Here is a 115,343-nt window from a genome sequence, read left to right as displayed (position 1 = left end):
GGCCTTCATCAGCGCGTTCTCGAAGGTGAACGAGCAGCCCAGTGCAACGGTCACGAGATCATCGCGCCAGACCGATGTAATATCGGTCACCTCTTCGGTCAGATCACCATGTCGAAACACGCGATAGCGCGGCACATCGGTGCGGATGTCGATATCCCGCCCCAGCGTCGGCAGCATCGGATCGCCGGTCTCGGACACGCCGACGACGGGACAGGGCTTGGGGTTGCGCTGACAGAAGCGCAGGAAATCCAGCGCATGGGCTTCAGGCAGAATCGCGAGATTGCATTGCAGCTTGCCCGCCGCCAGCCCGGCGGTGTGGCGATCATAGCGGCCCGCACGGATGATCGCCCGCAGTTCCTGCGCCGACAACCCGGCAAGATCCGCATGACGAAGCGCGGGTGAGGGCATGGCAAAGACCTCGTTTGAAGCTCCCTGACAGGAGTGTCATGAAGTCGCCATCCGTTCCAACTTTCATTTCTTATATATACTGATCCGCTTTATGGATCATTCCCACTCCAGGCTTCAGCCACGGTCCGGGCCATCGCAGCCCCTGTCTCGGCCAGATGCCGTCGGGGGTCAGCTAGATAGGACGCCGTGAATTCCAACGGCGACGGCTGAAACCCCGGATCGAACTCCTCGATTTCACCCGCGTCGAGCAGACCCCTGGCCAGGGCGCGGGGATAGGGACCGACCGCGACCCCGGCCGCGATCATCTTCAGGCTGGCCGAGAGCGAGGCCGAAGAATAGATCCTTACCGACGGCCCATATCTCCGGGTCAGCATCTCCGACAGTTCCCGAAATGGCCGCGTCTTGGTGGCATAAGAAATCACTGGCACCCGCGCCAGATCGACCTCTTCCGCGCCACTGGCCCTGAACCAGTGCAGATCGAACTGCGGCAAAGCTACATTTTCAACCGTGAACTCGGACACCGGACCCATCAGGAAAGCCAGGTCCAGCCGACGCTCCAACAGCGCCGCCCGCAGGTTGATCGAGATATCGACCGTCAGATCCAGTGTTACCTGAGGATAATCGGCGCTGAACGCCTTGATGAAGGCGGGTAGCCAGCTTTGGGCGATGGTCTCGGACGCGCCGATGCGAAACAGGCCCTGAGTCTCGGCCGGGTCGGAAACGCGCTTGCGGATTTCCTCCTCCACGAACAGCATCTGTTCGGCATAGGTTATCAGCAACTGTCCCTGTCGCGTCAGAACGAAGCCGCCCGGTGCGCGATCGAACAATTGCTGCTGCAATTCCGCCTCGAGCGTGGCGATCCGGGCCGAGACTGCGGGCTGCGAGACGTTCAGGCGCGCGCCCGCCTTGCGAACGCCACCCAGCCGCGCCACCCAAAGGAACGCCCGCAATTGTTCGAGTGTCATCGCTCGACTCTCCGTCTGGTTGGCATTCTGATCGCTGCCGCTGATCTCTCTGCATAAGGCGTCGATGGGCAAAGGTCACCCGATGCACAGCGCGTCGCGGAGCGGGGGAACAAGACGGCTGCATTCTGACAATGCATGTCAGATATGTGATCCCCCGCCGCATAGCATCCTGCCGAATTCCCACGCCCCCGTGCCGCTGCAATGCCATGGGCAAAACGGAAACCGGACGTGCAGACCTCTGGGCAAAGCCAGCCTTCATGGTGACTTGGAAAGCTGAACCGAATAGTCTAGCAGCATGAGAGATTTTCTCTTCTTGTCAGAGGTTCCAATGATGCGCCTGGCCCTTCTTCTGGTGTCGCTCGCCCTGCCCGCTCAGGCGCAGCAAGGCGCCATCCTGCCGGTCGCGACCGTCGCCCCGGTCATCCGGGCCGAGATCGTGGAACAGATTCCCGTCGCCGGATCGCTTGTTCCGCGCAACGAGGTTCTGGTCGTCCCGCAGGTCAATGGATACCCGATCGAAGCCTTACTGGTCGATATCGGCGACACGGTCGCGGCGGGCGACGTGATGGCCCGGCTCGACAGCCGCACATTGCAGGCGCAGGTCATGCAGGCCGAGGCGGAACTGGTCCGCGCCAATGCGGCAGTGGATCAGGCCCGAAGCCAGATCGACAGCGCCGCCGCCACCGCCGATCAGACATCCGCCGCGCGGACCCGCAGCCAGACGTTGCTCGACAACGGCACGACGACCCAGGCGCTTCTGGATCAGGCGGTCGCCGCTGACCTGACCGCGCAAGCCGCGCTGCGCACGGCGCGCGACGGACTGCGGGTGGCGCAGGCACAGGTGCAGCAGGCACAGGCCGCCCGCGATATCGCGATGCTGAACCTCGGGAACGCGACGATACGCGCCAGCGTGGCGGGTATCGTTTCCGCACGCTCCGGTCAGGTCGGCGCCATCGCAGGCAGTACGGGCGAGCCGCTGTTCCGCCTGATCGAGGACGGCGTTATCGAGGTCGAGGCCGAGGTGATCGAAACCGCCCTCGGTCAGGTCAGCGCGGGTGATACCGCACAAATGTCGGTGGCCGGCATCGGTATAGTGCCGGGCAGTGTAAGGCGCATCTCGCCCACGGTGAATGCCGCGAACCGCTTGGGTACTATCCGCATTTCCGTCGACGCCGAAGGTCTGCGTACCGGTCTGTTCGCCAGTGGCTGGATCGTGACAACCCAGCGTGAAAGCTCCACCGTGCCGACGACGGCCGTGCTGACGGATGCGGAAGGCGACTATGTCCTCAAGCTCGACGGGGATACGCTTCTCCGAACGCCTGTAACCGCCGGACTGATCTGGAACGGTCGCCGCGAAGTGCTGGACGGCCTCGCCGATGGCGATATCGTAGTCGCCCGCGCCGGTGCCTTCTTTGCCAACGGCGACCGCATCACCCCGCAAGAGGTTGAATGACATGAACATGTCCACCTGGGCGATCCGCAGGCCCGTTCCTACGATCGCATTGTTCATGGTCCTGCTTCTGCTGGGCCTTGTCGGCTTTTTCCGTCTGCCGGTAACGCAGTTTCCGAACATCGACATCCCGATCATCACCGTTACCGTCTCGCAACCGGGTGCCGCGCCGCTGGAAATCGCCAACCAGATCGTCAAACCCCTCGAAACTGCCATTTCGGACGTTGTGGGGGTGCGTCACGTAACTGCCGTCGCATCCGACAGTTTCTCCGTCCTGACCGTCGAGTTCGAGCTGGAGACCGACACGGACCGCGCCCTGAACGACGTCAAGGACGCCGTCGCCAACGCCCGTGGCGAACTGCCCGACAGCATTCAGGAACCGCTGATCCAGCGTGTCGACGTGACCGGCGCGCCGATCCTGACCTATGCGATCAGCGATCCGACGCGCACCATCGAGGAATTGTCGTATCTGGTCGATGACGTCATAGCGCGCGATCTTGTCGCACGCGATGGTGTCGGCAAGGTCACCCGCATCGGCGGCGGCGAACGCGCCATCGAGGTGGAGCTGGACCCCGACAGGCTGCTGGCACTTGGCCTGACGGCAGCGCAGGTCAACGATCAGTTGCGGGCCACCAACATCGACCTGGGCGGCGGATCGGGCGATCTGGCGGGGCAGGAATATGCGATCCGCACACTGGGGTCGGCGGCGACGGTGGAGGATCTGGCTGCGACTGCGATCCAACTGCCAGGTGGGCGCACCGTGCGTCTGGATGAACTGGGGCGTGTGCTTGACGGCGCTGCCGAGCCGGAGAGTTTCGCCATGGTCGGCGGACAACCCGTCGTCGCCTTTGCGGTCTTCCGGGCCACTGGGAAATCCGACCTGACGGCGGGCGACAACGCCAAGGCCGCGCTTGAGGATATCAAGTCCAATTACCCGAATGCGACCTTCACCCTGATCGACGATGCGACGATCTATACGTCGGGCAACTATAATTCGGCGATGGAGACGCTGTACGAGGGCGCGGCGCTGGCAATCATCGTGGTGTTCCTGTTTCTGCGCAACTGGCGCGCGACGCTGATCACCGCCGTCGCGCTGCCGTTGTCGATCATACCGACCTTTATCGTGATGCAGATGCTGGGCTTCTCGCTCAACACCGTATCACTTCTGGGGATCACGCTGGTGACGGGGATTCTGGTCGACGACGCCATCGTCGAGATTGAAAACATAGTCAGACACATCAACATGGGCAAACCGGCATATGAGGCCACCGAAGAAGCGGCGAGCGAGATCGGCCTGACCGTCATTGCCATCAGCTTCACCATTGTCGCCGTATTCGCACCTGTCAGTTTCATGTCCGGTATCGCCGGGCAGTATTTCCGTCAGTTCGGCCTCACGGTCGCAGTCGCTGTGCTGTTCTCGCTGTTGGTGGCGCGGCTGGTGACGCCGATGATGGCGGCATATTTCCTGCGCGACGCGCCCGAACCCGACGAGGAAAAGGACGGCCTCCTGATGCGCGGCTATATGCACATGCTGCGCTGGACGTTGCACAACCGGGCCATCACGCTGCTGGCCGGGCTGGGCATTTTCGCTATCTCGATCTGGTCGGCGACCCTGCTGCCGACCGAATTCATCCCGCCCTCGGACACCGGACGCGCGCAATTGTCGCTGGAGCTGCCGCCCGGTGCGCGGATGGAGGACACCCGCGCCACCGCCCGAGCCGTGACCGAACGGCTGAAGGGAATTCCCGAAATCGAAGTCGTGTTCGTCAACGGCAAGACGCGTGAAGCGACCGTAACCGTCGGGTTCGGGTCAAAATCGGATCGCGAGCGGTCGAGCTTCGATATCATCGATGATATTGAAGCGCGGGTCGCAGGCTTTCCTGACGTGCGGCTGTTCGTGTTGGGGGAAAACGGCACGCGCGATATCCAGATCAGCGTGTTGGGCGATGACGCCGCAACGACCGGAGCTGCCGCGCGCCGCTTGGCCGAAGCCATGAACGACCTTCCCGAAGTGCGCGGCGCATCGTCCGAGGCATCGCTGGTCCGTCCGGAAATCCAGATCACTCCCCGCCCTGAACTGGCAGCGCAGATGGGCGTGACCGCAGCAGCACTGGCGTCGACAATCCGGATCGCGACCATCGGCGACAGCGAGGACAATGCGGCAAAATTCAATGCGGGCGATCGGCAAATTCCGATTCTGGTGCGACTGGAACGCGACGTGCGCGAAGACCTGTTCCGCATGTCCGGTATCCGCATTCCCAGCAATACCGGTGCGCCTGTGCCTTTGGGCGTGGTGGCAGAAGTTGCACTGGCCACCGGACCGACGCTGGTGGAACGCTATGATCGCCAGTATCGCACCACGGTCGAAGCAGACCTGGAGGGCGATGCCCTGTTGGGCCCTGCGACCGCCGCCGTCACCCGCGTAAGCCAGGAAATCACCTTGCCCGAAGGCACCCGCATCCAGGCGGGCGGCGATGCAGAGATCATGGGCGAGGTCTTTACCCAGTTCGGCCTCGCCATGGGGGCGGGTATTCTCTTCGTTTATGTCGTGCTGGTTCTGCTGTTTTCGTCGTTCCTGACGCCGATCACGATTCTGGCGTCGCTGCCGCTGGCCATCGGAGGAGCGATCTTTGCGCTGTATCTCTACGGTGCTGGCATCGGCCTGTCCGTGGTGATCGGCTTCCTGATGCTGATGGGCATCGTGACAAAGAACGCGATCATGCTGGTGGAATTCGCATTGGAAGCTATCTCGAACGGGTCCAGCCGCGATGCCGCCATTCTGGACGCCGGACACAAGCGGGCGCGGCCCATAATCATGACGACTATCGCGATGACTGCGGGCATGGTCCCCTCGGCATTGGCCCTGGGCGAAGGCGGCGAGTTTCGCGCGCCCATGGCCATCGCGGTGATCGGCGGGCTTTTGCTGTCGACACTGCTGACGCTGATCTTCGTGCCGTCGCTCTTCAGCCTCGTGAACGGCCTGCGCGCCCGAGTGCTGCGGTTGCTGGGGCGGGTGACGAACAGACCGATTGCGACCTGACGCTAAAATATACCGGTCACATCGCGTGGGCTTCGGGCTTTGGACTGACTTTCAGGTTGATCACAAGCAACGCGACGACCGCAACCGCGCCGCCGATATTCAGCACCAGCGAACCGGGCCAGAAGCTGGCGATTCCGGCCACCAGGGACAATGCGCGCATCACCCATCCGAAAGGTCGCTCCATGCAGCCCTGTAACGCGGCCGAAATCGCATAGATTCCCAGCAGCCCGAAAGCGAAGATGCGGAACATTTCGGGCCAGTTGCCTGACAGGAAGGGCGTAAAGGCAAACAGGATCGGCATGATATAAAGACCCTTGGCCAGCTTCCAGCTTGCCATGCCTGTCGCCATTGCCGGGGCCTTGGCAATGGCCGCGGCTGTAAAGGCCGCGAGGGCTACAGGCGGCGTCACATTGCTGTCCTGGCTAAGCCAGAAGACAATCATGTGCGCCGACAACAGCGCCGTCAGCGCGACATCGGCAGGCACCACCAGATCGCGCAGCGGCGCAGCGACTTCCAGTGGCAGGGCGCGGATCAGCGACGTCGCCTCGGGTCGGGTCAAGGTGCGCGCAAGCATCTCGGCCTGTTCGGGCACGCCGAACATCAAAAGCGCGCGCGCCCCGTCGGGCAGATTTCCCGCAACAAGCTGCGCGATGACGAACTGGTCCGCGATCATGCCTGCCAGCGCCGGGGCCGACAGGGTCGCCAGCACGATATAGGCCGCCGTCACCGGCAAGCCCATGCCCAGCACCAGCGAGGCCAATGCCACCAGAACCAGCGCGATCAGGATGTTGCCACCCGACCATGATGCGATCATCAGGCTGAATGTATTGCCGATGCCGGCAGTCGAAATAACGTTGACGATCAACCCGACCGACACCAGCAGAACCGCTGTCAGGATCATGGCGCGTGTGCCCATGACCAGTGCCTCGAACACGGCCCGCGGACCCATGCGCGTCTGGGTAAGCCAACTTGAAGCAACCACGGCGCTGATGCCGAAAACGGCGGCATAGGTCGGCGTATATCCCGCAACCAGAAGGCCGATCAGAAGGGTGATGGGGATCAGGAAACTGGCCCCGCCCTGTTTGAACGCCGACGCCAGTGTCTGACCGTCGGATGACATCGGCGGCAGATTGTTCCGCCGCGCCTCGATCCGCACGAAGAAGGCGACCGACAGGAAATACAGCAATGCCGGGAGGGCTGCGACGGCAACGATCTTTTCATAAGGGATTTGCGTGAAGCTGGCCATGACGAAGGCCCCTGCCCCCATGATCGGCGGCATCAACTGCCCGCCGGTCGAGGCCGCCGCCTCCACGCCGCCCGCGAACCTGGGCGAGAAGCCCGCCTTCTTCATCAGCGGAATGGTGATGACGCCTGTCGAGGCGGTGTTCGCAACCGCGGACCCCGATATCGTGCCGGTCAGACCGCTGGCGATGACGGCGACGATGCCCGGCCCGCCGACAAGACGACCGGCCACGGCACGCGCAAGATTGATCACGAAATCGCCCGCGCCCGAGCGCAGCAGGAACGCACCGAAGATGATGAACAGAAATACATAGGTCGAGGAGATACGTGCGATGGACCCGAACATGCCATCGTCGCCGTAAATCGACCGGAACAGCACCGTTTCGACCTTGAGGCCGGGAAAAGCAAAAATGCCGCCGACGAATTGGCCCCAGAACGCCACATAGGTCAGGGACGCGACGATCAGCAGCGGGATGATCCATCCGGTCAGGCGGCGCGTCAGTTCGATCGCGCCCGCAATGGAGATCAGCGCCGCGATCCAGTCCAGCGTCGAAAGCTTGACGCCCCTGTCATAGATCGCGTTTTCGGCAAGGCTCAGATAGATGGCCGAAGCCGCGACCGCCACACCGAACACGACGTCGAAAATCAGAGCCGCGCGACTTCCCCGGACCAACGGATAATATATGGCAGCAAGCGCGGCGAAACTTGCGAAGTGCAGGGCATTCCGTTCCAGCTCCGACAGGACGGGGTCGAATGCCACATAGATCGCGCCGACCGCGATGGCGAAGCAAAGTATGGACAGGACGCGATGCGGCCAGCCTGTAAAGACGCGCAGCCCCGCGTCGTCGATTTCGACGTCATGTGTCATACCGATACCCCCAAAGTTGAAGCGGCCCGAACCTTGTGGTCCGGGCCGGTCTGGATTGGGATTATTTCGCGATCAGACGGTCCGGAATATCGATGCCGATCTCGGTATAATAACGCGCGGCACCAGGATGCAGCGGCACCGGCAGGCCGGCGATGGCGTTTTCGATCGCCATGGCCTTGGTCGCCGGATGGATCGCCTGCAGGAACGGCAGGTTCTCATAGATCGCCTTGGTGATCAGATAGACGTTCTCCTCGGGCAGATCGGCCGACGTGGCAAGGAAGTTCGGCTGTGCGATAGTCATCACATCCGCGTCCTGACCCGGATATGTCCCGGCAGGAATATTATAGGCTGTCCAGAGTTCGCGTCCGCCATCGGCCTTGGCCATCTGTTCTTCGGTGAAGCCCAGCAATGTCACGCTGTCGCCTGCGCTTGCCATCAACTGACTGATCGCGCCGACCGGAACGCCGGCAGGTGTGCCGATGCCCTTGACCTGACCATTCTGCAATGCCTCGGCCGAGGGACCATAGCCGCCATAGACAAGCTCGTAATCACTCTCGATGTCGATGCCGAGGCCGGCCAGCAGTGCCCCGTTCGACCCGATGGTGCCCGAGTTCTGGCTGCCCAGTGCCATCGCCTCGCCTTTCAGCGCGACAAGATCCTCGACGGTGCCGGTGGTGGCCGCATCGGAGGCGACGACAAAATGCTCGACGTTCTGCCACAGCATGGTGACCGACCGCAGATTCTCCTGCTTGCCGACCTCTTCCAGCGGGCCGGTGCCGGTTGCGGCATAATACCCATAGAGGCCCTGAAGAATGCCGAACTGCGCCTCGCCTTCACGGATAAGACGCACGTTTTCGCCCGATCCGGCCGAACTGATGGCCGCCATGCCTATGCCTTCGGACGGCTCCAGCTTGACCTTGACCAGCGTGGCCAGCGCGACGCCGACCGGATAATAGGTGCCGCCCGTCGATGCGGTAGCCAGAATATAGCTGGCCTCCTGTGCGTGGACAGGCGCGGCCGCGGCAAAGGCGACCGATGCCGCAAGCGCGGCCCCGATGAGATGTTTCATGATAGTCCTCCCTTGATCGGCCCCATGCGGGGCCTTGGGCGCAGCTTTGCACATCCGCTGCCGTCCCGTCATGAGGCAATCCGCATGATCCTGCGGGGCGCTCTGCGGATTTCCGCAGGGTTTGCCCGATGGGGTCAGTCCAGCAGGGCGTCCTTGTCCAGTCCCAGCTTCACGATCTTTTCGTTCAGCGTGCGCCGACCGATGCCCAGCGCCTCGGCCACGGCGTCCATACGCCCCTGATGCGTGCGCACTGCCTGCGCGATCAGCGTCGCCTCGAACCGGGCGACGGCTCCGCGCAGATTTCCCGACACCTCCTCGCCGCCGTCGTCGACGCGCAGGGCATCGGCCACCGTCCCGGCTCCGCGCCGCGCCGCCAGCACGCGCCGTTCGGCGACATGGCGCAATTCCCGGATGTTGCCGGGCCAGGTGTGCGAGGCCAGCGCGGCGATATCCTCGGGCGTCACGTCGGGTGTCGCGACCTCGTAGGTTTCGGCCATCGCCCTCAGGAAATGCTCGAACAGAAGGACGACATCGCCCCCCCGGTCGCGCAGCGCCGGAAGCGACAACTGAAACGTATTGAGGCGATAGAGAAGATCGGGGCGAAAACTCTCCGCCTCGACCTGCGCCGCCAGATCCTCGTTCGTGGCGGCGACGATGCGCACATCGGTCCGCAACTCCTCGTCGGCGCCCAGCGGCAGCACCTCACCGGTTTCGATCGCGCGCAGCAACTGGGCCTGCGCCGGCAAGGGGCAGGCCGCGATCTCGTCCAGGAACAGTGTGCCGCCGTCGGCCCGTCGCAGATGTCCCAGTGTGACCCCGGCGCGCCCGAAGACCTGTTCCTCGAACCGCGCAGGGTCCAGCGTCGCACAGTTCAGCGACACGAACGGCCCATCGCGACGAGGTCCCAACCGGTGCAGTGCGCGGGCCACCAGCTCCTTGCCGGTGCCGGTCGCGCCGGAAATCAGCACCGTGCCATCCGTCGCCCCCAGATCAACGATCCGGTCGCGAAGGGACACGATCTGCGGATCCTGGCCCAGAAGCACGCGGTCCAGCCCCGAAAGGTTGACCAGCTCGTCGCGCATCCGGCGGGCCTGACCGGCAAGGCGATGGGCTTCTGCGGCATGACGCAGAACGGTCAGCAGACGGCGGGGTTCAAACGGCTTTTCCAGAAACGAATAGGCCCCTTTCTGGATCGCATCGACCGCCATCGGAATGTCGCCATGTGCCGATATCAGGATCAGCGGCTGATCGTCCGGCCCCGACAGACGGGCCAGAAGATCGAGACCGGACAGACCCGGCATGCGCACGTCCGACAGGACGACATCGGGCTGCAATGTCTCGATCCGGCGCAGGGCGACCTCGGCATCCGCGAACCCCGCCACCGTCCAGCCCACACGGCCCAACAGATGGGTCAGCGAATTGCGCATTTCCTGATCGTCGTCGATGACGATGACGCTATAGCTTTCGGTCACGCGGGGACCTCCGATCCGGCAGACGGCAGCATGACGGTAAAGCAGGCCCCCCCATCGGGCCGGTCCGAGGCTTCGATCCGTCCGCCCATGTCATTCACGATCTGTGCCGAAATGGCGAGACCGAGCCCCATGCCCCGCCCGGAGGCCTTGGTGGTGAAAAACGGCTCCTGCAGATCGCCGATATCACGACCCGCAAGGCCCGAACCGGTATCCTTGATCCGAAGCCGGGCGTCGGAACCGACGCGATCCAGGATGATTTCGATCCGTCGTTCGGACGCACCCTCGACAGCGTCGATGGCATTGCGCAGCAGGTTGACGATCACCTGTTCGACTGTTGGCTGGTTGCCAATGGCTGTGACCGGTCCGTCGGCTGTGATGTCGATCTCGACGTCTATCCGTGCCGCGTCGTGCCACAACAGGTCAAACGCGCCATCGACCGCGGACCGGAGTTGGAACGGCACGGAGACGTCGCGATCCTTGCGTCCGAAAAAGCGCAGCTGGTCGACGATGCGCTGCATCCGATCGACCAGTCCCGAAAGCTGAGGTGCGAGCTGCCCCGGCACGGCGTCCTGCGCGATCTCCTCGGACACGATATAGTTGCGCATCGCCGAAATCGGCTGGCCAAGCTCGTGTGTGATCGACGCCGACATCTGCCCGAGGGCTGCCAGCCGGTTTTGCCGGGCCAGTTCCTTTTGCGCCAGTCCAAGGCGCGCCTCGGCGGTCCGACGGTCCTCGATCTCCTGCGTCAGACGTTCGCGGTCGGCATTGGAGACGGACAGCGCGGCGCGCAGTTGTGCCGACCGGAACACCGTGGCCAGGATCGTCAGCGCCAGCAGCCCCGCCGTGATCAGCGCCACGAACAGCAGCGCCCGCGTTCGGATGCCCCGAAGGTCCGACAACAGGTAGACGGTCCAGTTTTCACTGGACACCTGCGCCGTGGTCCTAAGGTAGCTGGTGCCGTCTAATTCGATCCGGTTATCGCTCAGGGCCCGCCAGTCCAGCAGGCGCAGCGGAACGTCGCCGAACTGCCTGCGTTCTTCCAGGGTTTGCCTGTCGAAGGCCGACAGCGGCGATGTCAGACCGAAGATCAGGTCGGAGCGTGAACTTGCGATGACCACACCCTGTTCCGTCGTCACCAGAACAAGCGCGCCACTGTCGGACAGGGTCCGGTTCAGACCGTCGAGGCTTACTTTCACGACCACAGCCCCGAAAACCTTACCAGTCGCATCACGCACGGGTTCCGCGATGAAATAACCGGGTCGCCCGGTGGTCACACCCACCGCATAGAAGCGGCCTGTGCGACCGGCGATGGCATCGCGAAAATATGGGCGGAAGGTATAATATTTGCCGACAAGGCTGTCGGGTTCAGCGTAGTTCGACGCCGCGATCGTCTGACCGTCGATATCCATCAGGAACACGAACTCCGCGCCGGCACGGTCTGCGATCCGATCAAGCTCCCGGTTGAGGACGGTGGGATCGTCGCGCCGGATAGCGTCGAGTACGATTGGGTTGATGCTGACCACGAAGGGCAGATGCAGCAGACGTTCCAGGGAGTCGTCGATGGTCTGCGCGAAGAATTGCGCCCGGTTCGGACCCCGGTCGACCTCGGCCCGCAGAAAGACGGCATGTAGCAGAAGATAAAACCCGCCTGTCAGAGCCAGGATCGCGACAAGGACCAGTGCGGACCGGCGAGATCCGGGGATGTTGGGGCGGCGCAGGTCCTGAAATACGCTCACGATGGAAAAGGCGCCGGACCGAGATCCAAGGCGATGCGCAGACAGGAGCGTTGTGCGAGACGCATTCGTAAGAAATCCGGATTTCTATGGCTTCAGGCGGTGATCTGCAGGTGATGCCGCATACGGCACCCGGTTGTCATGTGGAAACCTGAATATGCAGGTGGACCACAGGCATATCATTCCTGCCCATCGAAAAGCTGGAGACCGAGGTCGCAACGCGCTTTGCACCGGACATGCGGCCGCACCCCCGCGCGATGCCCGCCGTCAGATCGACCGCTGGCCGCATCGCGACACATTGCGTCCACCTCGGTCATGCGGGCGCGACCTTTGTTATCGCGCCCGTCACTGGCGTCTGAAACGCCGGTCAGCCCACCTCGAACCAGGTGCGCATTCCCGCCACCTGATGCCCCAGCATGTGGCAATGCAGCAGCCACTTGCCGGGGTTGTCGGCATTGAAGGCGATCTCTACCACCTCTTCCGGGGCCACGAAAACGGTGTCCCGTCGGTCTCTATATGCATCGGGCTGTCCGTTGCGCGTCAGGATCTCGAAGTGATGCCCGTGCAGATGAATTCCGTGCGGCCAACTGGTATCGTTGCGCAGCGTCACATGCACCGTACGGCCCCTCGGTGCGCGGAATGCAGGGTTTTCCATGTCGCCCGCGATGCCGTTGAAAGCCCAGGCCCGCTTCGCCGCGACCAGTTGGCGGAAGTCACTCTCAACCCCGTTCAGACGCGCCCCGCGCATACTTCCCATCGCGCCGCCTTCCATCAAGATCTCTTCGCGCTGAGCATTTTTCAGGTCGAGCGCATGATCCATTGTCATCGGAAGCGGACGGACAGGTCCTTCGATCGCGGGCACCGGGGCCGTGTCGGAATAGGCCAGCGCCGCAACCTGCACCCACTGATTGCGACCGGCATCTACCATCAGCGCAGCCTTCGAGCCGGGTTTGCCTGTGCAGTCGATGACAATGTCTGCCCGTTGCGCCGGGGCAAGCACGATCTGTCCTGTTGCGCGGGGCGCGACGGGGTGCCCGTCCAGCGCGATCAGCGTCGCATCGTGCCCCTCGATCCTCAGCGGCATGATCCGCGCCGTCGCCGCATTGATCAGACGCAGGCGAAGCCGCTCGCCCGCATTTACCTCAAGCTCCGCGTCGCTGCGACCGTTGACTGTCACGACATTGCCCTGCCGCCCGCCATGGGCCCAATCGCGAATATCGCCGAAGCTGGCCTCTTCAATGGCACCGCTCGCCTCCAGCCGCCAATCGGTCAGCATAACGGTCATCTCGCGGGTCGCAGCCCCATCCTGCCCGGTCCATGGCTCCGCTTCCTCGACGATCAGCGGACCGGCAAGGCCACGGGCAACCTGCTCCCACGAGCGGTCATGCGAGTGATACCAATAGGTGCCCGGATCGGGGGCGATGAAATCGTAGTCGAAGGTATCGCCGGGCTGCACCGGGTCCTGGGTCAGACCAGCCGCACCGTCCATCGCATTGTCGATGCGGATGCCGTGCCAGTGAACCGCCGTCGGTTGCGGCAGCCCGTTCGACAGTCGGCGCTGAACGCGCTCGCCCTCGCGAACACGGATTTCAGGGCCCGGTATCGTCCCGGCGCTGCTCTCAGACCCATAGGCCCAGACGTCGGTCAGGTCATTGCCGTCAGGCGCGATCTGCGCCGTCGCAGGCCCGGCAAAAAGCACAGGCATTGTCGCGGCGCGGGCGACGCGAGGCAGCGCGGGAATAACCAACGCGGCGGACGCGCTTGCCAGAAGGGATCGTCGGGTCAAGGATATCATGAGATTGCTCGATGTGTTGTGTGATCAAAGGTTTACCTGCGGCGTGATCGTTATAACGATCCTCGCCGTGACGTTCAGGAAGAGGCCGGCGACGGCCTCCTCCCGTTCTATGGATCAAAGCCGGTTCAGACCCGCCACCAAGGCGAGAAAGACCCGGATCAGCCCCCTGCGATGCAGAAACCAGACATCAGCCCGCAAAAGGATCGGCGGTTCCAGCGCGATAGAAAAACTGACCCGCACTGGCCGTGCCGCCGAAAGCGATCACGTCGAAACGCGTGGCAGGGTCGTTCCCCATACCAGGCGACCCCATATGGTCCCTGTCAGTGTGGTGACTGCCAGAAGTGTCAGGAAATGACGGCGGTGAGCCATGGATCGCTCCTCTTATCGAAAGCGCATGCAAAGAGCATGCTTCTGAAGTATCGAAAGTGACGCCTCAGGCTTTCGGAGGATCGGGGAGGATGTTCGGCAGAACGCTCGCCGGAGCACGCGCTTGGGCCATGCGATAGTTCAGCCTGCGCACCGTATCATCGACGGTCAAGCGCGCAGGGACATATGCCAGGTAGCACAGACATGACGCCGCCGCACGTTCCGGAACAGATTCACAACAGGTCGACGCATCGGCGACTTTCACATCGTGCGTACGAAACGATTCAGCGGCATCATGCCCTTGGTCGAAGCGCACGTTGCCTGAACTGAACCCGCCTGCAGCAAACAGCGCAAACGCCAGGAGAAGAGAGAGCATCAACCTCATCCCAGACTACCTAGCCAGAGCATAACCGTCCATCAAGGCCGATTGTCTCGATTACACTGCGGCTATTTGCCTTCGGCACTCACGATGAGCATCGCCGCACCGAACCCGAACTGTCGACGCTTCCTGCCGATCAGCGCGGAATTTGCCGCAACATATCGAAAAGCCCGATGCTTCGCCGATGGAACGAGGAAGGATAGCTATCCAGACGCTCTGGCATCGGAAAAGGAAAGCAGACGTCTGGTCTTTTCGTCCCACAGATGCAGCCGCGCATTCGAAAGACTTTCCCGGATCGTCATTCGGTTACCGATGGAAAGAACCGCGTGGTCACGCAGCACGTCGGGCAGACGATAGAAGGGAATGCGGCTGTAGAGATGGTGGACGTGATGAATGCCGATATTCGCGCTCAGCCATTGCAGGGGCGATGGGAGGACATAGTGCGAACTTCCGTGCAGGGCGGCGTCATGCAGGTTCCAGTCCTCTTCCTTACACCAATGCGTGGTCTCGAACTGGTGCTGCACGTAGAACAGCCAGACACCGGCCGTCGCGGCCAGCAAGGTCGAGGGGACGAAGATCAGCAGGATCGGCATCAGGCCGCCAAAATAGAAAATCACCAGCAAGGCGGTCAGGATCAAGGCGTTGGTATACATCGCGCTGGCCCAGTATCTGGCTTTGGCCATCAGCCCAAGGGGCAGGCGGTTCTGAAGGAAGAACAGATAGCCTGGACCAAGGCCGAACAGGACGATGGGATGGCGGTAAAGTCGGTAGACCAGCCGCTTGACCGGAGTCAGATCCTGATATTCCGCAACTGTCAGTGTATGAACATCGCCAATCCCACGCCGTCCAAGGTTGCCCGAGGAACTGTGGTGAATGGAATGTGTGCGCCGCCAGACGTCGTATGGCGTCAGCGTCAGGACCCCGATTCCGCGTCCGAGCCAGTCCCCCATGGTCCGGCTCTTGAAAAAGGCACCATGCCCGCAGTCATGCTGGATCGCGAACAGGCGCAACAGGAAAGCCGCGTTGCACAGCGATATGGCAAGCGTCAGCCAGAGACTGACAGACAACGACAGCCACGCCAAACCCCATAAGATTACGAAAGGCCCTAACGTGACCGCAAGCTCGAACAGGCTGCGCAGCGTACTGGGTTCGCGATAACCCGAGAGAACCTTGACCCAATCCCGCGCGCTCGCAATGTCTGGATTTTGCTGGGTATATTCGGAATGATCGACCATATGCCTGCTTTTCTTGTTGTAAGCGCCCTCGATAGGGACAAGCGCCGTTGGGGCGATTGGTGACGCCGTTGACCGGGACTGTCGCGAGGAATGGCAAGGCCGTTCTCAAACCGCCGATCCTGCTCGGGCCTCCGGTGTCGACAGAGTAGCGTCCTTCAATGCACAATTCGGGGCGGTTTTCCATGCTTAATCGTGAGGTGAACCATGGGTAAGCCGCGCTGCGGGCGGTCCCGCGACGGTTAAACGACAATCAGATCTAGGGTAATTCCCGATCGTGTCCGGGAACGCTACATTGTTCCAGAGGAGCCGTTTCCTGCGTTTCGCAGGTCGCGGACACAAGACGACGATGCAGACAATCGCCGCCCGGAAGATCGGGCGGTCCGTAATCCGGATCAGCCCCAGGCTACGAGAGACGGCGCCAAGGCGACCGGGGCCGGTTCGACGGTTGCAATGTTGACAGCTTCCGACCCAAATGATCGCCAGTCGGCTTTGCTCTCCGGGACGCCGCACCCCGAAGGGGGCGACAACCCGCAAATTGCATAATGGTAATACCGGCTCCACGCGAATATCGGGATGGGTTCCCAACTTCATGTCATCGGGCGGGATAGTCCTGCCCCGGACAAGGAGACATGAGATGAAACGCAATACATTGAAGATCGCCGCAGCCGCAGGACTGGTCACCGCCGAAGATCGACGAACGCCCCATTTGCGCGACACGCGTGTCCCCTGCTATCTGGCCTGCTAAACCGCCCCTATGACAATCATGCCCGAACTCGACAACAGGACCGCCCGAAGGATTTTCCTCGAACGACACGGACTGGCCGACACGACATCCGGCACCGGCAAGGGCCAGGATCTACAGCAGGTCATTGACCGTCTTGGCTTCGTGCAAATTGATTCGATCAATACGGTCGCTCGCGCCCATCACATGATATTGCATGCGCGCAGACCGGCGTATCGTCCACCGAATCTTCACAGCCTGCATGATCGCGACAGGGGTATCTTCGAACACTGGACCCATGACGCCAGCATGATCCCTATGCAGCATTTCCCTCACTGGAAACTCCGCTTCCGACGATACGAGGCGCAGTTTGAACATCGCTGGCGTCGTGACGGATACGACGACAAACTGGATGCGGTCCTGCGGCGCATCTTGGATGAAGGACCGTGCTGTTCCGCAGATGTGGGATTGGACGAAGCGCGATCATCAGGTGGCTGGTGGGACTGGCACCCCTCCAAAATGGCGCTCGAATATCTTTGGCGCATCGGTCGTCTTGCCGTCACGCGCCGCGAAGGGTTTCGCAAGGTCTACGACCTGACCGAACGCGTCATTCCGGCAAAACATCTGACCGCAGTCCCTACCAAAGAGGAGACGGTCGACTGGGCGTGTCGCACCGCGCTCGATCGGCTGGGCTTCGCGACGCCCGGCGAAATGGCGGCATTCTGGGATTTGATCAAACCGTCCGAAGCCAGACACTGGTGCGCCAGGGCGCAGGCGCGCGGAGAGATTGTCGAGGGCAGGATCACCCAAGCCGACGGACGTCTGCGGAGCAGCTTTCTGCCGGTTGCGTCCCTTGACGATATCCCGGTTCGGCCCCCGTCCCGCCTTCGCATTCTCAGCCCGTTCGATCCGGCCCTGCGCGACCGGAAACGTGCGGACCGGCTCTTCGGTTTTTCCTACCGGATCGAGATTTTCGTTCCCGAGGCGAAGCGCCGCTACGGCTATTACGTTTTTCCGATCCTGGAAGGCGACCGCCTGGTGGGGCGGATAGACATGAAGGCCCTGCGTAGCAGCAACCGCCTGCACGTCAGGGCGCTCTGGCCGGAACGGAACGTCCGCTACGGTGTCGGTCGTTTGGCAAAGCTCGATACTGCGCTCGCCCGATGCGCACGGCTGGCCGGCGTAAGCGATGTGACCTATGAACGGGATTGGCTTCGCGACACCGCTCCGGCGTGAATCTGCGTCAGCAGCGCGTTCCTGATCTGTTTCCGCCGGATCGGCGCACCGGAGTGCAGACCAAGCGCAGCGGCCGCCGCAAAATGACCTGCGTGCATCTGCCCGGATCGGGACGCATGCCCCGCACTGCCTGTTCCGATTTTCGCCTGAGTCAGGTGAATTTCCGGAACAGCCCGGTCTGGTCGAACATCTCCTCAAGCTGTTGCATACGCTGCTTGCGGTCCGACCAGTTGACGTCCTGGGCGGAGGCGATGAGCGATTCAACCAGCAGAAGCGTCGTTACCGCCGAGTCCCAGGCCGAGGGCACCACGATCCTGCTGCCGAAGCAGACCTCGGCATAGGCGTTGACCGGCGACCGCCATTGGTCGGTAAACAGCACGATGCGGGCCCCGCGACGATGCGCCATCTCGGCCAGTTTCAGGGTGTTGTTCTCGTATCGCCGTATGTCGAAGATGACGAAGACGTCGCCTTCGGCAAGATCCAGCAGATAATGCGGCCAGGCATTCGATGTCGACTGAATGTGCGTCACGCCGGGACGCATCATCTGAAGGTGCAGGAACAGATATTCCGCCAGCGTATGCGTGACCCGTCCGCCGACGATGTAAAGCGCGTGCCCGGTATCGGCGATGAGCGCGCAGGCCCGGTCGAATTCATCCGGGTCGACCTGCGCAAGCGTGTGGCGAATGTTGTCGATCGCAGCGCCGGTAAACCGGTTCAGAACATGGCCGGAGGACGCGCCTTCGGTCCAGGTATCGTGCTTTGCGATAGGTCCCTCGACCTTAGACTTCATTTCGTCCCGAAGGGCGCGCTGGAAATCGGCATAGCCTTCGAACCCCAGCTTTCGGATCATCCGCACAACCGTCGGAGCAGAAACCTCAGCATCCTTCGCCAGGGCCGCGAGGGGGCCCAGGCCGGAGACGGGATAATTTTCAAGAATCGCCTGCGCCAACTGCCGCTCGGCCCGCGTAAGGCGGTCGATGTGTTGATGTATCCTGTCGGAGATCGTCGCAAGCGGCTCGGTCATGCGCATAATCCTGATGCAATTTGTTACAGAGGTTATCAATCTGTAAGCAGGGTTTCAAATTGTCATTGACAGATTACCGTCAGACCGAAACGCTGGCGATCACGAGGAGCCCCGCGAATGCGTGTCGAGACTGCTGCCGCTGCCAAAGACGTCGTCGTCTGCCATAACATGGAAGGCGCCGCTGGGGTGTTGCTGGTCTGCGAACATGCCTCCCGATATATCCCGCCTGGCTTGAATGACCTTGGACTATCGCCCGCGCACCTTGACAGCCACGCCGTTTGGGACCCCGGCGCGATGGCCGTGGCAACGCATATGGCGAACCTGCTGGATGCCAGGCTTGTCGCAGGTGCGGTGTCGCGATTGGTCTATGACTGCAATCGTGCGCCCGGTGCCGTCGATGCGATGCCCGCACTGAGCGAACGTGTGGACGTCCCCGGCAATGCCGCACTGTCGACAGTCGAACGGGCGCGACGCCTGGCGGAATACTACACCCCGTTTCACGATGCGGTCGCGGGCGCGCTGGCGACGATGACGACCCCGATCCTCGTGACGGTCCACAGCTTCGCCCCCGTCTGGCACGGTCGCACACGGGAGGTCGAAATCGGCATACTTCACGATGACGACCGACGGCTTGCCGATGCGATGCTGGCCACAGCACCGTCCGGCCGTGACATCCGCCGCAACGAACCTTACGGTCCGGCAGACGGCGTCACCCATACGCTGCGGGAACATGCCCTGCCCTTCGGGCATCCGAATGTCATGATCGAGGTCCGCAATGACCTGATCGCGCAAGCGGAGCAGCAACAGACAATGGCAGAGATTCTGGCCGACTGGCTGACCCGGTCCATCACCACACTCGATACCCAGGGACGCAGGGCATGGACGGCATGATCCGCCGCTATATCCACGCGGTAGATGCAATAAATCGCAGGGTCGGACGCGTGGTCATGTATGGGATCTTCGTGCTGATGGGCATCCTGCTCTGGTCTACGGCCAGCAAGGCGTTCCTTCTGCCGTCCCTGTGGACACTGGAAATGGCGCAATTCGCCATGGTGGCCTATTACGTCCTGGGTGGGCCGTATTCGATCCAGATGGGGACGAACGTGCGTATGGACCTTCTCTATGGGGCGTGGTCGCCGCGACGGAAAGCCTGGACCGACCTTTTCACCATCCTGCTTCTGATGTTCTACCTGGGCGTCCTGCTCTATGGCGCGGTGGCATCGACGGCCTATTCGCTGGGCTACTTCGGCTCCTCCCCGTTCAGTTTCTTCGGCGCACTCGCCGTCGGCTCCGAGGACATCGGTGTCATGGAACGCTCGTCTACCCCATGGCGCGCCTATCTCTGGCCCATCAAGACGGTCATGATAGTCGGTATCCTATTGATGCTGCTGCAATGTCTTTCGGAGTTCCTGAAGGACGTGCTGCTGCTGCGCGGCAAGGTCGACTGATGCCATACGAGTTGATCGCGACGCTGATGTTCGCCACGATGATGCTGATGCTGCTGACCGGCCAACGGGTCTTCGGCGCCATCGGTTTCGTCGCGGTGGTCGCGGCCCTCTTGCTTTGGGGCGACCGGGGCGGGTTCGACATCGGCTTCGCAGCGGCGATGAAGCTGATGAAATGGTATCCGCTGCTGACGCTGCCGATGTTCATCTTCATGGGCTACGTCCTGTCGGAATCGCGTATCGCCGACGATCTTTATCGTATGTTCCATGTCTGGATGGGCGGCCTGCGCGGCGGACTGGCGGTCGGGACCATCGGTCTGATGGTGCTGATCTCGGCTATGAACGGTCTGTCGGTCGCGGGCATGGCCATCGGCGCGACCATAGCGTTGCCGGAACTTCTCAAACGCGGCTATGACAAGCGGATGGTGACCGGCGTGATACAGGCCGGATCGTCGCTGGGCATCCTCGTGCCGCCGTCGGTCGTGCTGGTGCTGTATGCGATGATCGCGCGACAGCCGGTGGGGCAACTCTGGCTGGCGGGCGTAGTACCCGGCCTGATGATGGCCACGCTGTTCATCGCCTATATCGCGATCCGCTGCCGCCTGAACCCGGCATTGGGTCCGGTTCTGGCCGCCGAGGACCGCGACATTCCACTGCCCGAAAAGCTGCGCCTTCTGCGCGCCGGTCTGCTGCCCTTGGTGATCTTCGCGGTGATGATGGTGCCCTTCGTCAACGGCTGGACCTCGCTCGTCGAATCTTCTGCCATCGGGGCGCTCGCCGCGTTTTCCGCCGCCGTTCTCAAAGGCCGCATGACCCGCGAGGTCTTCGAGAATTCGGTGCGCAACACGCTGGGCATCACCTGCATGTTCATGTGGATCATCCTTGCCGCGCTGGCCTTCGGCGCGGTCTTCGACGGGCTTGGCGCGGTCAAGGCGATCGAGGGGCTGTTCACCGAACGGCTGGGCCTGAACCCCTGGGTCATCCTGATCCTGATGCAGCTCAGCTTCATCTTGATGGGGACGTTTCTGGACGATACGGCGATGCTGGTCATCGTCGCGCCGCTTTATGTGCCGCTGGTGGGCGCGCTCGGGTTCGACCTGATCTGGTATGGCATCCTTTACACGATCACCTGCCAGATCGCATACATGACGCCGCCCTTCGGTTATAACCTGTTCCTGATGCGTGCGATGGCTCCGCCCGAGATTTCGATCCAGGATATCTACCGATCCATACTGCCATTCGTTTTGGTCATGGTTCTGGCGCTCGTCGTCGTCATGATCTTCCCTCAGATCGCGCTGTGGCTGCCGGAATATATCTACGGCCCGTGACGCGTCCCGAAACCTGCAAGACGACCAAGAAACCAGCAAGGAGAGAGACGATGACTACAAGACGCAAGTTCCTCACCACTGCGGGAGTCGGCGGTGCCGCCGCCCTCGCCGCCCCAACCATCGCCCGCGCACAGGAGCCGATCCGCTGGCGCTTCCAGACCTATGCCGGGGCCGCCCTCGGCGAGCATGTGACCAAGCCGATCATCGACTACATCAACGCGGCGTCGAACGGCGAGATGGAAATCGAACTGTTCTACGCCGACCAGATCGTCCCCACGGGAGAGCTGTTTCAGGCCCTCCAGCGTGGCACCATCGACGCGGTACATTCCGATGACGACTCGATGGCCTCGCCCACACCGCTGCGGCAGTTCGGTGGTTATTTTCCGTTCGCCACCAAGCACATCCTCGACGTGCCGGTCTTGTTTAACCAGTATGGTCTGGCCGATATCTGGCGCGAGGAATATGCCAAGGTCGGTGTTCAATGGCTGTCGGCGGCAGGACAAGACCCCTGCAACTTCAATACGACCAAGGAAATCAAGTCGGTCGCCGACCTGGATGGACTGCGGCTCTATACCTTCCCGACAGCGGGTCGCTTCCTGACGAAGTTCGGCGTCGTGCCCGTCAACATCCCCTACGAGGACGCCGAAGTCGCCGTCCAGACCGGCGAGTTGGATGGCATGGCATGGTCCGGCATCACCGAGGATTACACAGTCGGTTGGGCCAACGTGACGGATTACTTCCTGACCAATAACATCTCTGGTGCATGGATCGGGTCCTTCTTCGTCAATCAGGAACGCTGGAACGAACTGCCCGAAAACCTGAAACAATTGGTCATGGCGGGCATCGAAGCCGGGCACACCTACCGCAACCAGTGGTACTGGGGTGGCGAGGCGCGACTGCGGGCGCGCGGCGACAAGCTTGAACTGCGCACCGTGCCCGCCGCCGAATGGGCCGAAGTCGAGAACGCCGCCAAGGACTTCTGGGATGAAGTCGCAGGGGAAGGCGAGATCAACGCCAAGATCGTGTCGATTTTCCGCGACTACAACGAAGTCGTCAATCAGGCCGGTCCGCCCTACACCAACGGCTGACCGAGACCAGACCGGCGGCGGGTCCTTCGCCGCCGGTCCGACCACAATGAGGGAGCATACCCATGTCCACACTCAGCTTCGACGACCTAGCGTCGCATGTCGCCGACGGGTCGGTCGACACCGTTCTGGTCTGTCTGGTGGACATGCAAGGCCGCCTGATGGGCAAGCGGTTCCACGCATCCAACTTTATGGAGTCCTCGCACGAAGAAACGCATTGCTGCAATTATCTGCTGGCCACCGACCTGGAGATGGCGACGCCGGACGGCTATGCGTCGGCAAGCTGGAAAGCAGGCTACGGCGACTACGTGATGAAGCCCGACCTCGACACGATCCGCATGATGCCTTGGCTGCCGGGAACGGCAATGGTCCTGTGCGATGTGCTTGACCACCACGACCACAAACCCGTGCCGCATTCGCCCCGTGCCATCCTGAAGCGCCAGATCGAGCGGCTCGACGCGATGGGTCTGACAGCGATGATGGCGACGGAGCTGGAATTCTTCCTGTTCGCGGCCCCTCTCGACCACATCCGTCGCGATGGCTTCCGCGATCTGGAGCCGATTTCGGGCTATAACGAGGATTACCACATCCTCCAGACCACCAAGGAGGAGGGCGTGCTGCGCCCCCTTCGCAATCACCTTCATGCCGCCGGCATCCCGGTCGAGAACACCAAGGGCGAAGCCGAGGCCGGACAGGCGGAGCTGAACATCCGCTACGCCCCTGCCCTCGAATGTGCCGATCACCACACCATCGCCAAACACGCCGTCAAGGAAATCGCCTGGGCTCAGGGCCGTGCCGCGACTTTCCTGCCCAAATGGCACAAGGACCGCACCGGCAGTTCAAGTCATGTGCACCAATCGCTTGTGCAGGATGGTAAACCTGCGTTTCACGACCCGGATGGAGAACACGGCATGTCCGGGCTGATGCGGCACTACATGGCCGGTCTGATTGCCTATGCGCCGGATTACACGGCCCTGCTCGCGCCCTATGTCAACAGCTACAAGCGCTTCGCCAAGGGCACCTTCGCCCCCACCAAGACCGTCTGGTCGGTCGACAACCGCACCGCCGGGTTTCGTCTGTGCGGCGCGAACACCAACGGGATCCGGGTGGAATGCCGTATCGGCGGATCGGACCTGAACCCCTATCTGGCGCAAGCTGCGATGCTTGCCGCCGGGATCAAGGGGATCAAGGACAAGATGGATCTTGCCCCCCCAACCGGCGGCGATGTCTATGATGCCGCTGGGGCCGCCGACATTCCCCGCACGCTGCGTGATGCCACCGAGACGCTCCGCGGGTCCGCCATGCTGCGCGCGGCAATGGGCGACGATGTGATCGATCATTATACCCGCTGCGCCGAGTGGGAGCAGGAGGAGTTCGATCGCGTGGTCACCGACTGGGAAATCGCCCGTGGCTTTGAAAGGGCCTGACATATGATCCGCTGCATCTCTCCCATCGATGGCACCGTGTTTGCCGAACGCGAAACACTGGACCCCGCCGCCGCGCGCGACGTGGTGGCCCGCGCCCGTGCCGCGCAGAACGACTGGGCCGCGCGCCCGTTGGCCGAACGGATCGAACGGGTCATGGCCGGGGTCGCTCGCATCGGAGCGATGAACGACGAGATCGTGCCCGAACTGGCGCACCAGATGGGCCGCCCGATCCGCTATGGCGGCGAATTCAGCGGCTTCGAGGAACGTGCCGCGTATATGGCGAAAATCGCCGCCGACGCCCTTGCCCCAAAGGTGGTCGAAGACAGCGCCGCCTTCCACCGTATGATCAAGCGGGTGCCGCAGGGCGTCGTTCTGGTCGTGGCGCCGTGGAACTACCCCTTCATGACGGCGATCAATACTATCGCGCCCGCGTTGATCGCAGGGAACGCGGTCATCCTGAAACATGCTTCACAGACGCCGCTGGTAGGTGAGCGGTTGGCGCAGGCCTTCCACGCAGCGGGTGTGCCGGAGGATGTTTTCGCCAATGTGTTCCTCGACCACGACACCACGTCGGACCTGATCGCCGCGCGGTCGTTCGGCTTCGTCAATTTCACCGGCTCCGTCGCCGGGGGTCAGGCGATCGAGCGGGCGGCGGCGGGAACCTTCACCGGCCTGGGACTGGAGTTGGGCGGCAAGGACCCCGGCTATGTCTGCGACGACGCCGATCTGGATGCCGCCGCCGAGACGCTGATCGACGGTGCTATGTTCAACTCGGGTCAATGCTGCTGCGGGATCGAGCGCATTTACGTGGCCGAGCAACATTTCGACGCTTTCACAGCCAAAGTCGTGAAGATTGTCGAAGGCTTTGTGCTCGGCGATCCGCTCGACCCGGACACGACGCTCGGTCCGATGGCGCAGACCCGTTTCGCCGACGCCATACGCGCGCAGACAGCCGAAGCTGTGGCCGCCGGGGCGACGACACTGATTGACCCCGCGCTGTTCCCCCGCGACGGCGGAGCCTATCTCATGCCGCAGGTGCTGATCGACGTGACCCACGATATGCGGGTCATGCGCGAGGAAAGTTTCGGTCCCGTCGTCGGCATCATGCCAGTTTCCGGCGACGAGGAGGCGATTGCTCTGATGAACGACAGCGCCTATGGGCTGACCGCCTCGATCTGGACCAACGATGCCGACCGGGCCGAGTCCATCGGCGACCGCATCGAAACCGGAACGGTATTCATGAACCGCGCCGATTACCTGGACCCGGCACTATGCTGGACGGGCTGCAAGGACACCGGGCGTGGCGGAGGCCTGTCCGAAATCGGGTTTCACAATCTGACCCGTCCGAAATCCTACCACCTCAAGAAGGGTTGATCCCATGCCCGCCACTGCTTCACCGCGCGCAAACTGGTCCTATCCCACGGCGATTCGCTTCGGCGCCGGTCGCATCTCCGAGATCGGGGAGGCCTGCGTCGCAGCGGGCATCCGTCACCCGCTGCTGATCACCGACCGGGGGCTTGCGAATCTTCCGATCACGCAGAACACACTTGATCTGCTTGAACAGGCAGGACTGGGCCGGGCGATCTTCGCCGAAGTCGATCCCAACCCGACCGAACTGAATGCCGAAGCCGGCATCCGCGCCTACCGTGACGGCGACCATGACGGCGTGGTGGCCTTCGGCGGTGGCTCAGGCCTCGACCTTGGCAAGCTTGTGGCCTTCATGGCAGGCCAATCCAGACCGATCTGGGATTTCGAGGATATCGACGACTGGTGGACCCGCGCGGACGCCGACGGCATCGCCCCCATTGTCGCCGTACCGACGACGGCCGGAACCGGGTCCGAAGTCGGTCGCGCGTCTGTCATCACCAATTCCGTCAGCCACGAAAAGAAAATCATCTTCCACCCCAAAATCCTGCCAACCGTGGTCATCTGCGACCCCGAACTGACGGTCGGGATGCCTCGTCCCATTACCGCAGGGACCGGTATGGATGCCTTTGCACATTGTCTCGAAGCCTTCTGCTCGCCGCATTACCACCCAATGTCGCAGGGCATGGCACTTGAGGGGATGCGCCTGGTGAAGGAAAATCTGCCGCGCGCCTATGCCGACGGCACCGATATCATGGCGCGCGCGCACATGATGTCCGCAGCCGTAATGGGCGCCACGGCGTTTCAGAAGGGGCTTGGCGCGATCCACGCGTTGTCGCACCCCATCGGCGCGGTCCACGGCTCTCATCACGGCACGACAAATGCCGTCTTCATGCAGGCAGTCCTGCGTCTCAATCGTCCGGCGATTGCCGAGCGGATTGCTTCGGCTGCCGACTATCTCGGGATCGCGGACGGTTTCGACGGGTTCCACGCTTTCGTCGGAGAGATGAACGCCGCACTTGGCATCCCCGGTTCGCTTGCCTTGCTGGGCGTGGTCGACCCGGATGTTGATGCGCTTGTAGATGCGGCGCTGCGCGACCCGAGTTGCGGCGGCAATCCGGTGGAACTTACGCGCGAAAACCTTACGACCTTGCTGCGCGAGTGTCTTGAGGGCAGTTAATAACGCGGTCGGATCGCCAGTTGCCCATTCCACGCAGGCGCATGGTCATGCGTTACAGACATGGAGTTGCGGATTCTGGAGGCGGCAGATTACTTGACCGCTCAGTCCAAACTTGTCTATGGTAAAGTATAAATTGCTTCGCGTAACGATGCGGTGACACCCGCGACGGGATCTTGCAAGTATAAGCTCTCTAATTTCATAGAAGGCAAGCATCTCCATTGCAGAAAATACCAAACATGGAAAGCTTTGCTCGTGTTAGCGGCATTTCCCGCCCTACCGTGTCGAAATATTTTCACGACCCGGACAGTGTGCGAAAATCAACGCGCGCAAAGATTGAGCAGGCGCTGGAAACCTATGATTACAGCCCGAATATCTATGCTATCAATCAGAACCGTCGCCTGACCAAGACAATCGGCATCGTAGTCCCCTATCTTGCAGACCCGTTTTTTGCCGAAATGGCCCGAAATATAGAGCAGCGTTGCATAGACGCGGGCTTCTCTCCACTTCTCTTCAGCTCGCACGGTCGGACCGAACTGGAAACGGACATCCTCCGCAGCCTGCGCTCGCTCAAGCCCGCAGGTGTGCTGCTTGCCCCGCTCGGGCGCAGTTCGGACCGTGACCTCCTCGAGAGCTTCTGTGAAGATGTGCCCACGGTGCTCTTCGACGCGAATGTCGAGGGCGTCGGTGAGGCCTTCGTCGGCTCGGATAACTTTCAGTCGATTCCCCTGATGGTGGAGTATCTGTGCCGGACGGGAGAACCGCCCTGTTTCTTCGAGATGGCTCCGGTTAATCCCAATGCCAACAAGCGTCGCCGCGCCTATACAGAAGCGATGATGGGCCTGGGGCACCAGCCTCATATCGTCCATGTGGATGGGGACGGCTGGGCGTTCGAGGAAATAGGTCATGCCGAAGGCATCCGGGCAATCGAAGGGCGCAGGTTCGCCACCAACACGGTCCTGTGCTCGAACGATCGTCTTGCCATCGGTCTGCTTGCGGCGGCCTATGAAAAAGGTCTGCGTGTAGGACGGGGACACGGTTGCGCGATGCGTATAGCAGGCCACGACGATCACCCCTTTTCCCGGTTCACCTGTCCGTCCCTGACGACCGTCGCGCAGGACTACGAGGCGATTTCGGACCACAGCGTGGAAGCGCTTTTCGCAGTGATCGAAGCGAGCGAAGAGGACCGTCAGCGCACCGAAACGCTGTTCCCAGGAACCCTGGTCATGCGTACCTCGGCATGAGTCGGCCTTTCCCGGAATATTTACGCGGGTAAAATTCTAATTGACGGATATCGGGTGCTCGTGTATTGGATATGGGTGGGGGCTAATCTGTCCGCCCCGCATCAGACGTCCAGGGAGGACACCAATGACACTCAAGCACGCGCTCTATGGAGCGACGGCCCTTACGCTCGTCGCCGGCTCTGCCTTTGCGGACGCCCACGCCACGACCATCACGATCGCCACCGTCAACAACGGCGACATGATCCGGATGCAGGGCCTGACCGACGATTTCAATGACAAGAACCCCGACATAAACGTCGAATGGGTCACGCTGGAAGAGAACGTTCTTCGGCAGAACGTCACCACCGACATTTCGACCGGCGGTGGCGCTTATGACGTGATGACCATCGGCACTTACGAAGTTCCGATCTGGGGCAGAAATGGTTGGCTCGTTTCGCTGAACGAAGGTATGGCCGACGATTGGAATGCGGATGACCTGCTGCCCGCGATCGCCAGTGGTCTGACCGTCGACGGCGAACTCTATGCCGCACCCTTCTACGGTGAATCCTCGATGGTCATGTACCGCAAGGATCTGATGGAGAAGGCCGGTCTGGAAATGCCGGATGCCCCGACCTGGGACTTCATCCGCGAAGCCGCTGCTGCCATGACCGATCGTGAAAACGAGATCAACGGCATCTGCCTGCGTGGTAAGGCCGGCTGGGGTGAAAATGCAGCCTTCCTGACCGCGATGTCCAACTCCTTCGGCGCGCGTTGGTTCGACGAAGAGTGGAATGCGCAGTTCGACAGTGAAGCATGGGCCACCACGCTCAACTTCTACCTCGACATGATGAACGAGTCCGGTCCGAACGGTGCCGCCAACAACGGTTTCAACGAGAACCTGACCCTGTTCCAACAGGGCAAGTGCGGCATGTGGATCGATGCCACCGTGGCGGCCTCCTTCGTGACGGGTGACGACTCGACCGTCGCCGATCAGGTTGGCTTCGCACTGGCCCCCGATACCGGGCTGGGCAAGCGCGCCAACTGGCTCTGGGCCTGGTCGCTGGCCATCCCGGCATCGTCCGAGAAGCAGGAAGCCGCCAAGGCGTTCATCAGCTGGGCCACAGGACCGGCCTACGCCGAACTGGTTGCCTCGAACGAAGGCTGGGCCAACGTTCCTCCGGGCACGCGCACCTCGCTTTATGAGAACCAGGAGTATCTGGATGCGGCGCCGTTCGCGAAGATGACTCTGGACAGCATCAACTCGGCTGATCCGACCAATCCGACAGTCGATCCGGTGCCGTACACGGGTGTGCAGTTCGTCGCCATCCCGGAGTTCGCAGGCATTGCCTCCGAAGTCGGTCAGCAGTTCTCGGATGCCCTCGCTGGCAATCAGACCGCCGAGCAGGCCCTTGCCAACGCGCAAGAGCTGACCACAGAAGAAATGGAAGCCGCGGGCTACTAAGCCGCGCTTCATAGTCGGACGGCACTCCATTGTGCCGTCCGATACTCGATTTATACCACTGTTTGACTTTTCGCAGGCTTCATTCGAAGCTCTCTAGACGCGATCCTGTATATCTTCAGGCCATCCGGGAACTATTGTCATGGCGACAGCACATTCAAAATCGGCCGCCCGGATCATGATCGCACCTGCGGTTTTCGTCCTGCTGGTCTGGATGCTGATCCCGCTCCTCATGACGCTCTACTTCTCTTTTGCCGACTACCGCCCTCTGCGCGGCACATTCGACGCATGGATCGGATTCGACAATTACGTGCGCTTCCTGACCTCCAGCTCCTTCATGTCGGCCCTGATCACGACGCTTTGGATGGTCGCCGGAATTCTTTCGATCACCATCATCGGCGGGGTCCTGTTAGCCCTTCTGCTCGATCAGCCCATGTATGGCCAAGGCTTCGTGCGTATCCTCGTGATCGCGCCATTCTTCGTGATGCCGACCGTTTCGGCGCTGGTCTGGAAGAATATGTTCTTCAATGTCGACAACGGTCTGTTCAGCTACCTCTTCAAAGGTCTGGGCTTTCAGCCCTACGACTTCCTGAGCCAGTCGCCCCTGCTGTCTATCATCGTCATCGTGGCATGGCAGTGGCTGCCGTTTGCGACGCTGATCCTGCTGACGGCCGTGCAGTCGCTCGACAGCGAGCAATTGGAAGCCGCCGAGATGGACGGTGCGCCGGCTTTGTCGCGGTTCCGCTTCATCATCCTGCCTCACCTGAGCCGGGCCATCACCGTCGTCATCCTGATCCAGACGATCTTCCTGTTATCGATTTTCGCAGAGATCTTCGTGACCACGAACGGGGCCTTCGGGACGCGCACATTGACCTATCTCGTCTACCAGCGCGTGCTGGAGAGCCAGAACGTCGGCCTGGGGTCCGCCGGAGGGATCATTGCCGTCATTCTTGCCAATGTGATCGCAATCTTCCTGATGCGGATCGTCGGCAAGAACCTCGATAACTGAGGCGGAGGAGACTTCATGGCCCGTGCCATCACCACCCAGAAAAAAGTCATGTGGACCGCCCTCGCCTGGGGGTTCGGCCTGGCGATATTCTTCCCGATCCTCTGGACGTTCCTGACCTCGTTCAAGACCGAGGCCACGGCGATCGCCGATCCGCCTGTATGGTTCCTGTTCGACTGGACGACCGAAAACTACACCGCCGTGCAGGAACGGTCGAATTATCCCAAGGCGCTGATGAACTCGATCATCATTGCCGTCGGCTCCACCCTGCTAGGCATCCTCATCGCGGTGCCTGCGGCCTGGGCCATGGCATTCGTGCCGGGTCGGCGCACCAAGGATGTCCTGCTCTGGATGCTCTCGACCAAGATGCTGCCGGCCGTCGGCGTGCTCTATCCGCTGGTCCTGCTGGCGAAGTGGCTGGGCGTGATGGACAGCCGCATCCTTCTGGTCGTCGTTCTGATGCTGATCAACCTGCCGATCATCGTCTGGATGCTATATACCTATTTCCGCGAAATTCCCGGCGAAATCCTGGAGGCTGCGCGCATGGACGGGGCCAGCCTTTCGTCTGAAATCCTCTACGTGCTCACGCCGATGGCCGTGCCGGGAATCGCCTCGACCATCCTTCTCAACATCATCCTGGCCTGGAACGAGGCTTTCTGGACAATCCTGCTGACCACGGTGAATGCCGCGCCGCTTACGGCCTTCATCGCCAGCTTTTCCGCGCCGGAAGGATTGTTCTACGCCAAGCTGTCTGCCGCTTCGATGCTGGCCATCGCCCCCATCCTTGTCATGGGCTGGTTCAGCCAGAAACAACTCGTGCGCGGCCTCACCTTCGGCGCCGTAAAGTAAAGGAGACCGACATGGGTCGCATCGTTCTAAAGGGCGTCCGCAAAGCCTTCGGCGACGTGGAGGTCATTCCACCTCTGGACTTGGAGATAGAGGATGGCGAGTTCGTCGTCTTCGTCGGACCCTCGGGCTGCGGCAAGTCCACGCTGCTGCGCCTGATCGCGGGGCTGGAAGACGTCTCGAGCGGAGACATCGAGATTGACGAACGCAATGTGTCCACCGTATCGCCCGCCAAGCGCGGGCTTGCCATGGTGTTCCAGTCCTACGCGCTCTATCCGCATATGTCCGTTCGCAAGAACATCGCCTTCCCATTGCGGATGTCCAAGATGGACAAGGCCGAGCAGGACAAACGCATCGCGCATGCGGCCAGCATTCTGAACCTCACCGACTATCTCGAGCGGCGACCGGGGCAGCTCTCGGGCGGCCAGCGTCAGCGTGTCGCCATCGGCCGCGCCATCGTGCGCGAACCGGCCGCCTTCCTGTTCGACGAGCCACTGTCGAACCTTGACGCAGCCCTGCGCCACGGAATGCGCGTCGAGATCGGTGAACTGCACAAGGATCTTGCCACGACGATGATCTACGTGACGCACGACCAGATTGAGGCCATGACCATGGCCGACAAGATCGTCGTTCTGCGCGCTGGATATATCGAGCAGGTGGGGTCGCCGCTTGAACTTTATCATAAGCCCCGCAATCTCTTTGTGGCAGGCTTTATCGGCTCACCCACGATGAACCTGTTCGAAGGCGCCACCGCCGCCGAGCATGGAGCCCATACGATCGGGGTACGTCCCGAGCACCTTGTCCCGTCCAAGACCGAAGGTCTGTGGAAAGGGCGTGTGGGCCTTTCCGAGCACCTGGGTTCCGACACGTTCCTGCACATCCACGACACGGGCCTTACCGAGACTATCACTGTCCGCGCCGGAGGCGATATCGACCTGCACCACAACGACACGGTATATCTGACCCCCGAGGCCGACAAGATTCACCGTTTCGACGCTCAGGGACTTCGCATCGCATGAGGCTGAACGGCAAATCCGCCCTTATCACCGGAGCCGCGCGCGGCATTGGCCGGGGCTTTGCCGAAGCCTATGTCCGTGAGGGCGCGACGGTAGGTATCGCGGACATCGACATGGATGCCGCCACGGCCGCCGCGGCCGAGATCGGTGACGCGGCCTACGCCGTCCGGATCGACGTCAGCGACCAGGGGAGCATCGACGCGGCCATCGACGCCGTGACTAAGCGCGCGGACAAGCTCGACATCCTTGTCAACAATGCCGCCCTTTTCGATGCGGCCGAGACCGTTGGCATCACACGGACCAGCTATGAGAGACTCTATGCGGTGAATGTGGCCGGCACACTCTTCACGATGCAGGCCGCGGCACGCCAGATGATCGCCCAGGGCCATGGCGGCAAGATCATCAATATGGCCAGCCAGGCCGGTCGCAGGGGCGAAGCGCTGGTGCTTGTCTATTGTTCGACCAAGGCCGCTGTCATTTCGATAACACAATCGGCGGGGCTGGACCTCATCCGCCACGGGATCAACGTGAACGCCATCGCCCCCGGTGTGGTGGACGGCGAACACTGGAAGCACGTGGATACGATGTTCGCCACACTCGAGGGCAAGGAACCAGGACAGAAGAAACGCGAGGTCGAGGCGGGCGTGCCTGCCGGACGCTTTGCGGTACCGACGGATCTGGCTCCAATGGCCGTCTTTCTGGCCTCATCAGACAGCGACTACGTCGTTTCGCAGTGCTATAATGTGGATGGCGGTCAGTGGATGAGCTGATGCGCCTGTCGAACGAAACCCTCGGTCTGCTTCCAGACGGAATCAGCGTCCCGACCTACAATCGTGCAAGGCTCACGGCGGGCATCGTCCACATCGGCCTTGGCAACTTCCACCGTGCGCATCAGGGCTGGTATCTCCACCGGCTCATGCAGGACGACAAGGCACAGGATTGGGCAATTGTCGGTGCCGGGGTGCGGGCAGCCGACGCGAAAATGCGCGATAAACTCCTGGCTCAGGACTGTCTGACGACATTGATCGAACTCGCGCCCGAAAGCGTCTCGGCCGAGGTGATCGGTTCCATGATCGATTTCCTGCCCGTCGAGGAAGGAAACGGTCCCCTCATCCGCCGCATGGCCGAGACCGATATCCGCATCGTCTCCCTGACCGTGACCGAAGGCGGATACTACATCGATCCCGCCACCAAGGGCTTCGACGCCGACCACCCCGATATCCGGCACGATGCGGAAAACCCCGGCACGCCCCTCACCGCCTTCGGCGCGATGATCGAGGCGCTGCGTCTGCGTCGCGCGGCAGACCAGGGTCCTTTCACATGCCAGTCCTGCGACAACCTCCAGGGCAACGGTGACATCCTTCGCCAGACCATCGTCTCGCTCGCCCGCCTGTCCGACCCCGCGCTGGCCGACTGGATCAATGCGAACGCAACCTTTCCGAACTCCATGGTCGATTCCATCGCGCCAGCGACGGGCCCCGCCGAGTTGGCTCTTGTCCGTGAACTGGGCATCGCGGACGACGCGCCCGTCACGCATGAGAATTTCCGCCAATGGGTGATCGAGGACGCGTTCTGCGCCGGTCGCCCGCCATGGGACCAGGCCGGTGCGACCTTTGCGGACGACGTTCACGCTTATGAAGCGATGAAAATCCGAATCCTCAACGCGGGCCATCAGGTCATCGCGAACCCAGGAGAGCTTCTGGGAACCGAGACGATCTCGGGGTGCATGGAACATCCGCTCATCGCCGCGCTTTTCGACAAGGTCGAGAAGACAGAAATCGTTCCGCATGTCGCCCCCGTTCCGGGCATGGAACCTTCGGATTACGTGGAGCTGATCGCCCGACGCTTCGCCAATCCGCGCATCGTCGATACAGTGCGGCGAGTGGCTTTCGATGGCTCCTCCCGGCACACCGGCTTTCTCCATCCCATCATCCGCGACGGATTGGCCAGCGGTGCCCCCATAGCGGGCCTCGCTCTGGTGGAGGCGATCTGGGCGCGCATGTGCGAGGGCACGCGGGAGGACGGCTCCACGATCGAGCCGAACGATCCGATGTGGGCTGATCTCAACACCGTGGCCAAGGCTGCACGCACCCGCCCGCTGGCCTGGCTGGAGCAAGAACATCTCTACGGCGACCTGGCCGCCGCACCGCGCTTCGTCGACGCCTTCGAGGACTGGCTGCGAATAATCTGGCATAACGGAACCGACGCCGCACTGGAACAATACATCGGGCAATGACGCGATCATGGGGGCCGTTGTCTTTCCTGCAAGGGCAACGTCCATGCAAGGTCAACGTCCTGGCCCATGTGCGTGCCAGCGGCATCTGTCACATCGACCTCAGCGTGCTTGCCACACATTGCGGCACCAGTACGTTTCCGCTCAGTCCCGGCCCAGAATATGCGGGCGTTGCTGTCGAACTCTTACCCGGATTTCAGGTAACCGCCCGGCAGGACCCGACACGATATTCTGTCATTCAGGTACACAATAAATATGATAGAGTGCGTCGATCATACGATGCACCCGCACATCTGCGATGCGGTAGTATATCGTCTGTCGCTCCCGCCGCGTGGCGACCATTCCGGCATCGCGCAGCCGCGCCAGATGCTGGCTGAGCGCAGACTGGCTAAGTCTGAGTTGCCCTTGCAAAGCGCCGACTGATTGCTCGCCCTCTAAAAGATGGCACAAAACCATCAGACGGTTCGCATTGGACAGAAGTGCCAGTTGAGCGGCGACATCTTCCGCGCGCGCCTCAAGCACATCGAGGGGTGGTCGGCGTTTTGTTACATCAGTATTGACTAATTTAGACATTGCTTACATATGGTCTCATTACAGACGATCTGCAATATATAAATCGAAGGATACCGCATGGGACCCGTGGTCGCGACCGAATTTACTCCCTGGCTTTCTCTGCTCGGGGGGGTGCTGATCGGCCTGAGCGCCGTCATGGTGATGGGAATGTTCGGCAAGATTGCCGGGATTGCTGGGATCACAAAAGGCCTGACATCCGCGGTTCCGGGTCTGGCAACAACCGGTGACCGGAGCTGGCGGTTGTCATTTTTGCTGGGGCTGGTGGTCGCCCCATTGGCCGTGCTGCTGGCGACGGGATCGTTTCCGCAACAGACCGTTCCGACCAGCCTTGCGGGCATGGCGCTGGCCGGACTTCTTGTCGGTTTCGGCACTGCCTTCGGATCGGGCTGTACCTCGGGCCACGGCGTGTGCGGGCTGGCGCGCCTGTCGCCGCGATCTGCTGCCGCCGTCGCGGTCTTCGTGGCCGCAGCCGTACTGACAACCACCATCGTTCGCCACGTCCTCTGAGGAGCCTTAAGATGCGCAATATCATAGGGTTCGCCGCCGGATTGATCTTCGGTCTGGGTCTTATCGTTTCTGGCATGGCCAATCCGGCCAAAGTCCTGAACTTCCTTGACATACTCGGGCCGTGGGACCCCAGCCTGGCCTTCGTGATGGGCGGTGCGTCGGTCACTGCCTTCATCGGCTACCGTCTGGTGTGGCGGCGCGGCACTCCTGTCATGGGAACGCAGTTCGACCTGCCCGCCAGCGGCACCATAGACGCACCGTTGCTGACTGGTGCGGCGATCTTCGGCGTGGGCTGGGGTCTGGGCGGGTTCTGCCCGGGGCCGGCCTGGGCCTCGCTGGCAATCGGATCGACCGGAATCCTCGTTTTTCTTCCAGCAATGCTGATTGGTATCGTGCTGGCCGATTTCGGAAAGTCATCTCCCCTCTTCGCAAAAAAAGGAGCGTAATCATGTCCAAGCTGAACGACCCGGTCGTGCGCCATTCCGCGTCATCTGGCCAAGACAGCCCCGATGTCTGGGGCATCTACGAACCCGATACCGGATCGATTCAGTATATCTGCGCCGATCCCTCGACGAAGAAGGCCGCGCTGATTGACGTGGTACTGAATTTCGACCCTGCCAGCTTCGCGGTCGATACGCGCAGCATGGATCAGGTGCTGAACCTGGTGGAACAGGAGGGGCTTACGGTCCAATGGGTCCTCGACACCCATCCCCACGCCGATCACCTGATGGCATCGTCGCAACTGAAAGAGCGCACCGGCGCACCGAATGCCATCGGTGAGAAAGTCAAAGAGATCGCCGAGATCTGGCGCGGGATCTATCACACGCCGGATGCCTTTGACCCGGAGCGTGACTTTGACCGGCTTTTTGCCGATGGCGATACGTTCAGACTGGGCGATATGGACATGCGCGTGATGCTGTCGCCGGGACACACGCTGGGATCCATCACATATATCTGCGGTGACGCGGCCTTTGTTCACGACACGTTCATGCAACCCGACAGTGGAACCGCACGCGCCGATTTCCCCGGCGGTACGACCGAGGATCTGTGGAATTCACTTCAGGCGATCTTCGAGCTTCCCGACGACACACGACTTTTTGTCGGTCACGATTACGGTTCGAAAGGACGGGACGAGCCTGAGTGGGAAGCGACCGTCAAGACGCACAAAGCGAAAAACATCCATGTAAAAGCTGGAACTGCCAAACAGGACTATATCAAGACGCGGGAAGAGCGGGATGCGATCCTGTCATTGCCTGACCGGATGCTGGCGGCGCTGCAAATCAATCTGCGCGGGGGCAATTTGCCCGAAGCGGAAGACGACGGCGGCCACTACCTGAAAATCCCAGTCGGAAAATTCTGAAAAATAAGGAGCGAAACTCATGAGCAAATCCATGAAAGACCTTGTCGCCGATGCCAGATCACACATCGATACGATCAGCCCCGCCGAAGCCCATGAGGCCATGCAAGGTGGCGACATGATCCTCGATGTGCGCGAACCGGCGGAGTTGGATAACGACGGCGCGGTCGACGGCGCGGTTCATATCCCCCGCGGGCTGGTCGAAGCACAGGCCGACCCGGAAACCGGCAAGGGCAATGCCGCTCTGACCGCCAGGCGCGATGGCGGAGGCCGCGTGCATGTCCTGTGTGCCTCGGGGGCCCGTGCCGCGCTTGCTGCCGACAGCCTTAAGCAGATGGGCTATGACGCCACGGTGATTGATGGCGGCCTTGCGGCCTGGAAGAAGGCGGGTCTTCCGCTTCGTTCCTGACAGCCATGCATCGGCTGTCGCGATACCTGCCCGTCCTCGACTGGGGGCGACGCTACAATGCGGACAAACTGGGTGCGGACCTGGTTGCGGCGTTGATCGTGACGATCATGTTGATCCCGCAATCGCTGGCCTATGCGCTGCTGGCCGGATTACCGCCCGAGGCGGGAATCTATGCCTCGATCCTGCCGATCGTACTCTATGCGATCTTCGGCACCTCGCGCAGCCTGGCCGTCGGGCCGGTCGCCGTCATTTCACTGATGACGGCGGCGGCGATCGGCGGTCTGGGTGACCAGGGGATCGACTATGCCACCGCTGCGCTGACGCTGGCGTTCCTGTCCGGTGCGTTTCTGCTGCTTCTTGGGGTGTTTCGACTGGGGTTCATTGCCAATTTCCTGTCCCATCCCGTCATCGCGGGATTCATCACCGCCAGCGGCATCCTGATCGCCACAAGTCAGTTGAAACATATCCTGGGTATCGAAGCCTCTGGCGATACATTGCTGGAACTGGTCCCAGACCTTTGGAGGACGATTGGCTCCATCAACTGGATCACTGCCGCGATCGGCCTGTCGGTCATTGTCTTTCTTTACTGGGTCCGCAGCGGGCTGAAACCGCTTTTACGGAGCATCGGCCTTGGCCCCACCCTGTCTGAAATGGGGGCCAAGGCTGGTCCGGTCTTCGCCGTTGTGGCCAGCACACTGGCGGTCTGGGCTTTCGACCTGACCGGGCGCGGTGTCGATATTGTCGGCTCCGTGCCGCAGTCGCTTCCGCCGCTGACGCTGCCCTCGTTCCAGCCCTCGGTTTTGACGGCGATGATCGGCCCGGCCATTTTGCTGTCGATCATCGGCTTTGTGGAATCCATTTCGGTTGCACAAACCCTCGCGGCCAGACGCCGCCAACGCATCGATCCGAATCAGGAACTGATCGGTCTTGGTGCAGCCAATCTGGGCGCGGCCTTCAGCGGCGGCTTTCCTGTCACGGGTGGATTTTCACGCTCAGTCGTCAACTTCGATGCGGGTGCCCGGACCCCTGCGGCAGGCGTTTTCACCGCCGCAGGACTTGCGATTGCAGCCCTGGCCCTGACGCCGCTGATCTATTTCCTGCCCAATGCCACGCTGGCCGCAACGATCATCGTCGCGGTTCTGAGCCTTGTCGATTTTTCGGTCCTGAAACGCACGTGGCGGTATTCACGCGCCGATTTCGCGGCCGTCTCGGCGACGATCCTGCTGACGCTGATTTTCGGTGTCGAGGCGGGTGTTTCAGCAGGTGTCCTGATTTCGGTTTTGATCCACGTCTATAGATCGTCCCGCCCGCATATGGCCATCGTGGGACAGGTTCCGGACACCGAGCATTACCGCAACGTGAACCGCCACGACGTGATCACGGATGACCGCATCCTGTCGATCCGCGTGGACGAGAGCCTGTATTTTGCCAATGCCCGCAACCTCGAAGACCGGATCTATGACATGACCGCCGACCGGGGCGACCTGAAGCACGTCATCCTGATGTGCTCGGCCGTCAATGAGATCGACATGAGCGCGCTGGAAAGTCTTGAGGCGATCAATAGCCGCCTGAAAGCCCGTGGTATCACCTTTCATCTGAGCGAGGTGAAGGGGCCGGTGATGGATCGGTTGAAGACCAGCTCCTTCCTCGACGATCTGACCGGCAAGGTGTTCCTGACCCAGCATGGCGCGGTCCGTTGTCTTGCCGAGACGGCTCAGACCTACCCTTCCCCTTCCAGAGACGGAGTATCCATTTGAAACGGCGCCAATTTCTGAGCCTCGGTGTCGCGACCCTTGCCGCACCTGCCATAATCAGCCGACGGACCGTCGCCGCCGAACCGGGCGCGCCGCTGCCGATCCCGGACGTGATGGAGGTCGGTCCCGGTGCTGGCAATATCCTGTCCGCAATCAAGGGCAGAGCTGAACTCATTCCCGGAGTTGAGTCCGATACACTGGGCTACGGGCAGGATTATCTCGGACCGCTCCTTCGGTTCCAACGTGGGCGCACCGCCAGTATCGATGTGGAAAATCGCACCGACGATCCGATCACCGCCCATTGGCACGGGATGCATGTGCCTGGATACTTGGACGGTGGGCCGCAACTCGCCTTCGGTCCGGGCAAGACCTGGTCTCCGGAGCTCCCAGTCGATCATCCCGCGGCAACCCTGTTCTACCATAGTCACGTTCACGGCCGCACCGCCGAACAGGTCTACCGTGGTCTGGCGGGCATGATCATCATCGACGACCCCGAAATCGACAATCCGCTGCCCCGTGACTATGGCGTGAATGATTTTCCGCTGATCGTGCAGGATCGCAGCTTCGACCGGTCGGGAAGACTGACCTATGATCTGGGCATGATGGGAAGGATGCAGGGTTTTCATGGAGATGAGGTGCTCGTCAACGGTGCGATTCGTCCCAAGCTGACCGTGCCCGCGGGGCTGGTGCGCTTGCGGTTGCTGAACGCATCCAACGCCCGGATATATGATTTCAACTTCACCGACGGTCGGCAATTCCATCAGGTCGCCAGCGACGGCGGCCTGCTGCCCTCGCCTGTCGCGATGGTCAATCTGCGTCTTGCCCCGGCAGAACGGGCCGAAATCATCGTCGACTTCTCGGATCGGTCTGCCGTTCGCCTGATCTCCCGGAATGTCGGTAGTGGCGGGATGATGGGTGGCGGCATGATGGGTGGCGGAAATAATACCGCAACACTCGACGTCATGTCTTTCGATGTCGGCGATGCGTCAACATCCGGTCCCGTGCAATTGCCCGGGTCTTTGCCCGCAACAGTCTCCGATCTCGGCGAACCCGTTCGCACCCGCGAGTTCATCTTGAACATCAGTTCCGGAAACATGATCAGCAGCATGCTGAACAATCTGATCGGACAGGACAGGCAGACCATGGGCATCAATGGCGAGCCCTATGATATGTCGCGCATCGACCAGCAGGTGCAGTTGGGCGAAACCGAGCTCTGGCGCATCAATGCCGACATGATGACGCATCCGTTTCACGTTCACGGCGTGTCCTTTCAGGTCGTCACCATGGGCGGGCGGGCAGTCAACCCCGCAGCGATTGGATGGAAGGACGTGGTGCATGTCGAAGGTCCGACCGAGATTTTGCTCCGGTTCGACAAACCGGCAACGGTCGACACGCCATTCATGTATCACTGCCATATCCTCGAACACGAAGATGCGGGAATGATGGGGCAATTCACGGTCGGATGACACCGGTCCGCATTTTCCGGCTTGCCCGTCTTGGCGACTTGGCCTGTGTCGAGGCCATATCCGCTGCCATGCGAGGTTTGGGCATGCGTGTTGAGCCAGACGAAGGGTGACAAACGAGAGGATCGACGCCAGGCACATACCTTCAAACAGACAGTAGCGCGGTGACCTGCTCCCCTGAAATGTCCGGCGTTTCGGGTTTAGCCTGTTCTCCAACTGAGAAGACAGACGATGAAGCGATCAAGCTCCAGCAAAGAACAGATTATTGGCATTCTGAAGGAGCATCGAGTTTGTACCGTTGAGCGGAGACATAAGGGTGGACCGCTGTTCAATCGATACGACCGTTATCGATACGGCCAATATTTCAGCTTGAACTTATACGCAGGACGCCCCTCGCCTCGTTATTTAGACTATCAGTCGACCATGAGGACGCATGTCCCCCGGCCTCGTCCTGCATTTCTGAATGTCATCAGTGACTTCGGGCCTTCCGGCAGCCTAATTCGAATATGACTTGTAGTCTGTGGCTTTGGCTGTGACCGCCATACGCCATGCCGCGCACGTCAATTCAATCGCGCGTTTCCAGAAATATCCAAAGGATCAGGAGAGAAAACGACCTTTCGCAAGAAGAGGTCGCCCATCGCGCGGACATAGACGAAGAAGTCAAAAGTGTCGTGGAGCGAGGCAGACTCAAAACGCTACCCGAATGATACCCAAGGACATTTGAGCGATCTGGCGCTTGCCGCCAATATCAGCTGAGCAACTGTTTTTAATTTTTAAAATGGTGCCCGGGGGCGGAATCGAACCACCGACACGAGGATTTTCAATCCACTGCTCTACCCCTGAGCTACCCAGGCACCGGGTCCGACCGGGGTCTCCCGAAAGGGGTTCCCTGAGGTCTGCGAGGTTTGGCACCTCGCGGGGTTTGCATCGTCTAGGGCACGGCAAAATCGGTGTCCAGACGAAAAAGCGTCAGTTCTGGCGCGAACGGCTGTCCTTCTCCGGCTCGGCAGCGTCAATGGCTTCTTCTGCGTCATCCGGGTCGGTCGAAGGGATGGCATAGCTGCCGGTCAGCCACTTACCCAGATCGACGTCAGCGCAGCGTTTGGAACAGAACGGACGGTATTTCGCATCCGTAGGCTTGTCGCAGATCGGGCAGGTCACAGCAGCTCCTCCAACGGACGACGTTCGCGGCGGCGGGTCAGTTCGAAATGGCCCAGCGGGGTCCAGCCGATCAGGCTGGTTTCGATGGCATCGGACTTCAACGCCGTGCGCAGGGCGCTTTCGAACGCCTTGCGATCCTTCTTGGGCATCGGGGCCAGGTCCAGCACGATCTGACCGCCGATCCCGCGCAAGCGCAGTTGTCGCGGCAGTTCCTTCGCCAGCGAAAGATTGGCCTTGAACCCGCCTGCCCCGCCCTCGGCGGTATTCACATCAACAGCCGTCAGGGCGCGCGTCGGCTCGATGTAGAACGTGGCCGGGCCGACGTTGACCTGCGGTGACGACAGGGCATCGAGTTGATCCTCGACCGTCGCCCAGTCCTCCGAAATCTCGGTCCCGGCCCAATCGCGCCATGCCAGGGCATGCGCGTCAGGACCATCCAGCAGGCGCTCCGCGTCCGTCCCCGGATCATCCAGCACCTGCATCGCCACACCCCAAGTCTGCGTCAGATCGTCGGTCAACGTCGATTCGTCGATGCCTTCGCAGGCCGTCCGCAGGATGATGCCGTGACCGTCGCGGTCAGGCACCGCGTCATTGGCGATTTCCAGAAGCCGGTCGCGGTCCTCGTCATCGGTCAGGCTGCGCGCAACGTTCAGGCCCGGCGCGCCGGGGGTGACGATGCAATAGCGCGATTTGAATAGCACGCGGTCGGTGACGGGGATGGCCTTGCCCGGTTCGGCATGACCCGTGACCTGCACCAGCAACGCCTGTCCGGGGGCCAGTCCCTTGGCATTGCGATGCCAGCCGGTCAGACCGTTTCCAAGCTTCACGAACATGCCGCCCTGCCCCTTGACGGGGCGGTCGCAGATGGCACGGAACACCGTCCCCAGACCGGGCCGATCATCGTCGCCGTCGATCAGCAAATCGTCCAGCCGTCCGTTTACCATGCGGGCGGCGGCGGGGCGGCCTTTGTGGTGACCGAGTATGATTTGTGTGCCGTTCATCGCCAGATCTCCAGCCCTGCGGCTTGAAGCAGGTTTGCGGTTTCATGCAGGGGCAGTCCGACGACGCCGGTGAAACTGCCTTCGATCCACGACACGAAAGCACCCGCTGGCCCCTGGATCGCATAGCCGCCTGCCTTGCCCTGCCAGTCATCGGTGGCAAGGTAGCCGTTGATTTCGAAGTCCGACAGCGGCTTCAGCTTGACCGACGTCACACAGGTTCGCGTCCATATCCGGTCGCCACGTCGCACCCCGATGCAGGTCACGACCTTGTGCCGGCGTCCCGACAGCAGGTGCAGGAATTGCGCGGCCTGACCGGCGTCGGCGGGCTTGCCCAGAATGCGCCGACCGACGACCACCGTGGTATCGGCACAAAGTATGATATCATCGGGACCGGCCTCTACCGTGGCCAGTTTCAGCGCCGTTATCCGTTCGCAGTAAACGCGCGGAAGTTCTGCGTTTTCAGGTGTTTCATCGACATCGGGCGGGCGCACGGCGTAAGGCGTTACGCCCAACTGCGCCAACAACTCCAACCGTCGCGGAGAGCCGGATCCGAGGATCAGGCGCGGGCCGTTGCCCGGCACCTTACTTGAAGCGATAGTTGATGCGACCCTTGGTCAGGTCATAGGGCGTCATCTCGACCTGAACCTTGTCGCCGGCCAGAACGCGGATGCGGTTCTTGCGCATTTTGCCTGCCGTGTGCGCGATGATCTCATGGCCATTCTCGAGTTCGACCCGGAATGTCGCGTTCGGCAGAAGCTCGCGCACGACGCCGGGGAATTCGAGCATTTCTTCCTTGGCCATGGTGTCTCCTGATGTGGGGCCGCGCGACCGGAAAACGGAGGCTTGCGGCGGGATGTGGCTAGATGGGGGGAAACCGGGAAATATTCAAGGGGATATGTGCGACGGGGACCCGCGCGTGATCGGGGATATTACGACGGTGCATACGGAGGTATTACGTCGGTCATACAAACGTCCGTATCGGATGCCACGGCAACCGGACGACGTTCGTGTCGACAAAAACGGAGAAGTTGATGGCGCAGAATGACGGACAAGTTGAGACTCCGGTCTGGTTCACGCCGTTTCCGGCTGACCCCGCGAACTACGGCCAAATGGATTTCATCGAACCCGAGGGCAGCGAAGGTATGGCGCGGCCCCTGTCGAACAGAGGCATCCGCTTTCCGCCGGAACATATGCCGCTGTGCTTTCGGGATATGTCGGGCCGATACGGCGCGGATTTCAAGCGCTTCATGCCCGACTTCTTCATGTCCCGTCACGTCGTTCTGACCGTTTCGCAAAAGATGCATGATGTGCTGGTGCAGTTCGATTTGGGCGACAACCAGCTGACAGAACTGCCTTTCGTTGCGCATGATCGCGTGACCCCGAGGCCGGAGCGGTTCTGGTTGCTGGCGGTGGCGTAGAAGAAATCAGGTCTGGACGTCGAGGCCTCTGCGGTCGGACCGACGGTGGTCTATGAAAACGGCACAGCGCGGTTATTGCCCAACACCCTGACGCTACATCCGACGACCAACGATTATATGTATAACTCGATAATGGAAGCACAGGGTGGCGGCAAAATTGCCCTGTCATCTTCGGTTCTGGATGGAGCGGACCTATGGCGTGATCCGTTGATCGGCCCGGAACTTCTGTTCGTCTCGGATCGTCTGCGTCAGGCGATCAAGGCGGCAAAGATCAAGGCGAGGAATATGCCGTTCTTTCCGGTCACGCTCGTTCCCTGAACCGTCGCCTAAAGGCCCCTCACCCAAACCGACCCTTCAACCGTTCCCTGATCTGATCGCGGCTGAGCCGATAGCTCGCCAGCTTCTGATCGCGCCCCTTGCCCAGCCCCGTAGGGTCCATGATGGGCCAGTATTCAACGTCGATATGGGCGTGACGGGCCAGCTCCAGAGCCATGCGCTGCGATGCGGGCGACAGGGCGACGATCAGGTCGAACTGCTCCAGATCGTCGCCCCATTGCTTCATTTCCTCGAAAGATCGGGAACGGTGACGCGACAGTTCCACCCCGATCTCGGCGCAGACGGCAACGGCAAAGCCGTCGATCTCGATGTCGTTTTTCACGCCCGCCGATTGCACATAGATCGACTGGCCGTGCATCTTCTTCATCAGCCCTTCTGCCATGGGCGAACGGACGGCGTTGTGATCGCAGCAGAACAGGACGGATTGTGGGTTTCCGGCCAATGCTCAGCCCCCGAAGTGCAGCACGCAGATCAGGGTAAAAAGCCGCCGCGCTGTGTCGATATCGACAGTCGCCTTGCCCTCCAGCCGCTCCTGCAGGATGCGCGCGCCTTCGTTGTGGATGCCGCGCCGGGCCATGTCGATCGCCTCGATCTGACTGGGTGGGAGTTTCTTGACCGCGTCGAAATAGGCCGCGCAGATCTGCCAGTAATCTTTCACGACCTGTTTGAATGGCCCCAGCGACAGATGGAATTCACCGGCCTTGCCTGTGCCGGTGCTGATCTCGAAGACCAGACGGCGTTCGCGAATGGCCAGCGTCAGGTCGTAGGGCCCGGCGGGCGCCCCATCGGCGGCGAGGGAAAAGCTGTTGTCTTCCAGCAGATCGAAGATGGCGACGGCCCGTTCCTGCTCGATTTCCGCCGTAGGGATCGGCAGATTGGCGTCGTCGATATGAATCTGGGCGATACGATCGGTCATGGGCGCTTGATGCGGCATAGTGGCGGGCGGGGCAATGGTCTGGCGCGTCATCGGTTCAGCCGGTCCAGTCGCGCCTGCACCGACAGGCCATGCGCCTGCAACGATTCCGACGTGGCAAGGCGGACGGCGGCGGGGCCGATGGCACGGAGGCTTTCGGGTGTCATGCGGGCCAGCGTCGTGCGCTTCATGAAGTCGAGGACCGACAGGCCCGACGAGAAGCGGGCCGAGCGGGCCGTGGGCAGGACATGGTTCGGGCCGCCGACGTAATCGCCGATGGCCTCGGGCGTCCACTGACCGAGGAAGATCGCCCCGGCGTGGGTGATTTTGTCGGACAGCGCTTCGGGATCGGCGACGGCGAGTTCGAGGTGCTCGGGGGCGATGCGGTTTGACAGCTTCGCGGCCTCGTCCAGATCGCCAACGGTTATGACGGCACCGAAATCGCGCCAGGACGGGCCCGCGATGTTTGCGCGCTCCAGGCTTTCCAGACGGGCCGTCACAGCGTCGGCCACGGCCTGACCGAAGGCGGCGTCGGTGGTGATCAGGATGCTCTGCGCGCTTTCGTCGTGTTCGGCCTGCGACAGCAGATCGATGGCGATCCAGTCAGGGTCGTTGTCGGAGTCTGCGATCACCAGGATTTCGGAGGGACCCGCGATCATGTCGATGCCGACGCGCCCGAAGATGCGGCGTTTGGCGGCGGCGACGAAAGCGTTGCCCGGCCCGGTGATCTTGTCGACGGGCGCGATGGTGTCGGTGCCGTAGGCCATGGCGGCGATCGCCTGCGCGCCGCCGATGCGGTAAACCTCGGTCACGCCGGACATCTGTGCCGCCAGCAGGACCATCGGGTTGAGCACACCGTCGGGTGTCGGCACGCACATCACCAGCCGACCGACACCGGCGACCCGCGCCGGGATCGCATTCATCAGCACCGACGAAGGATAGGTCGCCAGCCCGCCCGGCACATAAAGCCCCGCCGCGTCGACCGGCCCCCAGCGCCAGCCCAGCGTCGCGCCGGTCTCGTCCGTCCATTGCTCGTCACGGGGCAGTTGCCGTTCGTGATAGGCGCGGATGCGGGCGGCGGCGGTCTCCAGCGCGGTCCGGTCCCGGGGCGCGACCCGGTCGGCAGCGGCGGCGATCTCGGTATCGGTGATGCGCATCGTTTCCGGCGTCAGGTCGAAACGGTCGAATCGGATCGTCAGGTCGCACACGGCGGTGTCGCCACGGGCGCGCACGTCGGCGATGATCGCGGCGACGGCATCGTCGACATCGGGCGCATCCTCGCGCTTCATGGACAGCAGGGCGTCGAACCGGGTATCGAAATCGGCGTCGGCGGTGGACAGGAATTGCGGCATCCATGATCTCCGGGCAGGGTCCGGGTCTGCCTGGCGTGCGGCAGCCCCGGACTCGGGGTGTCGGGTTATTCCGGGTGTTCCGGCGCCTTGCCCGACGGCGCGGCATAGGGCTGCGTCACATCCGCGAGCATTACATCGAGACAGTCGCAGGTGACCTCGATCACACCGTCACCCGCGAAGGTCAGGCGCAGGATGCCGTCGGCGTCGGCCCCCGGCTCCCAGTCCAGCGTCAGCAGCGACAATACGGTATCGGCATCGCCGGGCAGCACCCCCTGCCCCCGGACAGACACCACGTCCCCCGCCGTCAGCAGGCTGCGCACCCGTTCGGGCTGACGCGTGCCGTGTTCCCAGCGGTAACGGTTGAGCAGCATGGCAAAGCGGCGCGGACCCTTTTGCCAGCGCATTTCCGACGCGGGCAGCACGGCGTCCTGCGCCAGTGCGGCCAGGATTTGCAGGTCTTGCGCATCCGTCGCCCAGAGCTTGAGCGGGCGTTCATCGGCGTCGTGAAACCTTGCATCGCGCGGAGTGGGAGTGTCAGCCATCTTCCTTGACCCTTTCGATATTCGCCCCGACGCCGCGCAGCTTGGCGACAACGTGTTCATATCCGCGATCCAGATGATAGACGCGTCCGACGCGGGTTTCGCCCTGGGCCGCCAGACCGGCGAGGATCAGGCTGACACTCGCGCGCAGGTCGGTTGCCATCACCGGCGCACCCTTGAGCTTGTCGACGCCCGTCACCGTCGCGTGGCCGCCGTGGACATCGATTTCCGCGCCCATGCGGATCAGTTCGGGCGCGTGCATGAAGCGGTTCTCGAAGATCTTTTCCTCCAGGACCGAAGTGCCCTGGGCGGTGCAGAGCAGCGCCATCATCTGGGCCTGAAGGTCGGTCGGGAAGCCGGGGAACGGCTGCGTCTCGACATCGACGGCCTGCATCGGGCCGTTGGCGCGTTTGACGGTCAGACCGGCATCGGACTCGGTCACTTCGGCGCCCGCTTCCTCGATCTTGGTGCAGAAGGCGTCCAGCAGGTTGCGACGACCGCCGCCCAGCGTGACTTCACCCCCCGCCACCAGCGGTGCGAGCATATAGGTGCCGAGTTCGATCCGGTCGGTGACCACGCGGTGGGTTGCCCCGTGCAGACGGTCGACGCCCTGAATTTCGATCGTGTCGGTGCCTTCGCCGGAAATCTGCGCGCCCATGGCTTGCAGGCAATGAACGAGGTCGACGATTTCAGGCTCCTGCGCGGCATTCTTGAGGACGGTGGTGCCCCTGGCCAGTGTTGCGGCCATCAGCGCATTTTCGGTGGCGCCGACCGAAACGAAGGGGAAGTCGACGATACCGCCGTGCAATCCGCCCGAAGGGGCCTTGGCGTGGACATATCCGTCGCGCAATTCCAGCTCGGCTCCCATCGCCTCCAGCGCCTTGAGGTGCAGATCGACGGGTCGCGCGCCAATGGCGCAACCGCCGGGCAGCGACACGACGGCCCGACCCTGCCGGGCCAGAAGCGGCCCGAGGACGAGAATCGAGGCGCGCATCTTGCGCACGATATCATAATCCGCCCGTTCGCCGTTCAGGTCGTGCGAGGACATCGCCAGCACCAGACCGTCCGAGAGAGGACTGACTTCGGCCCCGAGCGACCCCAGAAGCTGGGACATGGTACGGATGTCCGACAGGCGGGGAGCGTTGGTCAGGGTCAACGGTTCGTCAGACAGAAGCGTCGCGGGCATCAGCGTGAGGCAGGCGTTCTTGGCACCGGCGATCGGAATCGTGCCGCTCAGCGGGCCGCCGCCGGTGACGATGATGCTATCCATGGGGAGTCTCCTGCTCGTCTGGACCATCTGCGGGCCCGTTTTTATGGTCCGGGGCGTCTTTGGCCACGGTGTCTGGCGACATGTCTTCTGCGCGATTGCGCTTCTGCGCCTTGCGCCGTCCCATATTGGCCTTCAGCGCGGCCTTCAGCCGATCTTCACGGGTAGGTTTGCCGCCCTGCACCATGCTTGCCCCTGTTATTCTCCGCCGACATAGCGACAGGTGCGACGGGGGTCCAGCCGGGCAGACCAGATGCGGCCTTCATTGGCGGCCATAGGGGGCGCTCAATGCTGTCGGGGAACATATTCAGGGGTTGCGGGATCATCCGGTTCGGTCTAATCCGCCCCCGGAATGCTGTGGTAGCTCAGTGGTAGAGCACACCCTTGGTAAGGGTGAGGTCGAGAGTTCAATCCTCTCTCACAGCACCATTTTTCCTTGAAACTCTCAAAAAGATGCGACTTGTCAGGGTATTAAACCCTCCTCGGTGATATACGGAGGTGGCATGCACGGCCTTGCCCGTAACCGGGCGGCGAAGCATGCGAACAGCATCTACCATTACCTGCAAAGCGTGTCCCCACAGACGTTCAGGTCGCTTATGCGAAACCTCCGGGGCCTGCGTGGACAATTCTATCGCGAGGCAATCGGGAACGTCCGTACGATGCAGACGGTGGCGACAGATGGCGAGACCGAAGAACTGCCCCTCGATCACGCTGCCTTATCCTCGGTTTCCATTGGACCAAAAGAGCCGACGTTCGTCCCGGCGGTTCATTTTGAAGTCCGGCAGATCACTTTCCCAGACAGATTCTGTCCAATGTCGCCCTTCGATGCGCCCAGTCGGATGTGTCAGGAGCTTTCCGCGGCTCACTGGGGGACATTCGAGCCTCCTCCGTCGGAGCGTAATGCCGGGCATAATTCAGAAGATCCGCTTCCAGAGCGAGATAAGCGTCTGTTGGGGCTTGGGCAGGTTCTAAGTCGAGCATTCCTTAACGATAAAGAACCACCCCTTAACAAAAGGTTAACGCTTTGACCCACGCGACCAATCGGCGATTTATCGCAGATGCGGATATTTATTAACTATATCAACAACGTATCGTATCTTTTGATTTGTCATGTTCATGTCCATGCGGTCCACATCCCGCCAGGGCCTATTCTGCCCTGTGACTGGTCGAGAATTGTAGGGGCGGAAGACAGCCGTCACGCCCTCCCTATGGCGTCTTGCCCTGCCGCACCTCGACCTGCACGGCTTCGATCTCCTCGGGTGTCAGGCCGTAATCGCGGGCCGCGACTTCCGCCGAGATATATCCGCGCGCAAGGTCGCGCCTGACCAGATCGGTGTCGCGTTCGCCCGGCGCGCCGTAGCCTGCGCCACCGGGCAGCGCCAGCATCACGCGGAGACCGGAACCGACGAACTGCCTGCCCTTGCCCCGCATCACCGATCCGTCGTCGCGTGCGATGGTCGTGGGCGCCCCGGATGCGCCGCCGCGACGGCCCCGCGCCGGATGATCGACGCGGTCGAACATGGCCGAAAAATCAAACTCATAGCCATCGCGCGCGCCGACTTCCATGATCTGCCCCAGACCGCCGCGATGTCGCCCCGCTCCGCCGGAATCCGGTCGCAACTCCTTGCGCCAGATCATCACCGGGCCGGCGTGCTCCGTGGCCTCGATGGGCATGGTCATCACGCCGGACGGAAAGGCCGTCGCGTTCAACCCATCGAAGCCAGGCCGTGCCCCCGCCCCGCCCGAATTGAAGATCAGAACCTCGGACCGTGTCGCACCGTCTTGCGCACCCGACCGGGGCCGCAGGGAAAGCTGAAAATTGCACAGACATCCCGCTCCTTCCGCTGGAACCACGCCGGGCAGGATCTTGTCGAGCGCGTCATACACTGTGTCCGGGACGAAGTGACCGACGATATGGCGCAGGGCGACCGGCGCGGGATGCGTCGCGTTGACGATGCAGTCGACGGGCGCGGCGATTTCGAACGGAGCCAACGATGCCGCGTTGTTCGGGATTTCCGGGGCGATTGCACATTTCAGGGCATAGCAGGCATAGGCCTTGGCATAGACCAGCGGACAGTTGATGCCCTTGGGGTCCAGCCCGCTGGTGCCCGCGAAATCCGACAGGATGCGGTCGGCCTCGATCGTCAGGCGGACCTTCAGGGTGATCGGCGTATCGAAGCCATCGACCGTCATCTCGCCGGTGGCGGAGGTGCGGGGCAGCGCGGCGATCCGCTCCAGCGTGGCACGGCGGGAATTATCGAGGATGAAGGTCGCGATGCCGGTCAGATCGTCCAGTCCGAACTCTTCCATCATGGCGGTCAGGCGGCGGTGGCCGATCTCGTTGCAGGACGCCAGCGCATACATGTCGCCGACCAGCTGATCGGGTTCACGGACATTGCCGCGCACGATTTTCAGCAGCGTCTCGTCCACCCTGCCGCGGTCGGCGAAGCGCATGATCGGCAGGTAGAGGCCTTCCTCGTAGACGCTGTTGGCATCCGCACCGAACCCGCGCCCGCCGATATCGACGACATGGGCGGTGCAGGCGAAGAAGCCGACCAGATGGCCGCCGTGAAACGACGGGGTGACCATGGTGATGTCGTGCAGGTGGCCGGTGCCTTCCCACGGGTCGTTGGTAACATAGACGTCGCCTTCCGCCATCGTGTCGCGCCCGATCCGGCGGATGAAATGCGCGACGGCGTCGGCCATCGCGTTGACGTGGCCCGGCGTGCCGGTAACGGCCTGTGCCAACATCCGGCCATCGGCGTCATAGACGCCCGCCGACAGATCGCCCGCCTCGCGGACCGAGGTGCTGAAGGCGGTGCGGACAAGCGCCTGCGCCTGTTCCTCGACCACGGAAATCAGTCGGTTCCACATGACCTGGCAGGCGACGGTGGAGGTCATGGCGTGGCCTTTCTGGTCAGGTCGATGCAGCCGTCGGGCAGATGCGTCGCCGTGCGGCTGGCGGGGACGATGATGGTGGTCTCATCCTCGGTGAGGACGGCGGGGCCGTCGATGGTCGCGCCATCCATCAGACCGGTGCGAGCGACCACGGCGGCGTCAACGACCTGCGCCAGTGCAGGGTCGAAAACGGCGCGCGTGCCGGTGCCGATGATCGTCCCGCCCCGCCCGGCCGCCCCCAACGGCTCGACCGGTGAAGGCGGGGTCGTGGCATTGACCGACCAGACGGTGATCTCTACGTCCAGACCGGCAACCGTGCGTCCGAACAGTCGGGTGTAATCCGCCTCGAACAGCGACAGGAAGGTCGCGGCGTCGGGGGCCGTCGCCTGCGCTTCGGACAGCGTCACGGGGATTTCCCAGCCCTGGCCCGTATAGCGCATGTAGACCTTGAACTCGCAGTTGATCGGGCTGTCGGCATCGCAGGTGCGCACGAAACCCGTTGCCTCGGATTGCAGATCACCCAGAAGGTCGGTGATGCGGACCGGATCGAAGTCCGACAGTGTCATGTAGACGGAGCGGTTCGCCTCGAAGCTGAACGGCGCGCGCAGGAAGCCGATGGCACTGCCGACGCCTGCGCCGGGTGGCACAAGAAGGCGATCAATGCCCAGCTTTTCGCACAGGCGACCGGCGTGCAACGGGGCCGCGCCACCGAAGGCGATCATGGTATAGCCTGCAAGATCCTCGCCATTCTCGACGGCGTGGACACGCGCCGCGTTGGCCATGTTCTCGTCCACGACTTCGGCCAATCCGAACGCCGCTTCCATCGCGTCCATGTCCAGCGGATCGCCCAGCACGCGGGCAAGTGCGGCGTGCGACGCTTCGGTGTCCAGTCGGATCGAGCCGCCCGCAAAACCATCGGGGTCCAGCTTGCCCAGCATCAGGTCGGCGTCGGTCACGGCGGGGCGGTCGCCGCCGCGTCCGTAACAGGCGGGTCCCGGTTCGGATCCGGCGCTTTCGGGGCCGACGCGGATCTGGTGCATCGCGTCGACATGCGCCAGCGAGCCGCCGCCCGCACCGATTTCCACCATGTCGATCACCGGGATCGAGATCGGCATCCCCGATCCTTTCTTGAACCGATAGGTCCGCGCGACCTCGAACACCCGCGACGTCTTGGGGGTGAAGTCGCGGATCAGACAGATCTTGGCCGTCGTGCCGCCCATGTCGAAGGACAGAACCCGGTCCAGTCCGTGCCGCGCGGCGATGTCGGCAGCGAAGACCGCACCGCCCGCCGGGCCGGATTCGACCAGTCGGACCGGAAACTCCGCCGCGCTGTCCAGCGAGATGATGCCGCCTCCGGAATGCATCAGGAAGACCGGGCAGTCGGCCCCCTCGTCCGACAACCGGCCCTTGAGCCGCCCCAGATACGACTTCATCAGCGGCTTGATATAGGCGTTGGCGCAGACCGTATTGAAGCGTTCGTATTCGCGCATCTGGGGCGAGACTTCGGACGACAGCGACACCATCACATCAGGCAGACGCTCGGCCAGCACATCGCGGATCAACCGTTCGTGCGCATCGTTCAGATAGGAATGGATCAGGCCGACGGCGACGCTTTCGACGCCCTGTTCGGCGATGGCGTCCACGACCGTCTCGATGTCCGCGCGCGCCAGCGGGATCAGGATCGCGCCGGTCGCGTCGACACGCTCGGCCACGGCATGCCGCATCTGACGCGGCAGCAACGGGTCGGGCAGCTCCAGGTTCAGGTCGTATTGTTCAAACCGCGACTCGGTGCGCATTTCGATCACATCACGGAAGCCCTGCGTCGTAATCAGCGCCGTGCGCGCGCCGCGCCGTTCGATCAGAGCGTTGGTCGCCAGCGTCGTGCCATGGATGATCTGGCCGATGGCCTGAGGTGCGATCCCGGCTTTGGTGCAGACCTGTCGCATGCCGTCGACGATGGCATTTTCGGGCGCGGCATAGGTCGTCAGGACCTTGGCCGAATGGCGACCGCCGGCCGTCTCCAGCACCACGTCGGTAAAGGTGCCGCCGATGTCGACGCCCAATCTGGTCGCGTGTTGGGTCATATTACCTCGTGCCTGAACGGTCGCGAGAGACCGGCGTCCGGTCCCCCGATACCGGGGTGATCGGATGCCGGGTCGGCGTCAAGACCTGCCGTCAGGCGGACAGCAATGCTTCGGGCGGCTCTTTCGCGCCGGTCATGAAGGCAACTGCGTCGGACATCGTGTAGTCCTTCGGGTCGATAACGCAGTGACGGCGGCCCAGCCGATGGACGTGGACGCGGTCGGCGACTTCGAAGACATGCGGCATGTTGTGGCTGATCAGGATGATCGGAATGCCGCGCGCGCGCACGTCCTGGATAAGATCCAGCACCCGGCGGCTTTCCTTGACACCCAGCGCGGCCGTCGGTTCGTCCAGAATGATGACGCGCGACCCGAAGGCGGCGGCACGGGCGACGGCAACGCCCTGACGCTGACCGCCCGACAGGGTCTCGACCGCCTGATTGATGTTCTGAATCGTCATCAGCCCCAGTTCCGACAGCTTTTCACGGGCAAATTTCTCCATCGCGGGGCGGTCCAGCATTCGAAACACGCTGCCCATTATGCCGGGACGGCGAATTTCGCGGCCCATGAAGATATTGTCCGCAATCGACAGCGCGGGCGACATGGCGAGGGTCTGGTAGACCGTCTCGATCCCCGCTTCGCGGCCCTGGGTCGGCGCGGTGAAGCGGACTTTCCTGCCGTCCAGCCACACCTCCCCCGCATCGGGGACGACCGCGCCCGACAGCGCCTTGATGAGCGAGGATTTCCCGGCACCGTTGTCCCCGATCACGGCGAGGATTTCGCCTGGCATCAGGTCGAAATCGCAGTGGTCCAGGGCGGTCACACGGCCATACCGTTTGACCAGTCCGCGCGCCTTGAGAAGAGGTTCCGTCATGCCGACACCTTCCTGATCCACTGGTCCCCGTGGGCTTGTCCCACGTGCGCACCGCGGCACCCGGTCGTTCTGCCGGTTATCCGGGTCATGCCGACACCTTCCTGATCCACTGGTCGATGGCGACCGCGAAAATGATCAGGACACCGATCAGCAGATAGGTCCACTGCGCGTCCGCGCCCATCAGGCGCAGGCCCAGCGAGAATACTCCGACGATCACCGCGCCGAACAGCATACCCATGATCGACCCGCGTCCGCCAAACAGCGAAATGCCCCCGATCACCACGGCGGTGATGCTGTCGATGTTGGCCAGCTGGCCAGACGTGGGCGAGACCGAGCCGATCCGCCCGATCAGGGCCCAGCCGGCAAAAGCGCAGATCAGACCCGACAGCGCATAGACCGAAATCAACGTCGCGCGGACATTGACGCCGGACAACTCCGCCGCCTCGGGGTCGTCGCCGACGGCATAGACGTGACGGCCCCAGGCGGTGTGGCGCAGCACATAGGCCAGGATAAGCGTCAGCACGATCATGAAGATCGCACCGACCGTGAACACCGCGCCGCCGATCTTGAACGTGGTGCCGAAGATCTGAAGCAGCGGGGCCTCGCTCGCGATTTCCTGACTGCGGATGGTTTCGTTGGCGGAATAGAGGAAGTTGGCCGCCAGCACGATCTGCCACATGCCCAGCGTGACAATGAAGGGCGGCAGTTTCATTGCCGACACCAGCCAGCCGTTGAATGCGCCAATCGCTGTGCCGATGGCCAGGCCACTGACGACCGCGACCTCGACCGGCAGGCCATAGCGGAAGGTGAATTGTCCCATGATGACCGACGACAGCACCATGATCGCGCCTACCGACAGGTCAATGCCCGCAGTCAGGATAACCAGCGCCTGCGCCGCGCCGACGATGCCGACGATCTGCACCTGTTGCAGAATCAGGGTCAGCGCGAAGGGTGAAAAGAACTTGTTCCCCAGAAGCGCCCCGAACACCGCAATCGAACCCACGAGGACGATCAGCGGCACCAGCGCCGGGGTGACATGCAAACGGTGCTGCACCTGATGCACGAAGCCTTTACGGCCCTGGTCGAATTCGGCAACGCGATCCGCCGTGGCGGTGGTTGGATTGTCGGTCATGTCTGCCCCTTTGCCGCGTGACACCGGACAGGACGCATAGCACGCGCCCTGTCCAATCGTATCATGCTATCCCATCAGCCCCAGCAAAGATCCGCGCCCTCGGCGGTGTCGATGCTGTCGACCCCGTCCACGGGTTGATCGGTGACAAGCGCCACGCCGGTATCGAAGAAGTCCTTGCCCTCGGTCGGCTGCGGCAGCGTGCCGTCCTTGGCAAAGGCGGCAATCGCTTCGATCCCCTTGGACGCCATCAGCAGCGGGTACTGCTGCGATGTGGCACCGATCACGCCGTCAACGACGTTCTGCACGCCGGGACAACCGCCATCGACGGACACGATCAGAACGTCGTTTTCGCGGCCGATGGACTTCAGCGCCTCATAGGCACCTGCGGCGGCAGGCTCGTTGATGGTGTAGACGACGTTGATCGTCGGATCGATCGCCAGCAGATTCTCCATCGCGGTGCGGCCACCTTCCTCGTTACCTGCGGTGACTTCGTTGCCAACGATACGTGGATCTTCCTCGTCGCCCCACTTGGAGGCGTCTTTGACGTCGATGCCGAAGCCGGTCAGGAACCCCTGATCGCGCAATACGCCCACAGTCGGCTGGCTGACGGACAGGTCGAGCATGCCGATCCGCGCGTTCGCGGCCTCGTCCCCGAGGGCGGCGGCGGCCCACTGGCCAATCAGCTCACCGGCCAGAAAGTTGTCGGTGGCGAAAGTCGCATCGGCCGCGTCGATTGGCGACAGCGGCGTGTCCAACGCAATCACGACAAGTCCGGCGTCGCGGGCCTGCTTGACGGCAGGCACGATCGACGAGGTGTCGGACGCGGTCAGGAGAATTCCCTTGGCGCCTTCGGCGATGCATGTCTCGATCGCCGCGACCTGTGTCTCGTGGTCACCATCGACGCGACCCGCGAAGGACAGAAGGTTGATGCCGAGCTCTTCCGCCTTGGCGGCGGCACCTTCGCGCATCTTCACGAAGAACGGGTTGGTATCCGTCTTGGTGATCAGGCAGGCAGTGGTGGAATCGGCGTCGGCGAATGCGACACCGGTCATGGAAAGGGCGGCAATGGCCGACCCGGCTAACAGCTTCTTCATGGTAATCCTCCCAGATATGAACGGTCGCGCCGGTCCCGAGCGACGTTCGCAATCGCCAGTCAACCGGTCTCCCGCAAATAGAAAATGCCATACTTCGGCCTGAGTCAATTTATTAATTAACTTTCTTTACTAATTATTCGACGCTATCGTGGCGATGGCGGCATCGCCTCTGAGCGATACGCCCGGTAGGGAGCGTCATGGACGACGGTATCGTCAGATCGATAAGTACGGGACTAAGCCAGAAGGGTGTTCGGGATCACAACGAACGCCTTCTGCTGTCGCTTCTGCTGCGCCACGGCGAGCTGGCGGGCAGCGATCTTGCGCGTCTGTCTGGACTGTCCGCCCCCACCGTATCCGGTATCCTGCGCCGTCTGGAAACCGAGGGGCTGTTATCGCGCCGCGCGCCCGTCCGGGGCCGTGTCGGCAAACCATCCGTTCCGATGGCACTGGCCCCCGATGGAGTTCTTTCGCTGGGCCTGAAAATCGGTCGTCGATCGGCAGAATTGTTGTTGATGGAGTTCACCGGCGGGATGCGTCGTCAGCTTCGGCTCGATTACGATGTCTTGCGCCCTGGTCCGGTACTGGACTTCCTGACCGAAGGGCTGGGCGATCTGTGCAGCGATCTGTCTCCGAACGAGGCGCTGAGGCTGTGCGGACTGGGGATTGCAGCTCCGTTCGAGATCTGGAATGCCAGCACCCCCTCGCTTGAATTTCCGGAATGGAACGGCACAAACCTGCGCGCGGCCCTTGCGGGTATCACCGCCCTGCCCGTTCTGGCGATGAACGACGCCACGGCGGCCTGCCTGGCCGAACAGATCTATGGCCGCGGCAAGGAATTCCGGGATTACGCCTATTTCTTCGTCGGCTCCTATCTGGGTGGTGGGATCGTCTTGAACCACTCTCTCTATGAGGGGCATCGGGGCAATGCGGGCGCGCTCGGATCGCTGCGCACCATCGGTCCCAACGGCGAAAGTCGGCAACTGGTCGACATGGCATCGCTGCATCTGTTGCAGACCCGCCTGCGCGATGTCGGACTGGACCCTGCCCGCCTGTCCGAGGGACCGAAGACATGGGCCACGCTGGCGCGACACGTGGAGCCATGGCTGGGAGAGACCGCACAGGAGCTGGCCAAGGCCAGCCTGTCGACCTGCTCCGTCATCGACTTCGAAGCAATCCTGATCGACGGGGCCTTTCCCGAAACGATCCGCCATCAATTGGTCGAGCGGGTACGCCGATATCTGGCGACGCAGGACACCCGCGGTCTGATCGTGCCGCGCATAGAAGCCGGGCGCGTGGGCGGCAACGCCCGAACGCTTGGAGCGGCGTCGGGACCGATCGTAGCGCAATACCTGCTCAACACGAATACCTTCCATACCACCGAAATCGTGGATCAGGCGGGCTGACGACGGTTTCAGCCGCTATCGGAACAATTCCTCGGTCTGATCGTGCAGACCGGAGGGATGGTCACGATGCGGTGGCAGCTTCGAATCCGGATAGCTGATCTGCAAATCGCCTGTCGTAGGGTCGTAGACAACCCGGCGTGCCCGCACCCCGCGCAGATCCGCCTGCACCAGCGGGATCGCCTCGGCCTTCAGGTAGTCCAGACAGACTTCGGCAATCTGGCCGCCCACATCCTTGCCGCGCGTCAGTGTATGCGCGCCCCCGGCGATCCGCGCCTCCAGCCCTGCGCGGCGCGCGCCCTGCCGCATCAGCACATTCACCAGCCTCTCGATTTCGGCCACGATCGCCCCGCCCCCCATCGGGCCGGGATCGACGCAGTGGAAAATATGCGTCATGCCACCCTGTCGTCCTGCGGAATCGTGCAGGAATATCCCGACGCAGGACCCAAGTGTCGCCGTCAGCCAGATACCAGGCCGATCGATGACGACGAAGTCGCCCTGCCCCACTTCCCGCCAGGTGGAGAGATCGCTTGCAGGCCGTTGCGGCGAACATCGACTTGCAGCCTGACGCTGGATGGCGCGGCCCGGATGTGTCATCCAATCCCCCCGTGACTTGCGGCAATCGGAAAGCTGCCGACTGCTTCAGCTAGAACAACTTCCTGAAGATCGCCTTAACAGCGTCACCCATTCGTGACTTCCGACCCGGAGAACGGGACGATATTGCCGAAAGCGGAGGACTTGTCATGACCGCACCCGCCGAGACACCCACTCTGTTGTCCCGCCGTCGTGTTCTGCTGATCGGCGGCGGTGCTGTCGCCGTTGTCGCCACAGCGGCCACAGGGCTCATTCTGGCGCGACGCGACACCTTCCGGGGGGCCGAGATGACGCCACCCGAAGCACTGGACGCCCTGCGCGCCGGGAAGATCATGCTGATCGACATCCGGCGCCCGGACGAATGGATGAAGACCGGCGTGGCCGAGGGTGCGCAGACGCTGGACCTGCGGCGCGACGATTTCGTCGAGGCGCTGACCCGGATGGCCGACGGCGACCTTAACCGGCCCATCGCACTGATCTGTGCGCGGGGTGTGCGGTCGGACCGGACCGGCACGCGGCTGACCGATGCCGGATTCACTCAGATCATCGACATCCCCGAAGGAATGCTCGGCTCGCGCGCCGGGCCGGGCTGGCTGGAGCGTGGCCTGCCGGTGACCCTGCGATGATCGCACGTCTGGCGGGCCTGCTGGCGGCGGCGGTGATCGGTCTGGCCGCTGCGCCGTCTGTCGCGCAGACCTGCGGGCGCGACGATCCGCCCTGCGAAACGCCGCTGGGCACCTACCGCGTGGCCCTGCCCGACGGCGACGGCCCCTTTCCGGCGGTGATCTTCCTGCACGGCGCAGGGGGCACCGGACGCGGAGCCCTGGGCATGACCGGCACGATCAAGGCCTTCACCGACCGCGGGTATGCGGTTCTGGCCCCGGACGGACTGCCGTGGCGCGACGACCGGGAGGGCGGCATCTGGTCGTTCCGCAATGACATCATGCATGGTCCCGGCCGGGATGAAGCCGCGTTCTTCGCCGAAATCGTCGCCGACGCGGCGCAGACCCATGCCATAGACCCCGACGCTGTGATCCTTGCGGGTTTCTCCGCAGGGGCCTTCATGGTCAGCTATCTGGCCTGCGATACACCCGATGCTTTTTCGGCATACGCCCCCGTCTCGGGCGGGTTCTGGCGACCGCATCCCGCAAGCTGCGCCGGGCCTGTGCGGCTGTTCCAGACACATGGCTGGAAAGACAGCACCGTCCCGCTGGAAGGACGTGTCCTGCGCAACGGCCAGTTCGTGCAAGGCGACATTTTCGAAGGCCTGGCCCTGTTCCGCGCGGCCAACGGCTGCGAACAGCCGAACCCGTCCGGCACCCGCACGACCGGCGATTTCCAGCGCCGGTATTGGACCTGCGCCAAAGACAGCGCGCTTGAAATGGCGTTGTTTCCCGGCGGCCATGGTGTGCCTGCCGGATGGGCCGACATGATGCTGGACTGGTACGAGGCACTGCCGGTCCGAGCATTGCCGGTCCGATAAGTCGTGCACCCCTGCGCCCGATCATTGCGCCGGGCTGCCCTCGACGCTTGATTTCAGCTTGGCCCGCCATTGCGCCGCGCGCTTGGCGACCAGAGGCGCACGCACCTCCTGCGGGGTAGACAGGCTGCCGGGAAGGTCGAGGCCAGACATCCACGACAGCGGGACCGCAAGAAACAGGCTGGCCATGATCGGGATCAACCAGAGCGATACGAACCCGGTAGCCATACCGATAAGCAGCACCGCCCCCAGTAGCGTCTCGAATGCGTGAAACCGAAGAACGGCTGCGAAGGGCCGCGCAGCGCCGTTGCGGGATTGCGGCGTCCAATCGAACCGCTTGCCGGTCAGGGCCGAGACGACGGCCATGGTCTGCTGCACCATCAGGATCGGCGCATAGGCGATCGACACTGCGATCTCCAGCAGGAGCGAGCCGGTGAATTGCCACGTCCCCCCCATCCGCGAGACCGGCGTGCCCGAAGCGATCAAGGCAGATGCCCCGACCAGTTTCGGGGCAAGCAACAGGGCATACATCGTGACCATCAGCCAGACGTGGTTGATGGGACTCATCTCGGGCCAGTTCGGCATCATCGGGTTCTCGGGCGAGAAGTAGTTGATGACGGAACGGTCTGCGGACACGCCGATCACAGCCCAGAGCGCCAGCAGCAGGAACCACAACGGCGACAGCAGATACCCCATCGCGCCATGGAACATGTGGAACCGCGACAGCGCATGCAAACCGCGCGTGCCCAAGAGACCAAGGTGTTGCAGATTACCGCGACACCAACGCCGGTCGCGCAGAACGTGGTCGATCAGGGTCGGCGGCGTTTCTTCGTAACTGCCGCGCAGACGCGGCAGGAACCGGACCGACCAACCGGCGCGGCGCAAAAGGCCAGCCTCGACGAAATCATGGGACAGGATCAGGCTATCGCGTCCGCGCAGGCCCCGGACATGCGGCAAACCGGCGGACGCGGCAAAGGCTGCGGTGCGGATGATGGCGTTGTGGCCCCAGTAATTGCCTTCGCGCCCCGTCCAGCGGGCCAGTCCTTCGGCCAAGGCGACGCCGTAGATGGCGTTCGCGAATTGCTGGCTGCGGGCGAAAAGACTGCGGGCCCCGATCAGTTGCGGAAACGACTGGATCAGTCCGGCGGAGGTATCACGTCCCATTGCATCGGCCAGCGACCGGATCGCCTGCGCGGACATCAGGCTGTCGGCGTCCAGCACCAACATGGCGTCATGCGCGCCGCCCCATTGCGCCACCCATTGCGCCAGATTTCCGACCTTCCTGTCAGTGTTCTGCACCCGGCGTCGATACCAGACACGAACATCCGGCAGTCCTGCGCGGATTGCGGCATAGGTGGCCTCTTCCTGCGCGGCGCGGACCGGATCGCGGGTGTCCGACAGAATATAAAGCGACCAGCGATGCGCGCCGGGGGCGGCGGCCAGACGTTCCAGCATGGCGGCGGCATTGCCGAACACGTCCCACGGCGCTTCCTCGTGCACCGGGACCAGAAGGGCCACATCCAGAGGCGTGATCGGGCCTTCGTCTGGCGGCGTCCGGCTGAACAGCGCGCCTGACCCCGCCAGCACGGTGACGAAAGTCAGCGCGATCCAGAAGAACCCCGCGCCGATCAGCATCGCCAGCAGGGCCTCGGCCCAGCTTGTGCCATCGGCGGCGAACCACGACAGAAACCCCCAGAGCAGGACGCCTGTGCCGATGGCCGCCGGCAGGAACGTGCCCAGACGCCAGAACACGGCACCCGCATCGGGCGCAGACACCGGGGCCGCATGGTCGCGGAACCGGCGCGACAGATCCTGTTGCGGGTGCGCCAGCGGTGCGGAGGGCGGCATCGAGAGGACCAGGCGCGACTGCGTCATGCGCGCGTCCAGCGGTAGAGCCAGACTTCGGTCGCCGGTTCGCCGTTGCGGAACACCTGCGCGCGCAACTCCACCGTATCGGCCTTGCCCGGGTCGAAGGTGAAAGCCAGACGAACGCCGCCAGTTTCTGGATTGCGCTGCAACACCCCGTCAGAGGTCGGGACGCGGGCGCTGATCCGCACCACCATGTCGTCGAACTGACCCGGATCGGCGTCATCATCCGCGCCCCCGGCAACCGCAAGCGCAGCATGATCGGCGAAATCTATCGCTGCAAGCCACGCATCGCGCGAAAAGTTCAGCCCCATGTAAGTTTCCACAACGCGCGCGACATCGCCCCGGCGCGGTGGCGGTGTCGGCCCGGTCTCGTCAGTCCACAGCATACGATAGGCGAACCGGTACTCCCGACCGGCGGCCAATGGCTCGCGCGGACGCCAATAGGCGACAATGTTGTCGTAGATTTCCTGATCCGACGGGATCTCCACCAGACGGACGATGCCGGGGCCCCAGTCATCCGCGGGTTCGATCCAGAGGCTGGGACGTTCATGATAATATGCCTCGAGGTCCGCGAAATCCGAAAGGCGACGGGCGCGCTGCATCAGACCGAAGCCGCGCGGCGCCTCGTCGACGAAGCTGCTGACCTGCAGGGATGTCGGGTTCGCCAGCGGGCGCCACAGCATTTCGCCCGCACCGTTCCAGACCAACAGGCCGTCACTGTCATGAACCGCGGGGCGGAAGTCGGGAAACCTGGAACGGTTAGTCTGATCGTAAAGGAACATCGACGTCAGCGGCGCGATTCCCACATGGTCCAGATCGACACGGGGGAACAGGGTGCAATCGACCTGCATTTCGCAGGCCGCCCCCGGTGTGATGCGGATGCGATAGGCCCCGGCGACAGACGGGCTGTCCATCAGGGCATGCAGCACGATGTCCGGATCGCCGGGCGACGGCTCCTCGACCCAGAAGCGGATGAAATCGGGAAACTCCTCGCCCTCGGCGTCGCCGGTGCCAAGCGCCAGACCGCGCGCCGACAGGCCATAATACTGAAGCGCCCCGATGGCCCGGAAATAGCTGGCCCCCTGGAAGACGGCGAATTCGCGGTGGTTCATCTCCCCTTCGTACCGGTGGCGCAGGCGCAGACCGGAATAGCCCATTGTTTCATCGACGGGCAGGTCCGGGGCATCATCGGTTCGGTCGAACAGATCGAAATCGAAGGCCAGACGGTTGCCCATGCCGGCGCGCACGACATCCACCTCGACCGCGCGAGAGAAGTAAAGACCGGGATGAAACAGATCCATCTCGAACGGCAGGTCGGTGTCGGCCCAGATGGCGTTGCGCGTGTCGAACCAGATCTTGCGATAATCGTCATAGGACAGGTTACGCCAGGCCTCGGGCACCTCCGGGCGCGACACAAAGTTCCGCTCGGCCAGATCGCGGGCCAGCATCCGCACGGTGTCGCGGTCAAACGGAGTGCTTTCCAGAAACCGCGGTATCGCGGCCCGCAACGGCGTCGCAACCGTCAGCGCCAGAAGGGACACCCCCGTCAGGAACCCGCGACGCCTCATCGCCTGACTTTCCAGGGTTGGGACTTGAACCATCCGGCCCCGTAGGCACAGGCAATCAGCAATCCGGCACCGGTCAGATTGATCAGCGCCCAGGTGAAGCCATTGCGTCCGATGACATCCAGAAGATAGCCGTTGATCCGCGCCAGAACCATCGAGAACACGAAAACGGCAAGGCTCTGCTGACCTACCTTCATCACGATGGCGACCACTTCGTCCCATATGCGCGCGACGGCCCCCTGCCCGACCGCCACCAGACGGTGCCCATGGGTGCCAGCCGCAGTCCATGCCAGATAGGCCAGCGCCAGAAAATGGACGTAGCGCAGGATCGCGAAGTCGGTCTTGTCGAACAATGCCCCATTCGCCTGCCGCCAGTCGAAGGCCGGATTACAGGCCCCGAAACCCGTCTCGGTGCAACCCGTCAGGCTGACGTAGATGTCTTTCAGAAGACCAAGCTGGAAGAACCGGAAGCCAATGTTGGACACGAAGAAATTCATGATGACGATGGCCAGCGCCAGCCCGATCAACCATGGCCGTACCGGCGGTGCCGGAATCCAGCCACGCATGAAGGCAAAGCCGGTGAAGAAGATCAGCTGCCAGCCAAATGGATTGAAGAACCATGTCCGGTCGGACCACGGCTCGGCCGGGAAAGCCAGATACCAGGCCCCCAGGCCAAGACTCTCCAACAGTGCCTGCTGCGCAAACAGCCAGATCGTGATCGAAACGACAGCCAGCAATGGCAGGGACACCCGGCTTAGCGCCATGAAGACGGGCATCAGCAGCAGAACGATCATATACATAGGCAGAATGTCGAAATAGTTCGGCACATAGGTCAGTGTCACCAGTCCGATCAGTTGCGGCCCCGGATCGGCGAAGAACTTCCACAGGTTCAGGGTGCCGATATACTCACGGTCCGGATGCCATCCGGTCGCGTCCAGTGCCGCCAGCATCGCGGCAATCACCAGGAACATCGCGAGATGTATCCAGTATATCTGCCAGACGCGATAGCCGACGCGCGCGGCGCCCAGCGACCACCCTGCCCGGTCGAACGTCCGGCCGAAGGCGATGGCCGACGCCATGCCGGAACAGAAAACAAAGATCTCTGTCGCGTCGGAAAACCCCCACCGTGCCGGTATCCACGACGTCCATGCGTTGCCGGGCGTATGCGCGAACAGGATGATGAACATCGCGATCCCGCGAAAGAAATCCAGTCGCGGATCGCGGATCGCCAGCCCCGCCGTTGCCATGGTCGGGCTAGACGTCGCGAAAGCCTCATTCGGGGTCGTCGTCGTCATTCGGGTCATTATTCCTTACTGTGCGCGACCTACGCGGACGCGCCCTTTGGGCAAGACACATTTTCCGCCCTTGCGATCAAGTCTCGCCGCGCTGCGGCATAGGCATCTTCGTATCCTCCGCGCCGCGCCGTTCGGTCGGCAAGAATGGCTTTCGCATCTATCAGTTGCCCGGCGCGCAGGCCCGCGTCGATGATCAGCCGCTCGAATACGTCGCGCTGGGCGTGGCTGCCGCCCGCCCCCTGCATGTGCGGACGCGCCCTGGCCAGCGCGGCGAAGGCGGTGCCGTAATCGCCGTCGCCAAACGCCTCCAGCCCACGTGCGGCGTTCAGACCGGGGACCGCCATCAGGCGTTCGATCTCGGTCCCGGAGCGGGCCGCATCGGCTGCCAGTCTCGCCATCATCCGCGCGGTCGCGCCCTCGCGGCCATCGTTGGTCAGCGCCAGAAGATAATGCAGGTCGGCAAAGATCAGGCAGCCGTCCTCGGTCCGTTTTTCGGACAGGTCGGCCAGTTCCTCCCAACGCCTCCCGACGTCGACGCCCTCCAGCTCCAGCCGGGACAGCAGCGACGTCGCGTTCGAGATATCGCGGTAATCATCGGTCTTTTCCGACCGGATACGGGTGTCGTAAAGGTCCAGAGCCTCGTCCATGCGACCAAGGTCCAGCAGCATCAGCGCCTTATGCCACCAGACGTGGAAGCCGAAGTTGTTGCAGTGGATCCATGCCGCCTCGCGGCCCTCCAACCAGTCCAGTCCGCCTCTGGCGTCGGCGGTCATATCATAGACGTGGGTCACGGCGTGCAGGCCCCAGGCGTCGTCGGGCGCCAGCGTCAGCGCGGCGCGACCCGTCAGCACGGCATGGGCGTAATCGCCGGTTTCTTCCAGCGCGAAAGCATGGCAACCCAGCAGGTAACCGCGTCCGGGATGATCGTCGTCATAAGTCGGCAGCACTTTTTCGACCGACTGGCGCATGCCGGGCCCGTCACCGATCACGAAGCGCAGCGCATGGCTCAGCTTCATGGCCAGCGTATCGGTCGGGGCGCTTGCCAGAGTGGCCTCGATCGCCGTGATGGCCACACTTGGATTGCCCTCAAGGAAATGGCGCAGCGCGACAATCAGGCTGCGTTCGCGGGCGTTGGCCCCGGATTCGAGGGCTTCTGCGCAGGCCAGTGCTATCTGCGCTTCGTGCATCACCTCTCGTCGTCCCAGCAGGGCATAGAACAGCCCCTTGACCGCATGTGCCGCAGCAAAATCGGGGGCGATCTCCAGCAGTTTGCCCAAGTGCACCGGCGTCATTGCACCATGAGCCAGGAAAGCCGAAATCATGGCGTTCCATTCCCTCACCGCCGCCGCATCTGTCAGGGAGACGGGCTGATCGAACAGGTCGTGACGGGTCATGGCTACTCCGGGAAAGACGGGAAATCGCTACTGCTTGGCAGACACCTATCCGGCGCATGTTCCTCAGCCTATAGCCGGGGCCCGACCATAACGGACACGTGACGCCCCGTCATCGACTGTTGAGCGATTTCAGGCGCCAAGACCCCGTATTCTGGCTGTTCCCTGCCGATCAATCGCCTTGGAACGGGTCATCCCGCGTCAGCCGGTCGGTATCGGCCCCGAACCGTGGCGGCGGGTGGCGATAGGTTACCGGCGTTGCCGACAGGTGCAGCGGATTGCCGATCAGCGGCAACGTCAGATCGCCCGTCTGCCCCGGTGTCGTCATGTCGAGGGTCAGGCCCCGAGCCGCCGCCTGATCGGTGGCAAAGACCTGCGGCAGGGTCTGCACCGGCCCGACCGGGACGCGGGCACCCTCCATAGCCGCGATAACCTCCGCAGTGGAGCGCAATCGCAGTGCCGGAACAAGGTATTCAGCCAGCGCATCCCGGTTCTTCATCCGCATTGGATTCGTCGCATACATGGGGTCGTCCGGCAGCTCGGCCAGATCAAGAACGCTGCAGAACCGTCTGAACTGGCTGTCATTTCCCACAGCGACGATGACATGGCCGTCCATCGTCTCATAGACATCATAGGGTACGATATTCGGGTGACCGTTGCCGCGCCGGATCGGGGCCTGGCCGCTCAGTCGTGTGTTGACGCCCTCGTTGATCATCCATGCGATCTGGCTGTCGACAAGTGCGACGTCGACCTGCTGCCCCTCGCCGGTCGCCTCGGCATGACGCAACGCGGCAAGAATTCCGACGCAGGCATACATCCCGCACATCACGTCCGCGATGCCGACGCCGACCTTCATCGGCGCGCCATTCGGGTCGCCGGTCAGGGACATGATGCCGCCATAGCCTTGCGCCATCAGGTCATAGCCGGGCTTGGACGCATTCGGCCCGGTCTGCCCGTAGCCCGAGATCGAACCATAGACGAGCTTTGGATTTACCGCGCTCAGGCCAGCATAATCCAACCCGTATTTCGCAAGACCGCCGGGCTTGAAATTTTCCAGCACGATATCGGCCAAGGCCGCAAGACGCCGCACCTCGGCCTGACCCTCGGGCGTGGCAATATCAATGGAAACCGACAGCTTGTTGCGATTCGCAGACATGAAGTATGCTGATAAATCAGTATCTTCCGATCCGTCCTTCACGTAAGGAGGGCCCCATTGCCGGGTATCGTCGCCGCCCGTTCCGGGATTTTCGATCTTAAGGACTGTCGCCCCCAGATCGCCCAGAAGTTGCGTGCAGGTCGGGCCGGCCAGAATCCGGCTCATGTCGAGGACGCGGACGCCGTGCAATGGTCCTTCAGATCCGGCCATCGTATGCCTTTCTATCAATTTCACAGGCGATCAAGGTGAATGTGTCAGTCGCCAGCGCCGTCGTCATCGCTTCGCGCAGCCCTGCCCGGTCGCGCACCTGCACGCCGTTTCCACCGAAGGCGCGCGCCACGGCGGCATGGTCCGTCGGGCCGAAGTCTACGCCTGTGTTCTTCATCTGCCGCTGTCGCTGCTTCAGTTCGATCAACGCCAGCGACTGATCCACGAACACCACGAACACGACCGGCAGGCCCAGCGTCGCGGCACTGGCCAACTCGCCCGCGACCATCAGAAAGCCCGCGTCCCCCATGAACCCCACGACAGGGCGGACCGGAGCAGCGCGTTTGGCCCCGATAGCCAGCGGCAGGGCGCATCCCATCGTGCAAAGGCCCGACGACTGCAACAAGGTGCGAGGCGCGGGGCATTTCCACATTTGTGACAGAAGAATACGGTGCGCGCCGGAATCCACCGTGGCGATGGTATCCTGCGGGCAGACGTCGCGGCAGACGGCGACGATGGCGTCCGGCCCCCAATCCCCCACCGGAAAGGACTTCGCCAGTGCGTCCCGCGTCTTGGCAGCGACATCCCAGACTTGCCCAGCGGTCACCCCGTTGCGGATCGCGTCGAGCGTTGTGCCGACCGGCGCAATAACCTCCAACGTTGAGCCGTGCATGCCATGCAGGTTCGGCGCGTGGCTGATGTCGAGGACGTTCTGCGACGCCGGATCCCAGACGCCGCGCCAACCAGGCCGCATTTCGATCGGGTCGTAACCGGCCAGAACGATCAGGTCGGCGTCGCGGAACAGTGGCAGGAGTGTCCTGTCCGCCAGAGGCGACAAACCAGCGCCGCCCAAGGCCAGAGGATGCCTTTCGTCCAGCAGACCCTTGCCTTTGTAGGTCGTGACCAACGGTACCGACTGTGCCTCGCAGAACGCCCTGATCGCGTCGCCTGCCCCATCGCGCAATGCATCCAACCCGGCCAGCATGATCGGTCGTTTGGCGCTGGCCAGCCAGCCGCGTGCCGTCGCCAGCGCATCTTCACCAATGGCACCCGGCGCAATATCGGCGTGATGCACCACCATGTCGGGCACCTTTGCATCGGCGACTGAAATCGGCACGTCGATATGCACCGGACCGGCGCGACCGCCCGCTCCGCCGGTGGCGATCCGCACGGCCTTGTCGGCCTGTATCGCTGCGGCCCCCCCAGTCAGGGTGAAAGTCGCATTGGTAATCGGAGCAAAAACGGCACGGTGGTCGAGGACCTGATGATTATATGTCTGCGCTTCTTCCGGGTCGACACAACCGGTCAGCACGATCATCGGCACACGATCCTGTTCGGCATTCGCGACAACGTTGACACCATTCATCGCGCCCGGACCAACGGTCGCCACAAGAATGGCCGGCGCATTGTCGACATGATATGCACCTTCGGCCATGAATCCGGCGGCATTCTCGTGATGGCACAGGGTGAATTCGATCCCAGCCGTCTCCAGCGCGTCGATCAGGGTCAGCACCTCACCTCCGGGCATGCCGAAAGCACGGCGACAACCGGCAAGGTAGAGGCGTCGGGCAAGAACGTCGGCGGCGCGAATGGTGCTCATTGCGCTGCGATATCACCCCTCGGCCCTGCGTCAAACGTCCCGGACCGCTGTGACAGCTTTCTGTCGAGAATGTGAGCCGCGATCTGGTTGCGCAAGACCTGCGCTGTGCCCCCGCCGATGGTGAACATGCGCACATCGCGGTACATCCGTTCCAGCGGGGTATCGCTGCCGTATCCCGCCGCGCCGAACATCTGCAGTGCCCGGTCGACGACGCGGATCGCGGTTTCCGACGAGAGTAGCTTGGCGCGCGCGGCCTTGATGCGGTCGGGCAGTATGCCGCTCGCGGCGGCATCCAGCAGCAGAAGGCGCGCGGCGGCCAGTTCCGTGTCCATGTCTGCCAGTATCCATTGCAGACCCTGAAATTCTGCCAAAGGGCGATCGAACTGGCACCGGTCCAGCAGATGATCGCGCGCCAGCATTGCTGCCCCGGACGCGACACCCAATGCAATTGTACCGGCCCCGATCCGCTGCACGTTATACGCGCCCATCAGATCGCCAAACGACGCGTCCAGCATGTTGTCGGTTGCGACAAAGTGATCCGTAAAGGTCAGTTCCGCTTCGGGCATGCCACACAGGCCCATCGTCCGTTCCAGCCGCGTGACAGCAAGGCCGGGGCCCGCTTCCGTCAGAAAACCGCGGATGCCATCAGGCGCCTGCGCAAATACCAGATGCAGGTTCGAAATCCCACCGCCAGTGATCCAGTGCTTCACACCGTTCAGACGCCATCCGCCCGGTGCGGGCGTAGCGGTCGTCGTCATGGCGCGGGCGTCGGACCCTGCCCCCGGCTCGGAGATGCAGATCGCTGGCTTGTCGCCCGACATTACACCCTCCGCCCACTGCGCTTTCTGCACATCGGTGCCATAGGACATAACGGCGGTCAGTGCGCCCATATTGCCTTCGACCAGAACGCGGGCGGTCAGGGTACATGCGCCCGCGACGACTTCGATGATCGGCACGATCTGGGTCAGCGTCAGGCCCGGCCCGCCGAATTGCTCTGGAACGGACATCCCCATCAGCCCGGCGCGCGTCAGGTCGGCGACGTTATCATGGCAATAGCGCCGCTCCCGATCCCAGATTGCGGCGCGTTCGGCGAAAGTTGGTGCAAGAGCTTTGGCGCGGGTCAGATGGTCAGACATGGCATTCTCCTTGCTGGTACGCCTCGCCCATGCTCATGTTCAAGTCGAACGAGTTCTGATGAATTTCATATTCAGGATAACTGAAGATGCAGAATCGCGACCTGACGACCCTGACCACGATTGCCGCGACCGGCAGTTTCCGCGAAACGGCGGAGCGGTTGAACATGACGCTCTCTGCCGTGTCGATGCAGATGAAATCGCTTGAAGCCACACTGGGTGGCGCGCTGTTCGACCGCCGCAGTCGCCCCCCGGCGCTCACCCCGCTGGGCCGTGCAGCCGTTACCGCCGCCGCCGAGGTTCTTTCCGCCGAAGACCGTTTGCGCCGCCTTGCCCGACCCGGTGCTGGATTGTCGGGCGACTTCCGTCTGGGTCTGGTCGCAAGTGCGGGTCCCCGCCTGCTTCCGGGTTTTCTGGTTCACGTCACGACCGCCCTGCCTGCCGCCCGGTTCACATTCCGAACCGGACTCAGCGAAGTGCTTGAACAGGACGTGGCAAGTGGCGCAGTGGATGCAGCGGTGGTGACTGCGACGGGCGTGCCACCTGGCGGATTGCGTCACCGCGTGCTTGCGACCGATCGCCTTGTGCTGGCTGTTCCCCGCGGATTGTCACCCGATGCTCCGTTCCTGCATTTCGCCCCGTCGACCGGGATCGGCAAGCTGATCGCGCGGGCGCTTGCCGAAAGGCCCGACCTGTCGGCCCGCCCGCGTATCGTTCTGGATCATGTCCAGACCATCCGCGCGTGCCTGCGCGAGAACGTCGGCGCGACGATTCTGCCTGAAGTGGATCTGCACGGGTTGAGCGCCATCTGCGAAGCGCTGCCTGTCAGCCGTGATCTGGTTCTGGTCATCCGTGCCGGTGCACCGCTGGATGCCCACGCCGCGCAACTGGCCGATTTGCTGACCGGCTGACTACTCGGTCGCGGACTGGGCGACGGCGGCGAAGGTCGCGTCGATTTCGGCGGCGATGCTATCCAGACCGGGCGCTTCGGACATGTAGGGCGCCAGGACATCGGAGGGCAGCTTATAGCTAAGACTGGCCGTCCCGTCAGCGTTTTCCGTCACATACATGCGGATTGGCGCTTCAATCATCGCAGCGGTCGACAAGCGCAGCACCCGCACCGCGAAATCGTTGTTATACAGGCCGATTACACGGTTTCCGGGAATTGTGATCCCGCGATTTGCCGCTGCATCGGTCGGTCCCGCCATCGTCACAACGGCCATCTTTCCGGCCTTGGCGGCAGCACGCGTGGCAGCGACCAGCTCGTTGAATGTCTTGTCCGTGGCGGTCACCGACCAGCCATCGCGCGGGGCGATATCCGCGACCGTCTGGGCGAACGAAGGCCAGGCCATAGCCAGTGACAGGAGTGCTGTTCTGATCAGCATGACAACGTCTCCGGGATTACATCACCCGAACAGGACCATAGCGCGCGGATTCAAACAATGGCTGAACGATCACGATCCGGACAGAAGTAGTCCAGTTGCGACTTGCACCCCACCGCCTGCCTGTCCTATCACCCCGCGCACGGACAGGTGGCCGAGTGGTCGAAGGCGCACGCCTGGAAAGTGTGTAGGCGGGAGACCGTCTCCAGGGTTCGAATCCCTGTCTGTCCGCCACAAACCATTCGCGAACCCGAGACGAGGCCCCAGCGCGGGCCTTTTTTCTTTTTGTTTCAAACGGGTTTAGCGAAGTCATCCGACTTTCGGAGACTGGCCTCTGGCCCGAAATCGGTCTCCGAACGCCCCGCGTCTCTTTCCACCCGCCCTTCACCCAAATCGGGACGCATTCAAAAATATTTGTCTTTTCAGGTGCTTGCCGAAAATAGGTTGCGCCGCAGTTGAAGCGGGCTCGACCTCTATCAAGGCGAACAAAGACACCCGAAGGCGGCGTAGTCGTGCGGGGTGGCGCGAATGTTTGAGATGGTTTGGTGGTCCTCTGGATGGGCGACGATCTCGCACGGAACAGCGGTCAATCGTAGTTCCGGTTAATCATGAGACGTCGTCGTCTTTTCTGGAAACCCGCCCGAGCCTTGAGAGCATACGTGCCCACTCATCTACATCGGTTGAGAGCCGAGGTGCCGGTTCGGACCGTCGCTTGTGAGTTTTTTGGGCTGATTGCGAAACCGAATTGCCTGACGGGGTTCCAGATGAACGAGGGCGCTTCTTTGCGCGTGCGTGTGGTTGCGGCTTACGAGTCTTTTGCTGTTTGCTACCTGCGTTTCGCTTCTTTCGCCTAACCGGTTTTTCTTGGGAGACGCCGGATAGGGCAATGAGGAAAAAGGCAAGGCGAGGAGACCAAGGCGAACCATCAGCAGTCACACGGCCTGTTTCATTCAGATAGTGAGAAACAAGTTTGGGTCCCACGATCCCCTTCTTGGCGAAGTCCTCTAGAACAGAACGCAATGCTCCTGACACTTTGGCAGTTCCGCCGCTTTCTGACCCAAAGTGCCTCCTCTCGGATGGCAAAAGCTCTGCAACCTCATCGGGAATAATGCTAGGGTCGATATCCTTTTCCAGCGCTTCGAAGTCGACCAGCCGATCACCGTCGGTTACCTCAATGTCTTCAAGTGACATTGGGTGCAGAAATGAGAAAGTGTCTCGACGTCGACTGACAAGGTCGCCTTCAGCTAGAAGCGGCTGATCACAGTGAATGAAAAAGCGATGCTTCTGATGATTTTGGCTTGAAAGGTCTTCAACCTGAACTTCCATTCGGAAGTCGGCAAAGTGGACTTCAACCACCACCGCAAGCTTCCAGGAATCTCTTCTCGCTTTACGGCCTAAAGGTAGTATTCGCTGGTCGATTTTTTGTTCGGCAGTGAGAATTTCTTTGATTTCGGCACCTGGTCGACTGGAGGGTCGAGCACGCACAGAGCCAGAGACGGTGCGCCCGTTGTCCGTGCATGGGTGCTTCGTCCAAGGCTTTCCGAGTTCATCAAAGAAGACGCGGCTACAGTGTTCATTGGCATAAAAATAGACAGGCTGACCGCAGACGGGGCAGGATGCATTGGGATTGACGAAGCAGCGAGAGTAGCTTGTTGCGCCGTAGCCTTTCAGTGTCTGCGTAGCTTGTTGCTTTTCATACTCGGAATAGACCGGCTGAAGTGGCTTTGCTACTGGCGCGGTGGACACAACTCCACCGTTTCGGTTGCCGCCGCCAACGCACCACCCGCATGTGCACCAAGGATAATGATTGTGCCCTGTCAATTTAGCACCAATACGCCGATATTCATTGCAGTAAATTGTATCAACAATGCGCCTTTCGGAAGTCCCTTTCCTTGAGTTTCTATCAACCTCGAACCTCGAACCGCGGATCAAGGCGACGTAGCCTGCCACCAAGTCTAGTGTCTGGTTTGGGCCGCGAAGCGGACGAATGCGCGTGCAGTATAGATCCGTCCCGGCGAGGGCAGCTTGGGCTCTGAACAACGATTGCCTGTCGAAGACACGATCGTCCGCACCACCAAAAACGGGCTTAGCCCGCGCTTCGTTGAGGGCGAAACGCCGGCAATCAATCGAATGCGCGCTTATGTTGCTCCCGCCAAACCTCTCCCGCCAGAAAGCACAGAACATAGAGGCTGACCGCCGACGCCTCCTGACCGCAGGTCGACCGTTTCAGTACTTCTGGCGCGGGGTATGTCAGCCGCAGCTGACGACTGACATGGCGTTCCGCGAGCCCAACGGCCTCTGCCAGTTCCTGAATGGTGGCGAACTCACCTGCCTCCATGCGACGACGCCAACTCCATGCGCGGCCGATGGCGCGCAGGATGTGGGGATCCTGTGTCTGCTCCGTGCTCGGGCCATAGTCGGCGGGCGGCAGGATCTTCGGTCGTCCATTTCTCTTCCGCGCCTTGAGAGGGATTAGAATGCGGATGGTGTCATTGGAATTGGTCATTCGGTGGGCTGCATCTCGCGCGGGGCGAACATCTCGCGGATGACCCCGGCGATGCCCTCGCGCCGGATATCGACCTCGAGCCCGGCGGCCATTACCGTGATTCGCCGAACAAGGAGCTGAACGAGCCGGGCTTGCTCGGCTGGGAAGAGTTGGGCCCAGAGTGTTTTGAACTCGTGCAACGCGCCCAAGGCGTCAGCTTCGGAAATATTGGCTGTGTTGGTTTTCAGTGCCGACAATACTTGCGTGATGACCTCTGGCGTTTGCAGAATCCGGCGGATTTCAGTCACCACGGCCTCTTCGACCATCCCAGCGGCCAGCCGCGTCGGCGCAGTTTCGTCGCCTTTGTCCCGATTGCGGATAACGTCCATGGACACGTAGTAGCGGTAAAGTTTCGGGCCTTTCTTCGTGGTGGTGGGGGTCATGGCCGCGCCGGTCTCGGAGAATATCAGCCCTTTGAGCAGCGCCGGTGTCTGCGCGCGGGTGTTGCTGGCGCGTTTCCGGGGGCTCTCTTGCAGGATGGCGTGGGCGCGGTCCCAGAGGGCCTCGTCGATGATGGCATCATGCTCGCCGGGATAGGATTTGCCCTTGTGGACAGCTTCACCGCGATAAACGCGGTTTTTGAGCAGCCGGTAGAGATAGCCCTTGTCCATCAGCGTACCTTGCTTATTGCGGGCCTCTTCGCGTCGGAGCTCTCGCGCCAGCACCGTGGCGGATCCAAGTTCGACAAAGCGCTCGAATATCCGCCGTACATGCGCCGCCTCGTTCTCGTTCACGATGAGCTTGCGGTCGACGACATCATATCCGTGGGGGACGTAGCCGCCCATCCACCTGCCCTTCTTCCTGCTTGCGGCAACCTTGTCCCGGATCCGCTCTGCCGTCACCTCCCGCTCGAACTGCGCGAAGCTGAGCAGGATGTTCAGCGTGAGTCGCCCCATCGACGTTGTCGTGTTGAAGGACTGGGTCACCGACACGAAAGTCACGCCGTGCCGGTAGAAAAGCTCGACCAGCTTCGAAAAATCCATAAGGGCGCGGCTCAGGCGGTCGATCTTGTAGACCACGATCACATCAACGAGGCCGTCCTCTACATCGGCGATCAGCTGTTTCAACGCAGGGCGGTCCAGCGTGCCGCCGGAAAACCCGCCGTCGTCGTAACGCTCGCGCAGACATGCCCAGCCCTCTGAGCGCTGGCTGGCGATATAGGCCTCGCAGGCCTCGCGCTGCGCATCAAGGCTGTTGAACTCCATGTCGAGCCCTTCCTCGGTGGACTTGCGGGTGTAGATCGCACAGCGCAAGCGGCGGTTTGGGCGCGAGTTGCTGTCCATGGTCAAACCTCCCGCGAACGAGTTTGCAGGCCGAAGAAGCGGTAGCCGTTCCACCGCGTGCCAGTGATTTCCCGGGCGATGCCGGAGAGCGATTTGTACTTGCGGCCCTGCCAGTCGAAACCGTCCTTCAAAACGGTTACCGTACCATTGATGAAAAGCAGCAGCTGCCGCTGCGGGAATATGATCTCAGCATGCTCGCGCAGCCGTTCGATTTTCCGACCGATCCGGCAGACGGGATCGCTGGCGTGATGGTCAAGGAACTGCGGTTGATGGATCTCGGCGATGACTGCGGACTCGTTTGGCATGGTGACAAGATCCTTACCTTCGGCGGCGACAAACATCGGCTACATCTCCAGATCATGTTCGCCGCCTACTGGTCTGGATCACCGGGTCTGCGGGTGGCCGCCGTGCTCGAAGAGGCAGGCTATGGCGGACAGGTGAACTCGCTCAAGAAGGCCTTCGGCCGACGCGAGAATTGGCAGGCCTTCATCAAATTCGACGACGGAAATTGCTGGATTGATCCCTGATTGATGTTTTGCCCCAGTTCGGCAGGCCAATCCGCCCCTTGCGAAAAATTTTGGTGTGCTGGTACTCCGCCTATAGACTGGGCGAGGTACCAACAGAGAAATATGTGCTATCGAGCTACTCATTCCCTTTAAGGTCTTAAGGCCGCATTTCGCGACCAAGCCTCTAGGAAATATCTATTTTACACCGTTAGCAACTTCGCCTTTTCCTGCCGAGCATCGGCCGCGCGGACAGCTTCCAGCTGACCCGCCCGTTGATACAGGATGGAAGTCGTGCAGCCCTCGATCTCTTCGTGATGCACGACAAGCCCGATTTTGGCGTCGAACACGACATTTCCCACGTTCAGATCACGTTCCAACAGAGAACTAGCGTCGAATGCCCATCTTGTTAGGTCGCTTTCCGAACCTGCATAGTCTTCCAGAAAGTCATCTGCCATCAGAGCGTTCCAGCTGGCATTATCCCACTGCCAATAAAGCGACGGCTTGGCCTCTGTGAAGATCGGGCGCATCGCCTGAGGTTTGCCCAAGCGGTAACTTCCCCCCCATCCGAGCTCGTTCGGTGGGGGGCGATGGCCTACTATTGTGAAATAGGCTGCCCCGTGATCGGCCATTTTCTTGAAAAAACGATCCAATTTCGACATCAAGACCGGCGGCAACGTGATCCTTTCTCGGAGGTCTCGGGTTCCAATAGCTCGAGAAAACATTTCCGGCAGGCTGATATTAAACGCGCTCTTCAATATCGGAGTTGAGGTACCAGAAAGTTCCGAGAGACGACGCCAAAAGCGCTCGCTGCAAAATTCTACGCAAAGCTGATCCTTCGTGCTCTGTAGGCGTTCGAGCATTGCAGCATTTGTATTGAAGCCAACCGAAAAGGCGAGAGCTTCAGTTAGATGCGATGATTTGGCGAGTTTGTGTTCTTTACTGTGATGCAGGAGATCACTTTTTACCGTCGTGATCTGAGAATCGGATATATAAGTTGTGAACATGGCAAAGCCCTTTCTAAGACGCGCTGTTCCCCTTGCCGTTTAACGAGATGCGCATTCGAAAAGACTGCGATGTCGAGAAAATCATAGTTCATGATTTTAACGCTTTGAGTCAGCAAGAACTCTGGAGGTTAACCTCCATTGCATATATTTCGGGCCGACAGGTTTATCAAGGGCCCGCCTCTCGGGGCGGCCTTTTTTTGATTTCTGTACGGAGATCTTTCCGAACTCCCAGTTTGCCTCCCGGCTGCCTCCCCAGCGCCTCCCACGCCCTCCGCCATGTTGAACCCGCAAGTGTTCACAGAAATCCCAAGGAGGTTCACATGGCGACCAGGCACCTTTCCCAGATCGAGCTGGCGGCTCGCTGGAACATCTCGCACCGCACGCTGGAGCGCTGGCGGGGGACGGGCGAAGGCCCGAAATTCATCAAGCTCGGCGACCGGGTGATCTATCGGCTCGAGGATGTCGAGGCCTTCGAGGCCGAACAGATCCGCGTCGTGGATCACGAACCCCATCGTCCGAAGTCGGCGTGAGGGGGCGGAACACCGGCAAGCCGAAGTTCCGCCTCGTGCTGAATAAGCTGAATAAGGAGGTGCGCTGATGGCCATTTCGCTCGCGTCCCTGCGCACGACCTCCGTGCTGACCCCGCCGCGCATCCTGATCCACGGCGTGGCCGGGGTGGGCAAATCCACCTTCGCGGCCGATGCGGACCGGCCCGTCTTCCTCATGACCGAAAGACGGTCTGGGCAAGCTGCAAGTCCCGCATTTCCCGCTGGCGACCAGTCATACAGAGGTGGCCGAAGCGCTTGATGCGCTGCTGAACGAGGACCACGATTTCGGCACGATGGTCGTCGACAGCGTCGACTGGCTGGAGCCGCTGATCTGGGCTGAGGCCTGCAAGCGCAACGGTTGGGCCTCGATCGATGCGCCGGGGTTTGGGAAAGGCTATGCCGAGGCTCTGACGATCTGGCGCGAATATCTCGACCGGCTCAACCCGCTGCGCGACCGCAAGGGCTGGGGCCTGCGCCGCATGGTGCTGCACTACGCCCATCTCTGCGCGGCGGCAGGCGGGGTCATCGCCCGATACCAGCGGGCATCGAGCGGGCTGGGCACAATGGTCGGATCGTCATCGAGTGCAGCCATGAAGGCCGCGAAGTTTTTCTCGCCAGCCATGGCGACCTGGTTCGGCTTGCAGCGCCACGCTTCGTGGTACTTGGCGATGTCGTTCTTGGTCAGCTTGCGTTTCGGCGGGATCATCTCCTTCAGGTTTCGCCTTTTGGCCGGCGTGGTGCCTTCTCTCAGCAGCATGACGTTGTACCGAAGTGAAGCGGGTAACGTGGATGAGCATTGAGGAGTGTTTGCTGCCCTGTCCGCGCAGCTTCCTCACGGCACAGGCATAGACGAAGGAACGGATCGCTTCTGCGAGCGAGTCCGGTACACGGTCCTCCCCCTGCCATCGCGGCCAGTAGCCGTTCTTGTGTCGTGGCGGCATCCACGGCTGGAACTCATCGTCCGAAAGCGGGCGCACCAGAGGCAGGTCTTCCGGCGTGCTGGAAGCTGATCCGAAGACACGGCCCGGTCCGGCATAATTCGATGGCGCCGCAAGGCTGGTGATGAAGGCTGCGGGGAAGAGGTCCGGTCCGTGCTCCTGAGTCTCCCCGCGGTCATGAATTAAGATGTTCGCAAAGGGTGTCGCCGTGTAACCGACATAGGCCTTCTGCGAGAAATGGTGGAGGATCGACCGGATCAACCTGTTGATCGTATTGGGCTCGTGTTCGATATCCGGGTTGCCGAACTCGTCCACGACATCTTCACCGGTGTCGACAGATCCGTGATGGTGACGAGTTTGCGCCCTGTTTCGGGGTCGAAGTGATTGGCCACACGGTTGCGGATCCAGTGCAGCAGGCGCTCCAGCACCGTCTTGTTCTTCTTGACGACGAACAACCACGGTCGCTGTTCCGGGCTGATGTTCATCTTCGCGGCAACGGCCGTGTTGAAGTCGCCCTTATCGCTCCGATTCGTTGCAGCATTGGGACGGACCGACATGTCCTTGTCGATCAGTCCGACCCCCACTGCTGGGAGCTCGTCAGCATCCGCGATGGTGGCAAAGCCGAGAAACCCCTCGTCCAGGCAGATCTGGGTCTGTGCTCTCAGGTTGTCCTTTGGATAGGCGACGATCTCGCACGGAACAGCGGTCAATCGTAGTTCCGGTTAATCATGAGAAGTCGTCGTCTTTTCTGGAAACACGCCCGAGCCTTGAGAGCATACGTGCCCACTCATCTACATCGGTTGAGAGCCGAAGTGCCGGTTCGGACCGTCGCTTGTGAGCTTTTTTGGCTGATTGCGAAACCGAATTGCCTGACGGGGTTCCAGATGAATTAGGGCGCTTCTTTGCGTGTGCGTGTGGTTGCGGCTTCCGAGGCTTTTGATGTTTGCTACCTGCGTTTCTTTTCTTTCGCCTAACCGGTTTTTCTTGGGAGACGCCGGATAGGGCAATAAGTAATAAGGCAATGCGCGTGCAGTTTAGATCCGTCCCGGCCAGGGCAGCTTGGGCTAAAACAACGATTACCTAAAAGGCACGATCGTCCGCACCACCAAAAACGGGCTCAGCCCGCGCTTCGTTGAGGGTGAAACGCCGACAATCAATCGAATGCGCGCTTATGTTGCTCCCGCCAAATCTCTCCTGCCAGAAAACACAGATCGTAGAGACTGACCGCCGATGCCTCGCGCCCGCATGTCAGCCGTTTCAGCACCGTCCAGTGCGAGGAAAGCCAGAGGCTTATGCGCGGGACTTCGACTGTCAGGTCACGGAGCTCTTCTCCGCATCGCCGTGCTCAAAGTATATACCGCGCTCGGCATACCTGTCACAGAAGCCGTGGAATACATCCGTCGGGAACGGGGCAGTCCGGCCATCAGGCAATTTGTAAAACTGATCCACGGAACTGTATCAGCGCCTTGCGAGCGACGGGTCCGGAGCGACTATACCATCCATTACGTTCGCATTGGACAGCAGCATCTCATCATCCAACTCCGCTCTTAGCGCCGCAAACCGGGTGGAAAGGTGGTCGTACATGGCCTGCCTTGCAAGAGCTGGATCGCCCGCCCCGATCGCGTTGATCAGGACCTCATGTTCGCTCAGGGTAACGGCCAGCGATGCGCCATTGCGGGCCCGGGCGCGAGCGCGCAGAGCAACCCAATCAGGGTTCGATCGGATCCGGTCCAAAAGTGCGAAGGCCGTCAACAGCGGTCGGTTGCGGGCGCAATGCGCGATCAATCGGTGCAGCGCTCCGTCCCAGAGCTCGGTCCCCTGGGGATCCGTTGCCTCGACTTGTCGATGCGCCAACATCCGCAGCCGCGCGACCTCCGCATCGGTCATCCGCAGGGCACAAAGCGCGGCGAGTTCGGGCTCGATACAAAGCCGGGCTTCCATCACCTGCAGCGCATCGGTCTCGCCCGCGATCCGTGCCGCCAGATCACCCGTCGGATCCGACGGCTGACCCGCAAAGGTTCCCGATCCCTGCTTGCGCCAGACCAACCCTTCGACCTCCAGCGCATCAAGGGCCAACCGTACCAGTCGGCGCGAGGTGCCGAAGCGCTCGGCCAGCGCCCGCTCCGTTGGTAGCCGCCCATCGCTACCCAACTCGCCTGCCGCGATCAGGTCCAGCATGCGTGATTTCAGCCCTGCTTCGCTCATGTCTCGACCGCGCGCGACCGGCTTGCCCGGCCCTCGGCCAGACGCAGCGCTTCGGCCTCGGCGATGGCCCGGTCGATGGGCGCGCGGTCTGGCAGGCCCGAGAAGTTCGCAGCCGTCGCCATGCCCAATGTGAAGCCCACGTAACGCTCCTGCGCGACATCCCAGAGCCGTTCCAGCTCCCCCAGCGGGTCCGCATCGTCGTCGGCGCGCAAGTCAAGCCAGGCGTGGGCCTCGCCCCGATGGATCACCATGCCTGCCGCCTGTCGTCCGCGCTTGTCGCCACCGGCCGCCTCCCCCGCGCGCATTGCCGCCAGCAGCCGCTCCGGTAATGGCCCCTCGGCGGTCATGAAGGCGCGCGAGGTTTCCGCGATCACATCCGGTCCGGCCAGCATGTTGCCCGCCACCGAGTGATCGTCGCGGATCAGGTGACCGCACCAATCGACGCAGTCCGCCCCAGTATGCGCAGCAAACCGTCCGTGGCTATCCATCAAATGCGCCTGCCGAATGGATTGCCCCGCATCGCGCGCCACGAAATCCGCCAGCACCTTCTGAGCTGCTTCCCCGGCTTCCAGTCGGGTCCGGCCTTCGGTCCCCCAGACAGGATTGCAGAAGGCCTGACTGGCCACGGCGCTGCGCGCGCCGACGAAGGGCACGGCTGCGCCACAGGCAAAGAACTTCGACGCGACGATCAGGCCGATCTCGTCCCCGGCACGCGCGATCAGGGAATAGGTCATCGGCCCACCGCGTAGGCTTGCATCAGACGCGGTGTCGCTGCCGCCCGAAGAACTCCGTTGGCCTCGCGCATGGCCGCTGTCAGCCGTCCAACCGACCACGGCTCGGCGACATGCACCGTGTGACCCCGGCTTCGCAGGTCGGCGATAACCTCGGTGCCAAACGCAGGCTCGACCATCATCTCGCCGGGCTTCGCCTCACGCGGATAGAACGAACCCTGAAAATGCATCGAATGAAACAAGGGCGCGTCCATGCCTTCCTGCAGTTCAAACCCATGATGCACCAGCCGCAGAAACCAGATCAACTGCCACTGGTCCTGCTGATCGCCGCCGGGCGTCCCGAAAACCAACCGCCGCCCGTCGTGGTGTTCGGCCAGCGAGGGCGTCAGCGTCGTGCGCGGGCGACGACCGGGTGCCAGCGAACTGGGCAGGCCCTCCTCCAACCAGAACATCTGCGCACGGGAATTGAGCGGAAATCCAAGCCCTGGAATGACCGGGTTCGACTGCAGCCATCCGCCCGAGGGCGTCGCCGCAACCATATTCCCGGCGGCGTCGATCACGTCGATATGCACGGTATCGCCACGCTTCTCGGTCAGATGCGCCATCGTCGGTTCTTGCGGCGCAGCGTCGGCGACGCCGAAATCGCGCGTCGCGCGGGCAATGTAGGCGTCGGACAGATGCGCGAAACCGGGCACGCGGCCCGGTCGCTGGTCCGTGCTGGCCGTCGCGCCGATCAGCGTCGCGCGGTCTGCATTGTAGGCATCCGACAGAAGATATTCCATCGGAATGTCAGACTGGGCGGGATCGCCGTAGTAGGCTTCGCGGTCGGCATAAGCCAGTTTGATGGCCTCGATTACGACGTGGACGAAGTCCGCGCCCATCGGGTCCATTGCGACCAGATCGAGGTGTTTCAGGATGGCGAGGGCCTGCAACAGGACCGGCCCCTGCCCCCAGGCTTGCGTTTTGTGAACCGTCCAGCCGTGATATTCGTAACTCAGACTGTCTTCATAGCTGGCCTGCCATCCGGCCATGTCCTCGCGGGTCAACACCCCCCGGTGGCTTGTTTCCGAGACGTCCATCACATTGGCCTCCGCTAGATAGTCGCTTACCGCGTCCGCCACGAAACCGCCGCGCCATTCGGACCTTGCCGCGTCGATCTGCGCGATCCTGTCGTCGCCCGCGGCCTCCCCGGCTTCCACAAGCCGTTCGTAAGTCCGCGCCAGATCCGGATTGCGGAACAGGGCATGCGCCTCGGGCGCTGCGCCGCCCGGCGTCCAGACCTCCGCCGAGGAAGGCCAGTGTTCCGCGAAATAATCAGCCAACCCAGCAATGGTATTCGCCACCCGTGGCAGGATTGGATGACCGTCCCGCGCATAGCCGATGGCCGGGGCCAGGACGTCGCGCAAGCTGAACGTCCCGTGGTCGCGCAACAACAGCATCCAACCATCAAAGGCCCCAGGAATGACCGTTGCCAACAGGCCCGATCCGGGGATCAGCGTCAGACCTTCTGCGCGATAATGTTCTATGGTCGCCGCCGCCGGTGCGGGTCCCTGACCGCAAACCACCTGGACCGCTTCGCCCACCTTCTGGAAGATCGCCGGCATGTCGCCCGCCGGGCCGTTCAGATGCGGCTCGACGACCTGCAAGGTGATCGCCGTGGCCACGGCTGCGTCAAAGGCATTGCCGCCCCGCTCAAGAATGCCCATGCCGACAGCTGACGCGATCCAATGGGTCGAGGTGACGACGCCGAATGTGCCGCGGATTTCGGGCCTGGTTGTAAAACTCATCGTGTGCCTCAGTGTTCGCGGGGGTCGAGTGCGTCGCGCAGCCCGTCTCCCAGCAGGTTGAATCCAAGCACCACGAGGAAGATCGAGATGCCCGGCCAGAGCGCCATCCACGGGGCCTGGTTCAGGAAATTCTTGGCGGTGTTCAGCATCGACCCCCAGGACGGCGCGGGCGGTTGCTGTCCCAGCCCGAGGAACGACAGCGACGCCTCTGCAATGATCGCCGTGGCGATGGTCAGCGTCGCCTGCACCAGGATCGGCGCGGCAACGTTTGGCAGGATGTAGCGGGACAGGATCATCCGGGTCGGCAGACCGATAGCGCGCGCGGAGTCTACGTAATCCTCGACCTTGACGCTGATAACCTGTCCGCGCGTCAGACGGATGAAGATCGGCGTCGCCGAGATGCCGATGGCGATCATCGCATTGGTCAGCGACGGCCCCAGAAAGGCCGCCAGCGCGATGGCAAGGATCAGGAACGGCACCGCCAGCAGCGCCTCGGTCACACGCGAGATCACAGCGTCGATCCAACCGCCGAAATAGCCCGCCACCAAACCGAAAGGCACGCCCACCAGAACGGCGATGCCCACGGAAACGACCCCGGCCAAAAGCGACGCCTGCGCCCCCCAGATCATCCGGGCCAGCACGTCGCGGCCGATTTCGTCGGTGCCGAAAAGATGCGCCATCGACGGCGCCTCGCGGACTGCACCCCAATCGGTTGCCTGTGGTTCCGGAATTGGCAGGATCGGCGCGAGAATTGCGATGGCAATGAAGAAAAGCACCAGAAAGCCGCCTAACATCGCGGATCGGTGGTGGCGGAATTTCTTCCAGACCCGGTTTTCGGGCTTGGGCATCGGATTGGAAACAGGTCCGGCCTGCGGATCAGTTGCGGCGACCATCTATGCCTCCCTCAGACGCGGGTTGAGCAGCACATAGGCCATGTCCGCCAAAAGGTTCATGACGATAAAGCCGACCGCGGTCACCAGCACGATGCCCTGAACCACGGCGTAATCACGATTGAATACCGCATCCACGACCAGTTTGCCAAAGCCGGGAATGGTGAAAATCTGTTCGGTCAGCACCGCGCCCGCGACCAGTTCCCCGAACAGGAGAGCGGTCATCGTCACGATGGGCGTCAGGGCATTGCGGAACGCGTGTTTCAAAACCACCTTGCGTTCCGACAGACCCTTGGCCCGGGCGGTGCGCACATAATCCGATGTCAGCACCCCCAACATCGCCGACCGCGTGTGCCGCATCAGCGTTGCCGCCAAGGCGGTGCCCAACACGAAGGCGGGCATCAGCATTGTTTTGATCGACAACCATAAATCCTCGCCCGGTGGCACGTAGCCTGAGGCGGGCAAAAGCTGCCATTTCACCGAGACCAGCAAGATCAGCATGATCCCCAGCCAGAAATTCGGGATCGACAGCCCGGACAACGCCACCACATTGGCCACCCAGTCCACCATTGTTCCCTTGCGATAGGCCGACAGGATGCCGGTCGGGACGCCGATGACCACGGCGAAAATCAGCGACATCGTGGCGAGCTGCAACGTCACCGGCAACTTCTGAGCGATCAGCTCCGTCACCGGCTGGTTGGTGCGCAGCGAAATTCCCAGATCGCCGCGCAGGGCATTCCCCGCCCAGGTCATATATTGAACCGGGATGGGATCATTCAGCCGGTATTTTTCGCGCAGGAATTCCAGAACCGCGGGATCGCGTTCCTCCCCCGCCAGCACCAGAAGCGGGTCGCCAGGCAGCAGCTTCTGCAATCCGAACACGAAGATCGAGATCAGAAAGATCGTCGGAATTGCGATCAGGAGACGGCGGAGAAAGAACGACAGCATGAGATGCCTTTCGAGCGGGTTGGCCCGCCCCCAAGGGTCGGAGGCAGGCCGGGGTCAGATCATTCCGACAGGGTCACTCCTTCCAGACGGATCATACCATCCGGGTAGGCTGTGAACCCTTCGATCTTGCTGTCGAACGCAGTGATCCAGCTTTGGTGATACAGATAAACCAAAGGGGCTTCGTCGATCAAAATGGCGCGGGCCTTGTCGTATTCGACTTTGCGCGCGTCCGTGTCCGGCACCTTCCGCGCAGCGTTCAGCGCCGCATCCACATCGGGGTTCGAAAAGCCGCTGTCGTTGATGCCACCATCGGTGGTCACAAACTGATGGATGTTGCCGTCCGGGTCGACCCGGCCCGACCAACCGATCTGGCTTGCCTGATAATCGCCCGCCGATTGGTCGGCCAACAGGGTCGCGAACTCCTTCGACACGATCTCGATCCGAATGCCGGCCTCGGCAGCCATGGATTGTACGACCTGCATCAGCTGGAGCGGAATCGTTGTGTTGGGCACCTGTACCGTCAGGTCGATACCGTCAGGGTATCCAGCTTCGGCCAGAAGGGCCTTGGCCTTTTCGACGTCGCGTGCCTCGATCGGAAATTCGTCATCATACCAGGGCGAGACGTTGGGATAAGGCTGGTTTCCGGGCGCATAAGCCCCCTCGAAGACCACCTGATTGATGGCGTCGCGGTCCATGGCATAGCTGAACGCCTGACGCAGCCGCTTGTCCTGACCCCAGGGCGTCTCACTCTTCTCGCCGTTGCCGACGTTGAAAGTGATACCCTGATATCCCAACGATACCGCCGAGACGACAGTTATGCTGTCGTCTGCGTTGGCCTGCGCCAAATCGGTGGGGGCCAGACGTTCCAGCATGTCGATATCGCCCGATTGCAGGTTTGCCAGACGAACGGTGGTGTCGGGGATCGGCAGGAACGTCACGCTGTCGAAGTTGATCGCATCGGCGTTCCAGTAGTCGGCGAAGCGGTTGAGTACGATCTTGTCCTGCGCGACCCGTTCTCCGAAAGAAAACGGTCCCGAACATACCGGATTCAGCCCGAAGTCGACACCCGCTGCCTCGGCGGCGGTCGGGGACATCATCATGCCGGCGCGGTCGGCCAGTTGCGCCATGACCGTGGCATCGGGCGCTATCAGGTTCAGGGTCAGCGTGTAGTCACCCGTCACGTCAACCGACGCAATCGACGATAGCTCCGACTTGCGGCGGCTCTCGTCCAGGGTCTGTGATCGCTCGATATTGGCTGCGACGGCTGCCGCGTCGAAGGTCGTGCCATCGTGGAAGACGACGCCTTCGCGAACGGTCATGTCGATGGACATCCCATCCTCGGCAACGGTCCATTCGGTCGCCAGTTGCGGGATAATCTGCAAGTCCGGCGTAATGTCGACCAGCTTGTCGCAGAGCGAGGCATATACGATCCGGCCCACGAAAGTCCGTGACTGATCCGGGTCCAGCACGTCGGCGTCCGATTGAAGTGCGATGCGCAGATCCTGCGCTGCCGCCGGCAGCGCCATGGCGGCGACCAGCGCCGTCGTAAGGGTAAGATGTTTCATGTGTCTTCCTCTCTGTTGTCGGGCGACTTTGACGGTCGTCCATTGGTGGCAACGGGGATGATCTCAGCCCCCTCCGTCGCTCGTCGGTAAAGGTTCAGTCGTGCATGGGCCGCGTCCGACCGGATACGGCGTGACGCAACCCGAGGCGTAGCCTCGATCTCGCGCCAGAAATGGCAGGCAGTCGCATGGCCGTCCGCCGCCGCCTCGAGCATCGGCACCTTCTCCCGGCAAAGCGCCTGCGCATGTGGGCAGCGCGTGTGAAACGTGCAGCCGGGGGGCGGCGCGGCGGGCGATGGCATCTCGCCCTCGATCCGTGCCCGTGTTGCGCCGCCCCGGTCGTCAAGATCTGGCACCGCATCCAATAACGCGCGGGTATAGGGATGCCGCGGCGTCTCAAACAAGGCGTCGGTCGTGGTCTGTTCCACGATCCGGCCCAGATACATCACGGCTACCCGGTCGCTCATATGCCGGATGACCGCGAGATCGTGGGCAATCAGGATCAGGGTCAGCCCCAGATCGCGACCCAGATCGGCCAGCAGGTTCACCACCTGCGCCTGCACCGACACGTCCAGCGCCGAGACAGGCTCGTCCCCGATAATCAGTCGCGGCCCCGTGGCCAACGCGCGGGCAATCCCGATGCGTTGTCTCTGCCCGCCCGAGAATTCATGCGGATAGCGGTCGGCATATTCCGGGCGCAGCCCCACCTGACGCAACAGCTCGGCAACCTTTTCCCGCCGTTCAGATCGGCCCATCTCGGGCGCATGCACCTCCAACGGCTCGCCAACCAGCCGCCCGACGCTCAGCCGGGGGTTCAGCGATGAAAACGGATCCTGAAAGATGAACTGCACGTCCCGCCGCAATGTCGACAGCGCCTTGCCCCGCGCCCGCGTGACCTGTTGCCCGTCGAACGAGACCTCACCTGCAGTCGGATCCAGCAAACGCATCAGAAGCCGCGCCAACGTGGACTTGCCACAGCCCGACTCGCCCACGATGGCAAAGGTCTCCCCCACCTCGATCCGCAGCGATACGCCATCCACGGCGCGCACTCGTCCCGCTTTGGAGAACAACCCGCCGCCGGTGCGAAAGTGCTTTACCAGGTTGTCGGCCTCCAGAATGACGCTCATACCGCCACCCGCAAATGCTGCTCCAACGGCACGAAATGACAGGCAGCGGCGTGCCCGGGTGTAACGTCGCGCAGGGCGGGTCGCTCGGCGCAAGCCGCGACTGCAAAGGCGCAGCGAGTGCGGAACCGGCAACCTTCAGGCATCTTATCGATCGATGGCACCGACCCTTCGATTGTCGTGAGTCGTGCCCTCTCCCCCGAAAGTCGCGGCACCGATTCCATCAGCCCGATGGTGTAGGGATGCTGCGGATCATCGAAAATCTGCGCGACCGGGCCGCGCTCGACCATCTGACCGCCGTACATGACAGCAACGGTATCCGCGATCTCGGCTACGACGCCCAGATCGTGCGTGATCAGAATTGTGCCCGTTCCCCGTTCGCGCTGCAGATCACGGATCAATTCCAGTATCTGCGCCTGGATCGTCACATCCAGCGCCGTGGTCGGCTCGTCCGCAATCAGAAGCTTGGGGTCATTGGCCAGCGCCATGGCGATCATCACCCTCTGACGCTGACCACCAGATAATTGGTGCGGGAATTGCCGCAGCCGCGCTTCGGGCGACGGCAGGCCAACCCGACGCAACATTTCCAGCGTCCGGTCGCGGGCCTGTTCCTTGCTGCCGCCGCGATGCTGCAGCACCGACTCGGCAATCTGATCGCCGATCCGGAACGCAGGATTGAGCGACGTCATCGGCTCCTGAAATATCATCGCCATTGCGCCGCCGCGCCGTTCACTGGACAAGCGATCTCTGGTCAAATCTACGGTTTCGCCATCAAATCGCAGAGTTCCAGAAGAAATTTCGGCGCTACCTGACGGCAATAGCCCCATCAGTGCCATGGCTGTCACGCTTTTGCCGCACCCCGATTCACCGACAATGCACAATACTTCGCCGCGGGCCACCGACAGGTCGACCCCATCAATTACACAGGCATCCTGACCACGAAACCGCAGCCGGAAATCGCCCAGGGCCATTAAGACATCGTTGGCATCTTTGTGTAGCAGGGCGATCTCCTTTTGGGATACCTGAACCAATGCAAGATTGGTCCAGGTCAGATCAGATAGCAAGCGCGATCGTGTTGTCTTGATACATTTCGGCGGCGCCGCCGATCGGTGCCTAGATTGCGAGCGCCTATGAGCAGTGAAACATCAAGAGGAGAAGCAGCGGCCGCGCTTCCGTCGCCAAGGTTGCCTTTGCACGGAATAGTAAGCCGGTGCTCAAGGGATGACACGCTGGACCGATGGCGCTTGTCCACTGACCTCTACAGCTTCCATCAGTTGTTGGGCGTCTTCGGCGGTCCGTTCGCCGCAGACGTATCAGTCGGACTTCGGGGACCGCTGGGCCACCACCGACAGAAGCGCCAGCAGACCCGAACCGACCATCAGCACGACTGAGACCGCATTCAACACCGGGGTGGAGCCGACCTTCACCATCCGGTCGTACATCGTGATCGTCAGCGGCGCGTCCGAGCCGACCAGCATCAGCGTCGTGTTGAAGTTCTCAAACGATACCAGAAAGGCCACGATAAAGGCCGAGAAAAGCGCGGGAAACAGGAACGGCAGTGCCACGGTCGTCAGTACCCTGAGCCGCGACGCGCCCAGGTTCAGTGCCGCCTCCTCAAGTGAGATGTCGAATTTCTGCAGGCGTGCGGCGATGACCAGCGAGGTTATCGTTGTGAGGAATGAGAACTGCCCAAGCACGATGAGCGGTACGCCCGGACGCAGCCACGTCAGGAACAGCCCGAACTGGCTGTCGGCAAAATTGGCTATCATAGAGGCCAGAACAAGGATCGAAATCCCGAGAATGACGCCGGGAATCACGAGGGGCACCACCATCAGCACATAGAACGCCGACTTGAATGGGAAATCCTTGCGCACGAACAGGAAGGCATTGCAGGTGCCGGCCGCCACCGACAGAGCTGCCACGATCATGCCAATGTAAAACGAGTTCCACATCCCCCGCAGCAACGGCTCATCATTCAGAAGGCCAAGTTTCGGCTCGGTGTCCGAGATGAACCAGTCCAATGTGAACCCCCGCCATGGCAGGGAAGGAAACGTCGAATCGTTGAAGGCGAAGGCCCCCGCGGCCAGCAGTGGCGCCACGAGATAGAGAAAAAACAGTCCGACATAGACGCGATAGATCCATAGAAGATGATTTGACCCCTGCATGTCAGGTGTCCTTCGCAACGGTGGTGGCCAGACTCTGTCCGGTCAGCCGCAAACCCAGCCACACCACCAATGAGGTAAAGAGCAGCAGCAACACGCCGAAGGTCGCGCCCGCCTCCCAGTTGTAGCGGGTGATGAACTGGTTGTAGATCTGCTCGGTGAACCAGCTTGAATTCTTGCCCCCCAGTAGAACCGGCGTCAGGTAGCTGCCCGCAGTAATCATGAAAACGATGATGCAGCCCGCGACGATTCCGGGCATCGCGTAGGGAACGACGATCCGTCGAAATACTGTCAGACGCGATCCGCCAAGGTTGAATCCGGCCTCCAGCAATGAATCGTCCATGCCCTGCATCGTCGAGACGAGTGGCACGATCATGAACAGGATCACCGTGTAGACGAGGCCGATGATGACGGTGACATCGTTGTAAAGCATCTCGATCGGCTCGTTGATCACACCCATCGAGACCAGCGCTGTCGAGACTACACCGGTTTCGCGCAAAAGGACGATCCAGCCATAGGCACGCACCAAATCTGACACCCATAGCGGAATGAGGCACATCAGAAACAGTGCGGCGCGGCTGCGTTCACGGGCGATCTTGGCGATGTAATACGAGATCGGAAAGCCCAGCACGAGTGCCAGCATGGTGACCAGGATCGATATCCATGCGGTACGGAACAGCGTGTTGCGATAAACTGCGGCTTGTGCGAAATCTGCGTAGTTCTTGAAACCGAACTCGTATTCATTGATACCTACTTTCTCGCGCAGCGAGATATAACCGATGCCGATCTGCGGCAGGATGATCAGAAGTCCGATCCACAGGGCGAAGGGCGCGAACAGAAGGATCAGCGATAGTCGTCCCGCGTCACGGCTCATGCGCCGGGCCTCCGGACGAAAATCCGCGACCGATCAGGCTGCCATGAGACGGTAACCGCATCATGTGCCGACACCTCGGAAGCCTGATCGCCATCGGCGACTTCAACAAGTTGTCCGGTGTCGAGCCGTACGAGGATGCGGCTGGCAGCGCCGTTGAAAAGAAGGCTATCGACCTTTCCCGACAGGCTCCCTGAGCCATTGTCTCCACCGATCCGAAGCGCCTCGGGTCGTACGAAAATCTCCACCCGGTCGCCCGTGTTGCTGTCGTCGGCAAGTCGTGCCAGCACTGCGCCGCCGCCATCCAGGGTCACGCGCGCCTCGCCACCCCGCACTTCGTCGATGGTGCCCGGCAAGACATTCGCATCGCCCACGAAACCCGCCACGAAGCCCGAGACCGGGTCATCGTAGAGCGCGCGCGGGCTACCGATCTGTTCGAACCCGCCGGCGTTCATCACGGCCACCTGATCGGACATGACGAGGGCCTCGGACTGGTCGTGCGTGATGTAGAGAAACGTGGTCTCGAACCGCTCCTGCAACTGTTTGAGTTCGATCTTCATGTGTTCGCGCAGTTTCAGGTCGAGCGCGCCCAGAGGCTCGTCCAACAGCAACACATCGGGCTGAAGCACCATGCAGCGTGCGATTGCGATGCGTTGCTTCTGGCCGCCCGAAAGCTGTTCGATGCGCTTGTCCTCGACGCCCGGCAGGCCGACCCGGTCCAGAACCTTGCGCACTTTCTCCGGAATTTCCGACTTCTGCTCGCCTTGGCAGCGCAGTCCATAGGCGATGTTCTCGCCCACGTTCATCATCGGAAACAATGCAAGGTGCTGGAATACCATCTTCACGTTGCGTTTGTTGGGCGCAAGGTTGATGACGCTTTCACCCTTGATGCGTATATCGCCTGCGCTGGGCGTCTCGAACCCGGCGATCATCCGCATAAGCGTCGTCTTGCCACAGCCCGAAGGGCCGAGGATCGAAAAGAACGAGCCGGGAGGGACTTCCAGCGAGACGTTCCTGACGGCAGTGAAATCGCCGAACTTCTTTGTCACGCCAACGCAGCTGAGATCGTTCATCCCGAACCTTTCAGAAAAATAATAAGACCGGGATGCGGCGATAGAACGCGTCCCGGTCTCAGGCTTACGGGATCAGTTGCCTGATGCGGCCTTGATCTGCTCCAAGGCCATGCCTTCCATATCCTCCAGACCCGGAGGGATGTTTGCGAAGAACTTCAGGTTATCAAGGTCGGACTGATCGAAGGCCACCTCGACCGCTGCGCGTTTGTCGTCGGGCAGTAGCTCGATCCCGTTCGGAACCGCCGCGATGGCCCCCGTCGAGGCCGACATCAGCTTGACGATTTCGGGCCGCATCACGAAGTTGATCCACTTATAGGCCGCATCGTCCGCCTCGCCACCACGCGGGATGGTGAAGGTGTCGATCCACGCCAGCGCGCCGGTTTCGGGCGGCACGAAGACGATATCGGGGTTCTCGGCGTAGATTTTGAACGCGGTCGAATCCCATGTCTCGGATACTACGACTTCGCCCGACAGCATCAGCGCCGACAGATCGTCTCCACCTGTCCAATAGGTCTTGATGACCGATTTGCAGTCGATGAGCTTTTGCGTGACCTCATTCAGCATCTCCTGATAGGCCTCTTTGTCATCATAGAGCGCGAATGGATCGTACCCCATCGCAAAGCCCATCCCAAGAAGGATCGTGCGGCGCAGACGCATCGACGTGCGACCCTGATATTCTTCGTTGCACAGGTCGCCCCAGCCGGTCACCCCGGAAGCTTCTGCCTGATTGACCATGATGCCGCTGGTGCCCCACTGGTGCGGAACCGAATACACCTCGCCGTCGATCGTGGTGTTGGCTGCCACGCCCTCCAACAGGTTCGGTGTCATCACGTCGGTGTCGATCTTCGACATGTCGAGTGGCTTGTAGATATTGTATTCCTGCTGCGCGGCATTCACCCGGTCATGGCTGGGCTGGGCCAGATCGAAGCCCGTGCCGCCGGTGGCGCGCAGCTTGGCGATCATTTCCTCGTTGTTCGAGAACGTCACCTCGACGTCGATGTCGGGATACTCTGCTTCGAACTTCTCGATGACCTCGTCGGGGGCGTAGCTGCCCCACGTCAGAAGGCGCAGGGTCTCGGCGCTGAGCGGAGCAGCCGCCATGCTAAGAGCAGTTCCGGCCAAGAGGCCGCGGATCATGGGTTTCATTGTGTCTCTCCTGTCGAATGTCAGAGGCGGTCATCTTGCGCGACCGTAAGTCCTTAGAGTGAAGCCCGAATTGGTCTGCCCGCCAAGGACCATTTTCACCGCAAGAGCATTCCGATCGCTTTCAGAGGCCAAGCCGATCCAACATTCGGTAGGTCGCGACGGTGGCCGGCAGAAACCACGGATCGCCTGAATACAGTGGTCGGGTCGGAAATGCTGGTCGCATCAGAGCCGTCTCGCCGCCAGGCAATCCCAGCACCCGCAGGCCTGCCTTCCAGCCCAGATAAGATGCCATGCCGACGCCCGATCCGCAGTAACCCATGGCGTGATGGATGTGATCACGACTGTCCGTATGGACCAGCGAATCAAATGTGAAGCCGACGTAACCTGACCAGGCATGGGTAATCCGCGCCTGCGCTAGTTCGGGGAATACGGCGCACATCGCCGCCCGCAGTCGCATTGCCGCCACGGCTGTGCCTGTCTCTCCCGCACTGGTGCGCCCGCCAAAGAGCACGCGCCGTCCGTTCGGCGAGGGACGGAAGTAATAGACGACCCGGCGGCTGTCCGACGCGATTCGTCCGGTGGGGAAAAGCCGTGCCATCAAATCCGGCGCCAACGGCTCGGTCGCAATGATGTAGCTTCCGACCGGCACGATCCGCCTTCGATGCCAGGGGGAAAGTGCGCCGGAATATCCATTCGTGGCCAACACCACGTCGCGCGCGGCAACAGGCCCCCTCGGGGTAACTACCGTTATGCCGGCACCATTCTCATCAAGTGTCAGTGCGGGCATATCGGGCAAGACCTGCACCCCGGCCTCCAGCACCTTGGCCAGCAGCCCCGCGTGATAGCGCCCTGGATCCAGGCTGGCATGCCGGTGGAACACAGCGCCGCCATGATAGGCGTCGGTGCCCAGTTCCTCTCGCTGCCGGTCGCGCGGCACCAGCGTGATGTCCTCGCCATCAGCCAGGTGCGCGAGTGCGGAAAAAGCCGCAGGCGTTGCCGCTGCGTGGAACCGGCCGCAGGGGACGAAGGCGCAGTCAATTTCCTCGCGACGCACGAAATCCTCGATGTAGGCGCGCGACGCCACCCCCTCGGCCAAGATGCCGCGTGCGGTCTCTGCCCCATGAGCGCGGGTCAGCCTGGCGAGGCCCGGCTTGATCGAAGTGCTGATCTGGCCGCCGTTTCGCGTCGAACACCCGTGCCCGGGGGTGCCCGCCTCCAACACCACCACCGACCGACCGCCGCGCGCGATCGCCAGCGCAGCCTGAAGACCCGTGTAGCCAGATCCGATCACCACTGCGTCTGCACGGGCGGGCAGCTTGCCGACGGAAATCTGCGCCGGGGGCGAATCTTCCCACCAAAACGGGGTCGTCGCGGGCTTCATAAGGTGATCTTTGCCGCTACGCTTTTGTCGCGCAGATAGTTACGGATTGCCGCAAAGCCTTTGTCGCGCCCGAAGCCGGACTGTCGGTCGCCACCGAACGGCATCTCGATCCCGCCCGCAAAATACTCGTTGGCATAGCCCTGCCCCGCGTCAACCTCGTGCGCGACCCGGTGGGCGGCGCGGCTTTTCATGCGCGCGCCCGACTCCGATACGGCGAACGGACCGCCGATGAGATGCCCGGTCGGAAGTTCCGGCAAAATGCCCCGTTCCCGAGACATCTGCACCATCGATGCGATACTCATGCTTCGACCTCGCTGACCTGATAGTCGGCCCGTTCCAGCCAATCCGGCGCGATCTCCACGCCCCAGCCGGGCGTGTCGGTCACATGTGCCTGACCGCCGTCGATGACGTAGGGGTCAGTGGCGAACAGCCCGTATTGCCATGGATAGTAATCCGCCTCTTCAATCGAGAATTCGAGATACTTGCCGGCGTTCGGAATCGCGCGCAGCAGGTGCATGGTGAATAGCGTCACCATCGACAGATTGGCGCAATGGGGCGTGACCGGCAGGCCCGCCGCCTCGGCCATCCGCGCAATCCGCAGCGTGCGACCGATACCCCCTGCATAAAGGATGTCGGGCTGTGCCACATCCACAGCCCGCAACTCGAACATCCGCCGCCATGTCGGCAGCCAGCAATCCTGTTCGCCGCCGGTCACGTCGATGTCCAGCGCAGCGGCAACTTCGGCCGTCTGTTCAAGCTCCCAATATGGGCATGGCTCTTCGTAATGGCTGATGCCGTGGTCTTGTAACATGCGTCCGTAATGGATCGCTTGCTCGGGCGCATAGCACGAATTGGCGTCGGTAAGCAGGGCCACGTCCTCGCCGTCGAAGGCGCGGGAGACTGCAGGGATAATGGCCTCGGTCCGGCCTACCCACTCGTCGCGGCCCCGCCCCACCTCGGCCCCGATGCGGAACTTGAAGGCGTCAAAACCTTTTTCGCCGTGCAGCCGACAGAACCGCTCGGCCTCGGCCTCGGGCGTGATATCGCGCTTCATGGAACTCGCATAGACGCGGACCGGACCCGGTGCGCCGCCGATCAGTGCCGTGACGGGCACGCCTGCCGCCTTCGCCTTGAGATCCCATAACGCAGTGTCCACGCCGCCGATGGCACGGCATATGTAGGAGCCCGGAAACTTGTGCTCGCGCTCAAGCACCGTATCGAAGAGATCATCGACATCCCCGAAGGACCGGCCCAGCACGTGCGGTGCGACCTGTCGGTGCAGAACCTGCGCCGTGATATCGGAGTGGTAGGTCGAGACCTGCCCCCAGCCCTGGGCACCGATTTCGTCGGTCACCCGGACGAAGCCCACGAATTCCGTGGCGAACGTTTCGATCCGCGCCAATCGCATAGGGTGCCTCCGCCGGTCTTGCCTGACGATATGGCTTGCAAATCGGTCCGCGGATAAGGTCCACTTCCGCAAAGCTGACGGACCAATCGGGGTAAACGGACCAATGACGTGACCAAATATTCCGGCGGCGCACTGATCCCGACCCTCCACGTTGATCGCGATGATGCCGCCAACCTCTCGCTGCAACTCGCCACGCGCCTGCGGGATCTGATCCTGTCGGGCGATTTGCCCCCTGGCACGCGCCTTCCCGCCAGCCGCACACTGGCAAACGATCAGAGCGTGTCGCGCACGACCGCCGTAACTGCCTATGAGCAGCTTGTCTCTGAGGGGCTGATCCTCAGCCGGGTCGGGGCGGGCACCTATGTCAGCCAGGACATCCAGCCCAGCCCCGCGCCCGCCCCCACCGTCGAGGTCGAGCGCCTGCCCCGGCTCGCCTCTCTCAGCCGCGATGCGACCGAGCAGTTCTTTCCGCGCCTCGCCCATCCAGTTACGCCAATGGCCTTCGTCACAGGCATGCCGGCCTTCGACGACTTTCCGATGGCGATGTGGTCACGACTGTCCGCGCGGTACTGGCGCGGGACCCGCGCCGACCTCATGTCCTATCCCGACGCCGCCGGTCTGCCCGCGTTGCGTCGCGCCATCTGCCGCCATCTGCGCGCCAATCGCGGCCTGGTCTGCGATCCAGACGAGGTCTTCGTGTTCGCGGGCGCGCAAGACGCCTTCTTGCAGATCGCGCAGCTTCTCCTTGATCCCGGTGACCGGGTCTGGATGGAGAACCCCGGTCCCATTGGTGCCCGCAACGCCTTCATCGCCCGCGGCGCGACACTGATCCCGGTCCCGGTGGACGAGCACGGATTGGACGTCGCCGCCGCAATGGCAAAGGCACCGGACGCCCGCCTTGCGTTGGTAACGCCCGCGCATCAGCATCCGCTCGGCCACACGATGAGCCGCGACCGTCGCTTCGAACTGCTGCAGGCCGCCAGCCGGATCGGTGCATGGGTCGTCGAAGACGATTACGTCGGCGAATTCCACTACGGGCGCGCACCGCAACCACCCCTAAAGGCGCTCGACAGTGGCGGGCGTGTGATCTACGTCGGTACATTCTCCAAGGCACTCTTTCCGGCAATCCGTCTGGGCTATGCCATTGTGCCCCGCAGCCTGGCCCCGATCTTCGAGCGCACCCTGGGGGCCGCGGCCCACGGGGTCAGCCATGCAATGCAGGCAATCGTTGCAAAGTTTATCGACGAGGGGCATTTTTCGGCCCATCTGCGCCGGATGCGCGATCTCTACCGTGCCCGGCGCGACACCCTGCTGGAAGAGTCCGAGCGCCACCTGTCCGGGCTTCTTGACGTGCGCCCGACCGAGACCGGGTTCCACACCATCGGCGTCTTGCCCGAGGGCCGCGACGAGTTGGTCATCGCCGCGACCGCGGCCCGCGCGGGTCTCGCGACCGCGCCACTCGGAGGTTTCGCGCTCCAACCGCTGGACAGACAAGGCCTGACGCTGGGGTTCAGCGCCATTCCCTCGATCGAGATAACGCGCGGCGTGAAGCGCCTCGCGACTGTGCTCCGGGCGCGCTAGAGATCTGCTGCGACCATCTCCGCAGCCCGCTCCCCGATCATCAGACACGGGGCGTTCAGGTTGCCTGCCGGAATTAGCGGCATGATCGATGCGTCGGCCACCCGAAGACCCTCGAGGCCGTGCACCCTGAGCCGGGGATCGACCACCGCGCCGCTGGCCGCGTTGGCGCCCATCGCACAGGTGCCACACTGGTGATAGACTGATGTGGTCGTCTCGCGGATGAAGGTTTCAAGTGCGTCGCGATCCATCATATCGCGGCCCGGCGTCAGTTCCCGTCGAGTGTAGCGCGACAGTTCCGGGCGCGCGGCAATGGCCCTCATGATCGGAACGGCATCGAGCATTTCGTCCATGTCCTCCGGAGCAGAGTAGTAGCCTGCATGCAGTTCGGGGCGATCCTGCGGATCGGCGGAGCGGATATGCAGCCAGCCCCGGCTTTTCGGATGGCAGTTCGACACCCCGATCATGAAGCCGGGAAAGACATCCGGCATGGTTAGCCGCCGTCGCCCCGGTGTGGCGCGCGTGTAAGACAGCGGCGAGAAATAGAGTTGCAGGTTGGGGCGTGTCCGTCCGGTATCGCCCCGCACGAAACCACCGGCCTGATTTACGCTCAGGCTCAGTGGCCCATCGCGCGTCATCAGCCAGGTCAGCCCGGCCCGGCCCCGCGCCCAGAGCGGACCGAGCGTGGCGTTGAGCGTCGGGACTGTCGCCTCGAAGACAAGGTCGTAGCCGACATGGTCCTGCAGGTTGCGACCGACCGAAGGTGCTGCGCTGACTACGTCGATCCCAAGCGGCCTGAGACGGTCCGGGTCGCCGACGCCCGACAGTTGCAGAAGCTGCGGAGAACCTATGGCTCCCGCGGACAGGATCACCTCGCGTCGCGCCATCACCCGTCCCAGCCGCCCACCGCGCAGAAACTCGACGCCCACAGCGCGACTGCCCTCGAACAGGATGCGCGTTGCCGTCGCGTCCCGCAGCAGACGCAGGTTCGGGCGGCGCAGGGCCGGGGTCAGATAGCCGGTCGCCGCCGAGGATCGCCATCCGTCCCGCACCGTGATCTGGTTAATGCCTACCCCCTCCTGGTCGGCTCCGTTGAAGTCGGGGTTGCGCGCATGGCCCAGTGCCGCGCCTGCTGTCACAAAGGCATGGGACAAGGGATGCGCGGCACGGGTCATGTCGCGGACATGGATCGGACCCGACCCGCCGCGCCACCGGCTCTCGCCGCCCGCCCATGTCTCCAGACGTCGGAAGGCGGGCAGAACGTCGGCATAGGCCCACCCGGTGCAGCCCGCTGCGGCCCAGCTATCGTAATCGGCTGCATGCCCGCGTACGAAGACCATAGCATTGATCGACGAGGATCCGCCAACCACGCGCCCGCGCGGCCAATAGGCTCTCCGCCCCCCGAGACCGGGATCAGGTTCCGTGTAATAGCGCCAGTTCAATTGCGGATGGTAGAAGGCCCCGCCATAGCCGATGGGCATGTGTACCCACAGGCTGCGGTCCGATCCACCTGCCTCAAGAATGGTCACGCTCAGATCGGTCCGGTCGGACAGGCGCGCGGCCAGCACGCATCCCGCAGATCCCGCGCCCACGATCACCACATCGGCCACGTCACTATTGCTTCTGATCACCCCCTACCTCCCGTCTGCCGCGCTGCCACGGTAGAGCGTGACCGATTTCCCTGTCGCCAGCCATTCCGGCTATGCTGGCGGACCAATCATGGAAGAATGACACGTGACTGCTCAGCCGGTCCACGGCGCGGCCTTCATCAAGGCAGTGTCTACTGCCCGGGTTGCAGGCGCTGTATCCGCCACTGATCCGAGGACAGTGGGCCAGCACCACGCTTGATCTGGCTCTGCAAACATCTGGCTGTGATCGGGCAGACGTTTGATGGAACCCGCAAGATGAGGCGATCACTTGCTTAACTCAGGTCGTATTATAACCCGAAGACGCTGATGATCGGCAAAGTCAGGTTTTTGTTCTTATTTCCCCGTCAGTGCCCAAGTATCTTCGACAGGAAATCCTCGGCGCGCTCGCTCTCGGGGTTGTCGAAGAAATCATTCGTCGGCCTGTCTTCCACGATTGCGCCCTCGTCCATGAAGATGACCCTGTCCGCCACTTTGCGTGCGAAACCCATCTCGTGGGTCACAACCATCATCGTCATCCCTTCCTGTGCCAGTTCGATCATCACATCCAGCACCTCTTTGATCATTTCCGGATCGAGGGCCGAGGTCGGCTCGTCAAAGAGCATCGCGATCGGATCCATAGCGAGCGAGCGCGCGATCGCTATACGCTGTTGCTGACCACCGGAGAGCTGGCTCGGATACTTCTTTGCGTGGTCCTCCATACCAACCCGCGTCAGCAGCTTTTCCGCACGGACCACAGCTTCTTTCCGGCCCCGACCGAGAACTTTCTCTTGGGCCAGGCAAAGATTTTCAAGCACCGACATGTGCGGGTAAAGCTCGAAATGCTGGAAAACCATGCCGATACGCGATCGCAGCGCGGTCAGGTTGGCCCGCTTGGCGGTCACCTCGTCACCGTCCACGGTAATCTTGCCCTCCTGCACCGGCTCCAACCCGTTGACGCATTTGATCAGAGTCGATTTACCAGAACCGGACGGGCCGCAGACCACGACCACCTCCCCTTTGCGGACGCTTGTCGTGCAGTTGCTCAGCACGCGAAAATCGCCATACCATTTGCTGATGTTTTCGATACTGATCATGTGCTCATCCGGGACTTGAGGCTTCTGACTAACATCGAGCCGGAGAAGCATATTACGAAATAGACAACAGCTGCAAAGAGATACATCTCGACCAGTCTGCCTTCTGTCCGCGCGACAATCGACGAGGCCGTCATGAAATCACGCAAGGAAACGACGAAGACCAGCGACGTGTCCTGAAACAGAATGATGCCTTGCGTTACAAGGATCGGGATCATGTTCCGAAAGGCTTGCGGCAGGACAACATAGCGCTGGATCTGCCAATAATTCAGGCCGGTCGACTGACCGGCGTGGATCTGCCCGCGCTTCACGCTCTGGATGCCTGCACGCATGATTTCAGAGTAATAGGCCGCCTCGAAGAGAACAAAGGCGATCAACGCCGAGTAAAAGCTGCCGATCGGCCGCCCCAGCACAAGGGGCACGAGAAAATAGAACCAGAAGATCACGAGGATCAGGGGAACCGACCGGATCAGGTTGACGTATGTGGCGGCGATCAGGGACAGCGGAAGAATGCCCGAAAGCCGCGCCAGCGCCAGCAATGTGCCCAGTACGATACCCCCGATAATCGACAGAAAGGTCAGCCAGAGGCTCAATTGCAGCCCCTGCCAGAGAAACGGCAAGGAAGACCAGATAACATTGAAGTCGAAATCTGCCATGCTCAACCTTCCGTGCCGACGTAGCCGGGAATACGGGTATATTTCTCGAGCAGTTGCATCAGCCCAGTCGCCACGAGTGCGATGCACACATAAATCACGGTTGCGGCGGTGAAGGCTTCAAAGCCCTGAAACGTGTACTCGGCGATCTGCTGGCTTTGGGCGGTCAGTTCCAGAAGACCTATGGTCAGAGCCAGGGAAGAATTCTTGAAGACCGTCAGAAACTCGGACGTCAGTGGCGGCACGATCATACGAAACGAGATCGGCAACAGGACGTAGCGATACGTTTGCGACACGCTGAGGCCATGTGCCGTTGCGGCGGAGGTCAGACCGGGAGGCACGGTCTCGATGCCTGCGCGCACCTGCTCTGCGATGCGCGATGCGGTGTACAGCGCGAGCGCTATGACCGCGGTAACGAATTCCGGATTTGGCATGTCGCGCTTCATCCACCGGCCCCAGTCATCCGGCAGCAATTCGGGAACGGCGAAATACCAGATGAATATCTGCACCAGCAGCGGCACGTTGCGGAAAATCTCGACGTAGGTCGCGCTGACGGCCCGGATCACACGGTTTGGCACCGTTTTTCCGACTCCGACCAGCGCACCGATCACCAATGCAATGCACCATGCACTCAGCGCGACTGACACGGTCCAGCCAAATCCACTGATCAACCAAGAAAGATATTGTTCCTCGAACAGAACAGCCCAATTCCAGTTGTAGTTCATCTGTCATGCCCCGCTGATGAAAGGACCGGCAAGCTACTGCACTGCCGGTCCAGTTTTCATTTACTCGGGCAACGCGCCAAGTTCGAAGGCAGCTTCCAGCAGCGGATCGGCGGGAACGCCCAGCTCATCGAACCATTTCGCGTAGATCGCGTCGATCTCGCCCGACCGGAAAACGTCTGCCAAGGCTTTCTTACCGACAAGTTCGAAGGCGCTGTCATCGCGTCGCACCATCAGGGCGTATGGGTCGAACGACAGGAAATCACCCACGACCGCGAAATCGTCTGGAGTCTTTGACTTCGAGATCAGACCATAGAGCAGAATGTGATCGGAGGCGTATGCATCCACGCGGTCGGTTTCCAGGGACAACATGCCCTCGGCGTGATCGCGCACAGGCAGGATCTTTACGTCCATGCCCGCAGCTTCAACCGCGGCCATGACCGCCCGCTCATTGGTCGTTCCCTGCGCCAGCGCGATGGACTTGCCGTCCAGATCGTCCACCGAGCTGATGCCGGAATCCTTGCGGGTCAGGATTTTTGTGCCTGTCACGAAGGTCACCGGCAGATATTCGACCTGCTGCTGACGTGTCAGGTTGTTGGTTGTCGAGCCGCATTCAAGATCAATCGTACCATTTGCCATGAGGGCGATCCGCGTCTTCGGATTGACCGGCACGTATCTGACCGTCAGTTCCTTATCCAGTTCCGCAGCCACAGCATCCACGATCTTCATGCACAGATCGATGGAATAGCCGATCGGTTGCTGGTTTTCGTCGAGATATGAAAACGGTACAGAGCTTTCGCGGTAGCCAAGAACAATCTCGCCGCTCGAGGCGATCTTGTCCAATGTCCCGCCGTGACTTTCGGCAGACGCCATCGGTGCCGAAAGTCCTATAGCAAAGGCTGTTGTCAGCATTATTCGCTTGAATAACATTCCATTTCTCCTTGTTGGTTGAGATTTTCGGCTTTTTTAGTTTTGTCAGGCCGGTCCGTGCCGCTGCGACCCCGGATTTGGACTTCTGGCTATGACGAGGTCATCGCAGTCTGTCCTCATCGTGTCTAAACCCTTTGCCAATAGCCAGTCCAATGCAAATTGGTACGGTTAACTTGCATAAATCGCAAGTTTATTTGTCGCTCAGGAAGTCTTCCAGGATAGCCTTAAACAGCTTTGGCTTTTCAAGGTGGGCCGCGTGGGATGTCCCCGGAAGGATCGCCAGTTGCGCGTTTGGCAATGTCCGCCAAAGTATTTCGATCTGCCCCCAGCGATAGGATTGATCCAGTTCGCCCCAGAGAATGAGCGTCGGCATCTCAAGATCCCGCAATGCAGGGCGACCGTCCCAATGAGCCATCGCATCAAGGCCCGCGAGCGCGGCCTCACGGCTCGTCGCAGCTCCGATACTAGCCACCATTTCGAACGCGGCCGCCGCTTCACCGTCGCGAAACCAGGTGGCTCCGATCCGTCTTGAGGTCGCTTCGACACCATCGGCCATCAGCCGCTCTCGTGAGATTTCTATAGGCTCGAACCGATTGGGCAAAAGACCCAGCGGCCCGGTGCCGTACAGGATCAGCCCGAGCACACGTTTCCCGACTTTTGCTGCAATCTCCTGCGCGATCATGCCACCCATGGAGTGGCCCAGAAGCACGAACTCGGTCATATCCAGCTGATCTAGCAGTTCAATAATGGCATCGGCCATATCGCCGATCCGTTCACAGGCCGGCAAATCGGTGGCCTCGGCAAAGCCCGGAAGGGCGGGTGCGATGACATCGAAATGCTTGCTGAAATGGGCGATTTCCTGCGCCCATTGCTTTGATCCGCCAAGATAGCCGTGGATAAGCACCAACGGCATTCCGCGTCCTGCACGCCGATGAGGCAGCAAGGGCGTCATCGTCACTGCATCTGCTCCGGCAGCCAGAGAGCAATATCGGGTGCCGCAATAAGCACCGCGATCAACAGCACCATCATGCCAATGAAAGGCAGGCAGCCCATGATTACATCGCCGATGCTGACCTGGTCCCGACTTATGGCTTGAATGACATAAAGGTTCAGCCCCACAGGCGGCGTCAGCACCGCAATCTCCATCGTAATGGTATAGACCACACCGAACCAGATCAGGTCATAGCCAGCGGCGCTCATCAACGGATAAATCGTGGGCAGGGTGATGAAAGTCATGGAGACGGGCTCCAGGAACATCCCGAGGACGATATAGAAGACCAGCACGATGATCAGGACGGTTGTGGGCGACAGGTCGAAGGATAGAAAAAGCTCGGTGAATTGTTGCGGCACGCGGTAATAGGTCAGCACGAAGCCGAACAGGACCCCGGCGGACAGCAGCAGCCCGAGATAGCCCATGGTCCGCATGGTTGCGAAAAGCGCGTCCTTGAACCCCTGCCACGTCAGACCACCGACGCCGAAGGCGAGGATGACGGTAAGCAGGGCGGCCACTGCGGCGGCTTCGGTCGGGGTAGCGATGCCCGCATAGATCGCTACGGTGATGACGAGGCCGATCAGCAAGACAGGCCCGACCGTGTTCAAGATCATCAGGAAAGGCATTTTCGTGACATCTTCACGCCCCGGAATGTCCTGCGGCCTGAGCATTCCCCAGATCAGCACGACGACAACAAAACTCGAAACCAGCAAGACGCCCGGAATGACCCCTGCGATGAACAGATCCCCGATGCTCTGATCCGTCACAATCCCGTAGAAGAGCAGGATCAGGCTGGGCGGAATGAGCACCGACAGCGTACCACCCGCTGCCAGAACCCCGCTGGACAGGCGCTTGCCATACCCAAGACGCAGCATTTCCGGCAACGCCACACCGCCGATGGTCAGCGCCCCCACCATGGACGAGCCGCAGACCGCACCGAACCCTGCGCTGGCGCCGATGGAGCCGTAAGCGGCGGACCCCTTGATCCGCACGCCCTGGTGCAGGAACTGATACAGGTTCGGCCCAATCCTCGACTTGCCGATCAACTCGCCCAGAAAGACGAAAAGCGGTACGGCCAGCAGGATATAGTCGATCCAGACGCCCCATAGCTTCAGCTCCGCCGAGACGATCGAAGTGCTCCAGCCCTGGATTTGCCAAAGAAACGGCATGGAAGCCGCCGCGAGCGCGAAAGGGATCGGCAATCCGATCACGATAAATAGCATCAAGAGACCAAGAAGACCCAGCCCGACAGTATACCATTCCATCAGCGGTCTCCGTAGGCGGCGGGCGTCCGGATCAATCGGATCAGGCGCAATGCGGCATAAAATGAGAACAGAACCAGCGCCAACGCGCCCGGCGCCCAGAAAAGATAGCGCGGCCACAGCAGGATTTCCGAAGCCACGCCGGAATTGTAGGCGCGGATCGTAGCGCTGACCCCGGCATAGGAAAAAAACAGTCCCACCCCCAGCATCAGCACATGGTTGATCACATCGAAGACCTTGCGCATGCGGTGCTTCAGCAGATCGGTCGCCATGGTGACCTTGGGATATGCATCCTCGCGCATGGCATAGGCCAGACCGGCGAAAGCGACAGGGAACAGCAGCAAGGCCGTCGCTTCGGTCACCATCCGGTCAGGCTTCCCAAGCCCGTAGCGAACGAAGACCCCGTAGGAAATCCAGACCATCTGGATCAGAACGATCACGCCCCCTGCCCCTGCAAGCCAGACGACACAGCGTTCGACACCTCGGATAAGTCGGTCGAGTTCCTCGTCCATGCCAAGTCTCATTCCGTAGTTCGATCTGACCATTGGTGATCCGCCTCCATGCGGATCACCATGATGGATGCGGCGACGCTTCAGGGCGCGTTGCTGGCCAGCAAGTCGCGGATTTCGCCCGCCAGGCCGGCACCGCATGCCGCATCGACTTCGGCGTCCCACTTGTCCTTGACGCTGGCGATCAGGCTTGCGCGCTGCTCATCGGAGATCGAAACGGCGGAACCGCCGCCTTGCATCACGGCATTGCCGACCTGTTGATCAACCCAGCCTTCATAAAGCGGCTTGAGCCAGGCTTCCGTTTCTGTCGCCGCTCCGGTCAGCGCGGTTTGTTCTTCCGGGGTGAGCGCGTCGAACTTGTCCTTGTTCATCATGTACTGGATGTTGCCGTAAAACAGGTTGGCGTTCACCATGTAGGGCATGACCGTCCACAGCTTCCATGAACTGTAGGTCGCGACACCCATGTTGATGCCGTCAACAACGCCGCGCTCGGCGGATTGGAATACTTCTTTCGGCGCAACAAAAACCGGCTCACCGCCCCAGCTTTCGATCATCATGCTGACCAGCGGTCCGATTGACCGCACCAGTTGGCCGTCGAGTTTTCCGATGTCGTCGATAGGCTCTTCGAACCACCACTCCTGATCGTAGGAATAGTTGGAATTGATCAGCGGCACGAGGTTCACATTGGCAGCTTCCGCGCGGACCAGTTCGGCATAGGCGGCATCCATCTCGACCTGGTTTTCAAGGCTGACTTCCGCCGGATAAAGCGAGGTCACCGCATAGCAGGGCAGACGATTGTCGGCATTGATCCAACTGATGTCGGACACGCCACCCTGAAGCGAATCCACTCCCTCGGACCAACCGTGCAGCGTTCCGGACGGAAAGATATCGACCGTGACGCTCCCGCCGGTTTTTTCCGCCACCAGTTCGGCGAAATGCTGGAAGCCCTGATAGCGGATGTCGGCTTCGTTGACGTATGTGGACAGGCGCAGGGTCGTTTGAGCCTGGACGGCACCCGTTGTCGCGACCAGCCCAAATGCTGTCACCGCGAATGTTTTCTTCCATGTGATCTTCATCGTTATCTCCATGTTGTCGTTGAGCGCCTGACAGATCTTTGTCTGCATCTGACGTTTTCTGGGTATCTGACCGGTTGTTGGTGGGGGGACCCGGAACGCCTCAACCTGAGCCCAACGGTAAGGGCCGAGTTTCGACGGGCGCCAATTCAAACATGGAATTGAATCATGCAAAATTTGCATAGTTACTTTACAGCAAGGCGTTATGAAGATATTTTCATCGGATGGATCTGAACTGGTTGCAGGACTTTGCCTGCTTAGGTCGCACGTTGAACTTTACGCGGGCGGCGGAAGAACGAAATATCACCCAACCTGCCTTCAGTCGGCGGATCAAATCGCTGGAAATGTGGCTGGGCGTTCCGCTGATCAAGCGTTCCACATATCCGATCCAGCTGTCTGATGCCGGCCATCAGTTTTTGCCCGTCGCGCGAGAGACAATCGCGAACCTGTCCGACATTCGTCAAAGCATCCGCGCCGAAGAACGCGGCAGCACGGCATTCCAGCGTTTTGCCGTGCTGCACACGATCTCGGTCAATTATCTGTCGCGCCGCATCGCGGATCTTGAGCAGCAGTTTCCGGACCTGCGTGTGCGTGTCTATTCCGATAACCTGAGTACGTGCTGTCATCTTCTGCTGGAGGCGACATGCGATTTTCTACTTTACTACAGCTACAAGGACGTGGCCCCGAATTTCGATGAAGCCCTGTTCGTGCGCAAGGACATCGGCACCGAGCAGTTCATTCCGGTGGCGAAAACATCCGCCGCGACTGACGGGGGATGGGATCTTGATCGCTCCGACATCAGGGATATTCCCTACCTGGGATATGATCCCAGCAGTTTTCTCGGCACAGTCGTCGATCAGACAATCGGAAAGCGGAAACCACCATTGAAGCTGCGCTACATGGATGCACTGACAGAAGCCATCAAGCGACGCGTGCTATCGGGCAGCGGTATTGCCTGGCTCCCGGAAGGAGCGGTCAGCGAAGAAATCGCGAGCGGCTCCCTGATGCAGGTCGGCGGACCTGAATGGGAAGCGACACTGACGCTTTCACTACACTGTTCGCTCGACCGTCTGGACATGACCGGAAAACGCGTCTGGGAAGCGCTTTAAATTCGCCGGCAACACGATATCAGTCAAGATATTGTGCCAGATGGAATCAGTCTGCGTATCCTGACCGTCCCGTAGACGGAACGCCCTGATCTCAAGCGCCTGCATCGGAAGGCTCGCCTCAAGCGAAACAAGCGTTTCGTGTGCGAGAGCGCTAGCGACCAGTGACCGCGGCAGCCAGGCCACGCCGAGCCCGCCCAGAGCGAACTCGTATGCGGCCAGCGTCAGGGCGGTTTCGGCCTTGGCCACGATCGTAATGTCTGCCCTGAAGCGTGGCGCGATCATCCGATCAAAGACCTGCCCAAGAAAAACGCCCCCAGGGTAGCCTATGACTGGAATCTGCGGCGACGATGCAATCTCTTCCAGTGACGGGGCACAAACCGGCACCAGCATGTCACTGCCGATCTGCCGTGTTTCAAAAGCCTTTTCGAAAACTGCCGTCTGGTCGCCGGGTACAGTATACATCACGGCGAAATCGACCTCACCGGACAACAATTGCACCATACACTCGTCCTGATTTCCTGACCGCACTCTGACCGACATGTCGTCATATTGCGCCATGGCTCGCACGATCCAAGGCGAAACCGTTGTGGTGATCGCATGCTGACAGGCAATGCTCATCTTGCCATTCGTCTGGCTGCTGGACGTTTTCAACCTGTAACGCATTTTCCGCAGACGCAGGCTCAGGTCGCGCAGTTCCGGTGCCAGAGCTTCGACCCCGGCCATCACCGTCACCGGCTTGCGTCGTCGATCAAAAAGTTCGGTGCCGATGCTGTCCTCGATAAGACGAACGCGGCGGGTAAATGCGGATTGCGTCAACAGCCGCTTTTCGGCAGCGCGCGCAAGCGATCCATTATCGAGCACCGCAAGTATATCGTCGATCCACTCCAACCGCATTTTCCACTTCCCTTCAAAATTGCGATCAACGCAAGTTACATGTGCCAATTTGCATTAGGAATGATGGTTCTGCGCAAGTAAACATCGAATGAAGCAAATTAAGGATCATGCAATGCACCTTGCCCGTTTTCCGCGCCGATTCCTCGCCCACCTCCCCACGCCGCTCGAACGCCTCGATCGCCTGAGCAAGGAACTGGGCGGTCCGGAAATCTGGATCAAACGGGATGACTGCACGGGCATGTCTACCGGTGGCAACAAGACGCGCAAACTAGAGTTTCTTATGGCCGAAGCCGAGCTCCAAGGCGCGGAAATCGTCGTCACTCAAGGCGCGACCCAATCCAACCATGCTCGCCAGACCGCGGCCTTTGCCGCCAAGATGGGCATGGGGTGTCACATCGTACTGGAAGACCGCACAGGGTCAAACGATGCCAATTACAACAACAACGGCAACGTGCTTCTGGACCACCTGCATGGTGCGACGACCGAAAAGCGCGGAGGCGGCGGGGATTTCAACGCCGTCATCGAAGAAATCGCAGATCAGATGCGGGCCGACGGCAAGAAAGTATATACCATTCCGGGCGGCGGCTCGAACCCGACGGGTGCCTTGGGCTATGTCAACTGCGCTTTCGAGCTTCTGGGCCAAGTGAACGGCACAGGCATGAAGATCGATCATATCGTGACCGCCACCGGCAGCGCAGGAACGCAGGCGGGCCTGGTTGTCGGGCTGAAGGCAATGAATGCACAGATCCCTCTTTTGGGCATCGGCGTTCGCGCACCCAAGATGAAACAGGAAGAAAACGTCTTTAAGCTTGCCTGCAAAACAGCGGAGAAGCTTGGATGTCCGGGGGTCGTGACCCGTAAGGACGTCGTGGCCAACACGGACTATGTCGGTGAGGGATACGGCATCCCCACGGAAAGCGGCCTGGAGGCGATCCAGATGTTTGCGGAATTGGAAGCGATTCTTCTTGATCCGGTTTACTCAGCCAAAGGCGCCGCTGGCTTGATCGACCTGATCCGGAAAGGACATTTCAAAAAGGGCGAGCGGGTAGTTTTTCTGCACACCGGGGGGTCAGCGGCGCTATTCGGCTACGATGCCGCCTTCGACTTCTCGGACCGCTGGTCCTGACCGGATAGCGACATGACGGATGCCGCAAACAGGTTTCGGCGCGTCGGTGTTCTGGGCGGCATGGGTGTCGAGGCGACCATCGCGCTGATGCAAAGGGTGCACGCCGCCACCGCGGCGGAAGGCGATCAGGATCATGCCCCGATGATCGTGGATATGAACCCGCAGGTACCCTCGCGCATCCGCCATATTATCACACAGGACGGGCCCGACCCGGGGCCGGTCTTGGCTCAGATGGCCAAAAGGTTGGAACAGGCCGGTGCGCAGGTTCTGGCCATGCCGTGCAACACGGCGCATCTATATGCGTCAAACATCGTGCAAGCCGTCAACATCCCGTTGCTGAACATGCCCCGCCTCGCCTGCTCGGAGGCCGCATGTGGCATGACGCGCGGGGACGTCGTCGGCGTTCTCGCCTCGCCTGCGACGAACCGGACAGGCCTGTTCAGAAACCTTTTGGAAGACGCGGATCTAAGGTCAGCTTTCCCTGAAGACGAGACCGAAATCCTGGCGTCCATACGCCGGATCAAGAAACACGGACCAAGCCAGGCCGACCTCACCCTGTTGGAAAATGAGGCTGCCACGCTTGTTCGCGAGGGTGATGCGCGCGTCATCATAGGCTGCACCGAATTTTCCCTAGTCAGCAAACAGATCCGTTGTCCGGTTCCGGTATTGGACACGCTGGATGTTCTGGCAAACGCGATTGTTGTATTTTCAGGCGTCCGGGCCAAACGCGTGACCTGGCAATCGGAACCGCATGTGAAACATCCCTAGAGTTGTTGCCGCTTTGCCGCCTGACTTCAATCTGTGCCATAGAAGATGTCAGGGGGAACGTTGCCAATCGCAGATTTTGGTGGTCGTATCCACGCCAGTCGTTCCGTGAATGACATGCGGAACACACCAGGGAGGAGAAAAACATGCCTAAGGTAATAATTCTCGGCGCGGGTCTTCTGACGGCCTTCGCTATGACGGCCGGCAGCGCGCTGGCACAGGAGGAGTGCGCCAACCGGGGCACACTCGACGTCATGTATTGCGATGCGGACGGCGATCTTGTCGCCGATGCGCCGACTGACCCCAGCGAATTGATAGACCCGGACACCCTCGTCTTTGCCTATACGCCAGTCGAAGATCCCGCGATCTACGAGGACATCTGGACCCCGTTCATCGAACATCTGGAAGAGGTCACCGGCAAGGACGTGCAGTTCTTCGCAGTGCAATCGAACTCCGCCGAGGTCGAGGCCATGCGGTCGGGCCGCCTGCATATCGCAGGTTTTTCCACCGGGCCGACACCCTTTGCAGTGAACCTTGCAGGCGTGGAGCCTTTTGCCATCATGGGCGCCGAAGACGGCCAGTTCGGCTATAAGCTGCAGGTTTACACGCAGGCCGACAGTGACATCAAGGAAATGGCCGACCTGGCGGGCAAGCGCGTCGCGCACACCTCGCCCACGTCGAACTCGGGCAATCAGGCGCCGCGCGCCTTGTTCCCCGATCTGGGCGTCGTGCCGGATCAGGACTACGAAGTGATCTATTCCGGCAGCCACGACCAGTCCATGCTGGGTGTGGTCGCGGGCGACTATGATGCGGCCCCTGTCGCGTCCGAAGTCGTGGATCGCATGGCAGAGCGTGGCCTTTACGATCCTGCGGACGTTCGCATCGTATGGGAAAGTGATCCGTTCCCGACAACGTCCTACGGTGTGGCCTACAACCTGGCGCCAGAGCTGAAAGAGAAGATCAAGGAAGCCTTCTTCAGCTTCGACTTCGCCGGCACCGCACTGGGCGAGGAATTCTCCGGCGTCACCAAGTTCGTTCCGATCACCTACAAGGATCAATGGGCCGTCATTCGCCAGATCCAGTCGGCCAATGGTGTCGAGTATACGCCCCAAGGCCTTGCTGCTGAATGATATTTCCCGTTGGGGCCGGTCTATTGGGTCGGCCCCACACAGAAGGCGGTCCAAATGTTGAAAATCACTGACCTCGTCAAACGGTATGGCAGCGGGGATCCGGTTCTCAAGAATCTTGACCTGACAATCGAGGGCGAAAGCGTCGTGTCGATCATCGGGTCGTCTGGTGCCGGCAAGAGCACGCTGCTGCGCTGTATCAACCGGCTGGTGGAGCCGACGTCAGGTTCAATCAATCTAAACGGGACCGAGCTGACCAGCCTGCGTGGTAAGAACCTGCGCGCGGCGCGCCGCAAAATCGGGATGGTGTTCCAAAGCTTCAATCTCGTCGACCGCCTGACGGTGATGGAAAACGTCCAGTCCGGACGGCTTGGATATATTTCCACCTGGGCCGCAGTGACACGTCGCTATCCGAAAAAGGACATTCGCCGTGCGTTCGAATTGATGGAACGCGTCGGCATCGCTCATTACGCCAACACCCGCGCCGATCAGCTGTCGGGCGGCGAACGTCAGCGCGTCGGCGTTGTGCGTGCCCTGATGCAGGACCCTGACATCCTTTTGGCGGACGAGCCGACAGCATCGCTAGACCCCAAGACATCGGAGCAGATCATGGGTCTGCTGCGCGATCTGGCGGGCGAACTGAAGTTGCCCGTCGTCATCAATATCCACAACGTGACCGAGGCCAAGGAATACACCGACCGGATCGTCGGGATGCGCTATGGCCGTATCATCTTCGACGACAAACCAGCGCAGCTCGATCAGGCCGCGATGGACGAGATCTATGCTGGCAGCCCGCACGCGGACCGCACCGACGACATGGCTGCGGCGTCATGAGCGCGGCGCGCGACACATGGTCAAAACCGCCTTTCATTGCGAACCCGGTGCTCCGTTGGACCGTCTATCTGGGTGCAATCGCCTATTTCGGCTGGGTCGGCCTGACCATGCCCATCGACTGGAACCGCGTTGCCGAAGGCATCGTCCGTGCTGGCCGGATCTTTGGCGGAGCCTTCCCGCCCAGCTTCGAACGCAGCCAGTTGCTGATGGACGGTTTCCTCGAAAGCCTCAAGATCTCGGTGCTGGCGACGGCGGGAGGCGTGCTTCTATCGATCCCGATCGCATTCATGTCAGCGCGTAATGTTGCTCCCCTGCCGATCTTCTACCTTGGCCGGGCGATAATCATCATCGCCCGCAGCTTTCATCCCGTGATCGTCGCCATCCTGTTCGTCAAGGCGGTCGGCTTTGGCCCCTTCGCCGGGGTTCTTACGCTGATCGTCTATTCCATCGGCTTCGTCGCCAAGATGCTTGCCGAGCGGATAGAAGAAATCGACTTCGGCCAGGTCGAAGCGATGCGGGCAGCTGGTGCGCCCTATCTGTCCACACTGGTCTATGCGATCTTTCCGCAGATCATGCCCCGCCAGATCGGCCTGACCATCTATCAACTGGACTCGAACCTGCGGGCCTCCGCCGTGGTTGGGATCGTGGGTGCGGGCGGTATCGGTGCAACGCTGGCCAACGCCTTCGGGCGCTATGACTACGACTTCGCGCTTGCCATCACCATCGTCATTGTCGGTGCGATCCTTTTGTCGGAGGCAGTCAGCGGCGCCATACGAAAGCGCATTCAATGACGTCCATCGCAGAACAGTTCGGTCGAGACGACTGGGTTCGCTTCACCCCGAAACAGAAATTCACCCGCTGGGCCATTCTGCTGGGCTGCGGTCTGGCCATAGCTTGGGCTCTGACCTCGATCGAGGTGGTCTGGGCATGGGTCTGGGGCGCACCGGAACAAATCAGCGACCTGTTCGGGCGGATGTATCCACCCGATCCCAGTAACCTTGGCACGATCCTGCGGGTGCTGTGGGACACGGTGAACATCGCGACCTTTGCCACGGCCTTTGCGGTGCTGTTTTCGCTGCCAGTGGCCTATATCGCCGCGCAGAATACCACGCCAAACCAAGTGACACTGTGGCTTGGGCGGCTGATCCTTGTAACGTCCCGGTCGGTTAACACGATTATTTGGGCGCTTCTGTTCGTCGCCATTTTCGGTCCCGGCGTCGTGGCGGGAATCGTGGCGATCATGTTTCGGTCCATCGGGTTCATCGGCAAACTTCTGGGCGAAGCGATCGAGGAGATCGATACGCGCCCGGTCGAAGCGCTGGAGGCCACCGGCGCGTCACGCTTCAAGGTCATCGTTTACGCAATCGTGCCACAGGTGATGCCCACCTTCTGGGCCGTGGCGATCCTGCGTTGGGACATAAATCTGCGAGAATCCACTGTGCTGGGGCTGGTCGGCGCCGGTGGTATCGGGATTATCCTGCAGGGTGCCATCGACACCTTCAACTGGCCCGAGGTCGCGACCATCCTGATCGCGATCATCGTGCTGGTAATCATTGGCGAAGTGATCTCGGCATTCCTGCGCCGCCGCATCCTTTGATCGGCTTTCAGTTCGTCGATCCTGCGGAGGCGTTTGAAGCCTATCTGAGCGTGCAACATCGCCTGCCCCCGGCCACCGGCGGCGGGCGCGCGCTCAATGCCAGTTTCGCCGATATTGTTGCGCCGTTCGATTTGATCCTATTCGATGCCTATGGTGTGCTGAACGTCGGTGAAACCGCCATTCCCGGTGCCGCAGAGACCATTGCCGCGCTTCGCCAAGCCGGCAAATCCGTCGCCGTCGTGTCCAACTCCGCCGGCTATCCGAAAGCCCGGATGATGACGCGCTATGCCGCGCTCGGCTTTGACTTCGCGCCATCCGAGGTCGTGACCAGCCGTGACGCCCTCCTGCTTCGCGTCGAGAGCGAGCCGCACTCCAACTGGGGTGTCATGCTGAATCCGACCGCGGACCTAGGCGAGATTTCCAATCTCAACGCCTGCATCCTCACTGATGAACCTAACGATTACGACCGTGTGGATGGGTTTCTGCTCGTCGGCTCTGACGGCTGGACCGACGCGCGTCAGACGCTGCTGGAGACCGCGCTGATCCGCTCGCCGCGCCCTGTTCTTGTCGGCAATCCGGACATGGTCGCCCCACGAGAAAACGGCTTGTCGCGTGAACCCGGCTGGTTCGCGCACAAACTTGCGGATGCGACGGGCATCGAACCGGTGTTCTTTGGCAAACCATTTCCCGACATTTTCGAGATGGCGCGGACGCGCTTTGAACGCCCGACCCCGCCTGAACGCGTACTCATGGTCGGTGACACTCTGCATACCGACATCCTCGGCGGACATCAGGCTGGTTTTGCTACCGCTCTCGTCACCGGATATGGATCGCTGACTAATTTGGATGTGACCAATGCCATCCGGCGCTCGGCGATCGTTCCCGACTTTATCATCGACCGGATTTGATTATGCGAAGTGAACTTATCGACATATTCCCTGGCGGCGGCTTGGATATTCTATATACCATTGATGAGATCCATTTGGGCGGCCTGCCATCAACTCGGTCGTACAGGTAAAATCACTCCTGAATTGTCGCACGTCACGCTCATCGACGACGCGGCGCAATCTCTCCAAATCGCACACCTATGCTTTTGCTTGGCTATTGCATGGGCATCCGGTCCGAGCGGCGACTTTGCAAAGAGGTGCATGTCAATCTGGCTTACCGGTAGTTTTGCAAGTTCGGCCTGGCTGATCCGGTGCCGGATCATTCGGCCTTTTCCAAGAACCACCATGGGCGCTTCCGCGAAATCCGGCTATTCTGTTATCTGTTCGAGACAGTCTTGCAGTGAACCTGTCACGGTTTGATGCCGGGACTGAACAACTAGCGGGCTGACGCGCAAGCAGGTGGCTGACGACCTTGGCGTGGGCATGGCGACGCTGACTAGGTGTTTGATCCCACGGTTTGATGGTGCGATCCATTCGATGGACTGGAAGGAAGCACTATGGGACAAGTTCGTCACGGCAGCGCCACGACCACGTACGCCGTCAGAGCAGCAATACAGCGATCGCAAGCTTCGATCGCGGGG

At 61.6% G+C, this 115,343-nt stretch carries 107 protein-coding genes, 3 tRNA genes and 7 pseudogenes (1 of these 117 running past the window's edge); 47 read left to right on the top strand and 70 right to left on the bottom strand.

Annotated features, from left to right (window positions below; translation table 11 throughout):
* Positions 1-408: the 5' portion of a putative hydro-lyase gene (locus AC13C2_RS08910; protein ID WP_482886589.1), read on the bottom strand. The gene continues 414 nt to the left of window position 1, outside the view; 408 of the gene's 822 nt are visible here — the first part of the coding sequence; the start codon lies at positions 406-408; its stop codon lies off the left edge, out of view.
* A gap of 89 nt (positions 409-497) precedes the next feature.
* Positions 498-1,373 carry a LysR family transcriptional regulator gene (locus tag AC13C2_RS08905; protein WP_482886588.1) on the bottom strand — a complete coding sequence of 292 codons (876 nt, stop codon included), beginning with the start codon at positions 1,371-1,373 and terminating at the stop codon, positions 498-500.
* Between the two features lie 328 nt (positions 1,374-1,701).
* Between AC13C2_RS08905 and AC13C2_RS08900 the strand changes: the two genes are divergently transcribed.
* Positions 1,702-2,826, top strand: a complete 1,125-nt coding sequence (locus AC13C2_RS08900) for an efflux RND transporter periplasmic adaptor subunit (RefSeq protein WP_245737614.1) — start codon at positions 1,702-1,704, stop codon at positions 2,824-2,826.
* A gap of 1 nt (position 2,827) precedes the next feature.
* Entirely contained in the window at positions 2,828-5,863 is a 3,036-nt protein-coding gene (locus AC13C2_RS08895) for an efflux RND transporter permease subunit (RefSeq protein ID WP_482886587.1), read from the top strand.
* Positions 5,864-5,879: 16 nt separating this feature from the next.
* Here AC13C2_RS08895 and AC13C2_RS08890 read toward each other — a convergent pair whose 3' ends face one another.
* The 7 genes from AC13C2_RS08890 to AC13C2_RS08860 form a co-directional block, all read right to left on the bottom strand.
* Positions 5,880-7,973: a TRAP transporter permease gene (locus tag AC13C2_RS08890; protein ID WP_482886586.1), complete on the bottom strand. Its 2,094-nt coding sequence runs from the start codon at positions 7,971-7,973 to the stop codon at positions 5,880-5,882.
* Between the two features lie 61 nt (positions 7,974-8,034).
* Positions 8,035-9,042: a TAXI family TRAP transporter solute-binding subunit gene (locus AC13C2_RS08885; RefSeq protein WP_482886585.1), complete on the bottom strand. Its 1,008-nt coding sequence runs from the start codon at positions 9,040-9,042 to the stop codon at positions 8,035-8,037.
* Between the two features lie 134 nt (positions 9,043-9,176).
* Positions 9,177-10,514 carry a sigma-54-dependent transcriptional regulator gene (locus AC13C2_RS08880; RefSeq protein WP_482886584.1) on the bottom strand — a complete coding sequence of 446 codons (1,338 nt, stop codon included), beginning with the start codon at positions 10,512-10,514 and terminating at the stop codon, positions 9,177-9,179.
* Positions 10,511-12,250, bottom strand: coding sequence for a sensor histidine kinase (locus AC13C2_RS08875; protein ID WP_482886583.1), 1,740 nt, complete (start codon positions 12,248-12,250; stop codon positions 10,511-10,513). Before AC13C2_RS08875 ends, AC13C2_RS08880 begins: the two co-directional genes overlap by 4 nt.
* 364 nt (positions 12,251-12,614) lie before the next feature.
* A complete protein-coding gene (locus AC13C2_RS08870) occupies positions 12,615-14,042 on the bottom strand; it encodes a multicopper oxidase family protein (RefSeq protein WP_482886582.1) in 1,428 nt (475 codons plus the stop codon).
* A gap of 433 nt (positions 14,043-14,475) precedes the next feature.
* On the bottom strand, positions 14,476-14,793 hold the full coding sequence (locus AC13C2_RS08865) for a hypothetical protein (protein WP_424338190.1): 318 nt from the start codon (positions 14,791-14,793) through the stop codon (positions 14,476-14,478).
* 197 nt (positions 14,794-14,990) lie between these two features.
* Positions 14,991-16,022 carry a fatty acid desaturase gene (locus AC13C2_RS08860; RefSeq protein WP_092763568.1) on the bottom strand — a complete coding sequence of 344 codons (1,032 nt, stop codon included), beginning with the start codon at positions 16,020-16,022 and terminating at the stop codon, positions 14,991-14,993.
* A 763-nt stretch (positions 16,023-16,785) separates the two neighbouring features.
* On the opposite strand from AC13C2_RS08860, the gene AC13C2_RS08855 reads away from it, so the two are divergent.
* A complete protein-coding gene (locus AC13C2_RS08855; protein WP_482886581.1) occupies positions 16,786-17,979 on the top strand; it encodes a winged helix-turn-helix domain-containing protein in 1,194 nt (397 codons plus the stop codon).
* A gap of 151 nt (positions 17,980-18,130) precedes the next feature.
* Here the strand turns inward: AC13C2_RS08855 and AC13C2_RS08850 are convergent, their stop codons facing one another.
* Complete coding sequence (locus tag AC13C2_RS08850) at positions 18,131-19,003, bottom strand: MurR/RpiR family transcriptional regulator (protein ID WP_092763572.1); 873 nt, start codon at positions 19,001-19,003, stop codon at positions 18,131-18,133.
* Between the two features lie 117 nt (positions 19,004-19,120).
* On the opposite strand from AC13C2_RS08850, the gene AC13C2_RS08845 reads away from it, so the two are divergent.
* The 14 genes from AC13C2_RS08845 to AC13C2_RS08780 all read left to right on the top strand — a co-directional run bounded on the left by AC13C2_RS08845 (position 19,121) and on the right by AC13C2_RS08780 (position 34,616).
* Positions 19,121-19,894 carry an N-formylglutamate amidohydrolase gene (locus AC13C2_RS08845; RefSeq protein ID WP_482886580.1) on the top strand — a complete coding sequence of 258 codons (774 nt, stop codon included), beginning with the start codon at positions 19,121-19,123 and terminating at the stop codon, positions 19,892-19,894.
* Entirely contained in the window at positions 19,882-20,451 is a 570-nt protein-coding gene (locus AC13C2_RS08840; RefSeq protein ID WP_092763576.1) for a TRAP transporter small permease subunit, read from the top strand. The genes AC13C2_RS08845 and AC13C2_RS08840 overlap by 13 nt, the downstream gene beginning before the upstream one ends.
* The gene (locus AC13C2_RS08835) at positions 20,451-21,776 is read left to right on the top strand and encodes a TRAP transporter large permease (protein ID WP_092763578.1); all 1,326 of its coding nucleotides are present in this window, start codon (positions 20,451-20,453) and stop codon (positions 21,774-21,776) included. Before AC13C2_RS08840 ends, AC13C2_RS08835 begins: the two co-directional genes overlap by 1 nt.
* Positions 21,777-21,826: 50 nt before the next feature.
* A complete protein-coding gene (locus AC13C2_RS08830; RefSeq protein ID WP_482886579.1) occupies positions 21,827-22,864 on the top strand; it encodes a TRAP transporter substrate-binding protein in 1,038 nt (345 codons plus the stop codon).
* 62 nt (positions 22,865-22,926) lie between these two features.
* Positions 22,927-24,288, top strand: a complete 1,362-nt coding sequence (locus AC13C2_RS08825) for a glutamine synthetase family protein (RefSeq protein ID WP_482886578.1) — start codon at positions 22,927-22,929, stop codon at positions 24,286-24,288.
* Positions 24,289-24,291: 3 nt separating this feature from the next.
* A complete protein-coding gene (locus tag AC13C2_RS08820; RefSeq protein ID WP_482886577.1) occupies positions 24,292-25,662 on the top strand; it encodes an aldehyde dehydrogenase family protein in 1,371 nt (456 codons plus the stop codon).
* A 4-nt stretch (positions 25,663-25,666) separates the two neighbouring features.
* Complete coding sequence (locus tag AC13C2_RS08815; protein WP_092763587.1) at positions 25,667-26,833, top strand: iron-containing alcohol dehydrogenase; 1,167 nt, start codon at positions 25,667-25,669, stop codon at positions 26,831-26,833.
* A 236-nt stretch (positions 26,834-27,069) separates the two neighbouring features.
* A complete protein-coding gene (locus tag AC13C2_RS08810) occupies positions 27,070-28,074 on the top strand; it encodes a LacI family DNA-binding transcriptional regulator (protein ID WP_424338351.1) in 1,005 nt (334 codons plus the stop codon).
* 124 nt (positions 28,075-28,198) lie between these two features.
* The gene (locus tag AC13C2_RS08805) at positions 28,199-29,515 is read left to right on the top strand and encodes an ABC transporter substrate-binding protein (RefSeq protein ID WP_482886576.1); all 1,317 of its coding nucleotides are present in this window, start codon (positions 28,199-28,201) and stop codon (positions 29,513-29,515) included.
* 139 nt (positions 29,516-29,654) lie between these two features.
* Complete coding sequence (locus AC13C2_RS08800) at positions 29,655-30,521, top strand: carbohydrate ABC transporter permease (protein ID WP_092763593.1); 867 nt, start codon at positions 29,655-29,657, stop codon at positions 30,519-30,521.
* Positions 30,522-30,536: 15 nt separating this feature from the next.
* Positions 30,537-31,367, top strand: a complete 831-nt coding sequence (locus AC13C2_RS08795) for a carbohydrate ABC transporter permease (protein WP_482886575.1) — start codon at positions 30,537-30,539, stop codon at positions 31,365-31,367.
* A gap of 11 nt (positions 31,368-31,378) precedes the next feature.
* Positions 31,379-32,383: an ABC transporter ATP-binding protein gene (locus AC13C2_RS08790; protein ID WP_092763598.1), complete on the top strand. Its 1,005-nt coding sequence runs from the start codon at positions 31,379-31,381 to the stop codon at positions 32,381-32,383.
* The gene (locus AC13C2_RS08785; RefSeq protein WP_482886574.1) at positions 32,380-33,150 is read left to right on the top strand and encodes an L-iditol 2-dehydrogenase; all 771 of its coding nucleotides are present in this window, start codon (positions 32,380-32,382) and stop codon (positions 33,148-33,150) included. Before AC13C2_RS08790 ends, AC13C2_RS08785 begins: the two co-directional genes overlap by 4 nt.
* Positions 33,150-34,616 carry a mannitol dehydrogenase family protein gene (locus AC13C2_RS08780; RefSeq protein WP_482886573.1) on the top strand — a complete coding sequence of 489 codons (1,467 nt, stop codon included), beginning with the start codon at positions 33,150-33,152 and terminating at the stop codon, positions 34,614-34,616. The genes AC13C2_RS08785 and AC13C2_RS08780 overlap by 1 nt, the downstream gene beginning before the upstream one ends.
* Before the next feature lie 231 nt (positions 34,617-34,847).
* On the opposite strand, the gene AC13C2_RS08775 is transcribed toward AC13C2_RS08780, so the two are convergent.
* A complete protein-coding gene (locus AC13C2_RS08775; protein WP_482886572.1) occupies positions 34,848-35,186 on the bottom strand; it encodes a metalloregulator ArsR/SmtB family transcription factor in 339 nt (112 codons plus the stop codon).
* A gap of 57 nt (positions 35,187-35,243) precedes the next feature.
* Between AC13C2_RS08775 and AC13C2_RS08770 the strand changes: the two genes are divergently transcribed.
* From AC13C2_RS08770 to AC13C2_RS08745, 6 genes are read left to right on the top strand one after another with little or no spacing between them, the layout of a single operon-like run.
* Entirely contained in the window at positions 35,244-35,693 is a 450-nt protein-coding gene (locus AC13C2_RS08770; protein WP_092763606.1) for a YeeE/YedE family protein, read from the top strand.
* 11 nt (positions 35,694-35,704) lie between these two features.
* On the top strand, positions 35,705-36,139 hold the full coding sequence (locus AC13C2_RS08765; RefSeq protein WP_092763860.1) for a DUF6691 family protein: 435 nt from the start codon (positions 35,705-35,707) through the stop codon (positions 36,137-36,139).
* Between the two features lie 2 nt (positions 36,140-36,141).
* The gene (locus tag AC13C2_RS08760; protein ID WP_175495888.1) at positions 36,142-37,053 is read left to right on the top strand and encodes an MBL fold metallo-hydrolase; all 912 of its coding nucleotides are present in this window, start codon (positions 36,142-36,144) and stop codon (positions 37,051-37,053) included.
* Positions 37,054-37,084: 31 nt separating this feature from the next.
* On the top strand, positions 37,085-37,459 hold the full coding sequence (locus AC13C2_RS08755) for a rhodanese-like domain-containing protein (RefSeq protein WP_482886571.1): 375 nt from the start codon (positions 37,085-37,087) through the stop codon (positions 37,457-37,459).
* A gap of 5 nt (positions 37,460-37,464) precedes the next feature.
* Positions 37,465-39,216 (top strand): SulP family inorganic anion transporter, encoded by a 1,752-nt coding sequence (locus tag AC13C2_RS08750; RefSeq protein WP_482886570.1) that lies wholly within the window; start codon positions 37,465-37,467, stop codon positions 39,214-39,216.
* The gene (locus AC13C2_RS08745; protein ID WP_482886569.1) at positions 39,213-40,679 is read left to right on the top strand and encodes a multicopper oxidase family protein; all 1,467 of its coding nucleotides are present in this window, start codon (positions 39,213-39,215) and stop codon (positions 40,677-40,679) included. The genes AC13C2_RS08750 and AC13C2_RS08745 overlap by 4 nt, the downstream gene beginning before the upstream one ends.
* Positions 40,680-41,455: 776 nt before the next feature.
* On the opposite strand, the gene AC13C2_RS08740 is transcribed toward AC13C2_RS08745, so the two are convergent.
* The 5 genes from AC13C2_RS08740 to infA all read right to left on the bottom strand — a co-directional run bounded on the left by AC13C2_RS08740 (position 41,456) and on the right by infA (position 43,639).
* Positions 41,456-41,530 (bottom strand) — tRNA-Phe (locus AC13C2_RS08740).
* A gap of 115 nt (positions 41,531-41,645) precedes the next feature.
* Positions 41,646-41,837, bottom strand: a complete 192-nt coding sequence (locus tag AC13C2_RS08735) for a DNA gyrase inhibitor YacG (protein WP_092763612.1) — start codon at positions 41,835-41,837, stop codon at positions 41,646-41,648.
* Entirely contained in the window at positions 41,834-42,838 is a 1,005-nt protein-coding gene (locus tag AC13C2_RS08730) for a ribonuclease E/G (protein ID WP_092763613.1), read from the bottom strand. Before AC13C2_RS08730 ends, AC13C2_RS08735 begins: the two co-directional genes overlap by 4 nt.
* Entirely contained in the window at positions 42,835-43,419 is a 585-nt protein-coding gene (locus AC13C2_RS08725; protein WP_482886568.1) for a Maf family protein, read from the bottom strand. Before AC13C2_RS08725 ends, AC13C2_RS08730 begins: the two co-directional genes overlap by 4 nt.
* 1 nt (position 43,420) lies before the next feature.
* Positions 43,421-43,639 (bottom strand): translation initiation factor IF-1, encoded by a 219-nt coding sequence (infA, locus tag AC13C2_RS08720; protein ID WP_055087116.1) that lies wholly within the window; start codon positions 43,637-43,639, stop codon positions 43,421-43,423.
* A gap of 230 nt (positions 43,640-43,869) precedes the next feature.
* On the opposite strand from infA, the gene AC13C2_RS08715 reads away from it, so the two are divergent.
* Both AC13C2_RS08715 and AC13C2_RS08710 read left to right on the top strand, forming a co-directional pair.
* Positions 43,870-44,256, top strand: coding sequence for a hypothetical protein (locus tag AC13C2_RS08715; protein WP_482886567.1), 387 nt, complete (start codon positions 43,870-43,872; stop codon positions 44,254-44,256).
* A 75-nt stretch (positions 44,257-44,331) separates the two neighbouring features.
* Positions 44,332-44,574 carry a hypothetical protein gene (locus AC13C2_RS08710; RefSeq protein WP_482886566.1) on the top strand — a complete coding sequence of 81 codons (243 nt, stop codon included), beginning with the start codon at positions 44,332-44,334 and terminating at the stop codon, positions 44,572-44,574.
* 19 nt (positions 44,575-44,593) lie between these two features.
* Here the strand turns inward: AC13C2_RS08710 and AC13C2_RS08705 are convergent, their stop codons facing one another.
* The 6 genes from AC13C2_RS08705 to AC13C2_RS08680 all read right to left on the bottom strand — a co-directional run bounded on the left by AC13C2_RS08705 (position 44,594) and on the right by AC13C2_RS08680 (position 48,850).
* Complete coding sequence (locus AC13C2_RS08705) at positions 44,594-44,974, bottom strand: arsenate-mycothiol transferase ArsC (RefSeq protein ID WP_245737625.1); 381 nt, start codon at positions 44,972-44,974, stop codon at positions 44,594-44,596.
* Between the two features lie 63 nt (positions 44,975-45,037).
* Positions 45,038-45,508, bottom strand: a complete 471-nt coding sequence (locus AC13C2_RS08700) for a UPF0262 family protein (protein WP_482886565.1) — start codon at positions 45,506-45,508, stop codon at positions 45,038-45,040.
* A 47-nt stretch (positions 45,509-45,555) separates the two neighbouring features.
* Positions 45,556-46,857, bottom strand: coding sequence for a histidinol dehydrogenase (hisD, locus tag AC13C2_RS08695; RefSeq protein ID WP_482886564.1), 1,302 nt, complete (start codon positions 46,855-46,857; stop codon positions 45,556-45,558).
* A 65-nt stretch (positions 46,858-46,922) separates the two neighbouring features.
* Positions 46,923-47,399, bottom strand: coding sequence for a DUF2948 family protein (locus AC13C2_RS08690; protein ID WP_339643601.1), 477 nt, complete (start codon positions 47,397-47,399; stop codon positions 46,923-46,925).
* Entirely contained in the window at positions 47,392-48,666 is a 1,275-nt protein-coding gene (gene murA / locus AC13C2_RS08685) for a UDP-N-acetylglucosamine 1-carboxyvinyltransferase (protein WP_339643603.1), read from the bottom strand. Before murA ends, AC13C2_RS08690 begins: the two co-directional genes overlap by 8 nt.
* Positions 48,659-48,850, bottom strand: coding sequence for a hypothetical protein (locus AC13C2_RS08680; protein ID WP_092763626.1), 192 nt, complete (start codon positions 48,848-48,850; stop codon positions 48,659-48,661). Before AC13C2_RS08680 ends, murA begins: the two co-directional genes overlap by 8 nt.
* Positions 48,851-49,017: 167 nt before the next feature.
* Between AC13C2_RS08680 and AC13C2_RS08675 the strand changes: the two genes are divergently transcribed.
* A tRNA-Thr gene (locus AC13C2_RS08675) sits at positions 49,018-49,092 on the top strand.
* Between the two features lie 777 nt (positions 49,093-49,869).
* Here the strand turns inward: AC13C2_RS08675 and AC13C2_RS08670 are convergent.
* The 5 genes from AC13C2_RS08670 to AC13C2_RS08650 form a co-directional block, all read right to left on the bottom strand.
* Positions 49,870-51,564 carry a hydantoinase B/oxoprolinase family protein gene (locus AC13C2_RS08670; RefSeq protein ID WP_482886563.1) on the bottom strand — a complete coding sequence of 565 codons (1,695 nt, stop codon included), beginning with the start codon at positions 51,562-51,564 and terminating at the stop codon, positions 49,870-49,872.
* Positions 51,561-53,645, bottom strand: a complete 2,085-nt coding sequence (locus AC13C2_RS08665) for a hydantoinase/oxoprolinase family protein (protein ID WP_482886562.1) — start codon at positions 53,643-53,645, stop codon at positions 51,561-51,563. The genes AC13C2_RS08670 and AC13C2_RS08665 overlap by 4 nt, the downstream gene beginning before the upstream one ends.
* A 91-nt stretch (positions 53,646-53,736) precedes the next feature.
* Positions 53,737-54,516 (bottom strand): ATP-binding cassette domain-containing protein, encoded by a 780-nt coding sequence (locus AC13C2_RS08660; RefSeq protein ID WP_092763632.1) that lies wholly within the window; start codon positions 54,514-54,516, stop codon positions 53,737-53,739.
* A gap of 85 nt (positions 54,517-54,601) precedes the next feature.
* Entirely contained in the window at positions 54,602-55,648 is a 1,047-nt protein-coding gene (locus AC13C2_RS08655; RefSeq protein ID WP_092763634.1) for an ABC transporter permease, read from the bottom strand.
* Between the two features lie 74 nt (positions 55,649-55,722).
* The gene (locus tag AC13C2_RS08650; RefSeq protein ID WP_092763636.1) at positions 55,723-56,742 is read right to left on the bottom strand and encodes a sugar ABC transporter substrate-binding protein; all 1,020 of its coding nucleotides are present in this window, start codon (positions 56,740-56,742) and stop codon (positions 55,723-55,725) included.
* Between the two features lie 197 nt (positions 56,743-56,939).
* On the opposite strand from AC13C2_RS08650, the gene AC13C2_RS08645 reads away from it, so the two are divergent.
* The gene (locus tag AC13C2_RS08645) at positions 56,940-58,145 is read left to right on the top strand and encodes an ROK family protein (protein WP_482886561.1); all 1,206 of its coding nucleotides are present in this window, start codon (positions 56,940-56,942) and stop codon (positions 58,143-58,145) included.
* A 15-nt stretch (positions 58,146-58,160) separates the two neighbouring features.
* On the opposite strand, the gene AC13C2_RS08640 is transcribed toward AC13C2_RS08645, so the two are convergent.
* Positions 58,161-58,739: a chemotaxis protein CheD gene (locus AC13C2_RS08640; RefSeq protein WP_092763640.1), complete on the bottom strand. Its 579-nt coding sequence runs from the start codon at positions 58,737-58,739 to the stop codon at positions 58,161-58,163.
* Between the two features lie 146 nt (positions 58,740-58,885).
* On the opposite strand from AC13C2_RS08640, the gene AC13C2_RS08635 reads away from it, so the two are divergent.
* Together AC13C2_RS08635 and AC13C2_RS08630 are read left to right on the top strand one after the other, a co-directional pair.
* Positions 58,886-59,362 (top strand): rhodanese-like domain-containing protein, encoded by a 477-nt coding sequence (locus AC13C2_RS08635; protein ID WP_482886560.1) that lies wholly within the window; start codon positions 58,886-58,888, stop codon positions 59,360-59,362.
* Positions 59,359-60,219 carry a CE1 family esterase gene (locus tag AC13C2_RS08630; RefSeq protein WP_482886559.1) on the top strand — a complete coding sequence of 287 codons (861 nt, stop codon included), beginning with the start codon at positions 59,359-59,361 and terminating at the stop codon, positions 60,217-60,219. The genes AC13C2_RS08635 and AC13C2_RS08630 overlap by 4 nt, the downstream gene beginning before the upstream one ends.
* Before the next feature lie 21 nt (positions 60,220-60,240).
* Here AC13C2_RS08630 and mdoH read toward each other — a convergent pair whose 3' ends face one another.
* The 7 genes from mdoH to AC13C2_RS08595 form a co-directional block, all read right to left on the bottom strand.
* Positions 60,241-62,091 (bottom strand): glucans biosynthesis glucosyltransferase MdoH, encoded by a 1,851-nt coding sequence (gene mdoH, locus AC13C2_RS08625; RefSeq protein WP_482886558.1) that lies wholly within the window; start codon positions 62,089-62,091, stop codon positions 60,241-60,243.
* The gene (locus AC13C2_RS08620; RefSeq protein WP_482886557.1) at positions 62,088-63,653 is read right to left on the bottom strand and encodes an OpgD/OpgG family glucan biosynthesis protein; all 1,566 of its coding nucleotides are present in this window, start codon (positions 63,651-63,653) and stop codon (positions 62,088-62,090) included. The genes mdoH and AC13C2_RS08620 overlap by 4 nt, the downstream gene beginning before the upstream one ends.
* Positions 63,650-64,945 carry an OpgC family protein gene (locus AC13C2_RS08615; protein WP_482886556.1) on the bottom strand — a complete coding sequence of 432 codons (1,296 nt, stop codon included), beginning with the start codon at positions 64,943-64,945 and terminating at the stop codon, positions 63,650-63,652. The genes AC13C2_RS08620 and AC13C2_RS08615 overlap by 4 nt, the downstream gene beginning before the upstream one ends.
* A 29-nt stretch (positions 64,946-64,974) precedes the next feature.
* Positions 64,975-66,339 (bottom strand): tetratricopeptide repeat protein, encoded by a 1,365-nt coding sequence (locus tag AC13C2_RS08610; protein WP_482886555.1) that lies wholly within the window; start codon positions 66,337-66,339, stop codon positions 64,975-64,977.
* Positions 66,340-66,508: 169 nt separating this feature from the next.
* Positions 66,509-67,702 carry a CaiB/BaiF CoA transferase family protein gene (locus AC13C2_RS08605; protein WP_482886554.1) on the bottom strand — a complete coding sequence of 398 codons (1,194 nt, stop codon included), beginning with the start codon at positions 67,700-67,702 and terminating at the stop codon, positions 66,509-66,511.
* Positions 67,689-69,299 carry a thiamine pyrophosphate-binding protein gene (locus AC13C2_RS08600; protein WP_482886553.1) on the bottom strand — a complete coding sequence of 537 codons (1,611 nt, stop codon included), beginning with the start codon at positions 69,297-69,299 and terminating at the stop codon, positions 67,689-67,691. Before AC13C2_RS08600 ends, AC13C2_RS08605 begins: the two co-directional genes overlap by 14 nt.
* Positions 69,296-70,435, bottom strand: coding sequence for an acyl-CoA dehydrogenase family protein (locus AC13C2_RS08595; RefSeq protein WP_092763659.1), 1,140 nt, complete (start codon positions 70,433-70,435; stop codon positions 69,296-69,298). The genes AC13C2_RS08600 and AC13C2_RS08595 overlap by 4 nt, the downstream gene beginning before the upstream one ends.
* A gap of 86 nt (positions 70,436-70,521) precedes the next feature.
* On the opposite strand from AC13C2_RS08595, the gene AC13C2_RS08590 reads away from it, so the two are divergent.
* Complete coding sequence (locus AC13C2_RS08590; protein ID WP_092763661.1) at positions 70,522-71,343, top strand: LysR family transcriptional regulator; 822 nt, start codon at positions 70,522-70,524, stop codon at positions 71,341-71,343.
* Here AC13C2_RS08590 and AC13C2_RS08585 read toward each other — a convergent pair whose 3' ends face one another.
* Positions 71,344-71,817, bottom strand: coding sequence for a DUF302 domain-containing protein (locus AC13C2_RS08585; protein WP_482886552.1), 474 nt, complete (start codon positions 71,815-71,817; stop codon positions 71,344-71,346).
* Positions 71,818-71,958: 141 nt separating this feature from the next.
* On the opposite strand from AC13C2_RS08585, the gene AC13C2_RS08580 reads away from it, so the two are divergent.
* Positions 71,959-72,048, top strand: a tRNA-Ser gene (locus AC13C2_RS08580).
* 372 nt (positions 72,049-72,420) lie between these two features.
* On the opposite strand, the gene AC13C2_RS08575 is transcribed toward AC13C2_RS08580, so the two are convergent.
* The 4 genes and pseudogenes from AC13C2_RS08575 to AC13C2_RS08560 all read right to left on the bottom strand — a co-directional run.
* Complete coding sequence (locus AC13C2_RS08575; RefSeq protein ID WP_482886551.1) at positions 72,421-73,764, bottom strand: hypothetical protein; 1,344 nt, start codon at positions 73,762-73,764, stop codon at positions 72,421-72,423.
* Positions 73,765-73,936: 172 nt separating this feature from the next.
* Positions 73,937-74,320 (bottom strand): hypothetical protein, encoded by a 384-nt coding sequence (locus AC13C2_RS08570; RefSeq protein WP_482886550.1) that lies wholly within the window; start codon positions 74,318-74,320, stop codon positions 73,937-73,939.
* Positions 74,317-75,642 (bottom strand): recombinase family protein, encoded by a 1,326-nt coding sequence (locus AC13C2_RS08565; protein WP_482886549.1) that lies wholly within the window; start codon positions 75,640-75,642, stop codon positions 74,317-74,319. The genes AC13C2_RS08570 and AC13C2_RS08565 overlap by 4 nt, the downstream gene beginning before the upstream one ends.
* Positions 75,643-75,644: 2 nt before the next feature.
* A pseudogene (locus AC13C2_RS08560) lies at positions 75,645-75,782 on the bottom strand (DUF2924 domain-containing protein); the annotation flags it as partial.
* Positions 75,783-76,001: 219 nt separating this feature from the next.
* Between AC13C2_RS08560 and AC13C2_RS08555 the strand changes: the two are divergent.
* Complete coding sequence (locus AC13C2_RS08555; protein WP_482886548.1) at positions 76,002-76,169, top strand: hypothetical protein; 168 nt, start codon at positions 76,002-76,004, stop codon at positions 76,167-76,169.
* Between the two features lie 179 nt (positions 76,170-76,348).
* On the opposite strand, the gene AC13C2_RS08550 is transcribed toward AC13C2_RS08555, so the two are convergent.
* A complete protein-coding gene (locus AC13C2_RS08550; protein WP_482886547.1) occupies positions 76,349-77,152 on the bottom strand; it encodes a hypothetical protein in 804 nt (267 codons plus the stop codon).
* Between the two features lie 320 nt (positions 77,153-77,472).
* Between AC13C2_RS08550 and AC13C2_RS08545 the strand changes: the two genes are divergently transcribed.
* From AC13C2_RS08545 to AC13C2_RS08530, 4 genes and pseudogenes are all read left to right on the top strand, one after another.
* Positions 77,473-77,682: a helix-turn-helix transcriptional regulator gene (locus AC13C2_RS08545; RefSeq protein ID WP_482886546.1), complete on the top strand. Its 210-nt coding sequence runs from the start codon at positions 77,473-77,475 to the stop codon at positions 77,680-77,682.
* Positions 77,683-77,749: 67 nt separating this feature from the next.
* The gene (locus AC13C2_RS08540; protein ID WP_424338395.1) at positions 77,750-77,959 is read left to right on the top strand and encodes an AAA family ATPase; all 210 of its coding nucleotides are present in this window, start codon (positions 77,750-77,752) and stop codon (positions 77,957-77,959) included.
* Positions 77,943-78,095, top strand: a pseudogene (locus AC13C2_RS08535) (hypothetical protein); the annotation flags it as partial. The gene AC13C2_RS08540 and the pseudogene AC13C2_RS08535, both read left to right, overlap by 17 nt.
* Before the next feature lie 69 nt (positions 78,096-78,164).
* Positions 78,165-78,230, top strand: a pseudogene (locus AC13C2_RS08530) (baseplate megatron protein TIM-barrel domain-containing protein); the annotation flags it as partial.
* A 41-nt stretch (positions 78,231-78,271) separates the two neighbouring features.
* Here the strand turns inward: AC13C2_RS08530 and AC13C2_RS08525 are convergent.
* The 18 genes and pseudogenes from AC13C2_RS08525 to AC13C2_RS08440 form a co-directional block, all read right to left on the bottom strand.
* A pseudogene (locus AC13C2_RS08525) lies at positions 78,272-78,406 on the bottom strand (hypothetical protein); the annotation flags it as partial.
* A gap of 67 nt (positions 78,407-78,473) precedes the next feature.
* A pseudogene (locus tag AC13C2_RS08520) lies at positions 78,474-78,641 on the bottom strand (Z1 domain-containing protein); the annotation flags it as partial.
* 254 nt (positions 78,642-78,895) lie between these two features.
* On the bottom strand, positions 78,896-79,348 hold the full coding sequence (locus tag AC13C2_RS08515; RefSeq protein WP_482886545.1) for a hypothetical protein: 453 nt from the start codon (positions 79,346-79,348) through the stop codon (positions 78,896-78,898).
* 748 nt (positions 79,349-80,096) lie between these two features.
* Entirely contained in the window at positions 80,097-80,816 is a 720-nt protein-coding gene (locus AC13C2_RS08510; protein ID WP_217638818.1) for a FadR/GntR family transcriptional regulator, read from the bottom strand.
* Between the two features lie 23 nt (positions 80,817-80,839).
* A complete protein-coding gene (locus AC13C2_RS08505) occupies positions 80,840-81,577 on the bottom strand; it encodes a DUF1028 domain-containing protein (protein WP_339646318.1) in 738 nt (245 codons plus the stop codon).
* Positions 81,574-83,361 carry a gamma-glutamyltransferase family protein gene (locus tag AC13C2_RS08500; protein WP_482886544.1) on the bottom strand — a complete coding sequence of 596 codons (1,788 nt, stop codon included), beginning with the start codon at positions 83,359-83,361 and terminating at the stop codon, positions 81,574-81,576. Before AC13C2_RS08500 ends, AC13C2_RS08505 begins: the two co-directional genes overlap by 4 nt.
* Before the next feature lie 8 nt (positions 83,362-83,369).
* Positions 83,370-84,254, bottom strand: coding sequence for an ABC transporter permease (locus tag AC13C2_RS08495; protein ID WP_339646314.1), 885 nt, complete (start codon positions 84,252-84,254; stop codon positions 83,370-83,372).
* Entirely contained in the window at positions 84,255-85,199 is a 945-nt protein-coding gene (locus tag AC13C2_RS08490; protein WP_482886543.1) for an ABC transporter permease, read from the bottom strand.
* Positions 85,200-85,258: 59 nt separating this feature from the next.
* Complete coding sequence (locus tag AC13C2_RS08485) at positions 85,259-86,764, bottom strand: ABC transporter substrate-binding protein (protein WP_482886542.1); 1,506 nt, start codon at positions 86,762-86,764, stop codon at positions 85,259-85,261.
* Positions 86,761-87,888, bottom strand: coding sequence for an ABC transporter ATP-binding protein (locus AC13C2_RS08480; protein ID WP_482886541.1), 1,128 nt, complete (start codon positions 87,886-87,888; stop codon positions 86,761-86,763). Before AC13C2_RS08480 ends, AC13C2_RS08485 begins: the two co-directional genes overlap by 4 nt.
* Positions 87,885-88,856 (bottom strand): ABC transporter ATP-binding protein, encoded by a 972-nt coding sequence (locus AC13C2_RS08475; protein WP_092763873.1) that lies wholly within the window; start codon positions 88,854-88,856, stop codon positions 87,885-87,887. Before AC13C2_RS08475 ends, AC13C2_RS08480 begins: the two co-directional genes overlap by 4 nt.
* A 342-nt stretch (positions 88,857-89,198) precedes the next feature.
* Positions 89,199-90,050: an ABC transporter permease gene (locus AC13C2_RS08470; RefSeq protein ID WP_092763796.1), complete on the bottom strand. Its 852-nt coding sequence runs from the start codon at positions 90,048-90,050 to the stop codon at positions 89,199-89,201.
* Position 90,051: 1 nt separating this feature from the next.
* Complete coding sequence (locus AC13C2_RS08465; RefSeq protein ID WP_092763798.1) at positions 90,052-90,921, bottom strand: ABC transporter permease; 870 nt, start codon at positions 90,919-90,921, stop codon at positions 90,052-90,054.
* On the bottom strand, positions 90,918-91,991 hold the full coding sequence (locus AC13C2_RS08460) for an ABC transporter ATP-binding protein (protein WP_482886540.1): 1,074 nt from the start codon (positions 91,989-91,991) through the stop codon (positions 90,918-90,920). Before AC13C2_RS08460 ends, AC13C2_RS08465 begins: the two co-directional genes overlap by 4 nt.
* A gap of 72 nt (positions 91,992-92,063) precedes the next feature.
* A complete protein-coding gene (locus AC13C2_RS08455) occupies positions 92,064-93,137 on the bottom strand; it encodes an extracellular solute-binding protein (RefSeq protein ID WP_092763802.1) in 1,074 nt (357 codons plus the stop codon).
* A 121-nt stretch (positions 93,138-93,258) separates the two neighbouring features.
* Entirely contained in the window at positions 93,259-94,518 is a 1,260-nt protein-coding gene (locus AC13C2_RS08450) for an NAD(P)/FAD-dependent oxidoreductase (protein ID WP_482886539.1), read from the bottom strand.
* Positions 94,515-94,820, bottom strand: a complete 306-nt coding sequence (locus tag AC13C2_RS08445; protein WP_482886538.1) for an aldehyde dehydrogenase family protein — start codon at positions 94,818-94,820, stop codon at positions 94,515-94,517. The genes AC13C2_RS08450 and AC13C2_RS08445 overlap by 4 nt, the downstream gene beginning before the upstream one ends.
* Positions 94,817-96,076 (bottom strand): mandelate racemase/muconate lactonizing enzyme family protein, encoded by a 1,260-nt coding sequence (locus AC13C2_RS08440; protein ID WP_482886537.1) that lies wholly within the window; start codon positions 96,074-96,076, stop codon positions 94,817-94,819. Before AC13C2_RS08440 ends, AC13C2_RS08445 begins: the two co-directional genes overlap by 4 nt.
* Here AC13C2_RS08440 and pdxR point away from each other — a divergent pair.
* Positions 96,035-97,507, top strand: a complete 1,473-nt coding sequence (gene pdxR, locus AC13C2_RS08435) for a MocR-like pyridoxine biosynthesis transcription factor PdxR (RefSeq protein ID WP_482886536.1) — start codon at positions 96,035-96,037, stop codon at positions 97,505-97,507. The two genes, AC13C2_RS08440 and pdxR, sit on opposite strands and share 42 nt — an antisense overlap.
* On the opposite strand, the gene AC13C2_RS08430 is transcribed toward pdxR, so the two are convergent.
* The 9 genes from AC13C2_RS08430 to dctP form a co-directional block, all read right to left on the bottom strand.
* Entirely contained in the window at positions 97,504-99,135 is a 1,632-nt protein-coding gene (locus tag AC13C2_RS08430) for a GMC family oxidoreductase (RefSeq protein ID WP_482886535.1), read from the bottom strand. The two genes, pdxR and AC13C2_RS08430, sit on opposite strands and share 4 nt — an antisense overlap.
* A 362-nt stretch (positions 99,136-99,497) precedes the next feature.
* Complete coding sequence (locus AC13C2_RS08425; protein ID WP_092763812.1) at positions 99,498-100,226, bottom strand: amino acid ABC transporter ATP-binding protein; 729 nt, start codon at positions 100,224-100,226, stop codon at positions 99,498-99,500.
* The gene (locus tag AC13C2_RS08420; RefSeq protein ID WP_092763814.1) at positions 100,223-100,879 is read right to left on the bottom strand and encodes an amino acid ABC transporter permease; all 657 of its coding nucleotides are present in this window, start codon (positions 100,877-100,879) and stop codon (positions 100,223-100,225) included. The genes AC13C2_RS08425 and AC13C2_RS08420 overlap by 4 nt, the downstream gene beginning before the upstream one ends.
* Before the next feature lie 2 nt (positions 100,880-100,881).
* A complete protein-coding gene (locus AC13C2_RS08415) occupies positions 100,882-101,601 on the bottom strand; it encodes an amino acid ABC transporter permease (protein WP_482886534.1) in 720 nt (239 codons plus the stop codon).
* Positions 101,602-101,661: 60 nt separating this feature from the next.
* Entirely contained in the window at positions 101,662-102,528 is an 867-nt protein-coding gene (locus AC13C2_RS08410) for an amino acid ABC transporter substrate-binding protein (RefSeq protein ID WP_092763818.1), read from the bottom strand.
* A 190-nt stretch (positions 102,529-102,718) separates the two neighbouring features.
* The gene (locus tag AC13C2_RS08405) at positions 102,719-103,441 is read right to left on the bottom strand and encodes an alpha/beta fold hydrolase (RefSeq protein WP_482886533.1); all 723 of its coding nucleotides are present in this window, start codon (positions 103,439-103,441) and stop codon (positions 102,719-102,721) included.
* Positions 103,442-103,482: 41 nt separating this feature from the next.
* Complete coding sequence (locus tag AC13C2_RS08400; protein ID WP_482886532.1) at positions 103,483-104,784, bottom strand: TRAP transporter large permease; 1,302 nt, start codon at positions 104,782-104,784, stop codon at positions 103,483-103,485.
* Positions 104,784-105,293 (bottom strand): TRAP transporter small permease, encoded by a 510-nt coding sequence (locus AC13C2_RS08395; protein ID WP_092763824.1) that lies wholly within the window; start codon positions 105,291-105,293, stop codon positions 104,784-104,786. The genes AC13C2_RS08400 and AC13C2_RS08395 overlap by 1 nt, the downstream gene beginning before the upstream one ends.
* Before the next feature lie 80 nt (positions 105,294-105,373).
* A complete protein-coding gene (dctP, locus tag AC13C2_RS08390) occupies positions 105,374-106,414 on the bottom strand; it encodes a TRAP transporter substrate-binding protein DctP (protein ID WP_482886531.1) in 1,041 nt (346 codons plus the stop codon).
* A 188-nt stretch (positions 106,415-106,602) separates the two neighbouring features.
* On the opposite strand from dctP, the gene AC13C2_RS08385 reads away from it, so the two are divergent.
* On the top strand, positions 106,603-107,472 hold the full coding sequence (locus tag AC13C2_RS08385) for a LysR family transcriptional regulator (protein WP_482886529.1): 870 nt from the start codon (positions 106,603-106,605) through the stop codon (positions 107,470-107,472).
* On the opposite strand, the gene AC13C2_RS08380 is transcribed toward AC13C2_RS08385, so the two are convergent.
* Positions 107,413-108,090: a substrate-binding domain-containing protein gene (locus AC13C2_RS08380; RefSeq protein WP_482886999.1), complete on the bottom strand. Its 678-nt coding sequence runs from the start codon at positions 108,088-108,090 to the stop codon at positions 107,413-107,415. The two genes, AC13C2_RS08385 and AC13C2_RS08380, sit on opposite strands and share 60 nt — an antisense overlap.
* A gap of 171 nt (positions 108,091-108,261) precedes the next feature.
* Positions 108,262-108,366 (bottom strand): annotated as a pseudogene (locus AC13C2_RS08375) (LysR family transcriptional regulator); the annotation flags it as partial.
* Positions 108,367-108,478: 112 nt separating this feature from the next.
* On the opposite strand from AC13C2_RS08375, the gene cuyA reads away from it, so the two are divergent.
* From cuyA to AC13C2_RS08330, 9 genes and pseudogenes are all read left to right on the top strand, one after another.
* Positions 108,479-109,492, top strand: coding sequence for a D-cysteate sulfo-lyase (cuyA, locus tag AC13C2_RS08370; protein ID WP_482886528.1), 1,014 nt, complete (start codon positions 108,479-108,481; stop codon positions 109,490-109,492).
* Between the two features lie 12 nt (positions 109,493-109,504).
* Positions 109,505-110,260 (top strand): cysteate racemase, encoded by a 756-nt coding sequence (cuyB, locus tag AC13C2_RS08365; RefSeq protein WP_482886527.1) that lies wholly within the window; start codon positions 109,505-109,507, stop codon positions 110,258-110,260.
* 143 nt (positions 110,261-110,403) lie between these two features.
* On the top strand, positions 110,404-111,387 hold the full coding sequence (gene phnD, locus AC13C2_RS08360) for a phosphate/phosphite/phosphonate ABC transporter substrate-binding protein (protein ID WP_092763834.1): 984 nt from the start codon (positions 110,404-110,406) through the stop codon (positions 111,385-111,387).
* 54 nt (positions 111,388-111,441) lie between these two features.
* Positions 111,442-112,218, top strand: a complete 777-nt coding sequence (gene phnC / locus AC13C2_RS08355; protein ID WP_092763878.1) for a phosphonate ABC transporter ATP-binding protein — start codon at positions 111,442-111,444, stop codon at positions 112,216-112,218.
* Positions 112,215-113,009 carry a phosphonate ABC transporter, permease protein PhnE gene (phnE, locus tag AC13C2_RS08350; RefSeq protein ID WP_092763836.1) on the top strand — a complete coding sequence of 265 codons (795 nt, stop codon included), beginning with the start codon at positions 112,215-112,217 and terminating at the stop codon, positions 113,007-113,009. Before phnC ends, phnE (AC13C2_RS08350) begins: the two co-directional genes overlap by 4 nt.
* Entirely contained in the window at positions 113,006-113,815 is an 810-nt protein-coding gene (phnE, locus tag AC13C2_RS08345) for a phosphonate ABC transporter, permease protein PhnE (RefSeq protein ID WP_092763838.1), read from the top strand. The genes phnE (AC13C2_RS08350) and phnE (AC13C2_RS08345) overlap by 4 nt, the downstream gene beginning before the upstream one ends.
* Entirely contained in the window at positions 113,812-114,723 is a 912-nt protein-coding gene (locus tag AC13C2_RS08340; protein ID WP_482886526.1) for an HAD-IIA family hydrolase, read from the top strand. Before phnE (AC13C2_RS08345) ends, AC13C2_RS08340 begins: the two co-directional genes overlap by 4 nt.
* A 179-nt stretch (positions 114,724-114,902) precedes the next feature.
* Positions 114,903-115,103: pseudogene (locus AC13C2_RS08335) on the top strand (transposase); the annotation flags it as partial.
* 58 nt (positions 115,104-115,161) lie between these two features.
* A partial coding sequence (locus AC13C2_RS08330; RefSeq protein ID WP_482886525.1) for a hypothetical protein occupies positions 115,162-115,343 on the top strand: 182 nt, incomplete at its 3' end.

It is taken from the genome of Jannaschia sp. L-14R, assembly GCF_056857695.1.
The sequence above is the reverse complement of the archived record's forward strand: the minus strand, read 5'-3'. Positions and strand labels throughout refer to the sequence as shown.

Coding starts and splice junctions, on each gene's coding strand:
- AC13C2_RS08905 (WP_482886588.1), bottom strand. CDS start 1,373: ATGACACTCGAACAATTGCGGGCGTTCCTTTGGGTGGCGCGGCTGGGT.
- AC13C2_RS08900 (WP_245737614.1), top strand. CDS start 1,702: ATGATGCGCCTGGCCCTTCTTCTGGTGTCGCTCGCCCTGCCCGCTCAG.
- AC13C2_RS08895 (WP_482886587.1), top strand. CDS start 2,828: ATGAACATGTCCACCTGGGCGATCCGCAGGCCCGTTCCTACGATCGCA.
- AC13C2_RS08890 (WP_482886586.1), bottom strand. CDS start 7,973: ATGACACATGACGTCGAAATCGACGACGCGGGGCTGCGCGTCTTTACA.
- AC13C2_RS08885 (WP_482886585.1), bottom strand. CDS start 9,042: ATGAAACATCTCATCGGGGCCGCGCTTGCGGCATCGGTCGCCTTTGCC.
- AC13C2_RS08870 (WP_482886582.1), bottom strand. CDS start 14,042: ATGATATCCTTGACCCGACGATCCCTTCTGGCAAGCGCGTCCGCCGCG.
- AC13C2_RS08865 (WP_424338190.1), bottom strand. CDS start 14,793: ATGAGGTTGATGCTCTCTCTTCTCCTGGCGTTTGCGCTGTTTGCTGCA.
- AC13C2_RS08860 (WP_092763568.1), bottom strand. CDS start 16,022: ATGGTCGATCATTCCGAATATACCCAGCAAAATCCAGACATTGCGAGC.
- AC13C2_RS08855 (WP_482886581.1), top strand. CDS start 16,786: ATGCCCGAACTCGACAACAGGACCGCCCGAAGGATTTTCCTCGAACGA.
- AC13C2_RS08850 (WP_092763572.1), bottom strand. CDS start 19,003: ATGACCGAGCCGCTTGCGACGATCTCCGACAGGATACATCAACACATC.
- AC13C2_RS08845 (WP_482886580.1), top strand. CDS start 19,121: ATGCGTGTCGAGACTGCTGCCGCTGCCAAAGACGTCGTCGTCTGCCAT.
- AC13C2_RS08840 (WP_092763576.1), top strand. CDS start 19,882: ATGGACGGCATGATCCGCCGCTATATCCACGCGGTAGATGCAATAAAT.
- AC13C2_RS08835 (WP_092763578.1), top strand. CDS start 20,451: ATGCCATACGAGTTGATCGCGACGCTGATGTTCGCCACGATGATGCTG.
- AC13C2_RS08830 (WP_482886579.1), top strand. CDS start 21,827: ATGACTACAAGACGCAAGTTCCTCACCACTGCGGGAGTCGGCGGTGCC.
- AC13C2_RS08825 (WP_482886578.1), top strand. CDS start 22,927: ATGTCCACACTCAGCTTCGACGACCTAGCGTCGCATGTCGCCGACGGG.
- AC13C2_RS08820 (WP_482886577.1), top strand. CDS start 24,292: ATGATCCGCTGCATCTCTCCCATCGATGGCACCGTGTTTGCCGAACGC.
- AC13C2_RS08815 (WP_092763587.1), top strand. CDS start 25,667: ATGCCCGCCACTGCTTCACCGCGCGCAAACTGGTCCTATCCCACGGCG.
- AC13C2_RS08810 (WP_424338351.1), top strand. CDS start 27,070: ATGGAAAGCTTTGCTCGTGTTAGCGGCATTTCCCGCCCTACCGTGTCG.
- AC13C2_RS08805 (WP_482886576.1), top strand. CDS start 28,199: ATGACACTCAAGCACGCGCTCTATGGAGCGACGGCCCTTACGCTCGTC.
- AC13C2_RS08800 (WP_092763593.1), top strand. CDS start 29,655: ATGGCGACAGCACATTCAAAATCGGCCGCCCGGATCATGATCGCACCT.
- AC13C2_RS08795 (WP_482886575.1), top strand. CDS start 30,537: ATGGCCCGTGCCATCACCACCCAGAAAAAAGTCATGTGGACCGCCCTC.
- AC13C2_RS08790 (WP_092763598.1), top strand. CDS start 31,379: ATGGGTCGCATCGTTCTAAAGGGCGTCCGCAAAGCCTTCGGCGACGTG.
- AC13C2_RS08785 (WP_482886574.1), top strand. CDS start 32,380: ATGAGGCTGAACGGCAAATCCGCCCTTATCACCGGAGCCGCGCGCGGC.
- AC13C2_RS08780 (WP_482886573.1), top strand. CDS start 33,150: ATGCGCCTGTCGAACGAAACCCTCGGTCTGCTTCCAGACGGAATCAGC.
- AC13C2_RS08775 (WP_482886572.1), bottom strand. CDS start 35,186: ATGTCTAAATTAGTCAATACTGATGTAACAAAACGCCGACCACCCCTC.
- AC13C2_RS08770 (WP_092763606.1), top strand. CDS start 35,244: ATGGGACCCGTGGTCGCGACCGAATTTACTCCCTGGCTTTCTCTGCTC.
- AC13C2_RS08765 (WP_092763860.1), top strand. CDS start 35,705: ATGCGCAATATCATAGGGTTCGCCGCCGGATTGATCTTCGGTCTGGGT.
- AC13C2_RS08760 (WP_175495888.1), top strand. CDS start 36,142: ATGTCCAAGCTGAACGACCCGGTCGTGCGCCATTCCGCGTCATCTGGC.
- AC13C2_RS08755 (WP_482886571.1), top strand. CDS start 37,085: ATGAAAGACCTTGTCGCCGATGCCAGATCACACATCGATACGATCAGC.
- AC13C2_RS08750 (WP_482886570.1), top strand. CDS start 37,465: ATGCATCGGCTGTCGCGATACCTGCCCGTCCTCGACTGGGGGCGACGC.
- AC13C2_RS08730 (WP_092763613.1), bottom strand. CDS start 42,838: ATGAACGGCACACAAATCATACTCGGTCACCACAAAGGCCGCCCCGCC.
- infA (WP_055087116.1), bottom strand. CDS start 43,639: ATGGCCAAGGAAGAAATGCTCGAATTCCCCGGCGTCGTGCGCGAGCTT.
- AC13C2_RS08715 (WP_482886567.1), top strand. CDS start 43,870: ATGGCGCAGAATGACGGACAAGTTGAGACTCCGGTCTGGTTCACGCCG.
- AC13C2_RS08705 (WP_245737625.1), bottom strand. CDS start 44,974: ATGGCAGAAGGGCTGATGAAGAAGATGCACGGCCAGTCGATCTATGTG.
- AC13C2_RS08700 (WP_482886565.1), bottom strand. CDS start 45,508: ATGACCGATCGTATCGCCCAGATTCATATCGACGACGCCAATCTGCCG.
- hisD (WP_482886564.1), bottom strand. CDS start 46,857: ATGCCGCAATTCCTGTCCACCGCCGACGCCGATTTCGATACCCGGTTC.
- AC13C2_RS08690 (WP_339643601.1), bottom strand. CDS start 47,399: ATGGCTGACACTCCCACTCCGCGCGATGCAAGGTTTCACGACGCCGAT.
- murA (WP_339643603.1), bottom strand. CDS start 48,666: ATGGATAGCATCATCGTCACCGGCGGCGGCCCGCTGAGCGGCACGATT.
- AC13C2_RS08680 (WP_092763626.1), bottom strand. CDS start 48,850: ATGGTGCAGGGCGGCAAACCTACCCGTGAAGATCGGCTGAAGGCCGCG.
- AC13C2_RS08670 (WP_482886563.1), bottom strand. CDS start 51,564: ATGACCTCCACCGTCGCCTGCCAGGTCATGTGGAACCGACTGATTTCC.
- AC13C2_RS08665 (WP_482886562.1), bottom strand. CDS start 53,645: ATGACCCAACACGCGACCAGATTGGGCGTCGACATCGGCGGCACCTTT.
- AC13C2_RS08660 (WP_092763632.1), bottom strand. CDS start 54,516: ATGACGGAACCTCTTCTCAAGGCGCGCGGACTGGTCAAACGGTATGGC.
- AC13C2_RS08655 (WP_092763634.1), bottom strand. CDS start 55,648: ATGACCGACAATCCAACCACCGCCACGGCGGATCGCGTTGCCGAATTC.
- AC13C2_RS08650 (WP_092763636.1), bottom strand. CDS start 56,742: ATGAAGAAGCTGTTAGCCGGGTCGGCCATTGCCGCCCTTTCCATGACC.
- AC13C2_RS08645 (WP_482886561.1), top strand. CDS start 56,940: ATGGACGACGGTATCGTCAGATCGATAAGTACGGGACTAAGCCAGAAG.
- AC13C2_RS08640 (WP_092763640.1), bottom strand. CDS start 58,739: ATGACACATCCGGGCCGCGCCATCCAGCGTCAGGCTGCAAGTCGATGT.
- AC13C2_RS08635 (WP_482886560.1), top strand. CDS start 58,886: ATGACCGCACCCGCCGAGACACCCACTCTGTTGTCCCGCCGTCGTGTT.
- AC13C2_RS08630 (WP_482886559.1), top strand. CDS start 59,359: ATGATCGCACGTCTGGCGGGCCTGCTGGCGGCGGCGGTGATCGGTCTG.
- mdoH (WP_482886558.1), bottom strand. CDS start 62,091: ATGACGCAGTCGCGCCTGGTCCTCTCGATGCCGCCCTCCGCACCGCTG.
- AC13C2_RS08620 (WP_482886557.1), bottom strand. CDS start 63,653: ATGAGGCGTCGCGGGTTCCTGACGGGGGTGTCCCTTCTGGCGCTGACG.
- AC13C2_RS08615 (WP_482886556.1), bottom strand. CDS start 64,945: ATGACGACGACGACCCCGAATGAGGCTTTCGCGACGTCTAGCCCGACC.
- AC13C2_RS08610 (WP_482886555.1), bottom strand. CDS start 66,339: ATGACCCGTCACGACCTGTTCGATCAGCCCGTCTCCCTGACAGATGCG.
- AC13C2_RS08605 (WP_482886554.1), bottom strand. CDS start 67,702: ATGGCCGGATCTGAAGGACCATTGCACGGCGTCCGCGTCCTCGACATG.
- AC13C2_RS08600 (WP_482886553.1), bottom strand. CDS start 69,299: ATGAGCACCATTCGCGCCGCCGACGTTCTTGCCCGACGCCTCTACCTT.
- AC13C2_RS08595 (WP_092763659.1), bottom strand. CDS start 70,435: ATGTCTGACCATCTGACCCGCGCCAAAGCTCTTGCACCAACTTTCGCC.
- AC13C2_RS08590 (WP_092763661.1), top strand. CDS start 70,522: ATGCAGAATCGCGACCTGACGACCCTGACCACGATTGCCGCGACCGGC.
- AC13C2_RS08585 (WP_482886552.1), bottom strand. CDS start 71,817: ATGCTGATCAGAACAGCACTCCTGTCACTGGCTATGGCCTGGCCTTCG.
- AC13C2_RS08570 (WP_482886550.1), bottom strand. CDS start 74,320: ATGACCAATTCCAATGACACCATCCGCATTCTAATCCCTCTCAAGGCG.
- AC13C2_RS08565 (WP_482886549.1), bottom strand. CDS start 75,642: ATGGACAGCAACTCGCGCCCAAACCGCCGCTTGCGCTGTGCGATCTAC.
- AC13C2_RS08555 (WP_482886548.1), top strand. CDS start 76,002: ATGTTCGCCGCCTACTGGTCTGGATCACCGGGTCTGCGGGTGGCCGCC.
- AC13C2_RS08550 (WP_482886547.1), bottom strand. CDS start 77,152: ATGTTCACAACTTATATATCCGATTCTCAGATCACGACGGTAAAAAGT.
- AC13C2_RS08545 (WP_482886546.1), top strand. CDS start 77,473: ATGGCGACCAGGCACCTTTCCCAGATCGAGCTGGCGGCTCGCTGGAAC.
- AC13C2_RS08540 (WP_424338395.1), top strand. CDS start 77,750: ATGGCCATTTCGCTCGCGTCCCTGCGCACGACCTCCGTGCTGACCCCG.
- AC13C2_RS08510 (WP_217638818.1), bottom strand. CDS start 80,816: ATGCTGGACCTGATCGCGGCAGGCGAGTTGGGTAGCGATGGGCGGCTA.
- AC13C2_RS08505 (WP_339646318.1), bottom strand. CDS start 81,577: ATGACCTATTCCCTGATCGCGCGTGCCGGGGACGAGATCGGCCTGATC.
- AC13C2_RS08500 (WP_482886544.1), bottom strand. CDS start 83,361: ATGAGTTTTACAACCAGGCCCGAAATCCGCGGCACATTCGGCGTCGTC.
- AC13C2_RS08495 (WP_339646314.1), bottom strand. CDS start 84,254: ATGGTCGCCGCAACTGATCCGCAGGCCGGACCTGTTTCCAATCCGATG.
- AC13C2_RS08490 (WP_482886543.1), bottom strand. CDS start 85,199: ATGCTGTCGTTCTTTCTCCGCCGTCTCCTGATCGCAATTCCGACGATC.
- AC13C2_RS08485 (WP_482886542.1), bottom strand. CDS start 86,764: ATGAAACATCTTACCCTTACGACGGCGCTGGTCGCCGCCATGGCGCTG.
- AC13C2_RS08480 (WP_482886541.1), bottom strand. CDS start 87,888: ATGAGCGTCATTCTGGAGGCCGACAACCTGGTAAAGCACTTTCGCACC.
- AC13C2_RS08475 (WP_092763873.1), bottom strand. CDS start 88,856: ATGGCCCTGGGCGATTTCCGGCTGCGGTTTCGTGGTCAGGATGCCTGT.
- AC13C2_RS08470 (WP_092763796.1), bottom strand. CDS start 90,050: ATGCAGGGGTCAAATCATCTTCTATGGATCTATCGCGTCTATGTCGGA.
- AC13C2_RS08465 (WP_092763798.1), bottom strand. CDS start 90,921: ATGAGCCGTGACGCGGGACGACTATCGCTGATCCTTCTGTTCGCGCCC.
- AC13C2_RS08460 (WP_482886540.1), bottom strand. CDS start 91,991: ATGAACGATCTCAGCTGCGTTGGCGTGACAAAGAAGTTCGGCGATTTC.
- AC13C2_RS08455 (WP_092763802.1), bottom strand. CDS start 93,137: ATGAAACCCATGATCCGCGGCCTCTTGGCCGGAACTGCTCTTAGCATG.
- AC13C2_RS08450 (WP_482886539.1), bottom strand. CDS start 94,518: ATGAAGCCCGCGACGACCCCGTTTTGGTGGGAAGATTCGCCCCCGGCG.
- AC13C2_RS08445 (WP_482886538.1), bottom strand. CDS start 94,820: ATGAGTATCGCATCGATGGTGCAGATGTCTCGGGAACGGGGCATTTTG.
- AC13C2_RS08425 (WP_092763812.1), bottom strand. CDS start 100,226: ATGATCAGTATCGAAAACATCAGCAAATGGTATGGCGATTTTCGCGTG.
- AC13C2_RS08420 (WP_092763814.1), bottom strand. CDS start 100,879: ATGGCAGATTTCGACTTCAATGTTATCTGGTCTTCCTTGCCGTTTCTC.
- AC13C2_RS08415 (WP_482886534.1), bottom strand. CDS start 101,601: ATGAACTACAACTGGAATTGGGCTGTTCTGTTCGAGGAACAATATCTT.
- AC13C2_RS08410 (WP_092763818.1), bottom strand. CDS start 102,528: ATGTTATTCAAGCGAATAATGCTGACAACAGCCTTTGCTATAGGACTT.
- AC13C2_RS08405 (WP_482886533.1), bottom strand. CDS start 103,441: ATGCCGTTGGTGCTTATCCACGGCTATCTTGGCGGATCAAAGCAATGG.
- AC13C2_RS08400 (WP_482886532.1), bottom strand. CDS start 104,784: ATGGAATGGTATACTGTCGGGCTGGGTCTTCTTGGTCTCTTGATGCTA.
- AC13C2_RS08395 (WP_092763824.1), bottom strand. CDS start 105,293: ATGGACGAGGAACTCGACCGACTTATCCGAGGTGTCGAACGCTGTGTC.
- dctP (WP_482886531.1), bottom strand. CDS start 106,414: ATGCAGACAAAGATCTGTCAGGCGCTCAACGACAACATGGAGATAACG.
- AC13C2_RS08380 (WP_482886999.1), bottom strand. CDS start 108,090: ATGAGCATTGCCTGTCAGCATGCGATCACCACAACGGTTTCGCCTTGG.
- cuyA (WP_482886528.1), top strand. CDS start 108,479: ATGCACCTTGCCCGTTTTCCGCGCCGATTCCTCGCCCACCTCCCCACG.
- cuyB (WP_482886527.1), top strand. CDS start 109,505: ATGACGGATGCCGCAAACAGGTTTCGGCGCGTCGGTGTTCTGGGCGGC.
- phnD (WP_092763834.1), top strand. CDS start 110,404: ATGCCTAAGGTAATAATTCTCGGCGCGGGTCTTCTGACGGCCTTCGCT.
- phnC (WP_092763878.1), top strand. CDS start 111,442: ATGTTGAAAATCACTGACCTCGTCAAACGGTATGGCAGCGGGGATCCG.
- phnE (WP_092763836.1), top strand. CDS start 112,215: ATGAGCGCGGCGCGCGACACATGGTCAAAACCGCCTTTCATTGCGAAC.
- phnE (WP_092763838.1), top strand. CDS start 113,006: ATGACGTCCATCGCAGAACAGTTCGGTCGAGACGACTGGGTTCGCTTC.